At 63.2% G+C, this 115343-nt stretch carries 87 protein-coding genes and 1 pseudogene (1 of these 88 running past the window's edge); 47 read left to right on the forward strand and 41 right to left on the reverse strand.

Features of this window, described 5'->3' with window-relative positions; all coding sequences use genetic code 11:
* Nucleotides 1-202: 202 nt before the first annotated feature.
* The 3 genes from AC07SI_RS13390 to AC07SI_RS13400 all read right to left on the reverse strand — a co-directional run bounded on the left by AC07SI_RS13390 (nucleotide 203) and on the right by AC07SI_RS13400 (nucleotide 2646).
* Nucleotides 203-1186, reverse strand: coding sequence for an alpha/beta hydrolase (locus tag AC07SI_RS13390; protein ID WP_201145942.1), 984 nt, complete (start codon nucleotides 1184-1186; stop codon nucleotides 203-205).
* On the reverse strand, nucleotides 1187-2074 hold the full coding sequence (gene ypfJ / locus AC07SI_RS13395) for a KPN_02809 family neutral zinc metallopeptidase (RefSeq protein WP_495005851.1): 888 nt from the start codon (nucleotides 2072-2074) through the stop codon (nucleotides 1187-1189). It lies immediately after the preceding gene.
* A gap of 155 nt (nucleotides 2075-2229) precedes the next feature.
* Nucleotides 2230-2646: a membrane lipoprotein lipid attachment site-containing protein gene (locus AC07SI_RS13400; RefSeq protein WP_065910149.1), complete on the reverse strand. Its 417-nt coding sequence runs from the start codon at nucleotides 2644-2646 to the stop codon at nucleotides 2230-2232.
* Between the two features lie 185 nt (nucleotides 2647-2831).
* On the opposite strand from AC07SI_RS13400, the gene AC07SI_RS13405 reads away from it, so the two are divergent.
* Complete coding sequence (locus AC07SI_RS13405; protein WP_065910150.1) at nucleotides 2832-3710, forward strand: DMT family transporter; 879 nt, start codon at nucleotides 2832-2834, stop codon at nucleotides 3708-3710.
* On the opposite strand, the gene AC07SI_RS13410 is transcribed toward AC07SI_RS13405, so the two are convergent.
* Nucleotides 3711-5045 carry an MFS transporter gene (locus tag AC07SI_RS13410; protein WP_065910151.1) on the reverse strand — a complete coding sequence of 445 codons (1335 nt, stop codon included), beginning with the start codon at nucleotides 5043-5045 and terminating at the stop codon, nucleotides 3711-3713. It abuts the gene before it with no gap.
* 220 nt (nucleotides 5046-5265) lie between these two features.
* Between AC07SI_RS13410 and quiC the strand changes: the two genes are divergently transcribed.
* Together quiC and AC07SI_RS13420 are read left to right on the forward strand one after the other, a co-directional pair.
* Nucleotides 5266-7167, forward strand: a complete 1902-nt coding sequence (gene quiC, locus AC07SI_RS13415) for a 3-dehydroshikimate dehydratase QuiC (RefSeq protein WP_106802562.1) — start codon at nucleotides 5266-5268, stop codon at nucleotides 7165-7167.
* Nucleotides 7168-7244: 77 nt separating this feature from the next.
* On the forward strand, nucleotides 7245-7910 hold the full coding sequence (locus AC07SI_RS13420) for a TetR/AcrR family transcriptional regulator (RefSeq protein ID WP_495005852.1): 666 nt from the start codon (nucleotides 7245-7247) through the stop codon (nucleotides 7908-7910).
* An 871-nt stretch (nucleotides 7911-8781) separates the two neighbouring features.
* On the opposite strand, the gene AC07SI_RS13425 is transcribed toward AC07SI_RS13420, so the two are convergent.
* Both AC07SI_RS13425 and aroQ read right to left on the reverse strand, forming a co-directional pair.
* Complete coding sequence (locus AC07SI_RS13425; protein WP_495005853.1) at nucleotides 8782-9630, reverse strand: shikimate dehydrogenase; 849 nt, start codon at nucleotides 9628-9630, stop codon at nucleotides 8782-8784.
* Nucleotides 9627-10076 (reverse strand): type II 3-dehydroquinate dehydratase, encoded by a 450-nt coding sequence (aroQ, locus tag AC07SI_RS13430; protein WP_065910157.1) that lies wholly within the window; start codon nucleotides 10074-10076, stop codon nucleotides 9627-9629. Before aroQ ends, AC07SI_RS13425 begins: the two co-directional genes overlap by 4 nt.
* A gap of 207 nt (nucleotides 10077-10283) precedes the next feature.
* Here aroQ and AC07SI_RS13435 point away from each other — a divergent pair, with 207 nt between their 5' ends.
* From AC07SI_RS13435 to AC07SI_RS13465, 7 genes are all read left to right on the forward strand, one after another.
* Nucleotides 10284-10805, forward strand: a complete 522-nt coding sequence (locus tag AC07SI_RS13435; protein ID WP_028618031.1) for an RNA polymerase sigma factor — start codon at nucleotides 10284-10286, stop codon at nucleotides 10803-10805.
* 63 nt (nucleotides 10806-10868) lie between these two features.
* On the forward strand, nucleotides 10869-11867 hold the full coding sequence (locus AC07SI_RS13440; RefSeq protein ID WP_495005854.1) for a FecR family protein: 999 nt from the start codon (nucleotides 10869-10871) through the stop codon (nucleotides 11865-11867).
* Between the two features lie 197 nt (nucleotides 11868-12064).
* A complete protein-coding gene (locus AC07SI_RS13445; RefSeq protein ID WP_495005855.1) occupies nucleotides 12065-14725 on the forward strand; it encodes a TonB-dependent receptor in 2661 nt (886 codons plus the stop codon).
* An 81-nt stretch (nucleotides 14726-14806) separates the two neighbouring features.
* Nucleotides 14807-15427: a heme acquisition protein HasA gene (locus tag AC07SI_RS13450; protein WP_065910164.1), complete on the forward strand. Its 621-nt coding sequence runs from the start codon at nucleotides 14807-14809 to the stop codon at nucleotides 15425-15427.
* 165 nt (nucleotides 15428-15592) lie between these two features.
* Nucleotides 15593-17329 carry a type I secretion system permease/ATPase gene (locus tag AC07SI_RS13455; RefSeq protein WP_495005856.1) on the forward strand — a complete coding sequence of 579 codons (1737 nt, stop codon included), beginning with the start codon at nucleotides 15593-15595 and terminating at the stop codon, nucleotides 17327-17329.
* On the forward strand, nucleotides 17326-18651 hold the full coding sequence (locus tag AC07SI_RS13460) for an HlyD family type I secretion periplasmic adaptor subunit (RefSeq protein WP_065910166.1): 1326 nt from the start codon (nucleotides 17326-17328) through the stop codon (nucleotides 18649-18651). Before AC07SI_RS13455 ends, AC07SI_RS13460 begins: the two co-directional genes overlap by 4 nt.
* Complete coding sequence (locus AC07SI_RS13465; RefSeq protein ID WP_106802571.1) at nucleotides 18648-19982, forward strand: TolC family outer membrane protein; 1335 nt, start codon at nucleotides 18648-18650, stop codon at nucleotides 19980-19982. The genes AC07SI_RS13460 and AC07SI_RS13465 overlap by 4 nt, the downstream gene beginning before the upstream one ends.
* A 645-nt stretch (nucleotides 19983-20627) precedes the next feature.
* Here AC07SI_RS13465 and trmA read toward each other — a convergent pair.
* Together trmA and AC07SI_RS13475 are read right to left on the reverse strand one after the other, a co-directional pair.
* Nucleotides 20628-21707 carry a tRNA (uridine(54)-C5)-methyltransferase TrmA gene (trmA, locus tag AC07SI_RS13470; protein ID WP_065910173.1) on the reverse strand — a complete coding sequence of 360 codons (1080 nt, stop codon included), beginning with the start codon at nucleotides 21705-21707 and terminating at the stop codon, nucleotides 20628-20630.
* Entirely contained in the window at nucleotides 21704-22999 is a 1296-nt protein-coding gene (locus tag AC07SI_RS13475; protein WP_034100857.1) for an NCS2 family permease, read from the reverse strand. Before AC07SI_RS13475 ends, trmA begins: the two co-directional genes overlap by 4 nt.
* 209 nt (nucleotides 23000-23208) lie before the next feature.
* On the opposite strand from AC07SI_RS13475, the gene AC07SI_RS13480 reads away from it, so the two are divergent.
* From AC07SI_RS13480 to AC07SI_RS13495, 4 genes are all read left to right on the forward strand, one after another.
* Nucleotides 23209-23655: a DUF4879 domain-containing protein gene (locus tag AC07SI_RS13480; protein ID WP_495005857.1), complete on the forward strand. Its 447-nt coding sequence runs from the start codon at nucleotides 23209-23211 to the stop codon at nucleotides 23653-23655.
* Nucleotides 23656-23761: 106 nt separating this feature from the next.
* Nucleotides 23762-24286: a (2Fe-2S)-binding protein gene (locus AC07SI_RS13485; RefSeq protein ID WP_106802574.1), complete on the forward strand. Its 525-nt coding sequence runs from the start codon at nucleotides 23762-23764 to the stop codon at nucleotides 24284-24286.
* Entirely contained in the window at nucleotides 24283-25272 is a 990-nt protein-coding gene (locus tag AC07SI_RS13490; protein WP_106802575.1) for an FAD binding domain-containing protein, read from the forward strand. The genes AC07SI_RS13485 and AC07SI_RS13490 overlap by 4 nt, the downstream gene beginning before the upstream one ends.
* Complete coding sequence (locus AC07SI_RS13495) at nucleotides 25269-27452, forward strand: xanthine dehydrogenase family protein molybdopterin-binding subunit (RefSeq protein ID WP_495005858.1); 2184 nt, start codon at nucleotides 25269-25271, stop codon at nucleotides 27450-27452. Before AC07SI_RS13490 ends, AC07SI_RS13495 begins: the two co-directional genes overlap by 4 nt.
* Nucleotides 27453-27590: 138 nt before the next feature.
* On the opposite strand, the gene AC07SI_RS13500 is transcribed toward AC07SI_RS13495, so the two are convergent.
* Entirely contained in the window at nucleotides 27591-28829 is a 1239-nt protein-coding gene (locus tag AC07SI_RS13500; protein WP_065910183.1) for an MFS transporter, read from the reverse strand.
* A 317-nt stretch (nucleotides 28830-29146) separates the two neighbouring features.
* On the opposite strand from AC07SI_RS13500, the gene AC07SI_RS13505 reads away from it, so the two are divergent.
* The 3 genes from AC07SI_RS13505 to AC07SI_RS13515 are packed head-to-tail and all read left to right on the forward strand — an operon-like array spanning nucleotide 29147 to nucleotide 31775.
* On the forward strand, nucleotides 29147-30586 hold the full coding sequence (locus tag AC07SI_RS13505) for a cytochrome ubiquinol oxidase subunit I (RefSeq protein WP_065910184.1): 1440 nt from the start codon (nucleotides 29147-29149) through the stop codon (nucleotides 30584-30586).
* Nucleotide 30587: 1 nt separating this feature from the next.
* A complete protein-coding gene (gene cydB, locus AC07SI_RS13510; RefSeq protein ID WP_065910185.1) occupies nucleotides 30588-31595 on the forward strand; it encodes a cytochrome d ubiquinol oxidase subunit II in 1008 nt (335 codons plus the stop codon).
* 12 nt (nucleotides 31596-31607) lie between these two features.
* Nucleotides 31608-31775, forward strand: a complete 168-nt coding sequence (locus AC07SI_RS13515) for a DUF2474 domain-containing protein (RefSeq protein ID WP_010206690.1) — start codon at nucleotides 31608-31610, stop codon at nucleotides 31773-31775.
* Between the two features lie 65 nt (nucleotides 31776-31840).
* Here AC07SI_RS13515 and AC07SI_RS13520 read toward each other — a convergent pair whose 3' ends face one another.
* Together AC07SI_RS13520 and AC07SI_RS13525 are read right to left on the reverse strand one after the other, a co-directional pair.
* Nucleotides 31841-32965 carry a methyltransferase gene (locus AC07SI_RS13520; protein ID WP_495005859.1) on the reverse strand — a complete coding sequence of 375 codons (1125 nt, stop codon included), beginning with the start codon at nucleotides 32963-32965 and terminating at the stop codon, nucleotides 31841-31843.
* A 161-nt stretch (nucleotides 32966-33126) separates the two neighbouring features.
* Nucleotides 33127-33837 (reverse strand): helix-turn-helix transcriptional regulator, encoded by a 711-nt coding sequence (locus tag AC07SI_RS13525; RefSeq protein ID WP_495005860.1) that lies wholly within the window; start codon nucleotides 33835-33837, stop codon nucleotides 33127-33129.
* A gap of 380 nt (nucleotides 33838-34217) precedes the next feature.
* Here AC07SI_RS13525 and AC07SI_RS13530 point away from each other — a divergent pair, with 380 nt between their 5' ends.
* Entirely contained in the window at nucleotides 34218-34994 is a 777-nt protein-coding gene (locus tag AC07SI_RS13530) for a ferredoxin--NADP reductase (protein WP_495005861.1), read from the forward strand.
* A gap of 46 nt (nucleotides 34995-35040) precedes the next feature.
* On the opposite strand, the gene mscL is transcribed toward AC07SI_RS13530, so the two are convergent.
* On the reverse strand, nucleotides 35041-35457 hold the full coding sequence (gene mscL, locus AC07SI_RS13535) for a large-conductance mechanosensitive channel protein MscL (protein WP_065910193.1): 417 nt from the start codon (nucleotides 35455-35457) through the stop codon (nucleotides 35041-35043).
* 287 nt (nucleotides 35458-35744) lie between these two features.
* On the opposite strand from mscL, the gene katB reads away from it, so the two are divergent.
* From katB to radA, 3 genes are all read left to right on the forward strand, one after another.
* Nucleotides 35745-37286: a catalase KatB gene (gene katB / locus AC07SI_RS13540; protein WP_120450023.1), complete on the forward strand. Its 1542-nt coding sequence runs from the start codon at nucleotides 35745-35747 to the stop codon at nucleotides 37284-37286.
* A gap of 101 nt (nucleotides 37287-37387) precedes the next feature.
* Nucleotides 37388-37936, forward strand: coding sequence for an ankyrin repeat domain-containing protein (locus AC07SI_RS13545; RefSeq protein ID WP_106802581.1), 549 nt, complete (start codon nucleotides 37388-37390; stop codon nucleotides 37934-37936).
* Nucleotides 37937-37971: 35 nt separating this feature from the next.
* Nucleotides 37972-39339 carry a DNA repair protein RadA gene (gene radA / locus AC07SI_RS13550; RefSeq protein ID WP_053137919.1) on the forward strand — a complete coding sequence of 456 codons (1368 nt, stop codon included), beginning with the start codon at nucleotides 37972-37974 and terminating at the stop codon, nucleotides 39337-39339.
* Nucleotides 39340-39453: 114 nt separating this feature from the next.
* Here radA and AC07SI_RS13555 read toward each other — a convergent pair whose 3' ends face one another.
* Entirely contained in the window at nucleotides 39454-39822 is a 369-nt protein-coding gene (locus AC07SI_RS13555) for a PilZ domain-containing protein (RefSeq protein ID WP_495005862.1), read from the reverse strand.
* Between the two features lie 174 nt (nucleotides 39823-39996).
* Here AC07SI_RS13555 and AC07SI_RS13560 point away from each other — a divergent pair, with 174 nt between their 5' ends.
* The 3 genes from AC07SI_RS13560 (at nucleotide 39997) to yjiA (ending at nucleotide 43392) form a co-directional block, all read left to right on the forward strand.
* On the forward strand, nucleotides 39997-42063 hold the full coding sequence (locus AC07SI_RS13560) for a carbon starvation CstA family protein (protein WP_065910199.1): 2067 nt from the start codon (nucleotides 39997-39999) through the stop codon (nucleotides 42061-42063).
* A 15-nt stretch (nucleotides 42064-42078) separates the two neighbouring features.
* Nucleotides 42079-42276, forward strand: coding sequence for a YbdD/YjiX family protein (locus tag AC07SI_RS13565; protein WP_003194308.1), 198 nt, complete (start codon nucleotides 42079-42081; stop codon nucleotides 42274-42276).
* A gap of 156 nt (nucleotides 42277-42432) precedes the next feature.
* Nucleotides 42433-43392: a GTPase gene (yjiA, locus tag AC07SI_RS13570; protein WP_495005863.1), complete on the forward strand. Its 960-nt coding sequence runs from the start codon at nucleotides 42433-42435 to the stop codon at nucleotides 43390-43392.
* 53 nt (nucleotides 43393-43445) lie between these two features.
* Here the strand turns inward: yjiA and glyA are convergent, their stop codons facing one another.
* Nucleotides 43446-44699, reverse strand: coding sequence for a serine hydroxymethyltransferase (glyA, locus tag AC07SI_RS13575; protein ID WP_065910203.1), 1254 nt, complete (start codon nucleotides 44697-44699; stop codon nucleotides 43446-43448).
* Nucleotides 44700-44940: 241 nt separating this feature from the next.
* A complete protein-coding gene (locus AC07SI_RS13580; protein ID WP_315974947.1) occupies nucleotides 44941-48792 on the reverse strand; it encodes a sensor domain-containing protein in 3852 nt (1283 codons plus the stop codon).
* 285 nt (nucleotides 48793-49077) lie between these two features.
* Here AC07SI_RS13580 and ettA point away from each other — a divergent pair, with 285 nt between their 5' ends.
* Together ettA and gdhA are read left to right on the forward strand one after the other, a co-directional pair.
* Nucleotides 49078-50742 (forward strand): energy-dependent translational throttle protein EttA, encoded by a 1665-nt coding sequence (gene ettA, locus AC07SI_RS13585; protein ID WP_025859215.1) that lies wholly within the window; start codon nucleotides 49078-49080, stop codon nucleotides 50740-50742.
* A gap of 349 nt (nucleotides 50743-51091) precedes the next feature.
* Nucleotides 51092-52429, forward strand: a complete 1338-nt coding sequence (gene gdhA / locus AC07SI_RS13590; protein WP_106802585.1) for an NADP-specific glutamate dehydrogenase — start codon at nucleotides 51092-51094, stop codon at nucleotides 52427-52429.
* Here gdhA and AC07SI_RS13595 read toward each other — a convergent pair.
* The 4 genes from AC07SI_RS13595 to AC07SI_RS13610 all read right to left on the reverse strand — a co-directional run bounded on the left by AC07SI_RS13595 (nucleotide 52426) and on the right by AC07SI_RS13610 (nucleotide 55995).
* On the reverse strand, nucleotides 52426-52914 hold the full coding sequence (locus AC07SI_RS13595) for a GreA/GreB family elongation factor (RefSeq protein ID WP_065910209.1): 489 nt from the start codon (nucleotides 52912-52914) through the stop codon (nucleotides 52426-52428). The genes gdhA and AC07SI_RS13595 overlap by 4 nt on opposite strands.
* Nucleotides 52915-53001: 87 nt before the next feature.
* Entirely contained in the window at nucleotides 53002-53358 is a 357-nt protein-coding gene (locus AC07SI_RS13600; protein ID WP_120450011.1) for a hypothetical protein, read from the reverse strand.
* A gap of 203 nt (nucleotides 53359-53561) precedes the next feature.
* Nucleotides 53562-55415 carry an Lnb N-terminal periplasmic domain-containing protein gene (locus tag AC07SI_RS13605; protein ID WP_106802587.1) on the reverse strand — a complete coding sequence of 618 codons (1854 nt, stop codon included), beginning with the start codon at nucleotides 55413-55415 and terminating at the stop codon, nucleotides 53562-53564.
* A 91-nt stretch (nucleotides 55416-55506) separates the two neighbouring features.
* The gene (locus AC07SI_RS13610; RefSeq protein ID WP_016973832.1) at nucleotides 55507-55995 is read right to left on the reverse strand and encodes a DUF3015 domain-containing protein; all 489 of its coding nucleotides are present in this window, start codon (nucleotides 55993-55995) and stop codon (nucleotides 55507-55509) included.
* A gap of 267 nt (nucleotides 55996-56262) precedes the next feature.
* Here AC07SI_RS13610 and AC07SI_RS13615 point away from each other — a divergent pair, with 267 nt between their 5' ends.
* The 4 genes from AC07SI_RS13615 (at nucleotide 56263) to AC07SI_RS13630 (ending at nucleotide 62953) form a co-directional block, all read left to right on the forward strand.
* On the forward strand, nucleotides 56263-58701 hold the full coding sequence (locus tag AC07SI_RS13615; RefSeq protein WP_065910214.1) for a Lon protease family protein: 2439 nt from the start codon (nucleotides 56263-56265) through the stop codon (nucleotides 58699-58701).
* A gap of 1534 nt (nucleotides 58702-60235) precedes the next feature.
* Complete coding sequence (locus tag AC07SI_RS13620) at nucleotides 60236-61099, forward strand: LysR family transcriptional regulator (RefSeq protein WP_065904037.1); 864 nt, start codon at nucleotides 60236-60238, stop codon at nucleotides 61097-61099.
* Between the two features lie 82 nt (nucleotides 61100-61181).
* Nucleotides 61182-61859, forward strand: a complete 678-nt coding sequence (locus AC07SI_RS13625; RefSeq protein ID WP_495005864.1) for a sterol desaturase family protein — start codon at nucleotides 61182-61184, stop codon at nucleotides 61857-61859.
* Entirely contained in the window at nucleotides 61856-62953 is a 1098-nt protein-coding gene (locus AC07SI_RS13630; RefSeq protein ID WP_495005865.1) for an SMP-30/gluconolactonase/LRE family protein, read from the forward strand. The genes AC07SI_RS13625 and AC07SI_RS13630 overlap by 4 nt, the downstream gene beginning before the upstream one ends.
* 59 nt (nucleotides 62954-63012) lie before the next feature.
* On the opposite strand, the gene AC07SI_RS13635 is transcribed toward AC07SI_RS13630, so the two are convergent.
* The 4 genes from AC07SI_RS13635 to AC07SI_RS13650 all read right to left on the reverse strand — a co-directional run bounded on the left by AC07SI_RS13635 (nucleotide 63013) and on the right by AC07SI_RS13650 (nucleotide 68896).
* Nucleotides 63013-64527 carry a hypothetical protein gene (locus tag AC07SI_RS13635; RefSeq protein WP_106803305.1) on the reverse strand — a complete coding sequence of 505 codons (1515 nt, stop codon included), beginning with the start codon at nucleotides 64525-64527 and terminating at the stop codon, nucleotides 63013-63015.
* A 196-nt stretch (nucleotides 64528-64723) separates the two neighbouring features.
* The gene (locus AC07SI_RS13640) at nucleotides 64724-65788 is read right to left on the reverse strand and encodes a lipocalin-like domain-containing protein (protein ID WP_495005866.1); all 1065 of its coding nucleotides are present in this window, start codon (nucleotides 65786-65788) and stop codon (nucleotides 64724-64726) included.
* Nucleotides 65778-68240 carry an ABC transporter permease gene (locus AC07SI_RS13645; protein ID WP_495005867.1) on the reverse strand — a complete coding sequence of 821 codons (2463 nt, stop codon included), beginning with the start codon at nucleotides 68238-68240 and terminating at the stop codon, nucleotides 65778-65780. The genes AC07SI_RS13640 and AC07SI_RS13645 overlap by 11 nt, the downstream gene beginning before the upstream one ends.
* Nucleotides 68237-68896, reverse strand: coding sequence for an ABC transporter ATP-binding protein (locus tag AC07SI_RS13650; RefSeq protein ID WP_065904059.1), 660 nt, complete (start codon nucleotides 68894-68896; stop codon nucleotides 68237-68239). The genes AC07SI_RS13645 and AC07SI_RS13650 overlap by 4 nt, the downstream gene beginning before the upstream one ends.
* Before the next feature lie 271 nt (nucleotides 68897-69167).
* Between AC07SI_RS13650 and pmrG the strand changes: the two genes are divergently transcribed.
* On the forward strand, nucleotides 69168-69848 hold the full coding sequence (gene pmrG / locus AC07SI_RS13655; RefSeq protein ID WP_106803302.1) for a lipopolysaccharide core heptose(II)-phosphate phosphatase PmrG: 681 nt from the start codon (nucleotides 69168-69170) through the stop codon (nucleotides 69846-69848).
* Nucleotides 69849-70033: 185 nt separating this feature from the next.
* Nucleotides 70034-71692: a lipid IV(A) 4-amino-4-deoxy-L-arabinosyltransferase gene (gene arnT, locus AC07SI_RS13660; protein WP_495005868.1), complete on the forward strand. Its 1659-nt coding sequence runs from the start codon at nucleotides 70034-70036 to the stop codon at nucleotides 71690-71692.
* Nucleotides 71693-71694: 2 nt separating this feature from the next.
* Here the strand turns inward: arnT and AC07SI_RS13665 are convergent, their stop codons facing one another.
* From AC07SI_RS13665 to AC07SI_RS13690, 6 genes are all read right to left on the reverse strand, one after another.
* On the reverse strand, nucleotides 71695-72615 hold the full coding sequence (locus AC07SI_RS13665) for an ATP-binding cassette domain-containing protein (RefSeq protein WP_495005869.1): 921 nt from the start codon (nucleotides 72613-72615) through the stop codon (nucleotides 71695-71697).
* A gap of 145 nt (nucleotides 72616-72760) precedes the next feature.
* Nucleotides 72761-73597 (reverse strand): alpha/beta fold hydrolase, encoded by an 837-nt coding sequence (locus AC07SI_RS13670; protein WP_495005870.1) that lies wholly within the window; start codon nucleotides 73595-73597, stop codon nucleotides 72761-72763.
* Nucleotides 73594-75258: an ABC transporter ATP-binding protein gene (locus AC07SI_RS13675; protein ID WP_495005871.1), complete on the reverse strand. Its 1665-nt coding sequence runs from the start codon at nucleotides 75256-75258 to the stop codon at nucleotides 73594-73596. The genes AC07SI_RS13670 and AC07SI_RS13675 overlap by 4 nt, the downstream gene beginning before the upstream one ends.
* Entirely contained in the window at nucleotides 75255-76082 is an 828-nt protein-coding gene (locus tag AC07SI_RS13680; RefSeq protein ID WP_106803297.1) for an ABC transporter permease, read from the reverse strand. The genes AC07SI_RS13675 and AC07SI_RS13680 overlap by 4 nt, the downstream gene beginning before the upstream one ends.
* Entirely contained in the window at nucleotides 76082-77059 is a 978-nt protein-coding gene (locus AC07SI_RS13685) for an ABC transporter permease (RefSeq protein ID WP_065904086.1), read from the reverse strand. The genes AC07SI_RS13680 and AC07SI_RS13685 overlap by 1 nt, the downstream gene beginning before the upstream one ends.
* Complete coding sequence (locus tag AC07SI_RS13690) at nucleotides 77056-78639, reverse strand: ABC transporter substrate-binding protein (protein ID WP_065904090.1); 1584 nt, start codon at nucleotides 78637-78639, stop codon at nucleotides 77056-77058. Before AC07SI_RS13690 ends, AC07SI_RS13685 begins: the two co-directional genes overlap by 4 nt.
* A gap of 305 nt (nucleotides 78640-78944) precedes the next feature.
* Between AC07SI_RS13690 and AC07SI_RS13695 the strand changes: the two genes are divergently transcribed.
* Complete coding sequence (locus tag AC07SI_RS13695; protein WP_495005872.1) at nucleotides 78945-80291, forward strand: tetratricopeptide repeat protein; 1347 nt, start codon at nucleotides 78945-78947, stop codon at nucleotides 80289-80291.
* A gap of 120 nt (nucleotides 80292-80411) precedes the next feature.
* Here the strand turns inward: AC07SI_RS13695 and AC07SI_RS13700 are convergent, their stop codons facing one another.
* The gene (locus tag AC07SI_RS13700) at nucleotides 80412-81407 is read right to left on the reverse strand and encodes a P1 family peptidase (RefSeq protein WP_495005873.1); all 996 of its coding nucleotides are present in this window, start codon (nucleotides 81405-81407) and stop codon (nucleotides 80412-80414) included.
* A 287-nt stretch (nucleotides 81408-81694) separates the two neighbouring features.
* On the opposite strand from AC07SI_RS13700, the gene AC07SI_RS13705 reads away from it, so the two are divergent.
* From AC07SI_RS13705 to AC07SI_RS13735, 7 genes are all read left to right on the forward strand, one after another.
* Entirely contained in the window at nucleotides 81695-84130 is a 2436-nt protein-coding gene (locus tag AC07SI_RS13705) for a TonB-dependent receptor plug domain-containing protein (protein ID WP_065904104.1), read from the forward strand.
* 57 nt (nucleotides 84131-84187) lie between these two features.
* Nucleotides 84188-85525, forward strand: coding sequence for an LLM class flavin-dependent oxidoreductase (locus AC07SI_RS13710; protein WP_213551123.1), 1338 nt, complete (start codon nucleotides 84188-84190; stop codon nucleotides 85523-85525).
* Entirely contained in the window at nucleotides 85522-86436 is a 915-nt protein-coding gene (locus AC07SI_RS13715; protein ID WP_495005874.1) for a 5'/3'-nucleotidase SurE, read from the forward strand. Before AC07SI_RS13710 ends, AC07SI_RS13715 begins: the two co-directional genes overlap by 4 nt.
* Entirely contained in the window at nucleotides 86433-87263 is an 831-nt protein-coding gene (locus AC07SI_RS13720; protein ID WP_495005875.1) for an LLM class flavin-dependent oxidoreductase, read from the forward strand. Before AC07SI_RS13715 ends, AC07SI_RS13720 begins: the two co-directional genes overlap by 4 nt.
* 146 nt (nucleotides 87264-87409) lie before the next feature.
* On the forward strand, nucleotides 87410-88387 hold the full coding sequence (locus AC07SI_RS13725) for an LLM class flavin-dependent oxidoreductase (protein ID WP_495005876.1): 978 nt from the start codon (nucleotides 87410-87412) through the stop codon (nucleotides 88385-88387).
* Between the two features lie 16 nt (nucleotides 88388-88403).
* The gene (locus AC07SI_RS13730; protein WP_495005877.1) at nucleotides 88404-89357 is read left to right on the forward strand and encodes an LLM class flavin-dependent oxidoreductase; all 954 of its coding nucleotides are present in this window, start codon (nucleotides 88404-88406) and stop codon (nucleotides 89355-89357) included.
* Complete coding sequence (locus AC07SI_RS13735) at nucleotides 89354-90481, forward strand: LLM class flavin-dependent oxidoreductase (protein WP_282396957.1); 1128 nt, start codon at nucleotides 89354-89356, stop codon at nucleotides 90479-90481. The genes AC07SI_RS13730 and AC07SI_RS13735 overlap by 4 nt, the downstream gene beginning before the upstream one ends.
* 7 nt (nucleotides 90482-90488) lie before the next feature.
* Here the strand turns inward: AC07SI_RS13735 and AC07SI_RS13740 are convergent, their stop codons facing one another.
* A complete protein-coding gene (locus AC07SI_RS13740; protein ID WP_495005878.1) occupies nucleotides 90489-90953 on the reverse strand; it encodes a hypothetical protein in 465 nt (154 codons plus the stop codon).
* Nucleotides 90954-91241: 288 nt separating this feature from the next.
* Nucleotides 91242-97499 carry an amino acid adenylation domain-containing protein gene (locus AC07SI_RS13745; RefSeq protein WP_495005879.1) on the reverse strand — a complete coding sequence of 2086 codons (6258 nt, stop codon included), beginning with the start codon at nucleotides 97497-97499 and terminating at the stop codon, nucleotides 91242-91244.
* A gap of 479 nt (nucleotides 97500-97978) precedes the next feature.
* Between AC07SI_RS13745 and AC07SI_RS13750 the strand changes: the two genes are divergently transcribed.
* Both AC07SI_RS13750 and AC07SI_RS13755 read left to right on the forward strand, forming a co-directional pair.
* The gene (locus AC07SI_RS13750; RefSeq protein WP_282396955.1) at nucleotides 97979-98773 is read left to right on the forward strand and encodes a helix-turn-helix transcriptional regulator; all 795 of its coding nucleotides are present in this window, start codon (nucleotides 97979-97981) and stop codon (nucleotides 98771-98773) included.
* Nucleotides 98773-100347 carry an efflux transporter outer membrane subunit gene (locus tag AC07SI_RS13755; RefSeq protein ID WP_495005880.1) on the forward strand — a complete coding sequence of 525 codons (1575 nt, stop codon included), beginning with the start codon at nucleotides 98773-98775 and terminating at the stop codon, nucleotides 100345-100347. The genes AC07SI_RS13750 and AC07SI_RS13755 overlap by 1 nt, the downstream gene beginning before the upstream one ends.
* A gap of 179 nt (nucleotides 100348-100526) precedes the next feature.
* Here the strand turns inward: AC07SI_RS13755 and AC07SI_RS13760 are convergent, their stop codons facing one another.
* The gene (locus tag AC07SI_RS13760; protein WP_495005881.1) at nucleotides 100527-101867 is read right to left on the reverse strand and encodes a PQQ-dependent sugar dehydrogenase; all 1341 of its coding nucleotides are present in this window, start codon (nucleotides 101865-101867) and stop codon (nucleotides 100527-100529) included.
* Between the two features lie 224 nt (nucleotides 101868-102091).
* Between AC07SI_RS13760 and AC07SI_RS13765 the strand changes: the two are divergent.
* Nucleotides 102092-102517: pseudogene (locus AC07SI_RS13765) on the forward strand (Sbal_3080 family lipoprotein); the annotation flags it as partial.
* Between the two features lie 25 nt (nucleotides 102518-102542).
* On the opposite strand, the gene AC07SI_RS13770 reads toward AC07SI_RS13765, so the two are convergent.
* The 5 genes from AC07SI_RS13770 to AC07SI_RS13790 form a co-directional block, all read right to left on the reverse strand.
* Entirely contained in the window at nucleotides 102543-103475 is a 933-nt protein-coding gene (locus tag AC07SI_RS13770) for a flavin-nucleotide-binding protein (protein WP_495005882.1), read from the reverse strand.
* A 79-nt stretch (nucleotides 103476-103554) separates the two neighbouring features.
* Nucleotides 103555-104439 carry a LysR family transcriptional regulator gene (locus tag AC07SI_RS13775; protein WP_495005950.1) on the reverse strand — a complete coding sequence of 295 codons (885 nt, stop codon included), beginning with the start codon at nucleotides 104437-104439 and terminating at the stop codon, nucleotides 103555-103557.
* Nucleotides 104439-105359: a LysR family transcriptional regulator gene (locus AC07SI_RS13780; protein ID WP_495005883.1), complete on the reverse strand. Its 921-nt coding sequence runs from the start codon at nucleotides 105357-105359 to the stop codon at nucleotides 104439-104441. Before AC07SI_RS13780 ends, AC07SI_RS13775 begins: the two co-directional genes overlap by 1 nt.
* Before the next feature lie 18 nt (nucleotides 105360-105377).
* Nucleotides 105378-106010, reverse strand: a complete 633-nt coding sequence (locus AC07SI_RS13785; RefSeq protein ID WP_065904162.1) for a glutathione S-transferase family protein — start codon at nucleotides 106008-106010, stop codon at nucleotides 105378-105380.
* Nucleotides 106011-106113: 103 nt separating this feature from the next.
* Nucleotides 106114-106986, reverse strand: coding sequence for a LysR family transcriptional regulator (locus tag AC07SI_RS13790; RefSeq protein WP_495005884.1), 873 nt, complete (start codon nucleotides 106984-106986; stop codon nucleotides 106114-106116).
* 132 nt (nucleotides 106987-107118) lie between these two features.
* Here AC07SI_RS13790 and AC07SI_RS13795 point away from each other — a divergent pair, with 132 nt between their 5' ends.
* Nucleotides 107119-107892, forward strand: a complete 774-nt coding sequence (locus AC07SI_RS13795) for a glucose 1-dehydrogenase (protein ID WP_106803280.1) — start codon at nucleotides 107119-107121, stop codon at nucleotides 107890-107892.
* A gap of 769 nt (nucleotides 107893-108661) precedes the next feature.
* On the opposite strand, the gene AC07SI_RS13800 is transcribed toward AC07SI_RS13795, so the two are convergent.
* Both AC07SI_RS13800 and AC07SI_RS13805 read right to left on the reverse strand, forming a co-directional pair.
* A complete protein-coding gene (locus AC07SI_RS13800; RefSeq protein ID WP_106803279.1) occupies nucleotides 108662-109453 on the reverse strand; it encodes an ABC transporter permease in 792 nt (263 codons plus the stop codon).
* The gene (locus AC07SI_RS13805) at nucleotides 109450-110127 is read right to left on the reverse strand and encodes an ABC transporter ATP-binding protein (RefSeq protein ID WP_495005885.1); all 678 of its coding nucleotides are present in this window, start codon (nucleotides 110125-110127) and stop codon (nucleotides 109450-109452) included. Before AC07SI_RS13805 ends, AC07SI_RS13800 begins: the two co-directional genes overlap by 4 nt.
* Before the next feature lie 131 nt (nucleotides 110128-110258).
* Here AC07SI_RS13805 and AC07SI_RS13810 point away from each other — a divergent pair, with 131 nt between their 5' ends.
* Together AC07SI_RS13810 and AC07SI_RS13815 are read left to right on the forward strand one after the other, a co-directional pair.
* Nucleotides 110259-111335 (forward strand): aldo/keto reductase, encoded by a 1077-nt coding sequence (locus tag AC07SI_RS13810; RefSeq protein WP_106803277.1) that lies wholly within the window; start codon nucleotides 110259-110261, stop codon nucleotides 111333-111335.
* Between the two features lie 197 nt (nucleotides 111336-111532).
* A complete protein-coding gene (locus AC07SI_RS13815; RefSeq protein WP_495005886.1) occupies nucleotides 111533-112729 on the forward strand; it encodes a DUF1835 domain-containing protein in 1197 nt (398 codons plus the stop codon).
* On the opposite strand, the gene AC07SI_RS13820 is transcribed toward AC07SI_RS13815, so the two are convergent.
* A complete protein-coding gene (locus AC07SI_RS13820) occupies nucleotides 112715-113830 on the reverse strand; it encodes a catalase family protein (protein WP_495005951.1) in 1116 nt (371 codons plus the stop codon). The genes AC07SI_RS13815 and AC07SI_RS13820 overlap by 15 nt on opposite strands.
* Nucleotides 113831-114062: 232 nt before the next feature.
* Between AC07SI_RS13820 and AC07SI_RS13825 the strand changes: the two genes are divergently transcribed.
* Nucleotides 114063-115343, forward strand: partial view of an FdhF/YdeP family oxidoreductase gene (locus AC07SI_RS13825; protein WP_495005887.1) — the 5' portion only. 1020 nt of this gene lie beyond the right edge of the window; the window shows 1281 of its 2301 coding nt (coding positions 1-1281); the start codon lies at nucleotides 114063-114065; the stop codon falls past the right edge of the window.

Here is a 115343-nt window from a genome sequence, read left to right on the forward strand (position 1 = left end):
CTTTCGCAGGCAAGCCAGCTCCCACATTTTGACCGTGGTTGTCAGGTAGAAAATCGCTCGCCACAGATCTCACAGCCCACCCCGCGATCCCCTGTGGGAGTTGTCGAGCCCCGCGAGGCTGCGAAGGCGGCCGCATGGGCGATAGAGGGGTTGGCTGACCCACCACCATCGCCGGCAAGCCGGTTCCTACAGGGATGTGGGGTTATTGGAAGAGTACTTTCTGGCCTTCAGGCGAGGTAAACATGCCGTCGCCGTTATGCCCAACGCCCGGCACTTCCACCAGTTTCTGGCTCAACTGCGGGTGCCGCTGCTTGAGGTAGTCAAAATAGTTGTGCCCGCGAATCAGGCGATACGCGCCTTGGGTCTCGGCGGCGCAGCTTTTATCCAGCGCCGGGTGGTTCGGGTCGGTGTCCTGTTGGCCCAGCAGGTAGGTGATGTTGCGTGACACGTAGGCCTGCTCAAGCTGCTCGGCGCTCTGGCCCTTGGCGTAATCCGGCAAGTTTTGCATGCCGTATTTCCAGTCGTTGAAGCCTGGGCAACTGGCGGTGTCGAACTTCACCGGACGCTGTGGCGTGAAGTACGCGTAGGACGATGGGTTGGCGACCACGTAACGCAGGCTGATGCCTTCGGTCTGCAGCATCGGGTGGTCGTGGCCGGTCAGGGCAAACCGCTGGACCACTTGGCCACCGCCGGAATGGCCGGCGACGACGATCTCTTTCAGCGCCGGGAACAGCTTGCGATTGCCCAGGTGCTTGATGATCTGATCCAGGGCACCGTAGGAACTGACCTGGCCTGGGCCGACGGATGGCTCGCCGGCCATCCAGTCGTTGCCGTTCCAGCGCAGCACCTGGTTGTCCAGGTGGTTGCGCTTGATGTCGGACTCATTCAGAAACTGCGGCGCAATCACCAGCGTATTGGTCGCCTGGCCCGCGTGCTCGGCGGCGTCTTCACCGCTTTGCAGGTAGGTCTGCGCATTGCGCAGGCGGCCGTGCACGATGATCAGCGCGCGGGTGACCTGGGGCAGCGGCTGGCGCCAGTCCTGGCTCAAGCCCAGGCTGAGGTCGCCGGCATCCAGGTGAAAACGATCGGGACTGACCACCTTGACCCCATGTTCTTTCTCGGCGGCCCAGGTGGATGAGGAACAGGTAATCAACAAGCCCAGCAGCAATCCCAATCGTTTATTCATCTAAAGACTCTTGGCGGTAAAAGTGTCGCATTGAGTGATCTGGCCCTGGGCAAAGCCGGTCTTGAACCAGCGAACCCGCTGCGCCGAGGTCCCGTGGGTAAACGAGTCCGGCACGACGCGCCCTTGACCCTGTTGCTGCAAACGGTCATCGCCGATGGCGTTGGCCGCATTCAGTGCTTCTTCAATATCGCCAGGCTCCAGCCAGTTCAGGCGCTTTTGCGCGCGGTTGGCCCAGACCCCGGCGAAACAGTCGGCCTGCAGTTCCTGGCGTACCAGCAGGCCGCCATCGCCTTGCAGTTGCCGGCCCTGCTGGCGCGCGGCCTGGATCTTGGCCGAGATGCCGAGCAGCGTCTGCACGTGGTGCCCGACTTCGTGGGCGATCACGTAGGCCTGGGCGAAATCACCGGCGGCCTTGAAGCGTTGGGACATCTCCCGGAAGAAATCCAGGTCCAGGTACACCTGTTGGTCGGCCGGGCAATAGAACGGGCCGCTGGCCGAGGTGGCGCCACCGCAGGCCGAATTGACCCGACCGCGGAACAGAATCAGTTTCGGATTCTTATAGGCCAGGCCATTTTCCTGAAAGACCTGGGCCCAGGTGTCTTCGGTATCACCCAGCACCGCGCGCACAAAGTCCGCTTGCTCGTCGTTGGTCGGCGGTACCTGGCGTGGCTGCGTGCTCACCGAGGGCGCCTGTTCCATCTGGCCGGTCAACTGGCCGAGGATCTGCAGCGGGTCCTGGCCGGTCAACCAACCGATGCCGACGATCAGCACAATTGCCGTCAGGCTCAGGCCCTTGCCGCCACCAAACCGCATGCCGCCACCGCCGCCGCCACTGTCATCGCGGGCATCCACCACGTTGTCGCTGCGTCGGCCTTTTTTCCATAGCATGGGGCAATCCTCTCGATGAACTCTGAAACAGTGTTGTTGGTGCGTGGGAATGGCGCCAGCCCGGCTGTCCGACAGGTTCGAGAGCTGCGTAGTATCGCTGCTCTCAGCCCGTGCTGGCAGGGGCGCCAGATGAAAGTTGTGTCAGGTTGGGCGGCTCAATCGCGGCAGTAGCCTTCACCGCTATCAACCACCAGGCAGTCCTTTTTCTCCGCCAGCCATTTCAGCCCGGTGGCCTCGCCGTTGCCGGCGCGCAGCAGTTGCGGCCCGTCGGGGCGCGTGAAGGCGATGCCGTCTTCGGCGGCTTCACCTTTGAAGGTGCCAGAGTCGTCGGCGTCGAGGCCGTATTGCATGGTGAGGATGTAGTGACCACGGCCGACGCTGTCGTCCTTGGCGATGGTCAGGTTCAGGCCTTCGACGCCGATCCACTTGCCGACCCACTTATCGGTGGGCGGGGTTTCGGGCACCAGCGTGGCTTGCACAGACGGTGGCGCAGGCTTGGGTGCCTCCTTGGACTCCTGGTTGCAGGCGGTCAGCAGGGCGAGGGCAGAAAGAATAAAGAGGGTTTTTTTCATAGCAGCAAGGCCTTGGTTAAAAAGTGTGCAACGCTGGGACTGAGGTGCAGCGTTGGACTCGAATCCCGTGATTTAGTGCGCTGTTCGCACGGTGTTTGGTTATGCTCTGGGGGCAGACGCATGCCCGGCTGCTAGATTACCGGGTTGAGTGCCACCGCGTTCAGCTCGCCACGCAAGAGAATTCAATGACTGTCAGCACCCCCCTTTCCGGCGTCAACCATCCTTTCAAAGGCATCCTGCTGATTGTGCTGGCGACGTTCCTGTTTTCCAGCCACGACGCGTTGTCCAAATACCTGGCCGGGTTCTACCCGATCGTGATGGTGGTGTGGGCGCGGTACCTGGTGCATACCGTGTTGATGGCCGGGATTTTCCTGCCGCAATCCGGCTTGCGCGTGCTGCGCAGCAAGCGGCCGGGGATGCAGGTGGTGCGGGCGTTGTGCCTGTTGGGCACGAGTTTGTTTTTCACTGCGGCGCTGCATTACATCCCGCTGGCGGAAGCCACGGCGGTGAACTTCCTCGCGCCGATCCTGGTGACCGCACTCTCGGTGCCGCTGCTCGGCGAGCACGTGACCCGAGGCCAGTGGCTGGCGGTGATCTGCGGGTTTGTCGGGGTACTGATCATCATCCACCCCGGTGGCGAGCTGTTCACCCCGGCGGTGCTGCTGCCGCTGTGTTCGGCGCTGTTCTTCTGCTTTTACCAATTGCTCACGCGCATCCTCAGCCAATACGACACGCCCACCACCAGCAACTTCTTTGCCGGGCTGTGCAATACCCTGGTGATGAGTGCGCTGGTGCCGTTCTTCTGGCAGGTTCCGACGCTGTGGCATGGTGCGTTGATGCTGGCGCTGGGCACCTGCGGGATGACCGCCCACTTGATGCTGACCCAGGCGTTCCGCTTTGCGGCGCCGGCCTTGCTGGCGCCGTTCGGCTATTGCCAGATCGTCTTTGCGGGGTTGTTGGGCTGGCTGGTGTTCAGCCATACCCCCGATGTGACCACGGTGGTCGGCATCGGGGTGATTTGCATGAGCGGCTTGGCCGCTGCCTGGCAGCAGCGGCGCAGGTGATCAGACGTCTACGGTGGGAATCTTGCGCGGCGCCATGAAGTACATCCAGGTCAGCGCAATGAAGTACATCGCCGGGATCAGGGTGAACAACACCGTGTAGTTGTTGTTGGTCACCGTGAGGATATGCCCGACGATCTGGGTCATGAACATGCCGCCGATGGCCGCGCACATCCCGCCAAAGCCGAACACCGTGCTCATCATGTGCTTGGGCGTGTAGTCCATCACCAGGCTCCAGATATTCGCGGTCCAGGCCTGATGCGCGCCGATGGCCAGGGAGATGGCAAACACCGCGACCCACAGCTGGCTGGAGCCGGCCGCCATGATCACGCCGACGATGCAGCAGGCAAACAGCAGCATCGACAGCAACCGCGCCTTGATCGAGTTCATCCCGCGGCCGATCAGGAACGACGAGAGAATCCCCCCACCCACACTGCCGAAGTCGGCGGTCAGATAGATGATGATCAGCGGGATGCCCATCTGCGTCACGTTGATGCCCAGGTTGTATTGCTGGTTCAGGAACGGCGGCAGCCAATACAGGTAGAACCAGAACACCGGCGCGGTCATCGAGTAGGCGAGGGCGAAGGCCCAGGTGCCGCGCATGCGCAGGATGCGGCTGAACGGCACGCGCGGTTGTTCCGGCTCGACTTCCTGTTGCACGTAGTCCAGTTCGGACTGTTTAACCGTCGGATGGTCTTCCGGGTTGTAGTACTTCAAGCCCCAGAACAGCAGCCAGATCCCGCCGAGTGCCGACATGCACAGGAACGCCGCCTGCCAGCCCCACACGTGCAGGATCAACGGCAGCAGCATCGGCGTCATCATCGCGCCGACGTTGGTGCCGGCGTTGAAGATGCCGGTGGCCACCGCGCGCTCACCGGCCGGGAACCACAGGCGGGTGGTCTTGACGCAGGCCGGGTAGTTGGCGGCTTCGGTCAGCCCGAGGATAAAGCGGCAGACCATAAAGCCGACGGCCGAGGTCGCCAGGCCGTGGGCGCCGGTGGCCAGGCTCCACAGCAGCACCGCGCAGAAGAACACACGCTTCACGCCGACGCGGTCGATCAAGCGCCCTTGCAGCACAAAGCCGATGGCGTAGCCGACCTGGAACCAGAAGTTGATATTGGCGTAGTCCATCGCCGTCCAGCTCATCTCCTTGGCAAGGATTGGCTGCATCACGCCCAGGGCGGCGCGATCGATGTAGTTGAGGGTGGTGGCGAAGAACACCAGGGCCAGCATGCCCCAGCGAGTTTTACCCACGGCCAGGGCGCCGCGAATCTTGTCGCCGATGCCGGCGTGCGGGTTGCCCGGGCGCGCGGCCAGGACGGAGTTTTGCGAAGGCATGAGGTCGTACCCGTTTTTTGAAATTTTTATGGTGTGTTCTGGGTCTTGATACGGAATCGATGGTGCGCAGCGGTTAAAAAATCGTCAATTCGTCAACAGCCATTGTGTTCGATAATCGCACTGAAAACTAACCGGTTCGTACATTTCAATTGCTGTGAACAGTTTAGCGGCGAATAATTTGCCGTAAATAAGACGAGCCTCAAATGCCGGGAGTCGCCCCATGCAACGCTCTATTGCCACCGTTTCCTTGAGCGGAACCCTGCCGGAAAAACTCGAAGCCATCGCGGCTGCCGGGTTTGATGGCGTAGAAATCTTCGAAAACGATCTGCTGTATTACGACGGCAGTCCTCGGGAAGTTAGGCAAATGTGTGCCGACCTGGGCATTGCCATCACCCTCTTCCAGCCCTTTCGCGACTTTGAAGGCTGCCGCCGCGACCGCCTGGCGCGCAACCTGGAGCGCGCCGAGCGCAAATTCGACTTGATGCAGGAACTGGGCACCGACCTGGTGCTGGTGTGCAGCAATGCCTCGGCCGATTGCGTCGGCGATGAACGCATCCTGCTGGATGACTTGAGCCTGCTGGCCGAACACGCTGGCCGGCGTGGCTTGCGCATCGGCTATGAAGCGCTGGCCTGGGGCAAGCACGTGAACACCTGGCAGCAGGTGTGGAACCTGGTCCGCCAGATTGACCACCCCAGCCTCGGCGTATTGCTCGACAGCTTTCACACCTTGTCGCTGAAGGGCGACCCGAGTGGCATCGCCGAGATTCCCGGCGACAAGATTTTCTTTGTACAGATGGCCGACGCGCCGATCCTGGCCATGGACGTGCTGGAGTGGAGCCGGCATTTCCGCTGCTTCCCCGGCCAAGGCGAATTCGACCTGGCGGGGTTTCTCGCACCGATCATAAAAAGCGGCTACACCGGGCCGTTGTCCCTGGAGATTTTCAACGACGGCTTCCGCGCCGCGCCCACTCGCGCGAATGCGGCGGATGGCTTGCGGTCGCTGCTGTACCTGGAGGAGAAGACCCGCCAGCGCCTGGCGCAGGAGCAACCTGCGGTGCCGGTGGAGATCCTTTTCGAAACCCCGGCGGCCAGCGAATACGACGGCATCGAGTTCCTCGAGTTTGCGGTGGATGAAAGCCTCGGCGCCAAGCTGACTCACTGGCTGGAGCGCCTGGGGTTCGTTAAGGCCGGCCAGCACCGGTCCAAGAGTGTCAGCCTGTTGCGCCAGGGCGATATCAACCTGATCCTCAATTGCGAACCGTATTCCTTCGCGCATAACTTTTTCGAAGCCCATGGACCGTCGTTGTGTGCCACGGCGATTCGGGTCAAGGACAGCGCCAAGGCCCTGCAGCGGGCAGTGGCCTACAAGGGCCAGCCCTATCGCGGCCTCGTGGGCCCGAACGAGCTGGAACTGGCCGCCGTGCGCGCGCCGGATGGCAGCCTGATTTACCTGGTGGACCCGAGCGAGGGCGGTCTCTACGACACCGACTTCAACCTGCAACCGGCCACTGCCGCCAGCGGTGGCTTGCTGCGCATCGACCATATGGCCATGGCGCTGCCGGCCGACAGCCTCGACAGTTGGGTGCTGTTCTACAAAAGCCTGCTGGATTTCGAAGCCGATGACGAAGTGGTGCTGCCCGACCCGTATGGCCTGGTGAAAAGTCGCGCACTGCGCAGCCGCTGCAGCTCGATTCGCCTGCCGCTGAATATCTCCGAGAACCGCAATACCGCGATTTCCCACGCCCTGTCGAGCTATCGCGGCTCGGGCGTGCACCACATTGCCTTCGACTGTGCGGACATTTTCGCCGAGGTACGCCGCGCGAAAGAGGCCGGGGTGCCGCTGCTGGATATTCCGCTGAACTATTACGACGACCTCGCCGCACGTTTCGATTTTGACGACGAGTTCCTCAGCGAACTGGCGTACTACAACGTGCTGTACGACCGCGACGCGCAGGGCGGTGAGTTGTTTCACGTGTACACCGAACCGTTCGAGGGGCGGTTTTTCTTCGAGATCATCCAGCGCAAGAACGGCTATGCCGGCTATGGCGCGGCCAACGTGGCGGTGCGCCTGGCGGCGATGGCTAAATCGCGCAGCGGTGCAGTGCGTCAGGCACGCTTATGACGGCGGGCCAGGTGCTTCCTTCGGGGAGCGCCGCGGCCCATAATCACTGCCTGCATAACAATGGCCGTGAGCGCACCATGACCTCGAGTCCCGAACTCCCCGCGGTGTCAGACGCACCGCGCAAGAGTCGCAAGAACAATCCGGAAAAGACCCGCGAAAACATTCTCCAGGAAGCCATCGTCGAGTTTGTCCAGCAGGGCCTGTCCGGCGCTCGCGTGGATGCGATCGCCGAGCGCATCCACACCTCCAAACGCATGATCTATTACTACTTCGGCAGCAAGGAGCAGTTGTACGTCGAGGTGCTGGAGAAGCTCTACGGCGATATCCGCAACACCGAAACGCGGATGAACCTCACCGCGCTGGAACCGCGCGAAGCAATCCGCCGGCTGGTGGAGTTCACCTTTGATCACCACGACCAGAACGTGGATTTCGTGCGCATCGTCAGCATCGAAAACATCAACAACGCCGAATACGTGAAGCGCTCCGATTCGATCAAGGCGATGAACAGCAACATCCTCGAAGGGCTGGGCGCCACCTTGCAGCGGGGGGCAGAGTTGGGCGTGTTCCGCCAAGGGCTGAACCCGCTGGACGTGCATTTGCTGATCAACTCATTCAGCTTTTACCGCGTGTCCAACCGACATACGTTCAGTGAGATTTTTCAGATCGAACTGTCGGATGAGGCGATCAAACAGCGGCATCGCGAGATGATTTGCGATTCGGTGATGCGGTACTTGCAGGTCTGAGTACGCGCGATATTCGGGAAGGAATGCAGTCCCTGTGGGCTTGCTCGCGAAAGCGGTGGGTCAGTCGCTGCAGGAGGTGACTGATCTGGCGCCTTCGCGGGCAAGCCCGCTCCCACCTTTGGGATGTATTTCAAGGTTGGACCCGGGTGTGTACCGCCCGCTCAAATGCCGCAGTACCCCCAATCCCAAGCCCGAACAGCGATCAAAACTGTGGGAGCGGGCTTGCTCGCGAAAGCGGTGGGTCAGTCGCTGCAGGAGGTGACTGATCTGGCGCCTTCGCGAGCAAGTCCGCTCCCACATTTGGGGTGTATTTCAAGGTTGGAGCCGAGTTCTGCCTCCCGCTCAGATGCCGGTGCAGCCCCCCGAATCCCAAGCCCGAACAGCGATCAAAACTGTGGGAGCGGGCTTGCTCGCGAAAGCGGTGGGTCAGTGGCTGAAGAGGGTGACTGATCTGGCGCCTTCGCGGGCAAGCCCGCTCCCACCTTTGGGATGTATTTCAAGATTAGAGCCGAGTTGTACCGCCCGCTTAAATGCCGGTGCAGCCCCCCGAATCCCAAGCCCGAACAGCGATCAAAGCTGTGGGAGCGGGCTTGCTCGCGAAAGCGGTGGGTCAGTCGCTGCAGGGGGTGACTGATCTGGCGCCTTCGCGAGCAAGCCCGCTCCCACCTTTGGGATGTATTTCAAGGTTGGAACCGGGTGTGTACCGCCCGCTCAGATGCCGGTGCAGCACCCCGAATCCCAAGCCCGAACAGCGATCAAAACTGTGGGAGCCGGGCTTGCCCGCGATGGCGGTGTGTCGGGTAGACAGCTATCGGCTGGCAAACCGCTATCCCCGGCAAGCCGGCTCCTACAGTTGATCGTGTTTCGACAGTCAGCTATTCATGCGCTGAAAGTGCGCCAGCATGCGCTGCGCATCCGGCACCTTGCCGCTGAACAATTCAAACGCCTTGACCGCTTGAAACACTGCCATGTTGCCGCCATCCAGGGTGCGGCAACCCAAGGCGCGGGCGTCGCGCAGCAGCTCGGTTTCCAGGGGGAAATACACAATTTCTGCCACCCACAGTTGCGCTCGCAGCAGCGCAGCGGGCACCGGTGTGCCCGGTAGCTTGGCCATGCCCATGGGTGTGGTGTTGACCAGGCCATCCGCTTCGGCCATGGCGTTTTCCAGGTGATGGCCGACTTGGGCGCGACCGGCGCCGAAGTGCTGCGTGAGGTTATCCACAAGGTCGCGGGCGCGGCTGGCGTCCACATCGAACACACTCAATTGCTCCACGCCTTCGGCCAGCAGCGCGTGGGCCACTGCCGCACCCGCGCCGCCGGCGCCCATTTGCACTACGCGCTGGCGGGCAACATCACTCAGGTTTCGCCGAAACCCTTCGGCAAAGCCCAGGCAGTCGGTGTTGTGGCCGATGCGTTTGCCGTCCTTGAACACCACCGTATTGACCGCCCCAATGCCGCGGGCCTCGTCGGATAATTCATCGAGCAAGGGCAGGATCGCCTGCTTGCACGGGTAGGTAATGTTCAGGCCGGTGAAGTGCATCAGCTCGGCGGCATCGAGCAAGTCGGGCAGGGCGTTGAGGTCCAGCTTCAGCGGTTCCAGGTCGATCAGCCGATACAGGTAGCGCAAGCCTTGGGCGTCACCTTCGTGCTCATGCATGGCCGGCGTACGGGAAGCCTGGATGCCGGCGCCGATCAGGCCGGCGAGGATGCGCGGTTTCATTGCGTCGATCCCTTCAGCAACTGGCTGAAATGCTCCAGGGCCAAGTGGTAGCCATGGCTGCCGAACCCGGCAAGCACGGCCTTGGCGATAGGCGACACAAACGAGTGATGCCGAAACGCCTCGCGTGCATGCACGTTGGATAAATGCACTTCGATCACCGGTACTTCACTGGCCACCAGCGCGTCGCGAATCGCCACTGACGTGTGGGTCCAGGCTGCCGGGTTGATCACGATCCCGGCGCAGCGGGCGCGGGCGCCGTGGATCCAGTCCAGCAGCTCGCCTTCGTGGTTGGTCTGGCGAAATTCGATTTTCAGCCCCAGTTGCTCAGCGCTGCGGCCACACAGGGCGGCGACATCGGCGAGGGTTTCATGGCCATAGGTGGTCGGCTCGCGGGTGCCGAGCAGGTTGAGGTTGGGGCCGTTGAGCACCAGCACGATGGGCGGCATAAGGGGTGTCTCCACACTTATTGTTAGTTGTGCGGATAAAATGTACTGGATGGTTAATTTGGTCAATTGATGGCAGCGGATGTGTTCGATTACCGAACCGTTAATCAGACCTTGAGGCGCGACGGATCAGATTAGATATCAATTGAAAATCATTCTCGACAACGCTTAAGATGCCCGCCTGTTTCCTTAACATTCCAGGGAGTCGGTTTGTCGGACGTGGATCTCAAAGGCCTGTTTCTCAAGCACGCCGATACCCTGCGCGGGTATCTGGCGCGCAAGGTACGGGACCCGCAGTTGGCCGCGGACCTGGTGCAGGAGAGCTTCCTGCGCCTGGCGGAAAAGCCGGCCGGCGAGCGCATCGACAACTCCCAGGGCTATCTCTATCGAACGGCGAGCAATCTGCTGATCGACCATATTCGCCAGGAAGCGCGGCGCAAGACCGACTCCGTGCCCCACGAGGCGCTGGCCGAGATTGAAGATGAAGTGGCCGGGTTGGAGGCTCAGGCAATGGCGCAGCAACAGCGACAGGCATTGAAGCAGGCACTGGCGGAGTTGCCGGAGCGCACCCAGCAGATTTTCCGCCTGAACCGCATCGAGGGCATGACCCACGCCCAGGTTGCCCGGCACCTGGACATCTCCGATAGCTCCGTGCAAAAGCATCTGGCCAAGGCCTTGGCCTACGTGATGCAGCGCCTGCAGGACGGCGAGGTGGCGCCATCCGACGAATGAATTACCGAAAAACGCCAGGTCAGTCGTCACAGCGTTATATAACGAAAAATTCGAGATTCACACGTGAATAGCCAGGGTCCGCAACAGCACAGCATTACCGAGGTGGCCGCCGAGTGGGCGGTGCGCCTGCACGCCGGTGCCCTGACCGACCAGGAGCAGGCCGAGCTGCGCCATTGGATCGCCTGTGACAGTCGCCACGAAGCGGCGCTGCGCTTTGCCGAGCAGACCTGGGCGGCGTTGGGCGAGGTGCATAAGGATGAGGCGGTACACCGCCAGCGCCCCTCTGCGGCGGTGCTGCCGGTGCGCCGGTCGTCGCGGCGAAGGCCGTGGCAGCGGGCGGCGGCCGTCGCGCTGGTCGTGGTGGCGGCGGGTGTCGGCTGGGTGCGCGGGCCGGAAGCCTGGCTACGCCTGCAGGCCGACTATGTCACCCAGAAAGGCGAGGTGCGCACCGTGCACCTGGCCGATGGCAGCACGGTGGAGCTGGATTCCGCCAGTGCGATTCGCCTGGATTACGACGGCGTGCAACGGCGCATCAGCCTGCTCCAGGGCTCGGCGATCTTCGATGTGGCGCCGATGGTCGGCAAGGAGACCCGGCCATTCGTGGTGCAAAGCGCCGGCGGGCAGACCCGCGCGTTGGGTACGCGGTTTGTGGTGGACCGCGAGGAAAGCAGCCAGGCCTGGGTGGGCGTGTTGCAGCACAGCGTTGCGGTGTCCTTGCAAGCCTCGCCGAAAAAAGGCCCCAGCGACCGTGTGCTCCAGGAAGGCCAGGCGGCGCGCTACAGCCCCCAGGAAGGCATCGTGCCCCTGGATCAGTTCAATGTAGAGCGCGCCACCAGTTGGCGTCGCGGCGTGTTGATCTTTGATCGCCAGCCCTTGGCCAAAGTCATCGAAACACTCAACCGCTACCGCCCGGGGCGCGTGGTTTTGACCAGTGCGGACCTGGGCGATCGCGAAGTCAGCGGGGTCTTCCGCCTCGACATGCTCGACACCGCCCTCGGTACCCTGACTCAGGAATTGCAAGTGCAACGCCTGGACCTGGCAGGCCTCAGCCTGATCTATTAACGCCCTGCTGGTGGTGGCGCCCGCGAGATCTTTCCCACGCCATCGCCGGCAAGCCGGCTCCTGCGCGTGTCTTTGCCTGCCAATCCCCCTCATTTAAAAACTTTGAAAAAAATCTTACTGACTTCCTGCGCGTCGCACGTCTTGCTAGGTGAGAAGCATTCGCATAAACAAAAACGCTTACGCAGGGAAAAACACAAATGTCAGCACTCAACAAGGGGCGTGTCACCGGTAGCCGGTTAGCCCTGGCCATTCACCTGGGCCTGTTCGCGGCAGCGGCGCCGGTGTTCGCCGCACAGCCGCAAGTGGCAGCGGCCCAGCCTGCAGTGCTGACGTTCAATATTCCCGCGCAAGCGCTTGGCAGTGCGGTATTGGCCTTCGCCGATCAGGCCGGCCTGCAGGTGTTGTTCGACAGCCAGCGCCTGCAAGGCTTGAACAGCACCGCGCTGCAGGGCAGCTTCGGGGTACAGGAAGGCCTTGGCCGCCTGCTCGGCGCCGCCCCGGTGGACTACCGCTTTACCGGCGAGCGCCAGGTCACCCTGACCCGCGTCGAGCAGCCGAGCACCCCGGCATTGTCGCTGGCAACCACCACCATCACCGGCCAGCACGCCCAGGATTGGGTGTACTCCTCGCCACGCTCGGTCAGTGTGGTCGGGCGTGAACAGCTGGATCGCAACCCGCCGCGCCATGCCGCCGAAATGCTTGAGGAGGCGCCAGGCGTCTACTCGGCGGTCAGTCAGCAGGACCCTGGCCTGTCGGTGAATATTCGCGGGATCCAGGACTACGGCCGCGTCAACATGTCGGTCGACGGCATGCGCCAGAACTATCAGCAAAGTGGTCACCAGCAACGCAATGGCACCCTGTATGTCGACCCGGAGTTGTTGTCCGAAGTCGTCATCGAAAAGGGCGCTACCTCCACCATGGGCGGTGCGGGCGTGATTGGCGGGGTTGCCAATTTCCGTACCGTGGAGGCGGCTGACCTGCTCAAGGACGGCAAGGAAATCGGCGGGCGCATTCGTCTCACCACGGGGCTGGGCGGGCGCAGCAACGGCACGCACTTTATCGGCAGTTCGGCGTTTGCCGTGGGGACCGACGTGTGGGACATGCTGGTGGCCGCCAGTGAGCGCCACCTCGGTGATTACAAACCTGGCACCCAAGGCAGCATCGGCGATCTGCGCACCGGCAGCTCCTTCCTGCCGAACAGTCAGGAACGGATCAAGAACACCCCCGTCGCTTATTCGGGCTCGGTGATGCGTTCGCGCCTGCTCAAGCTCGGTATCAATCTGCCGGTGGACCAGCGCTTGCAACTGAGCTACCTGACCACCGAGGTTGGCTACGACGACGTGAACATGATGACCGCCGAAAAAGCCCAGTTATGGGAAAAGCTCGGCAGCAGCAATGTCACGGCGCAGAACTTCGCGCTGGACTACAGCTATACGCCGGACAACCCGCTGATCGATTTCAAGGCCAAGCTCTACTACGTCGATACCCGCAATGACCAGAGCACTCTGACCCGTGGCAGCAGCAAGGGGTACGAGGTCACCTACCAGACCAACACCTACGGTTTGCAGGCCCAGAACATCTCGACCTTTGCCTTGGGCGAGCTGTCCGTGCTCAAGGCCAACTATGGGCTGGAGTTCTTCTACGACAAAGTCCGCCCGGACTCCAACCAAATGGTGGAGGCAGGCTCGGCGGTGACCGCTTCTGCAGCGGAAAGCATCACCCCCGAGGGGGACCGGGCACTCGGCAGCCTGTTCGCGCGCCTGGATTACGACTATGACAACTGGCTGAGCCTCAATGCCGGCTTGCGTTACGACCGCTATCGGCTGCGCGGCGAAACCGGCTTGAACACGCGTACCTTCATCATTGGCACCACCCGGCAGGTCGGCTTGCCCATGACCTACGACGTGGACCGGGAAGAGGGGCATTTCTCGCCGACCTTCGGCCTGTCGATCAAGCCTGGCGTGGATTGGTTGCAACTCTTCGCCACGTACGGCAAGGGCTGGCGCCCGCCGGCAGTCACCGAAAGCCTGGTCAGCGGCCGGCCCCATGGCGGGGGCTCGGAGTCGATTTTCCCCAATCCCTTCTTGAAACCGGAGACGTCTACCGCCTGGGAAGTCGGCTTCAACGTGCTGAAGGAAGACCTGGTGTTCGCCGATGACCGCGTGGGCATGAAGGTGTCCTACTTCAACACCCGCGTCGACGACTTCTCCTACATGGCCCTGGGCGTGCAGCCGCCCGGTTATGGCATCGCCAATATCGGCAATGCGGCGTATGTGAACAACCTGGAGACCACGCGTTTTCGCGGTCTCGAATACCAGTTGGACTACGACGCCGGGTTTGCCTATGGCCAGTTCAACTACACACGGATGCTCGGCAGCAACAAGTTCTGCAGCAAGACCGCATGGCTGGGCGGTGTCACCAAGATCCAGAAAGGCCCGGGTAGCCGTGCACCTGTAGACGCGATGGTGCCGGACGACGTGGCCAATGCGGGGCAGAGCTGCAGCGCAATCCTGGGCTCCTCCGAACACATGCCGATGGACCGCGGCACCGCGACGCTGGGTGCACGCTTCTTCGAGCGCAAATTGGATGTGGGCGTTCGCGCCCGCTACAGCGGCGGTTACTACGTAAAAGGCGGCGTCGGCGTGACCACGTCGCAAACCGGCGTTTATCCGGCCGACTGGAAGCCCTACACCGTCTACGACCTTTACAGCAGCTACCGCGCCACCGACCAACTGACCCTGCGACTGGCCATGGAAAACGTCACCGACCGCGCCTATCTGGTGCCGCTGGGCGACGTGTTGGCCTTTACCCTCGGGCGTGGGCGCACGTTGCAGGGCACCGTTGAATACCAGTTCTGACCGATTTTGCCCAGTGACGGGCAAAACCACAGCAGGCACTGGCTTGCTGTGGAGATACCACCCCATGACTTGGAGTTTTGCATGAGCATTTCTATTTCATACAGCACGACCTATGCCGCCAACACGGTTGCCGAGTACCTGAGCGACTGGTCCGCTTACTTTGGTGACCTGAACCACCGCGAAGGTTCGGTCAAAGAAGGTTCGAACACCGGTGGTTTCAATCCTGGCCCGTTCGACGGCACCCAATATGGTGTGTCGAGCACGGTCAGCAACGCGGCGGTGGTCGCCAACGGTGACCTGCACTACACCTTGTTCAACCCGCCGTCGCACACCCTGTGGGGTTCGATCGACTCCCTGAACCTGGGCACTATCCTGTCGGGCGGCGCCAGCAGCGGTGGCTACACCCTCACCGAGCAGGAAGTCAGCTTCACCAACCTGGGCCTGTCGAGCCTGCAGTCCGAGGGCCGTGACGGCCAGGTGCACCAGATCATCTACGGCCTGATGAGCGGCGACAGCACGGCACTGGCCTCGGCGATCGACTCCCTGCTCAAGGACATCGACCCAAGCCTGTCGGTCAACTCCACCTTCGATCAACTGGCGGCTGCCGGTGTTGCTCATGTCGACTCGGCGTCGGTCGCCGCTGCCGATGTGGCGCTGGTGGGCGTTCAGGATGTGCCTCAGGACTTCGCCCTGGCAGCCTGATGCCATGAAAAAAGCGAATGGAAGATCGCTCTCCCATTCGCCGCATTACACCGCTGTCGCCAAGCCTTCTAACTCTTCAAGCGACGGCGGTGCCGAATTCTGCGCAGCGTCGCATGGCCTGTCAACGCAACGACGCTGCCCGCTCAACCCTTTGAGAATCCCCAGATGCGCCACGCCGGCAACGAAACCCTGGCCGCCCTCGCGGCTTATAAAAGTGGCTTCTTCAACATCGGCCTGTTCTCGGCGGTGATCAACCTGCTGATGCTGGCCCCGGCGCTGTACATGCTGCAGGTGTACGACCGGGTGCTGGCCTCGGGCAATCAGATGACCCTGCTCATGCTGACGCTGATGATCCTCGGCCTGTTCGGCCTGATGGGCGCATTGGAGTGGGTGCGTAGCCAGGTGGTGATCCGCCTCGGCACGCAGATGGACATGCGTCTGAACCAGCGGGTGTACGACGCCGCGTTCGAAGCGCAACTCAAGGGCGGCACCCAGGCGGCGGGGCAGGCGCTGCATGACCTGACCACCCTGCGCCAGTTCGCCACTGGCCAGGCGCTGTTCGCGTTTTTCGATGCGCCGTGGTTTCCGGTGTACCTGTTGGTGATTTTCCTGTTCCACCCCTGGCTCGGCCTGCTGGCCCTGGGCGGTGCGGTGATGCTGATCGTGCTGGCCTGGCTCAACCACCGCGTCAGCCAGGCGCCGATGGCCCTGGCCAGCCAACTGTCGATCAGCGCCAGCCAGCAGGCCACGGCGAACCTGCGCAATGCCGACACCATCGAGGCCATGGGCATGCTCGCCACCTTGCGCGGGCGTTGGTTCCGCCAGCACCAGGCGTTTCTTGCGCAGCAGAACCTGGCCAGTGAAAAGACCGCTGCCGTCACAGCCTGGTCCAAGGGCGTGCGCCTGGCGTTGCAGTCGCTGGTGCTGGGCCTCGGCGCGTTGCTGGCGGTGCAGGGCGAGATCACGCCGGGGATGATGATTGCCGGGTCGATCCTGATGGGCCGCGTGCTGAGCCCCATCGACCAACTGATTGGCGTCTGGAAGCAATGGGGCTCGGCGCGCCTGGCCTACGAGCGCCTGTCGCAGATGCTTAAGGCCAACCCGGCGCGCCCCGAGCGCATGAGCTTGCCGGTGCCCAAGGGGCAACTGAGTGTCGAGCAGATCAGCGCCTGCGCTCCAGGCAGTCGGCGCCCGGCGCTGGCCAACCTTGGCTTCAACCTGCCGGCAGGCGAAGTGCTCGGCGTGATCGGCCCGTCGGGGTGCGGCAAGTCCACCCTGGCGCGGGTGCTGGTGGGGGCCTGGGCGCCGCTGGCCGGCAAGGTGCGGCTGGACGGCGCCGACCTGAGTCACTGGGACAAGCAGCAACTGGGTCCGCACATCGGTTACCTGCCCCAGGACATCCAGCTGTTCGCCGGCAGCATCGCGCAAAACATCGCGCGTTTTGAGGCGGTGGACGCCGACAAAGTCCTCGCCGCCGCACAAATGGCGGGCGTGCATGACTTGATCCTGCAACTGCCCCAGGGCTACGACACCCCTCTGGGGGAGGGCGGTGCCGGCCTGTCCGGTGGCCAGAAACAGCGAGTGGCCCTGGCCCGCGCGCTGTACGGCTTGCCCGCGCTGATCGTGCTGGATGAGCCCAACGCCAATCTCGACGAGGTGGGCGAGCAGGCCCTGCTGCAGGCGATCACCCAGCTCAAGCAGCAGCGCCGCACGCTGATCCTGATTACCCACAAGCCCAACGTGCTGACGCTGACCGATCAGCTGTTGATCCTCAAGGACGGCCAGTTGCAAGCCTTTGGCCCGACGGCGCGGGTGCTGGAAGCGCGGCAGAAACCTGCGGCGCCCAAGCCGGTGTCGACCATGAGCATGAGTTACCGCCTCGGTGAAGGAAAACAGGCATGAGCAGCAGTAAACCGGTGTTGGTCAGTGATCAGCCGAACAATGTGCTGGCGCTGGATGACAAAAAATACTCGCGCCTGGGCTGGTGGCTGGTGCTGGGTGGCTTCGCCGGTTTCCTCGGTTGGGCGGCATTGGCGCCGTTGGACAAGGGCGTGGCGGTGCCGGGCAAGGTCATGGTCTCGGGCCATCGCAAGACGGTGCAGCATCCGGCGGGCGGTATCGTCGAACGCATCGAAGTGCGCGACGGTGATGTGGTCAACGCCGGCCAGGTGCTGCTGCGTTTGAAGGAAACCCCGTTGCGTGGGCAGATGCAGTCCCTGCGCAGCCAGTACCTTGCGTCCCTGGCCAGCGAAGCGCGCTTGAGTGCGGAAAGCGAAGGGTTGGCGGCGGTCACCTTTGGCCCCGAGCTGCTTGACGATCCCGAGGCTGCCAACACCCTGGACCTGCAACGCCAGCTGTTCAGCAGTCGCGCCCAGGCGCTGGCGACCGAGCAGCAAGGCCTGCGCGAAACCATCGCCGGGATCGAGGCGCAGCTGCGTGGCACGCGTGACTCGCAGGCCAGCAAGGTCCAGCAACGTGCAGCGCTGAGCGAGCAACTGCAGGGCCTGCGCGAGTTGGCGCGCGACGGTTACATCCCGCGCAATCGCCTGCTCGACAGCGAGCGCCTGTATGCCCAGATCGACGGCACCATCGCCGAGGACTACGGCCGTATTGGCCAATTGCAGCGCCAGGTCCTGGAGCTGCGCCTGCGCATCCGCCAGCTCGGTGAAGACTTCCAGAAAGACCTGCGCGGCCAATTAGCCGATACCCGTACTCGCAGTGATGACCTGCGCAATCGCCTGGCCTCGGCCGAGTTTGAGCTGGCCAACAGCCTGGTGCGTGCGCCCGCGAGCGGTGTAGTGGTCGGCCTGGATGTGTTTACCGAAGGCGGGGTGATCAAGCCTGGCCAGGCATTGATGGACATCGTGCCCCAGGGCGAGCCGCTGCTGGTGGAGGCGCGAGTGCCGGTGCAGATGGTCGACAAGGTGCACCCCGGCTTGCCGGTGGAGTTGATGTTCTCGGCCTTCAACCAATCCACCACGCCACGGGTGGCCGGCGAGGTCACGCTGGTGTCGGCGGATCGCCAGGTCGATGAGCGCACCGACGAGCCTTACTACACGCTGCGCGCGCAGGTCAGCGCGGCCGGCATGCAGCAACTGGACGGCGTGCAGATCCGCCCCGGCATGCCGGTGGAAACCTTCGTCAAGACCGGTGAGCGCTCGATGCTCAACTACCTGTTCAAACCGTTGCTGGATCGCACCCACATGGCCCTGGTGGAAGAATGAAGGCGTTGTTGTTCACCCTGTGTTTCAGTTGCGCACCGGCGGCGCAGGCCCTGGGTTTGTTGGATGCGTACGACCTGGCCCTGCGCAATGACCCGACCTTCCAGGCCGCGATCCAGGAGCGCGAGGCCGGCGAGGAGAATCGTGCGATCAGCCGCGCCGGGCTGCTGCCGAACCTGTCCTGGAGCTATAACAATTCGCGCAATGAATCCGAAGTGACCCAGAGCACCGCCGTGGGCAATGTCACCAGCGACCGCGATTACCGCAGCTATGCGTCGACCCTGACCTTGCAGCAACCGCTGCTGGATTACGAAGCCTATGCGCGCTTTCGCCAGGGCACTGCCCAGGCGCTGATGGCCGATGAACGGTTTCGCGGCAAGAGCCAGGAACTCGCGGTGCGCGTACTCAGTGCCTACAGCCAGGCGTTGCTGGCCCAGGAGCGTATCGAGCTGAGCCGCGCACAGAAACGCGCGTTTGCCGAACGCCTGCAACTCAATGATCGCCTGCTCAAGGGCGGGGAAGGCACGCGCACCGACGTGCTGGAAACCCAGGCCCGCCTGAGCCTGGCCCAGGCCGAGGAAATCGAGGCGCTGGACACCCAGGACAGTGCCCTGCGCGAGCTGGAAGCCATCGTCGGTCAACCGTTGCAGATCGAAGAACTGGCACCGCTGGCTCGCCAGTTCGCGATTCCGCCGCTGGAGCCCAACCGTTTCGACACCTGGCGCGAACTGGCGATGGCCAACAACCCGGAGCTGAAGTCCCAGCATCACGCGTTGGACGTTGCCGAATATGAAGTAGAGCGCAAACGCGCCGGCCACATGCCCAAGGTCAGCCTCTACGCCAGCAGCCGCCAGACCAGCTCCGACTCCGAAAGCAGCTACAACCAGAAGTACGACACCAACAGTGTCGGCATCCAGGTCAGCCTGCCGCTGTTCGCCGGTGGCGGCGTGTCGGCGTCCACCCGCCAGGCGGCGCACCAACTGTCCCAGGCCCAATACGAACTGGATGCGCAAACCTCGGCGACCCTGGTGGAGCTGCGCAAGCAGTTCAACCTCAACACCAGCGGCGCGGCGAAAGTGCGTGCTTACGAAATGGCCGTCAGCTCCGCCACCGCCTTGGTCACCGCGACCCAAAAGAGCGTCAGCGGCGGCGAGCGCGTCAACCTCGACGTGCTCGACGCCGAACAACAGCTTTACACCGCCCGCCGCGACCTGGCGAACGCACGGCATGCGTATCTGCTGGCGCGGATTCAATTGAAGTATTACGCAGGGTTGCTCAACGAGCAGGACTTGCAGGCGTTGGCAGGGTATTTCCAGCCGCCACCTTTGCCTTGAAATGCATGCCCCCTGTGGGAGCGGGCTCGCGAAAGCGTTGTGTCAGTCAACAGATATACCGACTGACCCTCCGCCATCGCAGGCAAGCCAGCTCCCACAGGGGATATGTGTGCGCTGTGCGATTGCATGTAGCTCGAACCTGCTGCTCGGATGTGGGAGCTCTCGAGCCAGAGCGAGGCAGCGATGGCGGTGGTTCAGCCAACCCATATACCAACTGACCCTGAGTCATCGCAATCAAGCCAGCCCCCACCTTTGCCTTGAAATGCAAGCCCCTGTGGGAGCGGGCTCGCGAAAGCGTTGTGTCATTCAACCCATATACCAACGGACCCTCCGCCTTCGCAGGCAAGCCAGCTCCCACAGGGGATATGTGTGCGCTGTGCGATTGCATGCAGCTCGAACCTGTTGCTCGGATGTGGGAGCTCTCGAGCCAGAGCGAGGCAGCGAAGGCGGTGGTTCAGCCAACCCATGTACCAACTGACCCTCCGCCATAGCAGGCAAGCCAGCCCCCACCTTTGCCTTGAAATGCACACCCCTGTGGGAGCGGGCTTGCCCGCGAAGGCGGTGGCTCAGTCAACACATCTATCAACTGACACCCCCCCATAGGCAAACCAACCCCCCACAGGCGATCTACGCTGTCCTGCCGACTTATCGGCGGGTCAGCAGCACGCCGGATTCCATATGGTGCGTCCACGGGAACTGGTCAAACAGGGCGCACTTGGTGATGCGGTGGGTGTCATGCAGTTGCGCGATGTTCGCCGCCAGGGTCTCTGGGTTGCAGGAGATGTACAGGATGTTGTCGAAACGCCGGGTCAGTTCGCAGGTGTCCGGGTCCATGCCGGCACGGGGCGGGTCGACGAACACGCTGCCGAATTCGTAGCTCTTCAGGTCGATGCCGTGCAGGCGCCGGAACGGGCGCACTTCGTTGAGCGCCTCGGTGAGTTCCTCGGCAGACAGGCGCACCAGCGTGACGTTATCCACCGCGTTTTCATCAAGGTTGCTCAGCGCGGCATTCACCGAGGTCTTGCTGATTTCGGTGGCCAGCACTTTGCGCACGCGGGTTGCCAGGGGCAGGGTGAAATTGCCGTTGCCGCAGTACAACTCGAGCAAATCATCCGGGCGATCGCCCAAGGCTTCGTACGCCCAGTTGAGCATCTTCTGGTTCACCGTGCCGTTGGGCTGGGTGAACGCGCCTTCAGGCTGGCGGTAGCTGAACGTGCGACCGCCGACCTCGAGCTTTTCCACCACATAGTCATGGCCGATCACATCGCGCTTGCCTTTCGAACGGCCGATGATGCTCACGTTCAAGTCGGCAGCCAGCTGGTTCGCGGCGGTGTGCCAATGCTCGTCCAGCGGGCGGTGATAGCACAGGGTGATCATTGCGTCGCCGGCCAAGGTGGTGAGGAACTCCACCTGGAACAGCTTGTGGCTCAGCGCAGCACTGGCTTGCCAGGCGGCCTTGAGCTGCGGCATCAACTGGTTGATGCGCTGGCTGGCGATGGGGAATTCTTCGATCAGGATCGGCGTGCGTTTGTCGTCCTGGGAGAACATCGCGTAGTGGCGTTCACCGCCTTCGCGCCACAGGCGGAACTCCGCGCGCAGGCGAAAGTGCTGCAGCGGCGAATCGAAGACCTGTGGCTCGGGCGCGTCGAACGGTGCCAGCAGGTCACGCAAGCGCGTGACCTTGTCTTGCAGTTGAGCGGTGTAGCGTGCGGCGTCAAAAGTCATGCGTTGAACCAGCCCAGCTTGATCACAAACAGAATCGACAGAATCACCAGTGCCGGGTTCAGCTCACGGTAGCGGCCCGAAAGCAGCTTGATGGCGGTCCAGGCGATGAAACCGAAGGCGATGCCGTTGGCGATGGAGTAAGTGAAGGGCATCGCCAGGGCGGTGATCACCACCGGCGCTGCAACGGTAATGTCATCCCAGTCGATTTCGGCCAGGCCCGAGGTCATCAGCACGGCGACGAACAGCAGTGCCGGCGCGGTGGCGAACGCGGGAACGCTGGCCGCCAGTGGCGAGAAGAACAGCGCCAGCAGGAACAGGATCGCAACCACGATCGCCGTCAGACCGGTACGGCCACCGGCACTCACGCCGGCGGCGGATTCTATATAGCTGGTGGTGGTCGACGTGCCCAGCAACGAACCGGCCATGGCGGCGGTGCTGTCGGCGATCAGGGCGCGGCCCATCTTCGGCATGTGGCCGTCCTTGCCCATCAGGCCGGCGCGCTTGGCGACGCCGATCAGGGTGCCGGAGTTGTCGAACAGGTCGACGAACAGGAAGGCGAAGATCACGCTGACCAGGCCGATGTCCAGTGCGCCTTTGATATCCAGCTGCAGGAAAGTCGGGGCCAGCGATGGCGGCATCGAGGTCACGCCGCCGAACGGAGTGAAGCCCATGACGATGGACACGATGGTCACCGCCAGGATGCCGATCAGCACTGCACCGCGCACGGCCAGGGCTTCCAGCGCCACGATCAGCGCGAAACCGAGGGTGGCGAGGATCGGCGCCGGTTGCTTGAGGTCGCCCAGGCCGACCATGGTGGCCGGGTTGCTGACCACGATGCCGGCGTTGTGCAGGGCGATCAGCGCCAGGAACAGGCCGATACCGGCGGCAATTGCCGAGCGCAGGGGCAGCGGGATGCTGTTGATGATCCACTCACGGATGCGGAAGATCGACAGCAGGAAGAACAGCACCGCCGATATGAACACCGCGCCCAGCGCAACCTGCCAGGTATGGCCCATGTGCAGGACCACGGTGTAGGTAAAGAAGGCATTGAGGCCCATGCCCGGCGCCAGTGCGATCGGGTAGTTGGCGATCAGGCCCATCACGGTCGAACCGATGGCGGCCGCCAGGCAGGTCGCGACAAATACTGCGCCCTTGTCCATGCCGGTCTCGCCGAGGATGCTCGGGTTGACGAACAGGATGTAGGCCATGGCCAGGAATGTCGTGATGCCCGCGAGGATCTCGGTGCGCACGTTGGTGTTGTGTGCCTTGAGTTGAAACAGCTTTTCCAGCATGCCTGCTCCCTGTGACGCTATTTTGCGTCGTGATTTGTTGACCTCTAAGTCAAAGCACAAACTGCGCCAAGCGCCTGTGGTTCCAGAGAGGATCGGAAAAAGCGGCGCATCATACCAGCAGCCGAGGCCGTGTGGCGTATAGGCTGCGTATTCTGAAGCGTGGCCTTGAGGCATACTGCGCCGACGTTTAATCCAGGGTCATCGCCAGCATGAAAAAAGCCAACGCCAGCAGTCTAGCTCTGTTCGCCATAATCGGCCTTTGGCTCAGTGCGGCACCGGCGTGGGGCGCGACTGCACCGGCGTTGAGCGAGGTGCGGGTGTTCAAGGTGCAGTCGGAAGGTTGCACTGAAACCATCCCTGAACGCGCGGCCAGCACCCAGATGTGCACGCACCGTGGGCAAACGCTGGTGTACGTGATGGAAGTCGGCTTGGGCAACAGCTCCCAGGCGTTCTTCGATGGTGCGCCGGTTTCCGGCAGCAGCACCCCGATCTGCCAGGTGGGCTCCATCAGCCAGGCGTGCAGCGGCGCGGGCACGGTGATGGGCTACATCTATGCGTTCCAGCTGAATATCACCGCGGGTGGCACCTTCCAGTACAGCAACACGTCGATCAATCCGCCGCGCAACCAACTGGTTACCACCCTCAGCATTCGCTGATCGCCACCTATCAATTGCCTTGAACGCTCAATACCCCGGGAAGTCGTACCCCTGAGACGGCGACTTTCCTGAACGCCGCGGATGTACACCAACCCGTGAGGTGTTTATGAGCGCGACCCCCAATGGCGCGGCGGCCCAACCGTTCGCCAGCCACTCCATACGCCTGAGCCTCAATGGCCAGGACCGCCAGCTGGACGTGTTGCCCTGGACCACCTTGCTCGACCTGTTGCGTGAGCAACTGGATCTGGTCGGCAGCAAAAAGGGTTGCGACCACGGCCAATGCGGCGCCTGCACCGTATTGCGCGACGGCAAACGCGTAAACGCCTGCCTGACCCTGGCGGTGATGTGCGACGGCGCCGAGCTGACCACTATCGAAGGCCTGGCCGACGGCGACCAGCTCCACCCGATGCAGCAAGCGTTCATCCAGCACGATGCCTTCCAGTGCGGCTACTGCACCCCTGGCCAGATCTGTTCCGCTGTCGGCCTGGCCAATGAAGGCCGTGCCCACGACACCGCGCAGATCCAGGAACTGATGAGCGGCAACCTGTGCCGTTGCGGCGCCTACACCAATATTCGCGATGCCATCGAAGACGCGTTGCCCCGCTGCCGCGCCGGGGGAGATCAGTCATGAACCCCTTCCACTACAGCAAGCCTGCGGATGTGCACGAGGCCGTGCACCTGAGCAGCGCCGCATCGCGCTTTATCGCCGGCGGCACCAACCTGCTGGACTTGATGAAAGAAAACCTCACGCGCCCCGAGCACCTGATCGACATCACCGGCCTGCCGTTGCAGGGTGTTGAAGAAACCGCAGAAGGCGGCCTGCGCATCGGCGCGCTGGTCAGCAACGCCGACCTGGCCTGGCACCCGCTGGTCGAGGCGCGCTACCCGTTGCTGTCGCAGGCGATCCTCGCCGGTGCCTCGCCGCAATTGCGCAATATGGCCAGCACTGGCGGCAACCTGCTGCAGCGCACCCGGTGCTATTACTTCTATGACGCCGCCGTGCCCTGCAACAAGCGCGAACCCGGCAGCGGATGCCCGGCGCGCACCGGCTTGAACCGTATCCATGCGATCCTCGGCGCCAGCGACCAGTGCGTGGCCACCCATCCGTCGGACATGTGCGTGGCCCTTGCGGCATTGGAGGCACGGGTGCATGTGGAGGGGCGTGGCGGCGCGCGGGTCATCGAGTTTGCCGACTTCCACCGCCTGCCCGGCGATGCGCCGCAGCGTGATAACCAATTGGCCGATGATGAACTGATCACCGCCATTGAGCTGCCGGCCGACCACCTGGCGCGTCACAGTCACTACCTGAAAATCCGCGACCGTGCGTCCTACGCTTTCGCGCTGGTCTCGGTCGCCGCAGCCCTGGAGTTGGACGGTGACCGGATCGTCGACGCGCGCCTGGCCCTCGGCGGTGTGGCCCACAAACCGTGGCGGGATCGCGCGGTGGAAGCTGCGTTGATCGGCCAGGCGGTCAGCCGCGAAACCTTCAGCAACGCCGCCGATGCCCTGCTGCAAGACGCCGAGCCGTTGGAACACAACGGCTTCAAGATCAAATTGGCGCGCCGTGCAATCATCCGCGCCCTGAGCGACGCCGCCGTCGCCGGAGAACGCCCATGACCGCTCTCGGCAAACCCCTGGACCGTGTCGACGGTCTGCTCAAGGTCACCGGCCAGGCGCGCTATGCCGGCGAGTTCCCCGAGGCTGGCCTGCTGCATGGCAGTGTGGTCTCCAGCACCATCGCCAAAGGACGCGTGGTCAACATCGACGCCTCCAAAGCCTTGGCGCTGCCGGGCGTGGTCATGGTGCTCGATCACCGCAACCGGCCCAGACTCGCCAGCTATGACGATGCCTTCGCCGACGATGATGCCGCCGATGGCTCGCCGTTTCGTCCGCTGTACAACGACCGTGTGCTCTACAGCGGCCAGCCGCTGGCCCTGGTGATCGCCGACAACCTCGAACTGGCGCGGCATGCCGGCTCGCTGGTGCAGATCGAGTACGCCAGCGAAACCTTTGAAACCGACCTGGTGGCCCAGCAGGAGCAGGCCCACCCGTCACCGCAAACCCCGCCCCAGCCACGCGGTAATTTCCAGGCCGAATGGACCGGCGCCGCCGTGAGCCTTGACCTGCACTACAGCACCCCCATCGAACACCACAACCCGATGGAGCCGCACGCCAGCACCGTGCTGTATCAGCCGGACGGCACCCTGCATATCCACGACAAGACCCAGGGCCCGCAGAACTGCCAGGCCTATGTGCAAAAAGTCTTCGGCCTGGACAAGAGCCAAGTGCGCATCTTTGCCGCGTTCGTCGGTGGCGCCTTCGGATCCGGCCTGCGCCCGCAGTACCAGTTGCCGCTGGCGGTGATGGCGTCCCTGGCGCTCAAGCGCTCGGTGCGCGTCACGCTGACGCGCCAGCAAATGTTCACCTTCGGCTACCGCCCACGCACCTTGCAGCGTTTGCAGATGGGCGCGGCGGCTGACGGTCGCTTGATGGCGCTGGGGCATACGGCGATTGGCCAGACCTCACGTTTCGAAGATTTCAGCGAGCACGTGGTGGAGTGGAGCGGCATGCTTTATCACTGCGACAACGTGCAATTGACCTACCAGTTGGTGCCACTGGACGTATTCACCCCGCTGGACATGCGCGCACCTGGCGCGGCCCTGGGCGTGATCGGCCTGGAGTGCGCCATGGACGAACTGGCGTGCGCCTTGGGCATGGACCCGGTGAAGCTGCGGCTGATCAACTACGCCGAGCGCAATCAGAACGACGACAAACCCTGGTCAAGCAAAGCCCTGCGCGAATGTTACCGTGATGGCGCCGAGCGTTTTGGCTGGAGCCAGCGCAACCCGGAACCGCGCAGCATGCGCGATGGCCGCCAGTTGATCGGCTGGGGCATGGCCGGTGGCGTGTGGGAAGCCATGCAGATGAAGGCCAGCGCCAAGGCCCGCCTCGATGCCGAGGGCAAGCTGACGGTCAGCAGCGCCACCACCGATATCGGCACGGGTACGTACACGGTCATGACCCAGATCGCGGCGCAGGCCAGCGGCGTGGCGATGGACGACGTGCGTTTTCTGCTCGGTGATTCTTCATTGCCGACGGCGCCGTTGCAGGGCGGCTCGTTTACCGTGTCCTCGGTGGGCACTGCGGTGCAGCAGGCGTGCGAAGCCTTGAATGCCCAGTTGCTGGCCATCGCCCGGCAAACCTACCCGGTATTCACGCAGGCGCAGTCCGTGCGCTTTGAAGACGGTCAACTGCACGCCGGTGACGTAAGCGTGTCGTTGGCGCAGTTGGTCAAGGACAGTGGCGAAGCGGCGTTGGAAGCCCAGGTCGACAGCGAGCCGGACAAAAAACGCGAGGGCTACAGCACTGCCACGCATTCGGCGGTGTTCGTCGAGGTGCGCGTGGATGAAGACCTCGGCACTATCAAGGTCAGCCGCGTGGTCAGTGCGATTGCGGCCGGGCGCGTGGTCAATCCAAAAATGGCGCGCAGCCAGATACTCGGGGGCGTGGTATGGGGCATCGGCATGGCCCTGCATGAAAAAACCCAGGTCGACCATCAACTGGGGCGCTACATGAACCACAGCCTGGCCGAATACCACATTCCGGTGAATGCCGATATTGGCGAGATTGAGGTGATATTCGTCGAAGAACACGACGAGATCGTCAACGCGCTGGGTTCCAAGGGCGTCGGTGAGATCGGCATTGTCGGCGTGGCGGCGGCGGTGGCGAATGCGATCTACCATGCCACCGGCAAGCGACTGCGCGAGTTTCCCATCACGTTGGACAAGGTGCTGTAACCCGGTCTTCGGACCACAGAAGAGCAAAATGTGGGAGCTGGTTTGCCTGCGATAGCTATCTGTCAGCCCATCATATAGTGGCTGAGACGCCGCCATCGCAGGCAAGCCAGCGCCGACATTGACGGTTTTTCAACCGGCTTATGGCTTGGTTTCCTCCACCGGCACATGCATGCGGTCGCGGTTGGCCAGGGTCGGGAACAGTTTGATCCACGTCCCCGTCACCACCAGCGTGCCGATCCCGCCCATGACCACGGCGGGCACGGTGCCGAACCAGTGGGCGGTGATGCCCGATTCGAACTCGCCCAGTTGATTCGATGCGCCGATGAACAGGCCGTTGACGGCACTCACGCGACCGCGCATTTCATCCGGGGTTTCCAGTTGCACGAAGGAGGCGCGGATCACCATGCTGATCATGTCCGCCGCGCCCAGGACCACCAGCACTGCCAGCGAGAACCAGAACGAAGTGGACAGGCCGAACGCGATGGTCGCCACGCCGAATACGCCGACGGCAGTGAACATCACGCGGCCCACATGCCGATCCACCGAAAACCGTGCCAGCCACAGCGACATCAACAGCGCGCCCACCGCCGGTGCCGAGCGCAGCAGGCCCAGGCCCCAGGCGCCGGTCAGCAGGATGTCCTTGGCGAACACCGGCAGCAACGCGGTGGCGCCGCCCAGCAGCACGGCAAACAGGTCCAGGGAAATTGCCCCGAGAATGTCCGGGCGGCTGCGGATAAAGCGGATGCCGGCCAGCAGCGAATCGAGGGTGGCCTTGCCCTTGTTGAGCGGGGTCTGGCGGGCGGGCAGGTTGAGGGTCAGCACACAGGCAATCAGGTACAGCGCCACGGTAGGGCCATACACCCACACGCTGCCAAACGCGTAGAGCAAACCGCCCAGGGCCGGCGCGACGATGGTCGCCAGTTGCTGGGCCGATTGCGACGAGGCCACGGCGCGCGGGAACAGTGCGCTGGGCACGATGCTCGGCAGCAGTGCCTGGGTGGTGGGCATTTCAAAGGAGCGTGCGGCGCCGAGCAGGAAGGCGAGGATAAAGATCATCTCGCGGGTCACGTTGCCGGTCAGGCCACCAATGGCCAGGGACAGGGCGATCAACGCCTGCACGGTCTGGCAGATGGCGGCGACCTTGCGCCGCTCATAGCGGTCGGCCACATGCCCGGTGTGCAGCATGAACAGCACGCGCGGTACGAACTCGACCAGCCCGACCAGGCCCAGGTCCAGCACATTGCCGGTCAGCTGGTAGAGGTTCCAGCCGATGGCCACGGTGAGCATCTGGAAACCGCTGGCGGTAAAGATCCGTGCCAGCCAGAACGCGATGAAAGGGCGGTGGTGACGCAACAGCAACGCGGGTTCACTAGGCATCGGGAATTCTGGTCAGGGCCGGGGGAGGGCCGAGATTATCATCAAGTTGTAACAGATGGTTGCAGGAACTGCGCTGAGGCAGTCTGTCACGCGGCAAAAGACCACACAGTTCAATCCTCAAAATGGGACTACTCTTTCAGCAATGCTTGATCCAGATCAATGCCCGCCCGGGCATCGGCCTGGCGGCCGCAAGGCCAGATTCCCTGCGTGGTTGGTTAAAAAAAGAAACGAATTGAAATTCGCCAGACTCCATATCCGTGGGGGCAGTGGGTGCAGGCTCCCGCCAGCAGCCGGTATTACCTGACAGAGGAAGACTTATGTTCGGTTTGGAGGCGCTAGATCTCGCCCGAATTCAATTCGCATTCACCATCTCGTTCCACATCCTGTTCCCGGCGATCACCATCGGCCTGGCCAGTTACCTTGCGGTGCTGGAGGGCTTGTGGCTCAAGACCCATAACGACACCTACCGTGACCTCTACCATTTCTGGTCGAAGATCTTTGCCGTCAACTTCGGCATGGGCGTGGTCTCCGGCCTGGTGATGGCCTACCAGTTCGGCACCAACTGGAGCCGCTTCTCGGACTTCGCCGGCGCCGTCACCGGCCCGCTGCTGACGTATGAAGTGCTCACGGCGTTCTTCCTCGAAGCCGGTTTCCTCGGCGTGATGCTGTTCGGCTGGAACAAGGTGGGGCGCAAGCTGCACTTTTTCTCCACGGTGATGGTGGCCGTCGGTACGTTGATCTCGACGTTCTGGATTCTCGCCTCCAACAGCTGGATGCAGACGCCGCAGGGCTTTGAAATCATCGACGGCCGCGTGATCCCCACCGATTGGCTAGCGGTGATCTTCAACCCGTCCTTCCCCTACCGCCTGATGCACATGGCCACGGCGGCCTTCGTGGCCACGGCGTTCTTCGTCGGCTCCTCGGCGGCCTGGCATTTGCTGCGCGGCAAGGACAATCCGGCGATCCGCACCATGTTGTCGATGGCGATGTGGATGGCGCTGATCGTCGCGCCGATCCAGGCAGTGATCGGTGACTTCCATGGCCTCAATACCCTCAAGCATCAACCGGCGAAAATCGCGGCGATTGAAGGCCATTGGGAGAATATCGGCAACGAACCGACGCCGCTGATCCTGTTCGGCTGGCCGGACATGAAGGCCGAGAAAACCAAGTACGCGGTCGAGATTCCCTATCTGGGCAGCCTGATCCTGACCCACTCCCTGGATAAACAGGTGCCGGCGCTCAAGGAGTTTCCGCCTGAGGATCGCCCCAATTCGACCATTGTGTTCTGGTCGTTCCGGGTCATGGTTGGCCTGGGCTTCCTGATGATCTTCACCGGGCTGTTCAGCCTGTGGCTGCGCCGTGGCGACAAGATGTATACGTCCAAGCCGTTCCTGTACCTGGCGCTGTGGATGGGCCCGTCCGGGCTGATCGCGATTCTCGCCGGTTGGTTTACCACCGAAATCGGCCGTCAGCCGTGGGTGGTCTACGGGTTGATGCGTACGGCGGATGCGTCCTCCGGGCATAGCCTGGCGCAGATGACCATTACCCTGGTGTTGTTCGTGGTGGTGTATTTCGCGCTGTTCGGCGCGGGCCTGGGCTACATGATGCGCCTGGTGCGCAAGGGCCCTGTGACCCACGAAGGCACCGAGCCGACCCACGGTGGTCCTGGCCAGAAACGCACACCGGCCCGTCCGTTGTCTGCCGCCGATGATGGCAGCGATGACGACCACGCCCACATCCAGCACAAGGGGAATTGAGATGGGTATTGATCTTCCGCTGATCTGGGCCGTGATCATCATTTTCGGCATCATGATGTACGTGGTCATGGACGGCTTCGACCTGGGTATCGGCATCCTCTTTCCGTTTATCCCCGGCAAAGTCGACCGGGACGTGATGATGAACACCGTCGCCCCGGTCTGGGACGGCAATGAAACCTGGCTGGTACTTGGCGGCGCGGCGTTGTTCGGCGCGTTCCCGCTGGCCTATTCGGTGGTGCTCTCCGCGCTGTACCTGCCGCTGATCCTGATGCTGATCGGGCTGATCTTCCGGGGCGTGGCCTTCGAGTTCCGCTTCAAGGCCAAGGACCACAAGCGTCACCTGTGGGACAAGGCCTTCATCGGTGGCTCGCTGGCCGCGACGTTCTTCCAGGGCGTGGCGCTGGGCGCCTTTATCGACGGTATCCCGGTGGTGGATCGCCAGTTTGCCGGCGGCTCGCTGGACTGGCTGACACCGTTCACGATGTTCTGCGGTGTGGCGCTGATCGTGGCCTATGCCTTGCTCGGCTGCACCTGGCTGATCATGAAGACTGAAGGCAAGTTGCAGGAGCAGATGCACAACCTGGCGCGGCCGCTGGCGTTCGTGGTGCTGGCGGTGATCGGTATCGTCAGCCTGTGGACGCCGCTGGCGCACCCGGAAATCGCTTCGCGCTGGTTCACCCTGCCGAACCTGTTCTGGTTCCTGCCGGTGCCGATCCTGGTGTTGGTGACCATGTACGGCCTGATCCGTGCGGTGGCGCGTAATGCGCACTACACGCCGTTCCTGCTCACGCTGGTGCTGATCTTCCTCGGCTACAGCGGCCTGGGGATCAGCCTGTGGCCGAACATCATCCCGCCGTCGGTCTCGATCTGGGATGCCGCCGCACCGCCGCAGAGCCAGGGCTTCATGCTGGTCGGCACGTTGTTCATCATCCCGTTCATCCTGGGCTACACCTTCTGGAGCTACTACGTGTTCCGCGGCAAGGTCACCCACGAAGACGGTTATCACTAGGAGGGGCGTTTAATGTCCGGCAAGCCTTCGTTGCACGAGATTGAACAGGCCGAGAAACAGCCGCTGTGGCGGCGCCTGGGGTGGTTGGCGATGATCTGGACCGGCAGCGTGCTGGCCTTGTTTGTCGTGGCCAGCCTGATGCGCATGTTCATGAATGCGGCGGGCCTGACCACCCACTGACATCCCGATCCGGGCCTTGCGACCCGGCTTTCAACCCTGCCCATCGCGAGATCGGCAGGGTTTTTTTATTTGCGCGCCTTGAGGATCACGAATTTCGGGGTCGCCGCCACTTGCTCGACACCCCGGAACAGCCGCGCCAACTTGCTGTGGTAACCCAGATGACGGTTGCCGACTATATAAAGGGCGCCGCCGACCACCAGTGCCTCGCGCGCCTGCTGGAACATGCGCCAGGCCAGGAAGTCGCCCACCACCTGCTGCTGGTGGAACGGCGGGTTGCACAGCACCACATCCAGGGACTGCGGTTCCTGGCCAGCGAGGCCATCACCGGCGCGGACGTTGACGTCGCGCTCGCCGAGGGCGGCGCGCCAGTTCTCCAGCGCCGACTGCACGGCCATGTAGGACTCGTCCACCAAGGTGTACTGCGCGTCAGGGTTTTGCAGTGCGCTGGCGATGGCCAATACGCCATTGCCGCAGCCCAGGTCTGCGACGCGGCCACTGCCGAGGTTTTTCGGCAGGTGTGGCAGGAAAGCGCGGGTGCCGATGTCCAGGCTTTCGCGGCAGAACACGTTGGCGTGGTTCAGCAGTTCAATCGCCGGCGCATCCACGGTGTAGCGGGTGGGGTAGGGCGAGACTGCTGTCGGACGCTCCGCAACGGTGGCGATCAACAGCCGGGCTTTCTTGACGGCCAGCGAGGCGTGCATGGGGCCGATATAGCGCTCAAGCATTTCCCCGGCCGCGCGTGGCAGGTGCTTGATCATCGCCCCGGCGATCACTTCGGCGCCCGGCGCCAGTTGACCCTGCAGGCGGATCAGTTGCTCTTCCAGCAAGGCGAGGGTCTTGGGGACACGGATCAGCACGCGATCGAAGGGCCCTGCTGGCAGCTGGCTGGCGGGGATGAACGGCACCGCATCGAAGGCCTTGGCGTTGCGCACCAGGTTTTTCCCGAGGCCCTGGGCCGCGAGGAAAGAGTCGCCGCTGGAAGTCACTTGCACCTGGCCTTCAAGACTGGCGGCCAAGGCGCCGAAGCTGTCATTGAGTACCAGCACGCGGGTCGCGGCGCCGGGTTGCTGTTCGGCCAGGTAGCTGAGGAGGTACTCGTCGGCCGCGTCGAAGGCTTGCAGCGGATCGTTGTGCTGTTCTGGCTGGCGAATCAGATCGAGCTGGGCGAAGGGCGTGTCGAGCAGGGGCATGGCGGGGAGGCTCTGGGTAATCGATGGGCGTTGGACAGTGGCCTGCACAACGGTCTGAGTGAACGGCGGGCAGGACCCCGGCAGGGTCGCTCAGCACTCAGACATTTGCCGCAAATGTTACTTTTTTTCAGGGGGGATTACATGCGTAGTTTCAGCTGCGCTTAAAACAACCCCGCTTTCGAAGCACAGAGCACGGCGGCAATCTTGTTGTTGACGCCCAGCTTCTTGAAGCAACTGCAAATATGAAAGCCTACCGTACGTTCGGACAGGCACAGGATGGTGGCGATATCCGCGGCGGTCTTGCCCATGGCCGACCACTTGAGGATTTCGGTTTCCCGTGGGGTCAGTTTGCTCGCAGGGCTGCTGGTTGCGGTGTCGGTGTAGGTCTGTGCTACGACCGTGTGGAGCGCATGGCAGAGCCAGAGTACCTGGCCGGCCTTTTCATACAATTCTTCCGGACTGACCGCACCTTTGCCGCGGCCCAGGGTGAGCATGCTGAACACGCCCTGGAAATCATGCACGGCTTGAGTCCAGCCCAGGTTCACGCCACATGTCTGGGCCAGGGACCAGAGGGAGGGAGAATCCTTGAAGGTTTTTTCCTCCCAGACCAGGGGCAATACACAAGTTTTGCAATGTTTAACGACCGGATCAACTTCAAAGAAGCGGGCCTGGTTATACAGTTTGTTCCATTCCTCCGGATAGTTGTTGATGCAAATGGGCTTCGCCTGAGTGTCAGGTCGTTGCGAAGTCATGGTAAATGAGCAGTACTGAAAGCCGAGTGCGTAGGTGTGATTGACGGCTAGGTCAAAAAGACTGGTGGTTTCGCTCTCGCCTTCCAGCTTGGGAAGTCTTGAATTGCGCCAGTTAAGCATTGGTGAATCTCCATGAGGTTCTGCGCGACTGGGGATACGTCCTGGACTCCCTACGCCGCAGGAAATGAGTGTAGGACATGGCCTGCAAGGCAAGATGAAAATTTGGTTATTGCCGGGCGGTGCTTGAGATTTTTTTATTCGATTGTTGCAACGCATTCCCTGCGCTGAATAAAATTCTTGCGGTTTTTTAGTGGGTTGAAGGTTGTGTAACGCGCAAGTTATGGTGCGTTTGTAACGTCGGGAAAGGGCTTAATAGCCAATTGATTAGTGATGCTATTAGATAGCCATACTTGCGTGCGCATTGGATTCCACTACAAACCACCGGTGTTTCCGCGCGCGACTTTGAGGGACACTAGGGCTCCTGTAGAACGGAGCCTCCCATGACGGCCAGTGCTGAGAAATTTACCCGCCAGACCTTGCTCGACGTGCAATCGCTGACCCCCAGCCTGTTTACGCTGCGCACCACACGCGACCCGGGATTCCGCTTCACGGCGGGTCAGTTCGTACGTCTGGGGGTGACCAAGGCCGACGGCAGCACGGTGTGGCGCGCCTATTCGGTGGTGTCTTCGCCGTTCGATGAGCACCTGGATTTCTTCTCGATTGTGGTGCCTGGCGGGGAATTCACCAGTGAACTGAGCCGCCTGCGAGTGGGCGATACCCTGATGGTCGAGCGCCAGGCCACGGGTTTCCTGACGTTGAACCGTTTTGTCGATGGCCGTGATTTGTGGATGTTGGGGACCGGCACCGGGGTGGCGCCGTTTTTGTCGATCCTGCAGGATTTCGAAGTCTGGGAGAAATTCGAGCGCATCATCCTGGTGTACAGCGCGCGTGAGGCCAAGGAGCTGGCCTATCAGGCGCTGATCGCCGAACTGGGCGAGCGTGAGTACCTCGCCGAGTACGCGCACAAACTGACCTACATTCCGATCGTGACCCGCGAGCCGCATCCCGGCGCCTTGAACGCGCGCATTACCACGCTGATCGAAAACGGCGAGTTGGAGCGCGCGGCCGGGGTCGAGCTGACGCCTGAGCATTCCCGTGTACTGATTTGCGGCAACCCGCAGATGGTCGATGACACTCGCCAGTTGCTCAAGCAGCGCGACCTGCAATTGAGCTTGAGCCGGCGCCCGGGCCAGGTGGCAGTGGAAAACTACTGGTAACAAAAAAGGCGCCTGAAACAGGCGCCTCTGACACAGCCCTTATCGGTTAAAGCGGCTTGTCGTTCTGTGCCTTGAGCAGGTCACGGATCTCGCCCAGCAAGACCTCTTCCTTGGTAGGCGTCGGCGGCAGGCTTGGTGCCACGGCCTCTTCACGTTTCAGGCGATTGATCGCCTTCACGCCCATGAAGATCGCAAACGCAACGATCAGGAAGTCGACCACGCTCTGGATGAACTTGCCATAGGCCAGTACCACCGCGGGGACGTCACCCTGCGCAGCCTTGAGCGTTATCGCCAGATCACCGAAGTCCACGCCGCCGATCAACAGGCCCAGTGGCGGCATCACCACGTCGCCTACAAACGAGGAAACAATTTTGCCGAAGGCGGCGCCGATGATAATACCGACGGCCATATCGACCACATTACCTTTGACCGCGAAGGCCTTGAACTCACTGATCACGCCCATAGGTTATTCCTTGTTACAGATGAGAAGGGTGGAACCCAGTGTAAGTCAGTCATAGCGGGCTTGCCTGACACAACCGTTAACACTGTTAGTTTTTATCGACACATTAAATCGCAAATAGTTTGCAAAGTGCCACCAATCGCGCGCGAAATACTCGCCAAATCAGTGGCTTACCACACTATTTTTTCAATCGGGTTAGTGCGGCTTTTCTATTTATCTTCTGGTGCTCGGGTCACTAGCCTCTGGCAAGCACAACTGAATGTGCATCAAAAAAACCAGAGGACACCTCGATGAAGAACTCAATGAGCCGCCGGCCTCTATCGGCGCGATATGCGCTGGTAGTCGCGACCGCCAGCCTGCTTTCGCTGTCAGTGCAAGCCGCCAACCTGACCCGCGACAACGGTGCTGCCGTTGGCGACAACCAGAACTCGCAGACCGCCGGCGCCAATGGCCCGGTGCTGCTGCAGGACGTGCAGTTGATCCAGAAGCTGCAACGCTTTGACCGCGAGCGCATCCCCGAGCGCGTCGTGCATGCCCGTGGCACGGGCGCCCACGGCACCTTCACGGTGACCGACAACCTCAGCGACCTGAGCAAGGCCAAGGTCTTCGCCGCCGGCGAAAGCACCCCGGTGTTCGTGCGTTTTTCCTCTGTGGTGCACGGCAACCACTCCCCGGAAACCCTGCGCGACCCGCGCGGTTTCGCCACCAAGTTCTACACCGCCGAGGGCAATTGGGACCTCGTTGGCAATAACTTCCCGACGTTCTTTATCCGCGATGCCATCAAGTTCCCGGACATGGTCCACGCCTTCAAGCCGGACCCGCGCACCAACCTGGATGACGATTCCCGTCGCTTCGACTTCTTCTCCCATGTGCCAGAGTCCACGCGCACGCTGACCGAGCTGTATTCCGACTCGGGCACCCCGGCCAGCTACCGGGAAATGGACGGCAATGGCGTGCACGCCTACAAGCTGATCAACGCCAAGGGCGAAGTGCACTACGTCAAGTTCCACTGGAAGAGCCAGCAGGGCCTCAAGAACCTTGATCCCAAGCAGGTCGTCGACGTGCAGGGCCGTGACTACAGCCACATGACCCATGACCTGGTCACCCACATCAACAAGGGGGATTTCCCCAAGTGGGACCTGTACGTGCAGGTGCTCAAGCCTGAGGACCTGGCCAAGTTCGATTTCGACCCGCTGGACGCCACCAAGATCTGGCCGGGCGTACCGGAGCGCAAAGTCGGGCAGATGGTGCTGAACCGCAACCCGGCCAATGTCTTCCAGGAAACCGAGCAGGTGGCCATGGCCCCGTCCAACCTGGTGCCGGGCATCGAGCCGTCAGAGGACCGCCTGCTGCAAGGCCGGGTGTTCTCCTACGCCGACACGCAGATGTACCGCCTGGGCGCCAATGCCCTGCAATTGCCGATCAACGCGCCACGGGTCACCGTCAACAACGGCAACCAGGACGGCGCAATGAATGCCGGCAAGACCACCACGGGCGTGAACTACCAGCCAAGTCGCCTGCTGCCACGTGAAGAGCCGCAAGCCGCGCGCTACAGCCAGTCGGCCCTGTCGGGCAGCACCCAGCAGGCGAAGATCCAGCGTGAGCAGAACTTCAAGCAAGCCGGCGACCTGTATCGCTCCTACAGCAAGAAAGAGCGCCAGGACCTGATCGAGAACTTCGGCGGCTCCCTGGCCACTACCGATGACGAGAGCAAGCACATCATCCTGTCGTTCCTCTACAAGGCCGACCCGGAGTACGGCACGGGTGTGGCCAAAGTTGCCAAGGGTGACCTGGCACGCGTGAAGGCGCTGGCGGAAAAACTCACCGACTAACCACGCGCCCCCCCGTAGGCGACGGCTTGCCGGCGATGGCGTATTCAACGCCGCCATCACCGGCAAACCGGCGCCTGCAGGGTTACGCAGAGGATTGAATGATGCGTACCTTCTTATGGGCTCTGCTGGCCTGCTGGTCGCTGAACGTGTTGGCCGAGCAGCCCGCCGCCAATGATCCCGTCGCACTCCAGGCGCAGTTGCAGGATTACTATTTCGACGCTGCCCGCCGTGGCGACCTCGACATGCTCGACACCTTTATCGATTCCGGCTACAGCCTCAACACCCAGGATGAAAAGGGCTACACCGCGCTGATCCTGGCGGCCTACCACGGCGAAAGCGCCTACGTGGAGCGCCTGCTCGCGGCCGGCGCCGATGCCTGCGTGCAGGACAAGCGTGGCAACACCGCGTTGATGGGCGCGATCTTCAAGGGTGAGCTGAAAATTGCCCAGCGCCTGCTGGCCACCGACTGCAATCCCGATCAACGCAACGGCGCCGGGCAGACGGCGGCCATGTATGCCGGGCTGTTCAAGCGCGTCGAGCTGCTGGATGCCTTGAAGGCCAAGGGCGCCAACCTCGACGCCGAAGACCCGGTCGGCAACAGTGCTTCACGATTGGCCAGCGGTGAAATCCGGACCCCGGCGTCGCGCTGAGCTATCATCGCGGTTTTTCGGTTGGAGGTTCTCAAATGGCAAAGGCCAAGCGCATGTACGGCTGCACCGAGTGCGGCGCGACCTTTCCCAAGTGGGCCGGCCAGTGCACCGAGTGCGGTGCGTGGAACACCCTGACGGAAACGATGATCGAAAGCGGCGGCGCCGCAGCCCCCACCGGCCGCGCCGGCTGGACTGGGCAGCAGGCACAGATCAAGACCCTGGCCGAAGTCAGCGTCGAGGAAATCCCGCGTTTCTCCACGGCGTCCGGCGAGCTCGACCGCGTACTTGGCGGCGGCCTGGTGGACGGCTCGGTGGTGCTGATCGGCGGTGACCCGGGCATCGGCAAATCCACCATCCTGTTGCAAACCCTGTGCAGCATCGCCAGCCGCATGCCGGCGCTGTACGTCACGGGTGAAGAATCCCAGCAGCAAGTGGCCATGCGCGCCCGCCGCCTTGGGTTGCCCCAGGACCAATTGCGGGTCATGACCGAAACCTGCATCGAAAGCATCATCGCCACGGCCCGCATCGAAAAACCCAAGGTCATGGTGATCGACTCGATCCAGACGATTTTCACCGAGCAACTGCAATCAGCGCCGGGTGGTGTATCCCAGGTGCGCGAAAGTGCGGCGCTGCTGGTGCGTTATGCCAAGCAGAGCGGCACGGCGATCTTCCTGGTCGGCCACGTGACCAAGGAAGGCGCCCTGGCCGGGCCACGGGTGCTGGAGCACATGGTCGATACCGTGCTGTATTTCGAAGGCGAATCCGACGGTCGCCTGCGCTTGCTGCGAGCAGTGAAAAACCGCTTCGGCGCGGTGAATGAACTGGGCGTGTTCGCCATGACTGACCGCGGGCTGAAAGAAGTCTCCAACCCATCGGCGATTTTTCTGACCCGCGCCCAGGAAGAAGTCCCTGGCAGTGTGGTGATGGCCACGTGGGAAGGCACTCGACCGATGCTGGTCGAAGTCCAGGCCTTGGTGGATGACAGCCACCTGGCCAACCCCCGTCGCGTCACGCTCGGCCTGGACCAGAACCGCCTGGCGATGCTGCTGGCGGTCTTGCACCGTCATGGCGGCATTCCGACTCACGACCAGGACGTGTTCCTCAACGTGGTCGGTGGGGTAAAGGTGCTGGAGACAGCGTCCGACCTGGCGTTGATGGCGGCGGTGATGTCGAGCCTGCGCAATCGGCCATTGCCCCATGACCTGCTGGTGTTTGGTGAAGTCGGCCTGTCGGGCGAGGTCCGCCCGGTGCCCAGTGGCCAGGAGCGTTTGAAGGAGGCCGCCAAGCACGGCTTCAAGCGCGCCATCGTGCCCAAGGGCAATGCCCCGAAGGAGATGCCGCCAGGATTGCAGGTGATCGGCGTAACCCGCCTGGAACAGGCGTTGGATGCGTTGTTCGAGTAAGCACTGACCCCACTGGCAACCCTGTTCAATGTAGGCGCTGGCTTGCCTGCGATAGCGGTGGATCAGCTCGCACATCATTAGCAGGCACTCCGTTATGCAGGTCTGCACGAACGGTCAGGTTTTCAGCAGTGCCGCCAACTCGCGGTGCAGTTCCTCCTCATCACCGAGGTTCAACTCGATCAGCCGCCGCAGGTGGCTGATCGAATCCAGGTCAATGTGCTCGCACACAAACCCCAATTGCCCATGATCGTCATGGGCCAGCCTGACCTGCATCTTTATATGCGCCTGTGGATCGAGGCGAATCTCGACGTCGAACGGCTCTGCGCGATTGCCCCGCCAGTCATCAGGGCGTTGCACCAATAAACCTTTGAGCGACAAATCCACCAGTTGCACCGGCCAATTCCAGCCGGCCTGTGCAATGGTGGTCCTGGCATCGAAGGCAATACGCCGGAAACGGCGGCGATCTGACGGCTGTTCACTCATGGTCAAACCCTCTGTGGATAAGGGGATTGTAGCCCTGCGCCATCATTGGGCTTTTATTTGTGCTTTTTTTGCCGTTGCAAGGCTCTAGACCAATGTAGGGGGGTGGTCTTTGAGGCCAACAGCGCTAAACTCGGGATGGCTGTCCTTTCTGTCCACCCTGGCTGGAATATAAAAATGAAAAATAATAATAGCCTGCTACGCCACCTACCCTGGCTGGTGCTGGCAATTGTAGGAGCGTGCGCCCTGGGCGTAGTGGCCTTGCGCCGCGGCGAGGCGATCAACGCCTTGTGGATTGTGGTCGCTGCTGTGGCCATCTACCTGGTTGCATACCGTTACTACAGTCTGTTCATCGCTAACAACGTGATGCAACTCGATCCACGGCGGGCCACCCCCGCAGTGCTCAACAACGACGGTCTGGACTATGTGCCGACCAACAAACACATCCTTTTCGGTCACCACTTTGCGGCGATTGCCGGTGCAGGTCCGCTGGTCGGCCCGGTATTGGCGGCGCAAATGGGCTATCTGCCGGGCACCCTGTGGCTGATTGCCGGGGTGGTACTGGCCGGTGCGGTGCAGGACTTCATGGTCCTGTTCCTGTCCACCCGTCGCAACGGCCGTTCCCTGGGGGATATGGTTCGCGAAGAGATGGGCCGCATTCCGGGGACTATCGCGCTGTTCGGCTGCTTCCTGATCATGATCATCATCCTCGCGGTGCTGGCGCTGATCGTGGTCAAGGCCCTGGCCGAGAGTCCATGGGGCATCTTCACGGTCATGGCGACCATCCCGATCGCGATGTTCATGGGCGTGTACATGCGCTACATCCGCCCGGGCCGCATCGGTGAGATCTCGATCATCGGCGTGCTGTTGCTGCTGGGTTCGATCTGGCTGGGCGGGCAGATTGCCGCTGACCCGACCTGGGCCAAAGCCTTCACCTTCACCGGGATCCAGATCACCTGGATGCTGATCGGCTACGGTTTCGTCGCGGCGGTACTGCCGGTATGGCTGATCCTGGCGCCGCGTGACTACCTCTCCACGTTCCTCAAGATCGGCACCATCATCGCCCTGGCGATCGGCATCCTGGTCACCATGCCAGAGCTGAAAATGCCGGCCCTGACCCAGTTCATCGATGGCACCGGCCCGGTGTGGAAGGGCGGCCTGTTCCCGTTCCTGTTCATCACCATCGCCTGTGGCGCGGTCTCGGGTTTCCACGCGCTGATTTCCTCGGGCACCACGCCCAAGCTGCTGGATAACGAAGTCAACGCCCGTTACATCGGCTACGGCGCGATGCTGATGGAGTCGTTCGTGGCCATCATGGCCATGGTCGCGGCTTCCGTGATTGAGCCTGGCGTGTACTTCGCCATGAACAGCCCGGCCGCTGTGGTCGGCGGTGACGTGATGACCGTGGCGCAAACCGTCAGCAGCTGGGGCTTTGCGATAACGCCTGAGGCGTTGCAGGCCGTGGCCCATGACATCGGCGAGACCACCATCCTGGCGCGTGCCGGCGGTGCACCGACGTTGGCGGTGGGTATCGCGCAGATCCTGCACAGTGTGCTGCCGGGTGAAAACACCATGGCGTTCTGGTACCACTTTGCGATCCTGTTCGAGGCGTTGTTCATCCTCACTGCAGTCGACGCCGGCACCCGTGCCGGTCGCTTCATGCTGCAGGACCTGCTGGGTTCGTTCGTGCCGTCGCTCAAGCGCACCGAGTCGTGGACAGCCAACCTGATTGCCACCGCCGGTTGTGTGGCGATGTGGGGGTACCTGCTGTACCAGGGCGTGATCGACCCACTGGGCGGCATCAACACCTTGTGGCCGCTGTTCGGTATCTCCAACCAGATGCTGGCGGGTATCGCGCTGATGCTGGCGACCGTTGTACTGATCAAAATGAAACGCCAACGCTACATCTGGGTGACCATGCTGCCGGCCGTATGGCTGCTGATCTGCACCACCACCGCAGGCTTCATCAAGCTGTTCGACGCCAACCCGGCGATCGGCTTCCTGTCGCTGGCGAAGAAGTACAGTGATGCGCTGGCCAACGGCCAGATCCTGGCCCCGGCCAAGAGCGTCGACCAGATGCAGCACGTGATCTGGAACGCCTACACCAACGCAACGCTGACAGCACTGTTCCTGTTCGTGGTATTCAGCATCCTGTTCTATGCGCTCAAGGTCGGCGTCGCCGCCTGGGGCAACAAGGAACGTACGGATAAAGAAGCCCCGTTCCAGGCCGTACCGGACGCGTAAACGAGGATTGCAGCCATGTTCAATGACATCAGTCGCCTCGGTAAATACCTCGGTCAGGCCGCGCGCCTGATGGTCGGCATGCCCGACTACGACACCTACGTCGAGCATATGCAAACCAAGCACCCGGACAAACCGGTGATGGACTACAAGGCGTTCTTCCGGGAACGCCAGGAAGCCCGTTATGGTGGCAAGGGTGGGCCTAAGTGCTGCTAGCCCGGTACCCGGGTTGGCGGTGACCCCATGTGGGAGCGGGCTTGCTCGCGAAGGCGGTCTGTCAGTTGATGCATACTTCGACTGATATACCGCCTTCGCGAGCAAGCCCGCTCCCACATTTGTTTTGTGTACCTTCAATTCCAAGGAGAACTGTCTTTGTCCTCTCCCATCCCCGTCACCGTCCTCAGCGGCTTCCTCGGCGCCGGCAAGACCACCTTGCTGCGCCATCTGCTCAAGGCCGAGCACGGCTTGAAAATCGCCGTGATCGAAAACGAATTCAGTGACGCCGGAATCGACACCCAACTGTTGGGTACAGAACCGGTGCAAGTCATGACCCTGTCCAACGGCTGCGTGTGCTGCACCATCTACACCGACCTGACCAAAGCCCTGTACCTGCTGCTGGAACGCCTGGACAGCGGCGAGATCGCCTTCGATCGCCTGGTGATCGAGTGCACCGGCCTGGCCGATCCGGCGCCGGTGGCGCAGACCTTTTTTATCGATGAAGAACTGCGCGAGCGCTATATCCTCGACGGCATCATCACCCTGGTGGACGCGGCGCATGCCGAGCACCACCTGACCCAGGCCATCGCCCAGGCCCAGATCGGTTTTGCCGACCGCCTGCTGGTGAGCAAGCGTGACCTGGTGGACGACGCCACCTTCGAGGCCCTCAGCGAGCGCCTGACCCGCATCAACCGCCGCGCGCCGATTCGTGTGGTGGACCATGGCGCCATCGACCTGGCCGAGTTGCTCGATGTCCGCGGCTTCAACCTCAACGCTGGCATGAGCCTGCGCCCGGTGAGTGCGGCGCCGTCCATCGACCGTATCTTTAGCCTGGTGCTGCGCACCGAGCAGCCGCTGGATATCGACCGCCTCAGTGAGTTCATGAATGAGCTGCTGGAAGACCACGGCAAGCAGCTGCTGCGCTACAAGGGCGTGCTGAACATTGCCGGAGAGGACCGGCGCATGGTGTTCCAAGGCGTACTGAAGCTCTACGGGTTCGATTGGGACACCGATTGGGCCGAGGGCGAGGCGCGCGAGAGTGTGATGGTGTTTATTGCCGATGAGTTGCCCGAAGACAAAATCCGTGAAGGGTTTGCACGGGTTTACCAATCCTGAGCCACAAAAAAGCCCGGCTCTTGAGCCGGGCTTTTTCATTCAAGCAACTGCAATCAAGCGCCGTAGACCGGCAGCTTCTTGCAGATGGCCTTGACCTTCTCACGGACCGCGTCGATCACGGCTTCGTTGTTCAGGTCTGCCAGGATGTCGCAGATCCAGCCGGCCAGTTCCTTGCACTCTGCTTCTTTAAAGCCACGAGTGGTCACAGCCGGAGTACCGAAGCGCAGGCCGGAGGTGACGAACGGCGAACGTGGGTCGTTCGGCACGGAGTTTTTGTTCACGGTGATGAAGGCTTTGCCCAGGGCAGCGTCAGCATCTTTACCGGAGATGTCCTGCTTGATCAGCGACAGCAGGAACAGGTGGTTCTCAGTACCGCCGGAAACCACGTCGAAGCCGCGTTCGATAAACACGCTGGCCATGGTCTGGGCGTTCTTCACCACTTGTTGCTGGTAAGTCTTGAACTCAGGCTGCAGCGCTTCCTTGAAGCAGATCGCTTTAGCTGCGATCACGTGCTCCAGCGGGCCACCCTGGGCGCCCGGGAAGACGGCGGAGTTCAGCTTCTTCTCGATGTCGGCGTTGGCGCGCGCCAGGATCAGGCCGCCACGTGGACCGCGCAGGGTCTTGTGCGTGGTGGTGGTCACGACGTCAGCGTAAGGCACTGGGTTCGGGTAGACGCCAGCGGCGACCAGACCGGCTACGTGAGCCATGTCGACGAACAGGTAGGCGCCGACTTTGTCAGCGATCTCACGGAAGCGTGGGAAATCCAGGATCTGCGAGTAGGCAGAGAAACCGGCCACGATCATTTTTGGCTTGTGCTCGACCGCCAGGCGCTCGACTTCGTCGTAGTCGATCAGGCCGTTGGCATCGATACCGTATTGAACGGCGTTGTACAGCTTGCCCGAGGAGGAAACGCTGGCGCCGTGGGTCAGGTGACCGCCGTGGGCCAGGCTCATGCCCAGGATGGTGTCGCCGCCTTGCAGCAGGGCCAGGTACACGGCGCTGTTGGCCTGGGAGCCGGCGTGTGGCTGGACGTTGGCGTAATCGGCGCCGAACAGTTCCTTGGCACGGTCGATGGCCAATTGCTCAACCACGTCGACGTACTCGCAACCGCCGTAGTAGCGCTTGCCTGGGTAGCCTTCGGCGTACTTGTTGGTCAGAACCGAGCCTTGAGCCTCCATCACCGCAGGGCTGGTGTAGTTTTCCGAAGCGATCAGCTCAATGTGCTCTTCCTGGCGCACGGCTTCTTGCTCCATGGCGGCGAAGAGATCGGCGTCGTACTTGGCAATAGTCAAATCACGGCTGAACATGGCGGTCCTCAAGGATCGGGGGCAGAAAAGGAGGGCATTCTAACCCAATGGGTTTTAGATGGCATATGAAAGGACATCATGTCGCGGACAAGCGGGGCTCATCTGGGGATAGGTGGTGTTTGTTCGGGCCCCTTCGCGAGCAAGCCCGCTCCCACATTCAATCGGGTTCCTTCAGGTGGAATACGGTCGAATGTGGGAGCGGGCTTGCTCGCGAAGAGGCCATCCGCATCACCTGAGGATTTCAGTCGAACATGAATAGCGCATCATTGCTGAATTGCGCCTCGAACCGATTCGCCGGCATTGGCCGCCCGAACAGGTAGCCCTGCACCTCGTCACACCCGTGCTCACGCAGGAAATCCAGTTGCTCATGGGTTTCCACGCCCTCGGCGATCACGGCCAGGTTCAGGCTGTGGGCCATGGCGATAATGGCGCGGGCGATCTGTGCGTCCTGCTCGCCGGACGGCAGGCCATCGACGAAGGTACGGTCGATTTTCAACACGTCGATGGGAAATTGCTTTAGGTAGTTGAGCGACGAATAGCCAGTACCGAAGTCGTCTACCGCAATGCTCAGACCGAGGTTTTTCAGGCTGTCGAGGATGTGCATGGCTTCGTTGACTTCGCGCATCAGGATACTTTCGGTCAGCTCCAGCTCCAGGCACGCCGGCGGCAGGCCGGTGTCCTTGAGGATGGTGGCGATGCGCGTGCCCAGTTGGCCGTCGGAGAACTGCCGCGCGGAGATGTTCACCGAGACTTTCGGCACGCGGACCTTGTTCTGGTGCCAGGTCTTGAGCTGGCGGCACGCCTCGCTGATCACCCAGTCGCCCACGTCGACCACCAGGCCCAATTCCTCCAGCACCGGGATGAAGTCGCCCGGTGGCACCAGCCCGCGACGCGGATGGCGCCAGCGCAGCAGGGCCTCGGCGCCGGTCAGGCGTTTGCCGTCGCCGCTGAACTGCGGCTGGTAATAAAGCACGAATTCGTTCTGGTCCAGCGCATGGCGCAGATCGCTTTCCAGCTCCAGGCGCTCCAGGGCGCTGGCGTTCATGTCGGCCTGGTAGAACTGGAAGTTGTTTTTACCGCGTTCCTTGGCGTGATACATCGCCGTGTCGGCGTTCTTCATCAGTTGGCTCAGTTCGTTGCCGTCCTGCGGGCTCAAGGCGATGCCGATACTCGCGGTTACGAAGAACTCGCGGCCTTCCAGCACGAACGGCTTGACCAGGCTGGCGAGGATCTGCTCGGCCACGTGAATCGCGCGGTTCAGCGCCATTTCGCGGTTGACCCGTGGTTGCAGGAGCAAGGTGAACTCGTCGCCGCCCATGCGTGCCACGGTGTCGTCTTCGGCCACGCAGCCGAGCAGGCGGGTCGCCATTTCCTTGAGCATGCGGTCGCCGGCGGCGTGGCCCAGGGAGTCGTTGATCGGTTTGAAGCGGTCGAGGTCGAGGAACATCAGCACCACCCACGACTTCTGCCGCTCGGCCGACTGCAGCGCAGTGTGCAGGCGGTCCTGGAACAGCGTGCGGTTGGGCAGGTGGGTCAGGGCGTCGTAGTACGCCAGGCGGTGGATACGCTGTTCGCTGGCCTTGCGCTCGCTGATGTCACTGAAGAAGCACACGTAGCTGGCCAGGTCGCCTTCGTCGTCGAACACCGCCGTGATGCCGACCCAGGCCGGGTAATGCTCGCCGTTGCGCCGCTTGAGCCAGACTTCGCCTTCCCAGGTGCTGTGCTGGTGCAGTTGCTTGAGCACATAGCGCAGGTGGGCTTCCTGTTGCTCGTCGACGGTGAGCATGTTCGGCAACTGATCGAGGACATCCGTCACCGCGTAGCCGCTGACCCGGCTGAACGCCTCGTTGGCCTGCACGATATAGCCGGCCGGGTCGGTGATCAGGATCGCCGAGGTGGAATGCTCGAATACCGTGGCCGCCATGCGCAGGTCTTTTTCGGCGCGGCGTTGCTGGCTGATATCACGGCCCACGCCGAGGATGCCCTCGAAGGCGCCGTGCTCGTCCCATACCAGCACCAGGCGCAGTTCGATCGGCACTTTGCGACCGTCGGCGCGCAGGCAGTCGAACAGGAACAGCTGGGTCTGTATTTCATCACGCAGGCGGTTCAGCGCCTCGGGATCGCCGAGCGCGCGGCTGACCTGTTCCACCAGGCTGTAGATGCCGGTCAATTGCTGCGGGTTGGCGATGATCGATTGCCAGCCGTTCTTGAACACCCATTCCACGTCGTAACCGAGCACGGCATTGACCGACGGGCTGATGTAGTTGAGGGCCAACTGGCTGTCGGTGGAGCAGATCACGTCGCTGATGCTTTCGGCCAGCATGCGGTAGCGCTGTTCGCTGTCGCGCAGGGATTCGCTGGCTTCGATCTGGTCGGTGATGTCCTTGGCCACGCCGATGATGCGCGTGACCAGCGCGGTCTTGTCCCGGGCCAGGGCCTGCTCGCGGATATCAAAGCGTCGCCACTGGTTATTGCGATGGCGAAAGCGCAGCTGGCATTGCAGTTGGGTGGTGTAGCCGATCTCGCGTTGTTGCTGGCGCAAGTCGTGGTAATGCTCGGCGTCCTCGGGGTGCAGCAGGATTTCCCAGAAGTACTCGCCCATTTGCTGCAGTTCGGCCTTGTTATAGCCGAGGGTGTGGCCCAGGTGGTGGTTGCTGAAAATCATGCGCTGGCTGATCACATCCTGCACATACAGGTGGTCGGGCACGGTGCGCACTACGTCCGACCAAAAGCTTTCGCGCTCCACCAGCGACAGTTCGATCAGCTTGCGGCTGGTGATATCGCTGATGCTGAGGATCACTGCCTTGAAATCATCCTGTTGCTCGGGCAGGCGCATCACCAGCCACAGGTATTGCTCGTTGCCGGCCACGTCCTTGAGCTGGATTTCCAGCTCCAGCTGGTGCTGTTGGGTGAGCACGGCCTCGAGTATCTGGTAGCCGATGGAGGTGGCGTTGCGCGGGCAATCATCGATCAGCCGCTCCCAGGCTTCTTCGCAGGAGCCGACATTCAACAGGCGCACCGCGACCTGATTGACCTCGGTGATGCGCAGTTCCTTGAGCAGTTGCTGGCGTTCGAGCGGGTTGTCCTGCAGCCAGGCCTTGAGCTGTTCGCGGGTCTGCAGTTGTGCCCGGTCGAAGCAGGCATTCAGGCCCGACAGGTCAAGCACACACAAGGCCACGCCGGTGCCTTCGAAAATATCCTGGTAGCGCCGCCGGCCCTCATGCACCTGGCGCTGGCGGCGGCGCATGTTCAGCAGCACGATCACCGGGATCAGGGAAAACGCCAGGCCCAGCAGGCATTTGCCGATGAACGCCGGCAGCAGTTGTTCCAGCACGGCGGTGCGGTCGAACAGCCCGCGCAATTGCCAGTCGCTTTTGCTCAGGGGCGTGACCAGCACGCTTTTATTCAACTCGTCGGGGGTGAGGGCGCTGGCCCACTGGGCCGGCATGCCGCTGTCGCGACTGATGACACGGTGGTTGATGCGGTTTTCGATGGCCCACATGGGGCGCTGGCCCTGGCCGTCCTGGCGGGTGAGGCTGGTCAGGTAATTGGGTGCCAGGCGCAGCACCCAGTACATCCTGGAACCGCCGCTGGGCTGGTGCAGCAATAGATAGATGATGGCGCCGTCGTTGTTGTTGCTCAGGTAGTAGGACTGCGCGTGGCTGCGCTGCACCAGTTCTTCGAGCCAGGGGCCGTCCTGGCTATCATTGGCGCTGTCGCTGATCATCGCGCCGCTGGGGGCGAGCAGGGCGATGCTGCGCAGTTCCGGCAGCGAACGTTGCAGGGTGCGCATCAACGCCTGTTGCTGTTCGCTGTCGCGCGGTGGCTCGACCATCGGCAGCAGGTTCAGGGCGATTTTTGCGCTCAGGCCCATATTCAGGCTGATCTGCTCAGCCAGGTCGGCGCTGTAGTCGATGGTGTATTGCTGTTGGTTCTTCTGGTTCTGCTGCAACTGGTCCAGCAGTTGCCAGAACAATAATGCGAGCAACATGAGGACAAGCGTCGCCAACGCGCCTTTGAGGGTGCCGTGCAGGGGCGCTCCCGGCGCTATATGAGCGGCGCGCAGGGGAGTGGGCGGCGTGACTTTGGACAAGCTGTGATCCTGCGGTTTGGCTGGACTGGCGCGCGACGTGCACTATAAGCCGGACGCCCGGAGGGCGGCTAGCATGCCTTGACTTGTGGCAAAGTGCCAGCCCCGCCTGGCTGGACTGGCCCAGCGCATTCAGGTAGCTTTGCCGGTTACGCGGGGGCGTTCCAGCCCCAGACATTCAGGCTTTTTCCGCACGCAGGCATTGATTACCGTCAACGGCCCGCGCGGCGCATGGCCTGGCACGGGCTTCGCCCGCTCAATTCATCAGTCACTGACGCTAGGTTCACCATGGCTCAATACGTCTTCACCATGCATCGGCTGGGAAAAGTTGTTCCGCCGAAGCGGGAAATCCTGAAAAACATTTCGCTGTCCTTCTTCCCCGGCGCCAAGATCGGCGTGCTCGGCCTCAACGGTTCGGGTAAGTCCACGCTGTTGAAAATCATGGCCGGCGTCGACACCGAGTTCGAAGGCGAAGCCCGCCCGATGCCCGAACTGAACATCGGCTACCTGCCGCAGGAGCCGCAGCTGGACCCGGCCAAGACCGTGCGTGAAGTGGTCGAAGAGGCCGTCAGCGTGATCAAGGACGCCCAGGCGCGCCTGGATGAGGTCTACGCCGCCTACGCCGAACCGGATGCCGACTTCGACAAGCTCGCCGCCGAACAGGCCAAGCTCGAAGCCATCCTGCAGGCAGGCGACGGTCACAACCTGGAGCGCCAGCTGGAAGTCGCCGCCGATGCGCTGCGCCTGCCGGCGTGGGACGCCAAGGTCGAACACCTGTCCGGTGGTGAGAAGCGCCGTGTGGCCCTGTGCCGCCTGCTGCTGTCGGCTCCCGACATGCTGCTGCTCGACGAACCGACCAACCACCTGGACGCCGATTCCGTCGCCTGGCTGGAACACTTCCTTCACGATTTCCCGGGCACCGTGGTTGCGATCACGCACGACCGGTACTTCCTGGACAACGTCGCCGGCTGGATCCTCGAGCTCGACCGTGGCGCCGGTATCCCTTACGAGGGCAACTACTCCGGTTGGCTGGAAGCCAAGTCCGACCGTCTGGCCGCCGAATCCAAGCAGCAATCGGCCCACGAAAAAGCCATGAAGGAAGAACTGGAGTGGGTGCGCAAAGGCGCCAAGGCCCGCCAGTCCAAATCCAAGGCACGTCTGCAACGCTTCGAAGAAATGCAATCGCAGGAATTCCAGAAGCGCAGCGAAACCAACGAGATCTACATCCCGGCCGGTCCGCGCCTGGGTGACAAGGTCATCGAGTTCAAGAACGTTTCCAAAGGCTATGGCGACCGCGTGCTGATCGACAACCTGTCGTTCTCGATGCCAAAAGGCGCGATCGTCGGCGTTATCGGTGGTAACGGTGCGGGTAAATCCACGCTGTTCCGCATGCTGATGGGCAAGGAAACCCCGGACTCCGGCAGCATCGAGATCGGTGAAACCGTGCAGCTGGCCTGTGTTGACCAGAGCCGCGACGACCTCGACGGCAGCAAGACGGTGTTCCAGCAGATTTCCGACGGTTCCGACCAGATCCGCATCGGCAACTATGAAATCCCGTCGCGTACCTACGTCGGTCGTTTCAACTTCAAGGGCGGCGACCAGCAGAAGTTCGTCAAGGACCTGTCCGGTGGTGAGCGTGGTCGCTTGCACCTGGCCCTGACCCTGAAAGAGGGCGGCAACGTCCTGCTGCTCGACGAACCGTCCAACGACCTCGACGTTGAAACCCTGCGTTCCCTGGAAGAAGCCCTGCTGGACTTCCCGGGCGCCGCCATTGTGATCTCTCACGATCGGTGGTTCCTTGACCGCGTCGCGACTCACATCCTGGCGTACGAAGACGACTCCCAAGCGGTGTTCTTCGAAGGCAACTACACCGAGTACGAAGCCGACCGTAAAAAGCGCTTGGGCGATGCTGCTGCCCAGCCGCACCGTGTGCGTCACAAGAAACTGGCCTGATTCGGGTTGGTTTAAAAGAACGGAGCCTTCGGGCTCCGTTTTTTTTGCGTGTTGCTCAGGCAGACCGAGTTGAATTCATTCGCGAGCAAGCCCGCTCCCACATTCGACCGCATTCCAAAGTGGGAACACATGTCAAATGTGGGAGCTGGCTTGCCTGCGATAGCGGTTTAAGGGCTGGTGCATGCTTCACGTTGAAATCCCTCTTATGGTGCAAAAAAGCCGATTTATTTATATCAAATGCACCATTTAAATTCACAAAGGCGACATCTTGCGCTTTTCAGGTGCGGCATGAATTGCTAATGTCCGGCTCAATCTCCCTTAAAAACAATCAATTTGCCGAGACTTCTCCATGATCGAATCTGTCGAATCCTTCCTTTCGCGCCTCAAGAAACGCGACCCCGACCAGCCGGAATTTCACCAGGCGGTAGAAGAAGTCCTACGCAGCTTGTGGCCGTTTCTTGAAGCCAACCCCCACTACCTGACCTCGGGCATCCTGGAGCGCATCTGCGAGCCGGAGCGCGCGATTACCTTCCGGGTCTCGTGGGTGGATGATCATGGCAAGGTCCAGGTCAATCGCGGGTTTCGCATCCAGATGAACAGCGCTATCGGCCCCTACAAGGGCGGCCTGCGCTTCCACCCGTCGGTGAACCTGGGCGTACTCAAATTCCTCGCCTTCGAGCAGACCTTCAAGAATTCCCTGACCTCCTTGCCCATGGGCGGCGGCAAGGGCGGTTCGGATTTCGATCCCAAGGGCAAGAGCGACGCCGAAGTCATGCGCTTTTGCCAGGCCTTCATGAGCGAGCTGTACCGCCATATCGGCGCCGACGTGGACGTGCCGGCCGGCGATATTGGCGTGGGCGCCCGTGAAATCGGTTTCCTGTTTGGCCAGTACAAGCGCCTGAGCAACCAGTTCACCTCGGTGCTGACCGGCAAGGGCATGACCTACGGCGGCAGCCTGATCCGCCCGGAAGCCACCGGGTTCGGCTGTGTGTACTTCGCTGAGGAAATGCTCAAGCGCAATGGCCAGCGGGTCGAAGGCAAGCGCGTGGCCGTTTCCGGCTCCGGCAACGTGGCGCAATACGCGGCGCGCAAGGTGATGGACTTGGGCGGCAAGGTGGTTTCCCTGTCCGATTCCGAAGGCACCTTGTACGCCGAAAGCGGTTTGACCGAAGAGCAATGGTCAGCCCTGCTCGAACTGAAAAACGTACAGCGCGGCCGTATCAGCGAGCTGGCCGAGCGTTTTGGCCTGGAGTTCCGCAAAGGCAAGACCCCTTGGGAGCTGGCCTGCGATATCGCGCTGCCCTGCGCCACGCAGAACGAACTCGACGCCGAAGCGGCCCGCACCCTGCTGCGCAACGGCTGCATCTGCGTGGCCGAAGGCGCCAACATGCCGACCACGTTGGCGGCGGTGGATATCTTTATCGAGGCGGGCATTCTGTTCGCGCCGGGCAAGGCGTCCAATGCCGGCGGCGTAGCCGTCAGCGGCCTGGAAATGTCGCAGAACGCCATGCGCCTGCTGTGGACTGCCGGTGAAGTGGACAGCAAGCTGCACAACATCATGCAGTCGATCCACCATGCCTGCGTGCATTACGGCGAGGAAAACGGTCGGATCAACTATGTGAAGGGCGCGAACATCGCGGGCTTCGTCAAAGTCGCCGATGCGATGCTCGCGCAAGGCATCGTCTAGGCCTCGGGTTCGATCACCAGCACTTCGATCAACTGATCGCCGACGGGGCGCTTCCACAGCACTTCGTCGCCGACCTGGGCACCGAGTAACGCGCGGCCCAGCGGCGAGCCCCAGTTGATCAGGTTGGCGGTGGCGTCGGCCTGGTCTTCACCGACTAATTGAATGCGCTGCTGCTCGTCCTGCTCGTTGGCAAAGGTGACCCAATTGCCGATCTGCACCTTGTCGGTAGACTTGGCCGGTGGCACCACTTGGGCGCTCTGCACGCGCTGATTGAAGTAGCGCAGATCGCGCTCGAGATCCGCCTGGCGCTGCTTATCGTCTTTGGCAGATTCGAGGCTGTATTCGTGCTGCAACTGCGCAACTTTGGCCTGTAACTGCGCCAACCCTTGCGCGGTGAGGCGATTGGGTTGCTCGCTGACCTGACGCTCCACCGGCTGATCGGCCTGGGCGGCAGCGTTATCTTCATTTACGAAAGCTCGGCTCATGACATGCTCCTCCTATGGAGTTTGGGCCATGTTCGCCGCACGATCGTTCCCACGTCCTGCGTATCCGCCGGTAAGGTCGACGCAGACCTATTGCGAGCGATACGCCCTGGCTGCGTCTTTGTCTTTCTCCTGCTGCCACGCACGTTCGCGGTCATCCCAGTGATTGTCCTTGTAGTCGCGCAACTCTTCGTTCTCTCGCATGGCCTTGCACTGACGAAAACCATCCTCCCAGCCTTCGGCGTATTGGCGGTCTTTCAGGTAGCGCGGCACATTCTTGCGAAACTCCCCGGTGATCACCCCAGCGGCCTGGCGACCACTGCTGCAGCCATCATCAAAACCGTCGGCAAACGCCGGTGGATAACCCTTGGCCAACAACTCCTGGTGAGTGGATTGGCAACCCGCCAGCCACACCACCGCACACAGCATTAGCGCATACCGCCACATGGCGTACTCCCTGGCCGTTTCACGGCTGATAGGGAGAGTCTAGAAGGGGATTTGTCGGGGAGGTGTGAAAGGGAGGTGAGAAAGACGTGGGCGAATCCAAAACGTGCCGGCGATGACGGTGTGTGAGTCAGCCTGGCCGTTGCTGATACACCGCTATCGCGGGCAAGCCCGGCTGCCACATTTTGATCATCGCCAGCTTCTGTTCAGTAGTGATACCACTTCACTTCGAGCATCACTTCATTGACCGGTGTCGACAGGTGGCTGTACTCGCGCTGGGCGCTCAGGCGCAGGCCGAGGTTGCGGGACAGTTCCCACTGCTGGTTGAGGCTGAGGCTGCGGCGCACTTCACCGTTGGTGAAGAAATCGCCCTTGGCTTCCAGGCTCAGGTTGCCCAGCGGGTTTTTCCACAGTACGCCGGTGTTGAAACCGGCTGCCGGGGAGATGGCTTCGCTGAAGTCGTTGTTGTGTTCCACACGCACGGTGCCGAGGGCGAAGCCGAGCATGTCGTCGCTCAGTTGCCAGGTGCCGCCGGCGCCGCCGTTGACGTGGGCGACCAGGGTTTCGTCGTCGTGCTTGCCGGGGACGCGCTCCAGGCCGCCGGTGACTTGCCATGACCACGGCTGCAGCAAGGCATTGCGCGGGGTCAGCGAGCGGATGGTCGCCAGGTCCAGTTGCTGCAGTTGCCAGTGATTGCCTTCGTACTGGCGCAGTTTCATCTGCAGGATCTCGATCTGCGCGCCAAGGGGAAAGCCCTCGGCGTTGTCATTGAGGTCGTGGTAGGCCATGCGCAGGCCGTATTCACCGAACGCCTTGTCGCCACGGGTGCCGATACCGGCTTGCCAGGTGCGCGATTCATGGCCGTTTTCCGGCAAGCCAGGCGGGACGATTTTCAGGTCGGGCGCGGGGTTCTGGTTGATCGCCCGCAGCAGTTCGAAGCTGCGCTGGGAGCGTTCAGTGTCGCGTTCCAGGCCGTTGGCGCGGTAGCGGCCGAGGCGATAGGCGGCGTCGATGATCAGGGCTTGTCGGTCGCGGGGCAGGGCTTTGAAGGCGGGCTCCTGCAATTGTTTCTGGTCGTCGCTGACCTTCAATACCCATTGCTGCTCGTCGCTGTCCAGCGGTTTGGCGCGCTCCAGCAGCTCACGCTCACGGGACGGGCGATAGTCGATTTTCTCGACCAGGCCTGCGTCTTTTACCGCCTTGACCGTGTCGGTAGGGATGGCCGTGAGCGGGAATTGCTCGGTCAGGCGCAGGCCAGGGCGCGCCACTTGCAACAGTTCCAGCAGGCGATAGGAGCAGTTTTCGTCGAAGAAGAAGTAGTCGAACTGGATCTGCTTGAGTTCCCACACATGTTCGACCATGCGCTCGGTCTCGACCTGGGTCAGGTTCAGACGGTATTCCCACAGGTCACGGTTCTCCAGGCTACGGTACTCGGAGAGTTTTTCCTGGTAGGGCACCAGGGCGAACAGGCCGGGGTAGCCGCCCATCAGGCCTTTCCAGGCGTAGAGGATGCTGTTGTCCGAGCCTTCGATGTAGGCGCCGAAGTTGATCGCGTAGCTGAGCAGGGCGGTGTTGTTGCTTTGCACATCCGCCTGGTCGATGCGCAGCAGGGTGTGGCCGAACATCGACGACGGGCTGTTGAGGTACGCCGCCGGAAAGATCATGACCGCGCTGTGGGGCGCGACGTCCTTGAACCATTGCTTGAATTCTTTGCAGTCCACGGCGGGCAGGTCGGTCAGGTGCAACTGATCCTTTAGCCAGCGGGTACGTGCGGGGTAAACGCATTGGGCGTGTTTCTCACCGAGGCTGGCCGGCAGGTACAGCGCTTCGACGGTGGCCTTGAGTTCCGCGTCCGGGTGGTGGGCACCATCGGGGGCGAGGAAGAACTTCTTGTCGCTGACATAGCTGCGCCAGCCGCTGATCTTGCCGGCTTCGTAGTGGCCCAGGGACAACCAGAAGGGGTCGTTGGCCAATTGCTGCAAACGTTGATCATCAAGATGCGGGGCCGCGAACAGCGGGGCGCAAGCGAAGAGTGCCAGCCAGGCAAAGCGTTTGAGCATAGGGGCAACTTAAGTCGGATAAAGTGAGACCCAAAGGGGGGCGGGTCCAAAAATTAAAACCCGCGCCTCGAGAGGCGCGGGCGGGTCGAGCTTAAGCCTGGGTTGCGTATTTCGCCAGACGGGCATCGCTTTTCAGTACAGCCAGGGTGTTGTTGTGCACGTCGTCAGCGGTCACGTCAGCTTTGCTGAAGATCTGCTGGAAGTGCTCATGGGTAACGGCCGCGAAGTGCTCGCGATCTTCCGGTGCAACGCCCAGTACCACCGCGTAGGTGGTCAGTGCTTCGCCATTGCCTTTGGCCATGTCTTCGGACAGCTCGTTCATCATGCCATTCATGGCAATCCACGATTTGCCGCCGTAGGTCAGGGCGCTGTTGGTGCTGCAACCGTTGGTGCCCGAGGTCATGCCGAAGGTGGCGTTACCGGAGGTACCGTTGGTGGTGGAAGCCAGGAAGTGCGCTGGAGTACCGCGCTGGCCTTCAAACAACATGTTGCCCCAACCGCAGTTCGGGCCACCTGGTGCTTCAGCCATGGCATTGAGGGAGACAACGGTGAAGAGAGTACCAAGAAGGATCCGTTTCATAGCTTTGTTCTCTTTGTGTGCAAACCAATGGACAAGGGTTCAGGCACTTCGTAGCGCCCTAGGGATCGGTTATTAGTCCAACCCGCGCAGTTTGGAGTTTAGGCACGTTCCAAGGGTTCCGTGTGTTTTTATAAAACAATCAGCGTTGTCGCGATTTTTTTGTAGGACGCATCCCGCGTCTATGCTTTCCCACAGGCGCGCCTTGCCATAGCGCGTAACCGGGAGCCAGAATGCCGTCATCTGCCCCGCCTGATGTAAGGAAGCCCGATGCCTGATCCTGTTGCTGCCAGCTTGCGTCTAGCGCCCGAAGCGCTGACTCGCCCTTTCTCCGCTGAACAGTTCAGCTTCTCGACCACCAATGATTTGGAGCCCTTTCGCGGTGTGCTTGGCCAGGAACGTGCGGTTGAAGCCTTGCAGTTCGGTGTGGCCATGCCACGCCCCGGTTACAACGTGTTTGTCATGGGCGAGCCGGGCACCGGCCGCTTTTCGTTCGTCAAACGCTACCTGAAAGCCGAAGGCAAGCGCCTGCAGACCCCGGCGGACTGGGTCTACGTGAATAATTTCGATGAGCCGCGCGAACCGCGTGCCCTGGAATTGCCAGGCGGCGCGGCGGCGGCGTTCATCGCCGATATCAATGGCCTGGTGGATAACCTGGTCGCGACCTTCCCGGCGGTGTTCGAGCACCCGACTTATCAACAGCGTAAAAGCGCCATCGACCGCGCCTTCAACCAGCGCTACGACAAGGCCCTGGACGTGATCGAGCGTCTGGCCCTGGAAAAGGACGTGGCGCTGTACCGTGACAGCACCAACATCGCGTTTACCCCGATGCTCGACGGCAAGGCGCTGGACGAGGCGGAGTTTTCGCAGTTGCCCGAAGCCGATCGCGAGCGCTTCCACACGGATATTTCCGAGCTGGAGGAGCGTCTCAACGAAGAACTCGCGAGCCTGCCGCAGTGGAAGCGCGAGTCCAATAACCAGCTGCGCCAGTTCAACGAAGAAACCATCACCCTGGCGCTGCAGCCTTTGCTCGCACCGCTGTCGGAAAAGTACGCGGAAAACGCCGCGGTCTGCGGTTACCTGCAAGCCATGCAGGTTTACCTGCTCAAAACCGTGGTCGAGCAGTTGGTCGACGACGCGAAGACTGACGCCCAGGCGCGCAAACTGCTGGAAGAGCAGTACTGCCCAAGCCTGGTGGTCGGCCATCCGGTCAACGGCGGCGCGCCGGTGGTATTCGAGCCGCACCCGACCTACGACAACCTGTTCGGCCGTATCGAATACAGCACCGACCAGGGCGCGCTGTACACGACTTATCGCCAGCTGCGCCCGGGCGCCTTGCACCGGGCCAACGGCGGCTTCCTGATCCTGGAGGCCGAGAAAATGCTCGGCGAGCCGTTTGTATGGGACGCCCTCAAGCGCTCGCTGCAGTCGCGCAAGCTGAAGATGGAATCGCCGCTGGGCGAGCTGGGGCGCCTGGCCACCGTGACCCTCAATCCGCAAATGATCCCGTTGCAGGTCAAGGTGATCATCATCGGTTCGCGCCAGCTGTACTACGCGCTGCAGGACGCCGATCCGGACTTCCAGGAGATGTTCCGGGTACTGGTGGATTTCGACGAAGACATCCCGATGGTCGACGAGAGCCTGGAGCAGTTTGCCCAGTTGCTCAAGACCCGCACCTCGGAAGAGGGCATGGCGCCGCTGACCTCCGACGCGGTCGCGCGCCTGGCGACCTACAGCGCCCGGCTGGCGGAACACCAGGGGCGCTTGTCGGCGCGTATTGGCGACTTGTTCCAGTTGGTCAGCGAGGCGGACTTTATCCGGCACCTGGCCGGCGACGAGATGACGGATGCCGGCCACATCGAACGCGCGCTCAAGGCCAAGGCCACGCGGACGGGACGTGTGTCGGCGCGGATCCTCGATGACATGCTCGCCGGGGTGATCCTGATCGACACCGCTGGTGCGGCGGTCGGCAAGTGCAACGGGCTGACGGTCCTGGAAGTGGGGGATTCTGCATTCGGTGTGCCGGCGCGGATTTCCGCCACGGTGTACCCGGGCGGCAGCGGCATTGTCGACATCGAGCGTGAGGTCAACCTCGGGCAGCCGATCCACTCCAAGGGCGTGATGATTCTCACCGGTTACCTGGGCAGCCGTTATGCCCAGGAGTTTCCGCTGGCCATCTCCGCGAGTATCGCGCTGGAGCAGTCCTACGGTTACGTGGACGGTGACAGCGCGTCGCTGGGCGAGGCCTGCACCTTGATTTCGGCGTTGTCGAAGACGCCGCTCAAGCAGTGCTTTGCGATCACCGGCTCGATCAACCAGTTCGGTGAAGTGCAGGCGGTGGGTGGGGTCAACGAGAAGATCGAAGGCTTCTTCCGCCTGTGCGAAGCCCGCGGTTTGACCGGCGAACAGGGCGCGATCATTCCCCAGGCCAACGTCGCCACGCTGATGCTCGACGAGAAGGTCTTGCAGGCCGTGCGCGATGGACAATTCCACATCTATGCAGTGCGCCAGGCGGATGAAGCGCTGAGCCTGCTGGTGGGCGAGGACGCCGGTGAGCCGGACGCAGAAGGCCAGTTCCCGGAAGGTACGGTCAATGCGCGCGTGGTCGAGCGGTTGCGTGCGATTGCCGAGATGATCAGTGAAGACGACTTGAAAGAAGCGGAGAAGGAGCTGGCGCAACAGGCCTTGGCCGAAGCCAAGCCGACCTGATTGTCTTGTTGAAGCGCGATTAATGTGGGGGCGGGCTTGCCTGCGATGGCGGTGTGCCTGGCGAAGAAAAATGCCAGCAATACCGCCGCCTTCGCAGCCTCGCTGGGGCTCGACAACTCCTACACTTGGGCTGCGTCTTGTCGGATATTGCGATCACCCAGGGGATTGAAATAACTATGGCACCGCCAATCCCCTGTAGGAGCTGTCGAGCTTTAGCGAGGCTGCGAAAGCGGTGTGCCTGGCGAAGAAAAATGCCAGCAATGCCGCCGCCTTCGCAGCCTCGCTGGGGCTCGACAGCTCCTACACTTGGGCTGCGTCGCGCCGGATATTGCGATCCCACAAGGGATTGAAATCAGGCCGACACTGCCAATCCCCTGTAGGAGCTGTCGAGCTTTAGCGAGGCTGCGAAAGCGGTGTCTCAGGTGCAGAAAATGCCAGCAATGCCGCCGCCTTCGCAGCCTCGCTGGGGCTCGACATCTCCCACATTTGGGCTGCGTCGCGCCGGATATTGCGATCATACAAGGGATTGAAATCACGCCGACACCGCAAATCCCCTGTAGGAGCTGTCGAGCTTTAGCGAGGCTGCGAAAGCGGTGTCTCAGGCGCAGAAAATGCCAGCAATACCGCCGCCTTCGCAGCCTCGCCAAGGCTCGACAACTCCCACACTTGGGCTGCGCCGCGCCGACTACTGCGATGCCACAGCGGATTGAAATAAGCGCGACACCGCCAATCCCCTGTGGGAGTTGTCGAGCTTTAGCGAGGCTGCGAAAGCGGTGTGCCAGGCGCAGAAAATGCCAGCAATACCACCGCCTTCGTAGCCTCGCCAAGGCTCGACAACTCCCACACTTGAGCTGCGTCACGCCGGATATTGCGATCACACAAGGGATTGAAATCAGGCCGACACCGCCAATCCCCTGTGGGAGTTGTCGAGCTTTAGCGAGGCTGCGAAAGCGGTGTCTCAGGCGCAGAAAATGCCAGCAATACCTCCACCTTCGCAGCCTCGCCAAGGCTCAGCAACTCCCACACTTGGGCTGCGTCGCGCCAACTACTGCGATGCCACAGCGGATTGAAATAAGCGCGACTCCGCAAATCCCCTGTGGGAGTTGTCGAGCTTTAGCGAGGCTGCGAAAGCGGTGTGCCAGGCGCAGAAAACGCCAGCAATACCGCCGCCTTCGCAGCCTCGCCAAAGCTCGACAACTCCCACACTTGGGCTGCGTCGCGCCAACTACTGCGATGCCACAGGAGATTGAAATAAGGCCGACACCGCCAACCCCCTGTGGGAGTTGTCGAGCTTTAGCGAGGCTGCGAAAGCGGTGTCTCAGGCGCAGAAAATGCCAGCAATGCCGCCGCCTTCGCAGCCTCGCCAAGGCTCGACAACTCCCACACTTGGGCTTCGTCGCGACGGCTACTGCGATGCCACAGGGGATTGAAATAAGGGCCACACCGCCAATCCCCTGTGGGAGCTGTAGTGGGCACCCGCCCCCGGTCTTGATCGCATTCCATTACACTGTGCCCATTCATTCCCGGGGGTTTCATGGACATCGAACTGGCACGCACTTTCCTCGAAATCACCCGCTGCGGCAGCCTCGCCGCCGCGGCCGAGAAGCTGCACGTTACCCAGACCGCCATCACCGCGCGGGTCAAGAGCCTGGAAAGCCAGTTGGGCAGCACGCTGTTTATCCGCAACCGCGCCGGTGCGCGCCTGACCGCCGACGGCGAGGCCTTTGTGGTGTACGCCAACCAGCTGCTGCAAACCTGGGAAGCCGCGCGGCGTGACCTGCCGTTGCCCGATGGCTATCGCAACGTGCTGCATATCGGCGGTGAAGTGAGCCTGTGCAACCCACTGATGCTCGGTTGGGCCCAGGCCCTGCGCGAGCAGATCCCTGGGCACGCGCTGCGCACCGAAGTGCGTGAGGGCGAATACCTGCTGCGCCAACTCGAACTCGGTGTACTCGATGCCGCGCTGGTGTTCCAACCCCAATATTGGCCTGGGCTGCAGGTCGAGCAGGTGCTGGAAGAAAAACTCATCCTGGTGCAGTTGGTGAGCAAGCCGGACCCGTACGTCTACATCGACTGGGGCCCGGGCTTTCGCCAGCAGCATGATGCCGCCCTGCCCGACCGGGCCCGTGCCGCGCTGAGTTTCAACCTCGGGCCTCTGGCGTTGCAGTACATCCTGGAGAATGGCGGCGCCGGCTACTTCCGCACGCGGGTGGTGCAAAGCTACCTGGACAGCGGCGTGATGCAGCGCGTGCCCAAGGCCCCGGAATTCAACTTCCCGACCTTCGTGGTGTATTCGCGGGCGCGCGACTCGGCAGTGCTGCAACAGGCCCTGGCGTTGCTGCGTGACGTGGTCAAGGCCGAGAGTGACTGGTCGCAACGCTGGGACCCCTTGATTTAACCCGCGCACGGGGCAAAAACTCGCACATTTGCGCGCACCAACTAAGCTCAGTTTCCAATAAAAAAACCCTGAGCTGCCCGCCATGCCCCATCCCACCGAGACCTTCCGCGCACGTTACCGCGCGGCCGTCAGCCCCCTCTACAACCCCTGGCTGCACGCCAGCTTCGTCCTCGGTTATGGGGCGTTGTGCATCACCCTGGCCTGGTCCTCCACGGAAAACATCACCGCGCTCCAGTGGCTGAGCGCTCCCCTGACCCTGGTGTTTTTCAACCTGTGCATCTACCTCGTGCACCGTCACCTCGGCCACCACAAACACGCCCTCGCCCGCTTGTTCTACGCCCGCCACACCGGCGATCACCACAGTTTCTTCACCCCCGGGCACATGACCTACGACAGCCCCAGGGACTGGCGCGTGATCCTGTTCCCGGCCTGGCTGATCGTGCTGCACAGCCTGGCAATCACGCTGCCCGCCTGGTGGCTGCTCAAGCAACTGAGTCCCAACGTCGCCGGGCTGTTTGCCGGCTGCATGATTCTCGGCTACTTGCTGTACGAAGTGTTCCACGCCTGCGAGCACTTGCCTGTCGAGCACCCGCTGGCGCGCCTGCCGTGGATTCGCCAGATGCACCGCCTGCACGCGCTGCATCACCGCCGCGAGCTGATGCAGGGGCGCAACTTCAATATCGTCATGCCGCTGATGGATTACCTGTTCGGCACCCTGTACTGGGAGCCCGGCCCCCACGACAACCAGGAATCGTCATGAGTACCCGTCCCAGAAAACTGCGTCATCTGTTGTTTGTGTTGCTGCTGGTCGTGATCGCGTTTCTGCTGCTGATGCCCACCAAGGTGCAACCGGTGAACTGGACACCGCCCAAGGCGCCCTCCCTGCAGGACGGCGCCTACGCGGAAAACCAACGCCTCAAGGGCGTGCAGAAAATCGGTGCCCAGGGCATCGACGGGCCCGAGGCGTTGCTGATGGATGCCCAGGGATTGCTGATCAGCGGGCTGCACGACGGGCGCATCATCCGTACCTCGCCCGACAGCCGCAGCCTGGAAGTGCTGGCCAATACCGGCGGGCGCCCGCTGGGCATGGCGCTGCACCCGGATGGGCGCTTGATCATTGCCGACGGGATCAAGGGCTTGCTCGCACTCGACGCCCATCGCCAACTGACGTCGCTGAGCACCGCCGCCAGTGGCGTGCCCTTTGGCTTTACCGATGACGTCACGGTGGATGCCAGCGGGCGTTATGCCTACTTCAGCGATGCTTCAAGCCGCTGGGGTTATGGCCAGGACGGCGAGGCAGTGATCGAGCACGGCGGCGACGGCCGGCTGCTGCGCTATGACTTCAGCAACGGCAACACCGAGGTATTGCTCGACCAGTTGCAATTCGCCAACGGCGTGGCCCTGGGGCCGGAGGAAAACTATGTACTGGTGAATGAAACCGGCGCCTATCGCATCAGCCGCTATTGGCTCAAGGGCGAGCGCGCTGGGCAGCACGACCTGTTTATCGACAACCTGCCCGGTCTGCCGGACAACCTCAGCTTCAACGGCCAGGACCGCTTCTGGGTGGCACTTTACTCGCCGCGCAATCCACTGCTGGACAGTTTTGCCGGCTACCCACTGCTGCGCAAAGTCATGGTGCGGGCGCTGATGGTGGTGCCCAAGCCGATCGAGCGCAAAGCCTTCGTGCTGGGGCTGGACACCGACGGTAACGTCATCGCCAACCTGCAGGATGGCAGCACCGGCAATTACTCGCCGATCACCACCGCCCGGGAGTATGGCGAGTGGCTGTACCTGGGTTCGCTGAAGAGCACGAGCATGGCGCGCCTGCCGTTGAAGCTGGCGTTGGCGCCATAACGCAAAAAGGGCATACAGGCGCCTGGCCTGTATGCCCTGGGTACTACGGGTCAATCATGTCAGCTCTTGGTGCTGCTCAGCAGGGTCTGCTTGCACAGGTGGCCAAAACTGACGAACTGGGTATTCTCGCCACCGACACCGATGCCCGGGTATTCCAGCACTTCCATGCGCCACACGCCGTAGTTGAAGTCGGTACGCCAGGTGTTGTTGTAGCCCTGGGAGTAATCGACAAAGGTGGTCTGGAAATCACCGCCGCTGCACGCGCCCACATTGATCGTGCCAGAGGCTTGCCCCGAGCTGTCGGTCGCTGCCGAATACGCCTTGTAGACGATGTCGCCGTTGGCCGGGTCGATCCGCTGGTCGAGATAGACGATCGGGTGCAGGCCCACCAGCGGTGCACCGGTGCTGTCCGACAGGCCCATGGTCCAGGTCAGGTCCCGATAGGCTTGGGTGGTCATGTAGCCATAGCCCACGTTGGAAGCCGAATACGGGATGCGCAACACGTTCGCCTCGCCCTTCACATCCGGGCTGTTGACCCGCGGGTTGGAACCAAACGACAGGTTGTACTTGCCCGTCGCACTCCACGGCTCATTGGGGTGCTGGTTCGGCCGCACACGCACCTTGACTACGCCACCGACGCCCGGGCTGGGGATCGAGGTCGACACGACGTTGGCACCCACGGTGACCCACTGGCCGCCATCGAAACGCTCGAGGATCCACTTGTTACGCGTGCTGCCACTGGCCGCATCGGCCGTCAGCGCAATACCGACACTCTGCCCACGGACGGCGGTGAAATCGAAGTAATCGACGTCATCCAGGCTGTCGGCATTGCCGTTGATGTAGTTGAGAGTGTCCGGCAGTTGGAAGGCTGTGTCCGGGGTGTCATTGGGCTCATAGGCGTCGAGGTTGGTATCGACCGCAACCCCGAACTGAAAGCTCGACCCCTGGACCGCCGCGTTGGCCTCCATGAACCAGTAGTAGTCACCGGCCGGCACCACGCCGCCAAGGCTTTCATCGCCGGTGCCGGGGTTATTGGAAGTGCCCAGGGGCAGCGGATTGCCCTGGCCATCGTCCTGGAACAGCGACAACGACATATCGGTGCCTGCGGTCTGGTTGACCAGCAGAACGTTGATCCGCGCTTTCTGCGGCAGGTTGAAGTGGTAGCACAGCAGGTCGCCGGTTTGTACGCCATTGATCGTGTAGAGAGAGTTGATGTCCAGCGTCTGTTCACAACCCTGGACCAGCGCGGCCTGTACGGCGGGCGCCGACTGGGCCGTGGCTTTTTGTACCTTGGTCACCCTGGCCGGCGCGGTGTTGTCTTCGACCACCGAATCGGCTTTCGCCTTGGCGGCAAACAATGGTTTCTTCTGCTGGGCCCCCGCCAGCAGTTGCTGCTTGAGGGCAGCCGTCGCCTTGTTGGCGTTGATCTTCACAGCGCTTTTCAAGCCGTGCTTGACCGTGGGAGACGCCGCTTGCGCAGCCAGGTGAGGGTATTGTTCAGCGAGGGCAAAGGCCGAGACAAAGCAGGTGGCCGCCATGGCCGCGCCGAGCATGAGAGCTTTTTTCGATTTCATTTTTTATCCATCCATAGTTAAAAAGTGAAGCTCAGGTGACATCCGGTCACCTGGGATGGAATGTAGAATATAGCTGTATATATGTACAGTATTTTTTATGAAAAAAACGATCCCGCCCCGGACACAAGTCCAGGGCGGTCGAATTGCATTTAGGAAGTTGCCTACCTGAAGAAGAAACAGCTCCTACAGAAATACCCTAATAACCGGTCATCTCCAGGTAACCCACCCCACCGTCAAACCGCACCGGTCCTTCCCAGTACGGAATACTCAGGTTCATCCAGGCGTTCGGGTTGACAGCCTGGGTGGTGATATCCAGCTGCTTGCTGGGAATCTTCAGCGACCAGCGTGTGGGAATGTGGCGTCCGTCGATGGCTGTTGTGTCCAGCGGTGCCAGTTGGATATCGACGTTGTGCAGGGTTTGCGTGTGGCCTTCATGGTCGATCCAGGTGCCGGTCAGGTAGGACCCGCCATCGGTTTGCCGCACCCTAAACAGCATCAACTGCTCGCCACGGTCCAAGTGCAGGGAGAACCAGTCCCAGCCGGTCTGGCTCGCGCTCAAGGGTTGACTGCTCCATTCGCGATCCAGCCACGCCGGGCCCGTGACTTGGTACACCTGGCCGTCGATGCTCACGCTGCCGCTGGCACTGAAAAACGGCTGGCTGTAGTAGTACGAGGCCTGGCCCTGGTCGGATTTGCGGCTGTAGCCGTTATCACCCTGCAGCACCAGCGGGCGGCTGGAAGTCAGGTGCAGGTCATAGGCAAAGTGCGCGCCGCTGGCCTTGAGTTGCATATCGGCCAAGGGGCTCACGGCACCGGGGCGGCTGGCGAAGTTCCAGTCGTCGATCCAGGCGTTGAACGGCACTGCCTGGGCGCCAGCCTGGCCGACGCCGCCGCGCGCGTAGCGTTCGGCGGCGTAATGGCGGGTGGCTGAGGTGACGGCGGCGTGGCCGAGCCAGACTGTCGCGTCCTGCCAGCCGGTTTGCGTCGGCCCGGCCTTGAGGGCGTTGCGAAACAGCGTCCATTGCACGCCAAACACGTTGCCCTGCGCATCCTTGAGGTTGGCGGTGACGTACCACCATTCAATGCGAAAGCCAGCATGCGGCCCATGGTCCTCGGGAAAACTGAAGACCTTGCCCGGCACTACCTGGGTGAAGTCCGCCGCATCGCTGCCCAGGCCGGCGAAACTTTCCGGTGGTGCGGGCGCCTGGTCGCACGCGCTTACCAATAACAGCGCCAGGCACAGCAAGGATTTAATCTTCATGCGCAAACGTCCTTAACAGGTCCGCCGGACGGCTGCGGTACAACTGCCACAACGGCCAGGCCGAGGCCAGCAACGTGGCGAGCAATGCCAGCCCGAGCAATTGCGCCAGTTGCCAAGGAAACACCTGCAGGGGCAGGCGCCAGCCAAACGCTTGCACGTTGATTACCGCATCCAGGCACCACGCCAGCAGCAAGCCCAGGGGCAATGCCAGGATCAGCGTGAGCACCGCCAGCAGCCAGGTCTGGCCCAGGTTCAGCAGCATCAATTGGCGGCGCGTCACCCCCAACGCCCACAGCGGCGCAAGTTGGCCCAGGCGGCTTTGACTCTGGGTCAGCAGGCTGATGAACAGCGCCACCCCGGCCACGCCGAGAGTGAGGCTGTTCAGCGCCGCGGTGGCGGCAAAGGTGCGCTCGAACACCTGGCTCGACCAGCCCTTGAGCTGCTGTTGATCGACGATGCGGCTGTCTTCCAGGGCAAAGGCCCGTTGCACCGCCTGGACCAACGGCGCCACATTCGCCGGCAACACTCGCAGGTTGAACCGCGCCGGTGACAGCGTCGGCCAGTGGGCCAGCAGGTGTGCGGCATTGACCAGCATGTGGCCCTTGGGGTTGCCATAATCGGCGTAGATCCCCACCAGCGTCGGTGACCACACGCCCTGCGGCGTGGGAATGCTCAGCGTGTCGCCCAGCTTGATCGCCAGCCGCCGCGCCAATTGCTCGCTGAGCATCAACGTGTCGCGGTGCTGCAACTGATCCCACGGCTCACTCACCGCCTCCAGCAATGGCCAGTGCTGGCGATAGGTCGGGTCATCGACCACGCCAAACAGATCCGCCGGCCAGCCCTGCAATTGCACCGCGACCTGCCAGGTCGGCAGCACGGTCTGCACGAGCGGTTGTTGCTTGAGCCACGTGTTGAGTTGTTCGGCCTGGGCCGGGGTCTGGGGATTGAGGTACAGCTCGGCGGTGAGGCGCTGCTCCAGCCAGTTATTGAAGGTGTGACGAAAACCCGAGGTCATCGAGCCCGCGCCGATATTCGCTGCCAGCGCCAACAGCAGGGCCATCAGCGCCAGGCTCAAGGCCGGCAATTGCTGGCGACAGTCGGCGAGAAACCATTGGCCGAGCACCGAGCGGCTGCGTCCGAGTACCGCTTTGAGCAAGGCATTGAGCAGTACCGGCAAACCCAGGGCGGCGCCGAGCAGCAGCGCGGCCATCAGCACAAAGCCGGCCGCCAGGCTATCGCCCAGCCACAGCGCCAGCACCGCGATCAGCAAGGCCGTGCCTGCGACCCAACCCTGGCGTCGCAACCAGCGCCCGTGGGCCTCGTGCCAGGCCTGGGCATTGGCCAGCGCCAGCAACGGCAGGCGCGCCGCCCGCCACAGGCTGCTGGCACCGGCGAGCAAGGCACCGAGCAGGCTCAAGCCGAGTCCCGCCAGCCACCACCCTGGGCTCAGGCTCAACTGCCCTGGCACTTCGGCGCCATACAGGCCGCGCAGGCTGGCCGCCACGTCCGGCAGCAGCAAGCTCGCGAGCAGGTAGCCACTGGCGACGCCGAGCACACCGCCAAGCAACGACAAGGCGCCCAGCTCGACGCCCAGGCCGAGGATCAACATGCGTGCGCTCACCCCACAGGCACGCAGGGTGCGCAGCAGCCCGCGCCGTTGCTCAAGGGCCAGGCCGATGGCCGCGTGCACGATAAACAGCCCGACCACGAAGGACAGGAAGCCCAGCGCGTCGAGGTTCAGGTGAAAGCTCTCGGTGAGGCGCGCGAGGTTGTTGTCCTCGCCCTGCTTGAGTTGCAGTTCGGCAGGTGGCGTGGGATGGCCGGCGGCAAACGCCTTGTCTACCAGCAGTCGTGACAGTCGGTCGGGCATCGCCAGGAGCGGCTGGGCGAAGCCGATATCGGTAAGCAACAACCCCGGCGCCATGTCCGGCTGGACTTGCAACGGTGGCAGGCGCTGCCCGTTCAGCGTAAGCGGCTGCTCACCGGCGCGCAGCCCCAGGGCCTGCAAGGTCTGCGGCGCGCTCCAGGTCCGCCCCGGCGGATCGAAGAACGCCAGCATTTGCGCCTGGCTCAGACGCTGCCCCGCCACTGCGCCACTGCCGGGCAGCGACACCGGGTCGATGCCCATCAGTTGCAGGCGCATGTCCTCGTGGCCCTGGAGCTGCACCCGCCCCTGTACCACCGGCGACACCGGCCACCCGGCGCGGCGCAATTGGGCAAACAGCGCCTGCGGGAAACTCGCGCCGTCCGGCGTACTGAGGCTGGCCTGGGGCTCACCGCCGATCAATTGGCTGGCGCGCGCATAACTGTCGCGCGCCTGGCTGTTGAGGGCCTGCACTCCGGTCAACAGGGCGGTGGCCAGCCACAAGCCGGTGAGCACACTGAAGAACTGCACCGGATGGCGCCGCCAATGGCTGAGCAAGGCGCGCACCGTCCAATAAAACACACTCACGTCGGCACCACCTGTCCGCGATGCAACACCACCTGGCGGTCCAGTCGCGCAGCGATCCGCGGGCTGTGGGTGACCATCAACAGGCTGGTGGGGCTGTCACGCAGCAGGTCCAGCAACAGTTGCAGGACTTCGTCGCTGGTGGCTTCGTCGAGGTTGCCGGTGGGCTCGTCGGCCAACAGCAACCCCGGGCGCGAAGCCAGTGCGCGCCCCACCGCCACCCGTTGCTGTTGGCCACCCGAGAGTTGTTCCGGATAACGCTTGAGCAAGTCACCCAGGCCCAGGCGCTCCACCAGTTGCGCCTGCCACCGGGCATCAAAGCGCCCCGCCAGACGCGCCTGGAATGCCAGGTTGTCGTCGACGCGCAAACTGCCGATCAGGTTGAACTGCTGGAACACCAGGCCGATTTCAGTGCGTCGCCAATGCGCCAGTTGCGCTTCGCCGAGTTGGTCGAGCCGCTGCTCGCCCACCTGGATGCTGCCGCCGTCCACCCGATCGAGCCCGGCCACCAGGTGCAGCAGCGTGCTCTTGCCGCTGCCGGATTCGCCCATCAACGCCAGGCTGCTGCGCGCGGCCAGGTGCAGGTCGACACCGGCCAACACCGCCAACGGGCCTTGGGGCGTGGCATAGCTTTTAAAAACACCTTGCACCTGCAGCATGGGAACACTCGTGTGAGGGGTGGCCATCGAGAATAACGGCTGGTGATGGCGGCCACGCAAATTTTTCACATGGATTTCACCGGTTGCCCACCCACCGCACTTTAAATTACCGGCCAAGCGTCAGGTATCGGCAACTTGTTAGTTGCCACGCCTGACAACTTTTACCCGCCACGTGTTCAGCGAAAAGACAGCCGTCCTGTGCCAGCCTCAAGTCATACTGCAGGCATTCGCCAACACGTTGCGTCAGCTAACTAATACAACACTGCCAACAGTGCCCAAGGTGAATGAAGTGGTTGACCTGACCCTGACCAAACCACGCTCGCGCAGGGCCGTCATCAAGCGACTGCAACCGCTGTGGCTGGGGATTGTAGTGATCAGCCTGTTGCTCACCGCCGGCCTGCTGTGGCCGGCGTCACCGCGTGACCTGGGGGTGGGCAACCGCCTGCTGACCTCCCAGGTACTGCCGCTGTGGCGCGACGGCGACCTGATCGTGCTGGTGCGCCATGAAGAGCGCTGCGACCGCTCGTCGAATGCTTGCCTGGGGCCGGTGGAAGGCCTGACGATCAAAGGCAGCCAACAAGCCGAAAACCTCGGCAAGGCCTTCAAGACACTGGGCATGGACGGCAGCGATGTGCTCGCCAGCCCGGCCATTCGGACCGCCCAGACCCTGCGGTTCATGTTCGGTAAAAACGAGCTGACCTCCGGCCAGCAAGCCGTCTGCGGTGCGGCCATGGGCGAAGAGTTGCTCAGCCACAAGACCCCGGGGCGCAACCTGGTGTTCGTCACCCACAGCGGCTGCATCGCCGACTTCGAAACCACCCTGGGTTTCCCCCACGCCACCTTCCCCGAGTACGGCAGCGCGCTGTTCGTGCAAGTCTTGCCCAACGGCAAATTCAAGACCCTGGGCCTGGTCAATAATCAGGACTGGCCGGCCGCGTTAAAACAACTGTAAGTACTTTCCTGCCCGCCGCCACCCTCTATGTTCAGCAAAAAGACAGCCATGTTCTGGCATGTTTAGTTGCGCCTTTTAATTAAGGACGTCATGAATATCTTCTGTCACTCAGTGAACGCTTTGATGTTTTTCGCTATTACTTTCTTACTGCAAATATTTGCCAGTACACGTCAAGGAGCGACGTTGTGACGATCCGATTCAAACCCCTGCCGTTGTTGTTATTGGCCTTCGCCGCCTTTTACCTGTTGCCGCTGGGCCTGCACGGCCTGTGGACCCCGGACGAAACCCGCTACGCCCAGGTCAGCCAGGAAATGCTGCTGAGCGGCAACTGGGTCGCGCCGCATTACATGGGCATTCGTTATTTCGAAAAACCCGCCGGCGGCTATTGGCTGATCGCCCTGGGCCAGGCCGTGTTCGGCCAGAACCTGTTCGGTGTGCGCATCGCCTCGGCCCTGACCACCGGCTTGAGTGTGCTGCTGGCTTATGTGATCGCCCGCCGCCTGTGGAACACCCCGCGCAAGTCTTTCGCCTGCGCCCTGCTGTACCTGAGCTTTGGCCTGGTGGCCGGGCAAGCCGGGTATTCCAACCTCGATCCGCAATTTACCCTGTGGGTCAACCTCAGCCTGGTTGCCCTGTGGTTTGCCCTCGACAGCACCAGCACCCGTGGCCGCCTGCTCGCCTGGGCCGTGGTGGGCCTGGCCTGCGCGATGGGCTTCATGACCAAGGGGTTCCTCGCGTGGGCGTTGCCGGTGCTGATTGCCGTGCCCTACATGCTCTGGCAACGGCGCCTGGGCGAATTGCTGCGCTATGGTCCGTTGGCCGTGGGCGTGGCGGTCCTGGTGTGCTTGCCTTGGGTGGTGGCGATCCATCTGCAGGAACCGGACTTCTGGCGCTTCTTTTTCTGGAATGAACACATTCGCCGCTTCAGCGCCGACGATGCGCAGCACGTACGCCCGTGGTGGTTTTTCCTGCCGATCATCGCCGTGTCCTGCCTGCCCTGGGTCGGCCTGCTGCCCTCGACCCTGCGCACCACCTGGCGCGAAAAGCGCCAGCCGGCGATCGCCTTCCTGGCCCTGTGGCTGCTGTTGCCGCTGGGGTTCTTCAGCCTGAGCAACGGCAAGCTGCCGACCTATATCATGCCGTGCCTGCTGCCCCTGGCGCTGTTGATGGGGCACACGCTGGTCGACCTGCTCGACAACGGCCGCGCACGCACGATCAGCCTCAATGGCCTGCTCAACTTCGCAATCGGCATGGCCGCGATGATCGGCCTGATCTACCTGCAAATCGCCCGGCCGCTGTATGGCCACAGCCATGCCGAAATGTTCGGCCTGTCCCTGGCCTTTATCGTGCTGCTGGTGTGGATCCTCAGCAACCTGTTGCAAGCATTCCGCCCGTTGACGCTGTGGGCGATGCCGACCCTGGGCATTGGCTTGCTGGTGATCCTGTTGCCGGCGAGCATGCCGGCACAGATCGCCGATAACGAAATGCCCGACCAGTTCGTGCTGGAGCATATGAACGAACTGCAGCAAACCCAGGCGTTGCTCGCCAACTCCCTGGAAAACGCCAGCGCCCTGGCCTGGCGTCTCAAGCGCACGCAAGTGTCGCTGTACGACACCGAAGGTGAACTGCGCTACGGCTTGCAGTACGCGGGCTCGATGCACCGCAAGGTGGGACTGGAACAGGTCCAGGCCTGGATCAGCGAGGCCCGCCAGCACGGTTCGGTCGGCGTGCTGATGCGCGTCAACAGCACCAGTGAAATGCGTGAGGCCGGGCAACTGCCGCCGGGCGGCAAGCGTTATCACAAAGGCTATCTGGAATTGATCGTGTATCCGCCGTTGCAGTGAGGTCAGCGCGGTTTGGACGTTGCAGGGCTGACCTCTTCGGTCGGTGCGACGCCGCTGCCCAGCACCTGCTCCTGCACCGCCCGCCCCTCCGCCCGGTTGCGGATAAACCCGGCGCGGGTAAAGCGTTCCAGGAATGGCACCGGCAAGGCTTTATCCGCGGTGATGGGCGGATGTTCGGCCGTGTCGCCGAACAGGGTGTAAGCCGCGCTCGGCAGATGCCGGGTATTGAGGTCGCCGGTGAGACGCCCTTGCTGCAGCACAATCGCGCGGTTGGTCACCCGTTGCAGGTCGGACAAGCGTTGCGAGATGCACAGGATCGCCACGCCACGCGCGCGCTGGCTGTCGATCAGCCCGAGCAGGCGTTCGGCGTCGACGGCCGAGAGGGCAGCGGTGGGTTCGTCGAGAATCAGCAGCTTGGGTTGCAGGGCAAACGCGCGCGCCAGCACCAGCAGTTGGCGGTCTGCCTGGCCCAGGCGCTCTACCGGGAGTTGCAACGGCAGCTCCAGGCCCAGCCCGGCGGCGATGGCTTCGGCACGTTGCAACAGGCTTTTGCGATTTAGCAGGAAGTCGGCGTCAGGCTGGCCCAGTTCGTCGAGCAACAGGTTTTCGGCCACGCTCAGCCCCGGCGCGATGGCATCATCGGGACATTGGTGTACCGCCACAATGCCAACGCGGCGCGCCGATAACGGCGAAGTGAAACGTTGGCGCTGCCCCGCCACCCACACTTCGCCAGTGTCCGGCGCGAGGCTGCCGCTGAGGATTTTCACCAGGGTCGACTTGCCCGCGCCGCTGGCCCCCAACACTGCCACCCCTTCCCCCGGATAAATATCCAGATTGACCTGATCCAGCGCCCGCTGGGCACCAAAGGACTTGCTCAGGTCCAGCAGGCGGACCAGGGGCACGGGGGCAACGAGGTTGCTCATGGCGAATCTCTAAGGCGAAACGATGGCTCATTGCAACGCACGAGAGCGCTAATTTATTCCGCACAACAATGAGTTAGGCCTCGGATTAAATGCATTACCTTATGAACAATCCAATAGCTGAATCGCATAGCAAAAAGATTTTGAGTTATAAGCCCCTTGCCAGCAGTTTGTTGAATGCTTTCAGCACCAAGGCAGGCTTCTCCAGCATCAATTGATGACCACAGGCCTCCAGCAGCTGGAAGTCAGCATTCGGTAACTGTTCAGCCAGCGCCTGGCCACCGCTGGCAGGGGTCAGGCCATCGCTGTCACCGGCCAGCACACTGACCGGCAATGTCAGGCTGGGGATCTGTTGCGCATCCGGCCATTGGGCCTTACTGGTCAGGGCCTTGAACATGTGCAGGCGGTTGCGCTCGGTGAGTTTCTCTTCGTAAGCCACCAGCGCCGGGTCGACCGAGGCATGCCAGGCATGCTTGCGAAAGCCCTTGGCCAAGACCGGGCGCAGCCATTCCAGGAGCCACGCCGGCAAGGCCATCAACCCGCCGTTGACCACAGGGCGGTGAAGGCGCGCGCCCAACAGCAATGCTGCGTCGATGCGCGCGGTGGGCTTGGCCAGCAACGCGCTGAGGCTCAGGCCGGTGCCGAAGGAATGCGCGACAAGCAGGTTACGCGTGCCGGCGTAGCGCTGCAGGATCGCCAGGTAGTCGGCCACCAGCTCGGACCAGGCGTAGGCCTGGGCATTGCGTGGCCGACCACTGTCGCCATGGCCCAGCAGGTCCCAGGCCACCAGGCTGTAGCCTGCGGCCTTGAGCGCCGGCCATTGCAGGCGCCATTGGTCCTTGTTGCCGCCGGCGCCATGGCAGAAAAACACCACGGTGTCGGCCTGGGTGGTGCCCACGTGGTGGGCAATGCTCAAGGTGCGATTGGGGCGGATTTCCAGCAACTCGCCGCGCACCACGGGTAGATCGGCAAAAGAGAACGTCATACACAGCCTTGGGTAGGCGCCGGTGTGCCGGCGATGAAAGATTCGGACGTGGCAGCGCTCGACAGGGCGCTATCGCCGGCAAGCCGACCGCCACAGTGCAACAAGGTCCGGGTATAGGGATGGCGCGCATCGGCAAACAGCGTCGCCGTGTCGCCCTGCTCGACCACCCGGCCGTTCTGCATCACCGCAATGCGGTCGCACAGACGCGCCGCGACACGCAGGTCATGGGTGATAAAAATGATGCTTAATTTCAGCCGCCGTTGCAGCGACTCCAGCAGCTCCAGGATCTGCACCTGGATCAACGCATCCAGGGCCGAAACGCACTCATCGGCGATCAGCACCTTGGGCTCCACCGCCAAGGCGCGGGCGATGCCGATACGCTGGCGCTGGCCACCGGAGAACTCATGGGGATAGCGTTCGAACGCCGTGGCGGGCAGGCCTACCAGTTCCAGCAAGGCCCGCGCCCGCTGTTCGGCGTCGGCCCGGGTGCGCCCCTGCACCAACGGCCCGGTCATGATGATGCGCCCGACGGTCTGGCGTGGGTTGAGCGAGGCAAACGGGTCCTGGAAGATCATCTGCACTTCGCTGCGCAACGGGCGCAGGCGGGCTTCGGACAACCCTGCAACGTCCTGGCCCAGCCATTCGATCTGGCCGCTGTCGGCGCGCAGCAAGCGCACCAGGCAGCGGCCCAGGGTGGATTTGCCCGAGCCCGATTCACCGACAATGCCGAGGGTCTCGCCTTCACGGACCTGCAACCCCACGGCGTCCAGCGCCCGCGTGGTGTGCTTGCTCCACCAGCCCGTGCGGCGACTGAACACCTTGCCCAGTCGCTCGGCCTTGAGCACCACCGCACCGTCCACCGTGGTGCGCGGTGCCAAGGGTTGGGCCGACACTGCCGCAAGCAATTGCCGCGTGTAGGCGGCCTGCGGCTCGCGCAATACCTGCCGGGCGCTACCCTGCTCTACCACTTGGCCCTTTTCCAGCACCAGCACGCGGTCGGCAATCGCCTCGACCACGGCAAAATCATGCGTGATAAACAGCAGCGCCATGCCCTTGTCCTGCTGGATGCGGCGCAACAGCTCGAGGATCTGCGCCTGGGTGGTCACGTCCAGGGCCGAGGTCGGTTCATCGGCAATCAACAGCGCCGGATCGAATGCCAGGGCCATGGCGATTACCACGCGCTGGCGCTGGCCACCGGAAAGCTCGAACGGATAGGCCAGGCGCAGGCGCTCAGGGTCCGGCAGGCCGACATAGCCGAGCAACTCCACCACCCGGGTGCGCCGTGCACTGGCGGATTTCACCCCGTGGGCGCGCAGGGTTTCATCGATCTGCTCGCCCACCCGCAACAGCGGGTTCAGCGCGCTCATCGGCTCCTGAAAGACCATGCTGATGTGGCGCCCGCGCAGTTCGCGCATGGCCGCTTCGCTGCGCGCCGCCAGGTCTTCGCCGCGAAACAGGAGTCGCCCGTTTTGCACGCTCAACGGGCGCGGCAACTGGCGCAACAGCGCCTTGGCCAACATCGACTTGCCCGACCCGGACTCGCCCACCACACACAGGCATTCGCCGCTGCGCACCTGCAGCGACAGGTCATACAGCGCATGGCTGCGGTCGGCTCCCGGCGGCAAGGCGATGCGCAGGTGCTCGACACTCAATAACGTCATAGCGACCTCTCTGGTTCAAATGCCACGCGCAGGCCTTCGCCGACCTGATTTACCGCCAGCACGCACAATGCAATTGCCAGCCCCGGCAGGAAGCTCATCCACCACGCATCGCGCAGCAGGCCACGGGAGGCGTTGATCATGTAGCCCCAGCTCATCGCCTCGGGGTCGCTGAGGCCGAGGAATGCCAGGGCGGATTCGGTGAGGATCGCCGTGGCCATCACAAAGGTCATGACCACCAGTAACGGCGCCAGCGCATTCGGCAGGATCTGTTGGCTGATGATCCCCCACGGCGACTGGCCCAGCACCCGCGCCGCCTGCACGAATTCGCGCTGGCGCAGGGTGAGGAATTCACTGCGCACCAACCGCGCGACGGCCGGCCACGCCACCAGTGCAATCGCCAGCACGATGGTGCCCAGGGACGGCTCCAGCACCGCCACCAGGATCACCGCCAGCACCAGTTGCGGGATGATCTGGAAGAACTCGGCGATGCGCATCAGCACGCCGTCGACCCAACCGCCGAAGTAGCCGGCGATGGCGCCCACGAGCAGGCCCATCAGCAAAGTCGCCAGGCTGGTCAGCACGCCCACGGCCAGTGACACTCGCGCGCCGTACAGCAAGCCGATGCCGAGGTCGCGGCCAAGCAGGTCGCTGCCCAGCCAATGGGCCGGATCATGGAACGGCGCCAGCATCGGCTGGCTGTTCATTTCCCATGGCGAGCTGCTGGTCAGCCACGGTGCAGCAATCGCCAAGGCGGCCAGCACCAGCAAAAACACCGCGCCGAGCAGCGCCGAGGGTTGGCGCACAAAGCGCTTCAACAACCGCATCAGCCCTGCCCTCCAGCGCCAATACGCGGGTCGAGCACGCGGCAGAGCACGTCCGTCAACACGTTAAAACCGACCACCAGCATCGAGATCACCAGGAAGCCGCCCATCAACACGCCATAGTCGCGCTGGGCCAGCGAGTCATACATCAAGCGCCCGATGCCGGGCCAGGAATAGACCACCTCCACCAGCAAGGCGACGCTGGCCAACTGGCCGAGTTGCAAGCCGGCAAAGGTCACCACCGGCAACAACGCGTTGCGCAGCACATGCACCCAGAGAATCCGCCGTGGGTGCAAGCCCTTGGCGTGCGCGGTGCGCACGTACTCCTGGGCAAGGGCATCGAGCACGGCGGCGCGGGTCAGGTGGATGTACAACGCGAGGAACATCACGCTCAGCGACAGACACGGCAACAGCAAGTGCTGCAGGCGATCAAGCAGCGAAAAGTCGCGGCCCACGGTCTCCATGCCAAACGCCGGCAACCAATCCAGGCTCACCGAGAACAGCAGGATCAGCAGCATCGCCAGCCAGAACGACGGCATTGCATACAGCAGCAAGGCGCCGTGGGAGATCAGGCCATCGAGCCAATGGCGCTTCTGCCGCGCGCGCGCCGCGAGCACGCCAAGGGTCACCCCCAGCACCGACGACAGCACGAACGCCGAGCCCATCAACGCCAGGGTCGCCGGCAAGCGCTCGGCGATCAGCGACCACACCGGGGTCTGGTTGCGGTAGGAGTAACCGAGGTCGAGGTGCGCGATATTGCCCAGGTAAATCAGCAGTTGCTGGAGCAGCGGTTTGTCCAAACCCATGGTCTGGCGCAATTGCTCGATGAACTGCACATCATCCACCCCGGCCTCGCCGGCCAGCAGCAGCGCCGGGTCACCCGGCGCGAGGTGAATCAACAAAAAGCTCAACACCAGCACGGCCACCACCATCAGCAGCGCCTTGCCCAGGCGCCCACCGATATACAGCACGCCATTCATGGTGCCGGCGCCTCGAGGTACACGCTTTCGTAGTCCTCGTTAAGGCTGGTGGCGGTCTGCAGCAGGTTTTTCACCTGGGTGTGGAACAGCGTCGGGTAGCGCATTTCGAAGATCGGCGCGATGGGCAGGTCGGTGTTCAGTACGTTCTCCAGTTGGCTGAAGAGCTGCTTGCGCTCGGGGCCTTCCGGGGTATCCGCGATTTTGCTCCACAGCGCATCCGCCTCGGGGCTGTTGTAGCCGCTGACGTTGGCGAACGGCGAGGTCTTGAGGATGTAGTCGGAGCGGAACAGATAGGCGCTGGTCAGGTACGGGTCGCCGATCTGGAAGATAAAGTTGTAGGTCAGGTCAAAGTCCCAATCACTCACGCGCTGGAACCAGGTCGCCGCATCGGACGTCACCACCTGCACCTTGAAGCCCAACGGCTGCAGGGCCTGCTTGGTGTATTCGGCCAGGCGCTCCCAGGCACCGCCCTTCTCGCCATTGAGCAGGCGGATGCGCACCGCACCGACGTCCACGCCGGACTCGGCAATCAGCGCCTTGGCCTTTTTCACGTCATAGGTGTACTGCGGCAACTGCGGGTCGTGGTACGGCGTGGTCGAGACAAACTCACCCTGGGCGACCTTGCCCGAACCGAAGAAGATGTTGTCGACGATGAACTGGCGATTCAGCGCGTACAGGATCGCCTGGCGCACCTTGGGGTTGTTCAGCGGTGGCTTGCGTGTGTTGATCTGCAGGAAGGCCAGGCCGGCATACAGCTCCCAGCCTTTCTCCGAGGACTGCACATTCGGCAAGGCGCTGAGCCGCTTGAGGTCGGCGTAATCCGCATCACCGCTGCGCAGCACTTGCACGTCATTGCGCTCGAACGCGGCGGCGCGCGAAGAGCCATCGGGGATCACGTGAAAAATGATGCTGTCGAGGTGCGGCAGGCCTTTTTTCCAGTAATTGGGGTTCTTGGCCAGCTTGATGTAGGCGCCGCGTTTCCACTCCACGAATACAAACGGCCCGGTGCCCACCGGCTTGAGGTTGTAGGGGTTGTTGCGAAAATCGGTGTGCTCATAGAGGTGCTTGGGCACCACCGGGCGCAGGCCGCTGCCCAGGGCCGAGAGCAATGGCGCGAAGGGTTTCTTCAGGTGGAAGACCACTTGCAGCGGGCCCTTGGCGGTGATGCTGTCGACGTACTCGGTGATGATCCCGCCGAGGCGCTTGTCGACCTCGGGGTAGAAGGTCTGGAAGCTGAACACCACGTCATCGGCGGTCAACGCCGGGCCGTCGTGCCAATGCACGCCGTCCTGCAGGTCGAAGGTGTAGGTGAGGCCGTCGGGGGAAATCGTCCAGGCCTTGGCCAGTACCGGCTTGGGGTTGAGGTCGGTGTCGAAGGTCAACAAGCCCTGCAGCACCTTGCCGCTCACGTATTGGGTGGACACGTGGCTGACCACGCCGTGCATCAGCGATGGCGGCTCCGGCTGGGCCACCAGGTTCAGCACCCCGCCGTCCTGGGGTTGCGCCAGTGCCTGGCCGGCCAGCAACGCGGTGCACAGTGCCACGGAGGTGAGGGCACGGCGGAAAGAAAATGGGCGCATGAAGGCTCCTCGACTGGAAAGACAGGCGAGGGATTTTGCAAGGGCTGTGCCATGGGGGTATTGGCGGGGGATTGCTGAGCCAAAGGCCCGGCAAGGTGATGAAAAAACCACAGCGGCCTGCGTGAGTGTGCAAAAAGCAACAGCCCCTTCAGGAGCCAGCTCGCCGGCGATGGCGGTGTCTCAGCCAACGAATCCATCGCCGACCCACCGCTCTCGCAGGCGCCAGCGCCCACATGAGTGCCACGGTGTCAGCTGGCACAAGGTTTGCCCCTCCAAACCCATCTGAAACCAAGAGCCTCTTCACCATGCCACTGGATTACCTGGGCAACCCCATCGACACCACCGACCCCATCACCCGCCAGGGGTTGGACGATTTCATCGGCGGCTTCCTCGGCTACCAGCCCCGCGCCGAAGGCATCCTTGCCGCCGCCGATGCCAACCCGGACTCGGCACTGGCCAATGCGTTTGCCGGCTTGCTGCTGATGTTCATCGAGTCTCCGCAAGGTCCGGCGCTGGCGGAAAAATACCGCCAGCGCGGCGTAGCCGTGAACACCGACCACCCGCGCGCCCAGTTGTACCTTGACGTGCTGCATGCCTGGATCAAGGACGACCTCGATCAGGTCCTGCAGTTGAGCGAAAACCTGCTCGACCGCTACCCTCGCGACCTGTTCGCCGCCAAGCTCAACCAGTACCTGGAGTTCAACCGCGGCAACTGGCCGGCGCTGTTGCGTATCGGGCTCAAGGCCCGTGCCGGCGCGCCCGACATTGCCCACAGCCACGGCCTGCTCGCCTTCGCCTACGAGCAGTGCCACCTGCTCGAAGAAGCCGAAGCCAGCGCCCGCGAAGCCCTGCGCCTGCAACCGTCGGAGCCCTGGGCTCAACACGCCCTCGCCCACGTGTTGCTGACCCACGGGCGCATCGAGGAAGGCACCGCGTTCCTGGAAAGCGTCAAGCACCACTGGGACGGCCTGAACTCCTTCATGTACACCCACAACTGGTGGCACCTCGCGCTGTTTTACCTGGCCCGGGGCGAGGATCAACGCGTATTGGCGATTTACGACCAGCATGTGTGGGGCATCCTCCCGGAGTACTCCCAGGACCAGGTCGGCGCCGTGTCCCTGCTGGCGCGCCTGGAATTGGCCGGCATCGACGTGGGCCAGCGCTGGCAGGCCTTGGCGCCCTACCTGCAACGCCGTACCGCCGACACCGTGCAGCCGTTTTTGAGCGTGCAGTACCTGTATGGCCTGGCTCGCGCGGGCCAGCCGGAGGCAGACACCCTGCTGGCGGCGCTGCAGCACCACAGCCTTCACGCACGGCCGGTGTGGGGCGAAGTGACGCTGCCGTTGGCGCGTGGCCTGCTCGCCCATGCACGCGGCGATGCCCACGTCGCGCTTGAACAACTGGGCATTGCCCTGCCGCGCCTGAACGAAATTGGCGGCAGCCACGCCCAGCGCGACTTGTTCGCCCAGGTCGAGCTGGATGCGCGCTTGCAAGCCGGGGATTGGTTCAGCGCCCAGCAGGCGCTGGAGTTGCGCCGCCGGTATGACGGCTGGGACGTGCCGACCAATCGCAGCCTGGTGCGGGTATATGAGGCGCTGGGATTGCCGGAGCAGGCAGCAAAAGCCCAGGAGCGGCTTGCACGCTTTACCTGATGTTCACAGATCCAAACAGTAGGCGCTGGCTTGCCTGCGATAGCGGTCGGTCAGCGGCATGTGGCCCAACTGACAGATTGCCATCGCCGGCAAGCCAGCCCCTACAGCAGTCCGTGCTGCTCATTGGCTTCGCGCGGCAAACACCCCCCGGGCAATCGCCCGCGCCACACAATCGGCCGCCGCCGAACCAATACAGCCGATCTCCACCTGCCGCCGTGGTCCGTCGGTCAGCTCCACTGCCGCCGACGCCAGCGCAAAGACCGTGTCGCCATCGAACGGCAAATGCGCCGGGCGCACGGCGCGGGCGATGCCGTCCTGGGCCATGATCGCCACGCGCTTGCACTCGGCAACACTGAGGCGCGCAGTGCTGGCGACCACCACCAGCGTGGTGTTCGCCCCGGCTTGCAGGCGGCCCATGGAATCCAGGCGCGACAGCTCGGGGATCGGGTCGCTGCAGTCCATCACGCCCTCGGGCCGCTGGCCGCCGAACTCACCGGCGACTTCCCAGGGCCAGGCCCAGAAAGTCTTGCCGTCGGGCATGTACACCGAGCCGATCGGGTTGGCGACCACCAGGGCCGCGACGATCAGCCCGTCGCCCAGGTCCAGCGAGGCCGTGCCTAGCCCGCCCTTCAACACCCCGGCCATGGCGCCACGGCCAGCGCCGACCGAGCCCAGGTCGAAGTCCTTGGCGACATTTGCCAGCGCTTCAAAGCCCAGGCGCCGATAAGGCGGTTCCAGGCCCCAGGCTTTGTCGCCGCCATTGGCCAGGTCATGCAACACCGCAGCGGGCACGATGGGGATCGCCGGGGCGCCCGGTTTCAGGTGCAGCCCGACCTGGTCCTGGGACAGCTTCGCGGCCACGGCATCCGCAGCGCCGAGGCCAAACACCGAGCCGCCGGCGAAGACCAGGGCATGCAGCTGGCCGACCATGTTTTCCGGCTCCAGGGCGGCCGTCTCGCGCCCGCCGGGGCCGCCGCCGCGGATGTCGATACTGGCGGTCCAGAAACCATCGGGGCGGATCACCGTGACGCCGGTGTCGACGTGCAGGTCCGTGGCGTGGCCGACCGTAAGGCCTGGGATATCAGTGAGGGCGTTGCGCGGGCCGGGTCTAGGCATACAGAAAAAGCTTCCTTGGGTTTAGGTATGGCGTGGGGAGAGCAAGGGGTGTGCCAAGCATCGGCGCCCCGGTCTCGCGAGGCAAAACCGGATGGCCCGGGAAACCCCCTGCACAAAAACCAACACCCTGCCTTCGCGCCTGTTAGAAAAACACCAGCGCCCTGCTCAACCGATCATCAAATCATTGTTTTTAAATGACTTTTCCACATGGCACAGGCCTTGCTCTCAAGCCTCCCACCAGAGCTTGAACTCAACAAGCCACCCTACCCATTGGAGTGTTGCCCATCATGAATGCATCCCGCGCCGCCGGCCGCAGGCCCCGCAAGGCCTTCGCCCATACGCTGTTATTCCTCGCCCTGTGCGAGGCCGCCAGTTACAGCAGCCTGACCCTCGCCGCCGACGCCCCGGCCAGCGACAACCCCCTGGACACCGTGGTGGTGATCGGCAACCGTGGCCAGGCGCGCACCCTCGCCGAAAGCCCGGCGCCGGTGGATGTGATCTCCTCCAAGCAACTGCTCGCCACCGGCCAGGGCGACCTGACCCGCGCCTTGAGCAAGGTGCTGCCGTCGCTCAATCAGCCGGCGTCCTCCGGCTTCGGTTCCACCTCGGTGGTCCGCCCGATCAGCCTGCGCGGCCTCAACGGCGACCAGGTGCTGGTGCTGGTCAACGGCAAGCGCCGCCACAACAGCGCGCTGCTCAACAACGGCACTTACCTCAATTCCGGCTCGCAACCGGTGGACCTGGACATGATCCCCACCGCCCTGGTGGATCACGTGGAAGTGCTGCGCGATGGCGCCTCGGCCCAGTACGGCTCGGATGCGATCGGCGGCGTGGTCAACGTGGTACTCAAGCAGACCGACCACGGCGGCAGCCTGTCCACCAGCTACGGCCAGAACTATGAAAACGGCGACGGCGAAACCGCGCGCCAGACCGGCAATATCGGCCTGGCCCTGCCCAACGACGGGTTTATCAACCTGGCGCTGGACGTGAAAAAACAAAACATCTCCGACCGTTCCGACAACGCGCCGTACACCGACTCTGCCGGCAACACCAGTCTGCAGCACACCTACTACGGCACCGGCCTGCCCGAGGCGAAGAACTTCAGCCTGGGCTACAACGCCGAGCTGCCGGTGGACGATGCGCTGACCTTGTATTCGTTCTCCACCTACACCCACCGCAACTCGGAAAAGCCCCTGGCGTTCCACCAGCCGTCGAGCTTCAACGGCATCCAGACGCCCTATCCGGAAGGGATTGAAGACAACCTGCGCTTTATCGAAGAAGACTTCCAGGTCGCGTTCGGCGGCAAGGGCAAGGCCGCCGGCTGGGACTATGACCTGTCCAGCACGTTCGGCCAGGATCACGCGCGCGCCACCCTCACCGACACCTACAACCTGAGCTACGGCCCGACGTCGCCGACCTCGGTGGACACCGGGGTAAAAACCTTCAGCCAGTGGACCAACAACCTCGACCTGACCCGCGCCTTCGACCTCGGCCTGTACAAGCCCACGCAGATTTCCTGGGGCCTGGAACATCGCTACGAGGATTACAAGATCGGCAAGGGTGACGTAGCCTCCTACGCCAGCGGGCCGTTCAGCACCGGTGCCAACGGCGCGCTGATCCCGCCTGGGACCATTTCCGGAGCTGGCACCACGCCCGCCGACGCCGCCGAGAAAAGCCGCGACAGCCTGGCCGCCTACGGCGAAATCGGCCAGGACTTCACCGATAAATGGCACGTCGACCTGGCCGGGCGCTACGAGCATTACGACGACGGCTCCGGCAACACCACCAACGGCAAGCTCTCCACGCGCTACCAGTTGACCCCGATCCTGGCCGTGCGCGGCACCGTCAGCACCGGCTTTCGCGCACCATCGCTGGCCCAGCAGATCTACAGCGCCACCTCGCAGACCAGCGTGAATGGCCAGCTGTTCGACTACCGCAACGTGGCGGTCGACTCCGACGTGGCCAAGGCCCTGGGCGCGAGCAAGCTCAAGCCGGAAAAATCCACCAACTTCAGCCTTGGCATCACCCTGCAACCCACGGACGCCACCAACATCACCCTCGATGCGTACCAGATCAAAATCAAGGACCGCATCGCCCAGACCGGCTACCTCGGCGGCACCCCGCAGATCAGCGCGATTCTCGCCGCCGCCGGGCTCAACCCGAACCAGGCCGTCACCTACTTCACCAACGCCCTGGACACCACCACCCGAGGTATCGACCTGGTCGGCGACTATCGCCAGGACATCGGCGCCTGGGGCAGCCTGAAATACTCTGCGGGCTTCAACTGGAACACCACGCAGATCGACGACATCCACGCGTCCGCCGTCGCTGCCCAGGCCCTTGGCCCGGACGGTGGCTACGACCGTCAGCGCCAGGGCAACCTCAAGTACGGCCTGCCGCAATCCAAGCTGCTGCTGGGCACCACCTGGACCTACGACAAGCTGGAAGTCGGCCTCAACCTGACCCGCTACGGCGAATACACCCAGTACGGTACGGCTGAAATCTACGACCGCACCTTCTCGCCGGCGTGGATCACCGACCTCAATATCGACTACCACCTGACCCCGGCAATCACCCTGAATGCCGGCGCCAACAACCTGTTCAACAAGTACCCGGAACGCACCGACCTGGCCAGCAGCTCGGGCGGCTTCCCCTACGGCAACTTCTCGCCCTACGGCACCACCGGCGGCTACTGGTACACCGGCGTGACCTACAACTTCTGACCCAGCCCACGGGGCCGGTTCGCCGGCTCCGTGCCTGACCTCGATGGGAGCCTGTTCATGACCCGCCGCACCGATCAACTCAAACTGGGGGCCTTCCTCGCCAACAGCGGCCACCACGTGGCTGCCTGGCGTCACCCTCTCGCCCAGGCCGATGCGAGCCTGGATTTCGAGCACTTCAAGCACATCGCGCAGACCGCCGAGCGCGGCAAGTTCGACGCGCTGTTCATCGCCGATGTGGTCGCGCTGTGGGGCCATCACCACGACGCCCTCAGCCGCACCGCCCGCGCCGAACACTTCGAGCCGCTGACACTGATGTCGGCCCTGGCCGCCGTGACCCGTAATATCGGCCTGATCGCCACTGCAACCACCACCTACAACGAGCCGTACCATATCGCGCGCAAGTTCGCCTCCCTCGACCACCTGTCCAAGGGCCGTGCCGCCTGGAACCTGGTGACCTCGGTGGTCTCCGACGAAGCCTGGAATTTCGGCCGGGAAAACCATGTGGACCATGGCGACCGCTACCAGCGCGCCGAAGAATTCCACGACGTGGTCAAGGACCTGTGGGACAGCTGGGACGACGACGCCTTCACCCGCGACAAGGCCAGCGGCGAATACTTCGACCCGGCCAAGTTGCACACCCTCAACCACCGGGGCGAACACTTTGCCGTCCGGGGGCCGCTCAACGTGGCACGTCCGCCCCAGGGCCACCCGGTGCTGGTACAGGCCGGTGCTTCGGAGCCGGGCAAGCAGCTGGCCGCGCGCGTCGCCGAACTGATCTTTGCCCACGCCCATAGCCTTGAAAGCGCCCAGGCGTTCTACCAGGACATCAAGCAACGCGCCGCCGCCCTCGGGCGCGACCCGGACCACGTCAAAATCCTGCCCGGTGTCACCCCGTTCATCGCCGACACCCGCGAGCAGGCCCAGGCGCTGTTCGAGGAATTCCAGGCGCTGATCGACCCGGTGCTGGGCCTGCGCCTGCTGGCCGACACCCTGGGCGATGACATCGACCTGTCCGGCCATGACCTCGACGGCCCGCTGCCGGACACCCCGGTGGGCCAGCGTGGCAGCCGTCGCGACAAAGTGCTGGAACTGGCGCGCAGTGAAAACCTCAGCATCCGCCAGTTGTACCTGCGCCTGGCTGGCGGCAACCCGGTGATCGGAACCGCCGAGGACGTCGCCGATTACTTCGAGCGCTGGTTCCAGGCCCGTGCTTGCGATGGCTTCAATGTGTTCTTCCCGTACTTTCCCGGCGCCATCGACCTGTTCGTCGAGCAGGTGATCCCGCTGCTGCAGGCGCGCGGCGTGTTCCGTCTCGAATACGAAGGCACCACCCTGCGCGACAACCTCGGCCTGCCGCGCCCGCCCAACCGCTTTACCCAAGGAGCCACCGCATGAAACGCAGCGCATGGATGCTCGCCTTTGCCAGCCTGATCGCCTCCAAGGCCTTTGCCTTGAACATTTTGCTGAGCAACGACGACGGTTATCAGCACCCCAACATTCGCGCCCTGTACACCGAGCTCAAGGCCCAGGGCCACAACGTCAAGATTGCCGCGCCGCAAAGTGACCAGAGTGCACGTGGCGGCGCGTTCTTTTTCGGCCGCGAAGTGACCGTTGGCCACGACAGCGACCCGGCCTATCCGGACAGCTATTACCTCAGCACCCTTGAAAAAGGCGTGTGCCAGAGCGCCGACTGCGCCGGCAAGGAGGTGCAGATCGAAATCAGTGGCACGCCAGTGATGGCGCTGCTGATGGGCCTGAATAAAATCCTGCCGCACCCCGACCTGGTGATCGTCGGTCCCAACCCCGGCAACAACCTGGGCGCGATCAATATGGCCTCCGGCACCTTCAATGCTGCCAGCGTGGCGTTGCAGGCCGGGATCCCGGCGTTGGCGGTGAGTACCGACCTGAAGGAAAAAGACCCGCAGCGCGCTGCCCTGCTGGTGGCGAAACTGGTCAAGGCCCTCGATCAACATCGCCAGCCCAACGGCGCGCTGTTGCCGCCGGGCCTGGGCCTGAACATCAACTTGCCCAAGGACGCGCAGATCAAAGGCGTGAAACTCACCCGGGTCGGCAGCTATGTGGGTTTCGAGGCGCTCTACACCGACGACCTCAAGCAGTTCAACCTGCCGGGCAAGCCGGGTATCGGTTTCCAATACAGCCCTGCCGCAACGGCTGCGCAACAGAACGACGAAGCGGTTTGGCTGAACAAGGGTTACCTGACCATCAGCCCGTTCAGTGGCCTGCCGGAATCGGTCAGCGCCGGCCCGGCGCTGCAAAAGCAATTGGCGCAGGAGGTGAACCCATGAGTGGCGGCTTTTCCCTGGGGTTCCTCAGCCGGGTCTACAGCCCCAGCGTTGACCCCAAGGTCTACCGCGACACCCTGGAACTGTTCAAGGTCGCCGAGGCGCTGGGCTTCGACAGCGGCTGGGTGGCGCAGCATCACTTCGCCAGTGAGCACGGACGCCTGCCTGCGCCGCTGGTATTGCTTGCCGCCGTGGCCCAACGCACGCGGCACATCAGCCTCGGCACCGGGATTATCGTGCTGCCCCAGGAACCCCCGCTGCGCCTGGCCGAAGACGCGGCGGTGCTCGACCTGCTGAGCAATGGCCGCCTGGAGTTGGGCCTCGGCGCAGGTTTCGACCCCGAGACGTTCCTCGCCTTCGGCCGCGAACATGACGCGCGCCACCGTGACTACGAACAACACCTGCACCAGTTGCTCAACGCACTCGGCAACGCGCCCTTGACCGACAGCGGCTCGCGCCTGCTGCCACGCGCCAACGGCTTGAGCCATCGGTTGTGGGAGGCGACCTCCCGCGTGGAACTGGTCGCCGAACGCGGCCACGGCCTGATCATGGCGCCCAACCCGCACCAGCCCGCCGACGCCGGCACAGACCTGGTGAACCGCTACCGCAACGCCTGGACCGGCGACAACGGCACCCCGGCGCGGGTCGCGCGGGTGCAGGCGCTGTTCCCGGCACCGGACGACGCCACCCGCAACGACATCCGCGCCTATGTGCAGCGCCAGCAACGCATTGGCGTGTTCAAGGGCGCGATCGATGACGATTTCGACACGACCCTCAAGCGCCTCGGCGTCCTGCACGGCCCGGTACAGCAGATGATCGAGCAGTTGTAGCAAGGTCCGGCGCTGACCGCCCACGACCAGTTGATCCTGCAGGTGCAGACCGTCAGCACGCCGTTGCGCGATGCCATTCACGCGTTGGAAATCATCCGCGAACACATTGCCCCAGCCCTGGGCTGGCAGCCCACAGGAACCCCGTCATGACGTTCAAACTGGGCTTTCTCAGCCACGCTTTTGGCGATGATCCACAGCAGGTCTACCGCGACCTGATCGAACAATTCGAAGTGGCCGAAGCCCTCGGTTTCGACAGCGGCTGGATTGCCCAGCACCACCTCAGCAACGGCTTTGGGCGCCTGCCGTCACCCTTGGTGTTGCTGGCGGCGGTGGCCGAGCGCACGCAGCGTATCGAGCTGGGTACCGGCGTGATCGTATTGCCGTTCGAAGACCCGATCCGCCTGGCCGAGGACGCCAGCGTGCTCGACGCCTTGAGCGGCGGCCGTGTGCAACTGGGCCTGGGCAGCGGCGGCGCCAACCTGGACAATTTCAGCGCGTTCGAGCGCGACCCGAGTCGACGCCAGGCGGAGTTCGCCGAGCGCCAGCAAACGCTTCAACGGCTGCTGGAGGGCGAGCCACTGACGGGTGGGCTCACACTGCAGCCGCCCGCGCGCGGTTTGCGCCAGCGCCTGTGGCACTCCCACGCCAGCATCGACGGTGCCACCTACACCGCCGAACAGGGCAACGGCCTGCTGCTGGGCACCGCGACCCATGATCCGCTGACCGTGCAAAAGCCCCTGGCCGATGCTTACCTCAAGGCCTGGTCCCACCCAGGCCGCGCGCCGCGTATCGGCGTGGTCCGCGCGGTGTTCCCGGCGGCGGACCGCGCCAGCGCCCAGGCGGAGCTGGCAGTGGATATCGAGCGGCACATCCCGCGCCTGCTACGCGAAGGCCTGATCGACCAGGCCGTCGACCTGCAGGAACACCTGCGCCTGATGAATGTGCACCACGGCCATCCCGATGAAGTGATTGAAAGCATGCAGCACGATCCCTCGCTGCTGCCTTATGCTGATGACCTGATCGCTGTCGTCCAGGCCGAAAGTTCGACCCAGGCGCAGATCCTCAAGCGCCTGGAAATCCTCGCCAGGGACATTGCCCCGGCCTTGGGTTGGAAAAGACCATGAAGAGTGGAGCGTGTGCATGCCCTTAGCATTCAGCTGGCTGATGCCCCTGTGTACCCCTGACTGGGCGGCACGGCCGGGGCAGTGGATTCAGCTGGCCCAAGCCGTGGAATACGCCGGCCTCGACGGCCTGTGGATTCCCGGCGGGGCCTTGTGTGCCGACAGCCTGGGTGTGGCGGCGGCGTTGTGCGCGCACACCCGGCGGGTGCAATTGTCGGTGAGCGTGCCGCCCGAGGTGATGCTGCCGGCGGCGTTGGCCACGACCTTGCAAAGCCTGCAATCGATCAGCAACCACCGCGTGCAGTTGCACCTGCCCAACAGTGAGCGCAGCGCGTTTGGCGAATGGCTCAACCGCGACCAGCGCAGCGAACGCATCGGCGAATACCTGGACATCCTCCAGCAACTGCTCGCGCCCAATGACACCGGCCTCGACTACCAAGGCCGCTACTTCCAGCTGGAAAACGCCGGCGTCGCCCGGCGTGAATTGCCCGCGCCCGCGCTGGTGCTGGACGACAGCCAGAGCCACACGCTGCTCGCCGCGCATGCCCAGACCTGCCTGCTTGCGCCCGGCCCTCCCAAGGCGCTGGCCAAGGAAATCCAACGCTGGCGCGCGATTCAACCGTCGCTCAAGTTTGCCTGCACCTTTGGCCTGATCCTCGGCGACAGCGAAGACCTCGCCTGGGAAACCGCCGCCACGCTGCTGCCGGTGCCGGCGTTGCCCGACGAGCTGCTGGCCACCCTGCCCCGCGCCCGCCACCCGCTGCGCCAATGGGAAGTGCACCCGAACCTGCTGCAGTTGGCGCCGGGCCAGCCGCTGATCCTGGTCGGCACGGCGCAACAGATCGCTACGCGCCTGCAGGAACTGCACGGGCTGGGTTTGAGCCAATTGATCCTGGAAGGTGGCCCGGCGGTCAGCGAAGTGCTGCGCTTTGGCGAACAGGTTGTCCCTCTCTTGCGCAAGGAGCGCTCATGAACACTGATGCACGCCCACCGATCCAGCTGGACTGGTTCCTGCCCACCAATGGCGACGGGCGCCACCTCACCAGCAGCGGCTTGCCCAAGGTCGGGCTGTTCCAGCAAGGTGAACGCGCGCCGACCCTGGATTACCTGCGCCAGATCGTGCGCGCCACCGAACAGGCCGGCTTCGACGGCATCATGGTGCCGACCGCCAGCGGCTTTGAAGACCCCTGGCTGATCACCGCCGTGCTGGCCCAGGAAGTGCGTCGCCTGAAATTCCTGCTGACCCTGCGTCCTGGCCTGGAGCTGCCCGCCTACACCGCGCACCGCGCGGCGACCTTGCAACTGCTCAGCGAAAACCGCCTGGCATTGCACGTGGTGACCGGTTCCAGCCGCTTCGAGCAGCGCTCCCTCGGCGACTTTCTCGAGCACGACGAACGCTACGCGCGCACCGCCGAATTCCTGCAAGTATTCCAGGCCGTCTGGGCCGGCCAGCCATCGACGCACCCCGGCCGTTATTACCGCAGCGGCATCCACACGCCCATGGCGCCGGGGGCGACTGCGCCGCCGATCTACTTCGGCGGCGCGTCCGAAGCCGCCGAACGCGTCGGCGCGGCCCATGGGCAAACCTACCTGATGTGGTGCGAGCCGCCTGCGATGATCGCCGAACGCATCCAGCGCATGCGCGACCTCGCTGCCGCCCAGGGCCGTACCCTGCGCTTCGGCCTGCGCCTGCACGTGTTCGCCGCGCCTACCGATGAGGCGGCATGGGCGCATGTAGAGCGTTTGCTGGAGGAAATCCCCAAGGACGCCATCGACCAGGCGCAACGGCAGATGGCGACGTATGAGTCCGTCGGCCAGAGCCGGCAGACCCAGTTGATGCAAGGCCGTGGCCGTGGGGCGCGGGAGCTGGAAGTGTCAGCCAACCTGTGGGCCGGGGTCGGCCTGGTGCGGGGTGGCGCCGGCACCGCGCTGGTGGGCAGTTATGCACGGGTGGCGGAGCGGATCGAGGAGTATCACCAGTTGGGCGTGGACAGCTTTATCCTGTCCGGTTTTCCACACCTGGAAGAGGCGATTCATGTAGGGGCGGAGGTGTTGCCGCTGCTGCGCAACACTGGCGGTCAGGGCGACCGCCAGTAGAACCGGGTTACTGTGACTGTTTCTGGGCCGGCACGGGTTCTTCGCTGTACTTGCGCAGTGCGTCTACCTCGGATTTCTGATCCAAAAAACCATCGCCGGGTTTGCTGTTCGAATGCCTGTAAAGACTTGAGTCTTTATCAATTTCATTGGCTTTATCGGCTAACTTCTGCAACGCATCGGCGCGCTTGCTTGGATCTTTATTGGCGTCGGTGAAATCACCTACGTGTTTTTTTAGACCCTCAAACAACCTTTGCTTGTCAGGCCTGAAAGCATCGTCATTCGACAGGATTCCCCGGTTCAGAATAGGGTTGTCCTTGAGGACCTGCTGCAAGCGCGCTTCACCGTCGGGATTATCCTGATTATTTGTGATGCCGGGTTGCGTGTTTTGGGCGACTTGAGAAAGCGGGGAAATTGCAGGGTTATCGTTAATATAAAAGCTCATGGCTACCTTGTTTTCAAAGTTCAATTGCACTGGAACGTCCCCCTGAATGCATCAGGGACGCTCACGTTATTGGTGACGGCGACGAAATAGTTCCCGGGAATGTGAGACAACTGTCGTTCTTTAAGCGAATTTCTTTCAGCGCGCCGTAGGCAGTTATCCTCGTACGTATAGGACCTGTAGGCAGGGCGCGTGTATTGGCGCGTTCGACCGTGGCCAACCTGCCGGAGGTGGCGGGTTGGCGATGGCGGCGGGTCATCGACTTTACTCGCTGCTGATAGACCGCCATCGCCGGCTAGCCGGCGCCCACAGGTCGTTGGGTCAGAGTCGGCGGCGGCGGTTGAGGTGGGGGATGGCGGTGGGCGGCGCTTCCACGCGTTGCACCGGGATCACGGTGGCGGCGGCCAGCTGCGCCAGGGTCGGGTGGCTGAACAGCGTCCGCGCATCGACTGCCAACCCGGCCTTGCGCAGGCGCGCCACCAGGTTCACCGCCAGCAATGAATGACCGCCCAGCTCGAAGAAATGATCGTGGCGCCCTACCCGCTCCAGCTTCAACACCTCGGCCCAGATGCCCGACATTAAGGCTTCCACCTCGCCCAGTGGAGCCTCGTAAGCGCGACTGACCACCGCCTCCATCCCTGGCTCCGGCAGCGCCTTGCGGTCGAGTTTGCCGGCCGGGTTGAGTGGCAAGGTATCGAGTTGCACAAACGCAGCCGGCACCATGACCTCCGGCAATTGCTCCAGCATATGCGCGCGCAATGCCTCCAGGCTCGGCGGCTCGGCGCGCACGGTGAAGTACGCCACCAAGCGTTCATCCCGGATCAACACCGCCACTTCGCGCAACGCCGGATGAGCCAGCAGGTGCGACTCGATCTCCCCCAGCTCCAGGCGCACGCCGCGCAGCTTGACCTGGAAGTCATTGCGCCCGAGGAATTCAAGGTTGCCATCGGGCAAATAGCGCACCAGGTCGCCGGTGCGATACAAGCGGTCACCGGCCACGAACGGGCTGTCGATAAAACGCTCGGCGGTCATTTGCTCCAGGCCCAGGTAGCCGCGCGCAACACCGACGCCGCCAATATGCAACTGGCCGCTGACGCCCAGCGGCACCGGCGCATCGTGCTCGTCCAGCACATACAGGCGGGTGTTGCTGATCGCGCGGCCGATCGGCAGTTGCCGCGCGGGCACGGGTGCGCCGGGGGCCAGGGTCCACGCGCTGCTGTCCACCGTGGCTTCGGTGGGGCCGTAGACGTTATGCAAACGCACCTGGGGCAAACGCGCCTGCACACCACGCGCCAGGGCTTCAGTGAGTTCGCCGCCGCCACACAGCACGTCGGTGAGGCTGGTGCACAGGGCGGATTCTTGCAGTTCAAGGAACTGCTGCAGCATCGCCGGCACGAACTTGATCACGGTGATCCGCTGCTCGCGAATCACCTGCGCCAGATACGCCGGCTCGCGATGCCCATCGGGCCGCGCCAGCACCAGGCGCATGCCGTTGGCCAGCGGCCAGAACAGCTCCCACACCGAGCCATCGAAGCTGAAGGGCGCGCGCTGCAGCACCGCGCCGCCCTCGGCATTCGGGCACAGCTGCGAGCCCCAGTGCAGCAGGTTGCCCAGGCCACGGTGTTCGATCATCACCCCCTTGGGCGTACCGGTGGAGCCCGAGGTGTACATCACATACGCGAGGTTGGCGACACTCAGGCCCGGTACCCGTGGATTGCCGTCCGGCGCCTGGCTCCAGGCACAGCGGTCGAAGTCGATCACCGGGATTGTCACGTCACCCATCACCTCGCGTGTGGCGGCATGCACCAGCAACGCCACTGGCTGGCTGTCGTGCAGCATGTAGGCCAGGCGCTCGCGCGGGTAGCCCGGATCCAGCGGCACGTAGGCGCCGCCGGCCTTGAGGATCGCCAGCAAGCCGACCACCAGGTCCAGCCCGCGCTCGACGCACAGCGCCACCCGCGAATCCGGCTGCACGCCGCGCTCGCGCAGAGCGTAGGCAAGCTGGTTGGCGCGTTCGTTGAGCTGTCGATAAGTCAGGTGCTGCTCGCCGGCCTGCACCGCAATGGCATGCGGGATTTGCCGCGCGTGGGCTTCAAACAATGCTTGCACGGTAAAGGTGTCGGGGTAGTCGCTGGCGGTGGCATTGAAGCCCACCAGCAATGTCTGCAACTCGTGGGCGGGCACCACTTGCACCTCGCGCAACGGCGTTTGCGGGGCTTGCTCCAACGCCGCCGCCAAGCCGTTCAATGCGCTGTCGAGGTAGCCCAGCAAGCGCTCGGCGCCGACCTGGCGCGGCGCCTTGGCCTTGAGTTGGAAGCCACTGGCGGTATCGTCCACGGTGAGCATCAACGGGTAGCTGAGGATGTCTTCGCTGCTGAGCAAGGCGATGCCGGGGACCAGTTTCGGCTGTGGGTCGGCGCCGGTGTGGCGGTAGTTGAGCAAGCTGTTGAACAACGGTGTCGTACCGCTGCAACGCTGGGCCAGGGCGAGCGAGGCATGTTCGTGGGCCAGCAAGGCACTGAGTTGCCGATGGGTGTCGTGCACGGCCTCGATGACTGTCTGCCCGGCCAGGCGCAGGCGCAGCGGCAGGGTATTGATGAACATGCCCAGGGCGCGGTCGGCGCCCTCGCCCGCTTGCAGGCGGCCGAGCAAGACGGTGCCGAACACCACATCCTCGCGGCCGGCCACGCGGCTGAGCACCTGGGCCCAGGCCAGGTGGAACAGACTGGCGGCGCTGACCCCAAGCGCACGCGCCTGGGCCCTGAGGCGCTGGTTGAGGGCATCGCCGACCGGCTGTTCGAAGGCGTCGATGTGCGTACGATCCGCCTGGCGCGCCTGCACACCGAAGGCCAGGGTCGGTTCATCCACAGCGGCCAGGCGCTCGCGAAAGAACGCCTCGTGGGCGGCCTGGCGCGCTGGCAAGCGGGCCTGCGCCACCACGTTGCGATACGGTACCGATGGCGGCAGTTGGGCCTGTTCACCGAGCAAGTGAGCGCGGATTTCATCCACCAGCACGGCGGTCGAGGTGGCGTCGTTGATCAGGTGATGAAACCGCAGGCGCGCGATCCAGCGCCGGTGCTGGGACTCTTCGGCGTAGTCCAGGGCCATCAGCGGGGCCTGGCGCAAGTCGAGCGGTTCAGCCGGTTCGCGCAGCGGTTCGACGCGCAATTGCGCATGGCGCCACACCACCTGCATCGGCTGCTCCAGGGCGTCCCACGCGAGGCTGGTGCGCAGGATATCGTGGCGGTTGATCACCTGTTGCAGCGCCTGCGCGAAGGCGTCCAACTGCTCGCGGCGCGCGAAGCTGAACAACGCGTGTTGCTGATAGGGATCGCGCTCGTCGGTGAGGTGGTGGTAGAGCAAGCCTTCCTGCAACGGCGCCAACGGGTAGATCTCCTGCACATTGGCGGCGCCACCGGGGACGCCGGCGACAATGCGCTCGATGCTCGGCGGATCCAGCTCGGCCAGGACCAGTAACTGCGGGGTGATGCGCAGGCAATCCGCCGGCACCCGATTGGCCGGTACCGGCTCATCGCGACCTTCACTCACGGCCGCCAGCGCGGCCAGGGTCGGCTGGCCGAACAGCACCTGTACATCGGCCTGCAGCCCCACCTGGCGCATGCGTTGCACCAGTTGCACCGCCAGCAACGAGTGCCCGCCAAGTTCAAAAAAGTGGTCATGCCGACCCACCTGCTGCACCTGCAACAGCTCGGCCCAGAGCTGCGCCAGGGTGGTTTCCACGCCTGCACGCGGGGCCTCGAACAGGCGCGTCACAAAGGCTGCCTGGGTCGGTGTCGGCAGCGCCTTGCGATCCAGCTTGCCGTTGCTGGTCAGGGGCAACGCGTCCAGCTGCACATAGGCCACGGGCAACATGTAGTCCGGCAGCGAGGCGTGCAGATGGGTGCGCAGGGCTTCGGGCGCAATCGCATGCTGCGGGATAAACCACGCCAGCAGTTGCCCTTCACGGTACTGCACCACCGCGTCCTTGACCGCCGGATGGGTGACCAGGGCCGCTTCGATTTCCCCCAGTTCGATGCGCACGCCGCGGATTTTCACCTGGTCGTCATTGCGCCCCAGGTACTCAAGGTTGCCGTCGGGCAGCCAGCGCGCGAGGTCACCGGTGCGGTACATCCGGCCAGCGGTGAAAGGATCATCGAGAAAGCGCTCGGCGTTCAGTTCGGGCCGATTCAGGTAACCACGCGCCACGCCCCGGCCGCCGACGTACAACTCCCCCACTGCGCCAATCGGCACCGGGCGCTGCCGGGCGTCCAGCAGGTAGACGCGGGCATTCGCGACAGGCCCACCGATATGCACGGGCTGGCCCGCCTCCACCCGGCCGGACGTCGCGACCACCGTGGCTTCCGTAGGGCCGTAGTTGTTGATGACCTCGAAGGTCTGCGCCTGGTTGAAGCTGCGCAGGCGGTCGCCGCCGACCAGCAAGGTGCGCAGGGTCGGATGGCCCTGCTGCTGGCTGAAGGCGTATTCGGCCACCGGCGTCGGCAGAAACCCCACCTGCAACGGCTGGGCGCGCCACCAGTGCAGCAGCGCGTCGATGTCCTCTGCGCCATCGTGGGCCGGTGGCAGGTGCAGCGTCGCGCCGACGCACAAGGCCGGCCAGACTTCCCAGGCCATCGCATCAAACCCGAAACCGGCGACGCTGGCGGTGTGGCTGCCGGCGTGCAGGTCGAAGGCCCGGCAGTGCCAGTCGACCAGATTGGCCACGGTGCGGTGCTCGACCATCACGCCCTTGGGCAACCCGGTGGAACCGGAGGTGTAGATCACATAGGCGAGGTTCGCCGCGCTGACCGCTACGCGCGGATTGCCGGCCCGGTGAGAGGTCGGGCGATCCAGCAGGACTACCGGCACGTCCAGCGCCGGCAGGCGCGCCAGCAGCGCGTGCTGGGTCAGCACCACCACCGGCGCGCTGTCGTGCAGCAGGTAATGCAGGCGTTCCGCCGGATGCGCGGGGTCCACCGGCACGTAGCAGGCGCCGGACTTGAGGATCGCCAGGAGTGCCACCAGCGTGTCCGGGCTGCGCCGCGCCAGGATCGCCACGCGATCATCCGGCTGCACCCCATGTTCGAGCAACTGATGGGCCAGGGCGTTGGCCTGTTGATCGAGCTGGGCGTAGGTCAGTTGCCGGCCCTGCTGCACCACAGCGACGGCGTCCGGTGCGCGTGCGGCCTGCGCTTCGATACGGGTGTGCAGGGTGTACGGTTCGGCACTGGGCTGCGCGGTGGCATTGAAGCGTTGCAACTGGGCGTGCTCGGCAGGCGTGACCAGGGAAAACTCGCCGATCGGCTGCGCGGTGTCCGCCAGGCCTTGTTCCAGCAGCCAGCTAAAGCGTCGTGCCAGCGCCTGCACTTCGTCGTGCTGGAAATACGCCTGGTGGTACACGCAATGCAGGCTCGCGGTGGCCTGGCAGCGGTTGCTGCGCAAGTGGATGGCGAGGGGCAGCGCTTCATGGTGGTTGGAGACTTTGACGGCACGCGCCTGGACTTGGCCGAAGCGCAGATCGTGGTCGTCCTGTTCGAACGATACCGACAGATCAAACAGCTGGCCGCGATCGCTGCGGCGCAGGCCGAGTTCGCGGTTCATCTCGCTCAGGGGAAAACGCTGGTGGCGAAAATCCTGCTGGAGTTGATCCCGCACACCGCGCACCAGCGCGCCGAACGTCAGCTGTTCGCTGAAGCTGAAACGCACCGCGCTGACCTGGGTGAACAAGCCGACCGTGGCGCGAAAAGCCGCGTTGGAACGGTTGAGAATCGGCAGCCCCACCACCCACTCATCGCGCTGGTAGGCGCGGGTGAAATACACATACAGCGTCGCCAGCAGCACATGGAACGCCGAGGCCTGGTAACGGCTGGCCACCGCCTCCATGCGGTCCAGCAACGCCACCGGGAACGGCTCGACCAGTGTGTGACTGGCTATCGGCGTGGCGTGGCGTGGCACCAGCAATGGCTCGGGCAAGATCGGGTAGCGATCGAGCCAATAGGCGCGGTCGCGGGGGTAGCGCGCGGACGCCTGGTAGCGCTGGTCGGCCTCGATAAAGTCGCCATAGGACGGTGCCAGCCTCTCAGGCTCCCGGCCTTGCTCCAGCGCGCTGTACAGCTGCGCCAGCGATTGCAGCATCTGGCCGAACCCCCAGCCGTCGAGGATCAGGTGGTGGGCCTGGGTACCGAGGCGATAGTGATGGTCATCGAGCTTGACCAGGAAAAAATGCCACAGCGGCCCGCCGTCCAAGGCATAGGGCCGGGCCATGTGCGCCTGCATCAAGGCCTGGGCCGCCGCCTGCGGATCGGCATGAGCGCACAGGTCGTGCAAGGGCACGTGCACCGTCAAGCTGGCGGCGAAGGTCTGGCGTGGCAAGCCGTCGGCGTCGCTGTGCAGTTGGGTGCGCAAGGCATCGTGCAGCGCTACCAACTGCTCGATGGCGCGCTGCATCAGCGCGGGCTCCACCGCACCCGCGAAGTCGACATAGCCGCCGATGTTGTACAGCGGCGAATCGCCCGCCCGCAGTTGGTCGAGCCAGATGTCCTGCTGGGCGGCGGTGAGGGGGAAGCTGGGAGAATGCTTCATAAGATCCTTCTCATGGGTATCAGGCGCTGGCCACTCGGGGACGGCGAAATGGCCGGATTTGAGCATGGGGTCCGCAGGCCCTCTGACACCCGAAACCCGGACAGCCGGAAGGCGCGAAACGGGCTTGGCTGATGGCTCACTGCTGAAACGATTAAAGGGCTGTAGGAAATTGGCTATATCCGGCCGATGTCATTTTTTCAGGAATGATTTTTAAGAATTATTTTTATCTTATTTATCAGCTAGTTAATTCACTCTAAAAACCATTTTCAATTTATCTCGGCCGGAATGGACCGTCAGAAACGTCGAATTAATGACGATGTTTTTATGGCACGTTGTGTCCCTCGTTTCTGCTACATACGTAGGACGAATCCCCAGGCTAACTACACGCTCGAGTGCCGACTCTGCTTCATGAAGAACGGATCGCCCCGTAGAGGCCCAGGGAGTTTGTGACGGTTTTCGACATCAAGGATGAGATGGCTATGAGTTTGACGAGCAGTTTTGCCAACACGCAAAGCACGCATTTTTATGCCGAAATGGGCGAGTTGATTGCCAACTGTGGGCACGCGGATTTTGCTGCCCACATGCTGCACCTGGTGGACAAGTGGGTACCGATCCACCTGGTGGACCTCAGTGAATGGACCCTGGACGAGTTGCGCGACCGCGTACTCGATATCAAATTGCTCGGCAGTGCCGGCCAGAACCAGGACCTGCCGCCGCCCCTGACCCTGCACTCGATCAACGACCACCCACTGCTGCGCGACATGCTCGGCATGCAGGACCCGTTGCTGATCCAGCTCAAGGCCAAGGCCGACAGCGCGCACCCACGGGGCACCTCGCACCAGTGCAACCTGGTGTCACGCCAGGGCAATCGGCGCTGCGTGATTTCGTTCTACCGCCCGCCGACCCAGCGCGGGTTTTCCCTGGCGCAGCTGTCGTTTCTCAAGTGCCTGTCGGACACGTTGCTGCCGTTGATCGAGTGCCACGCCCAGAGCCTGCGCCAGGCGCCGTCTCCCGTGCTGGAGCCGGCCCACACCCTGCTGGAGCAGTCGCAGTTGCAGCACGCGTTCTACAAACGCCTGTCCCTGGGCGACATCACCTTGTCGGCGCGCGAGCAGGAGGTGTGCCTCGGCCTGTTGACGGGCGGCACCGTGCCGCAGATGGCGGAAAAACTCAGCGTGAAAAACAGCTCCATCGAAACCTACCTCAAGCGCGCCGCCGCCAAGCTTGGTGTGAGCGGCCGACACGGCCTGGCCAAATGGATGGTCGGTGCCTGATGAACCGACCCGCGCTCATCCCCTTCGCCCTGGCCTGGATGCTGGGCGGTTGCTCGCTGATCCCCGAGTACCAGCGGCCCGAGTCTCCCGTGCCGGCGCAGTACCCCCAGGGTGGGGTCTACCGCGCCATGCCCACCTCGGACTGGCACGGCATGTTCCACGACCCGGCGCTGCAGCAACTGATCGGCGCGGCGCTGCTCAATAACCGCGACCTGCGAGTGGCCGCGCTGAACGTCGAAGCCTTCCAGGCGCAGTACCGCATCCAGCGTGCCGACCTGTTCCCCGCCGTGTCCGCCACCGGTGCCGGCAAGCGCCAGAAACTGCCGGGGGATGTGACCGGTACGGGCAAGTCCGCGATCACTTCGAACTACTCCGCCACCCTGGGCCTCAGCGCCTACGAGCTGGATCTGTTCGGCCGTGTGCGCAGCCTCAGCGAACAGGCGATGCTGACTTACCTGGGCACCGAAGAGGCGCGGCGCAGCACGCAGCTGAGCCTGGTGGCCAATGTCGCGAATGCCTACCTGACCTGGCGCGCCGACCAGGAACTGTTGGCCCTGGCCCAGCAAACCCTGGCCGCCGACGAGCACAGTTGGCAGTTGACCCGGCGCAGCAAAATCGCCGGCAAGGCCTCGGCGCTGGACGTGGTGCAGGCGCGTACCAGCGTCGACAGCACCCGCGCCAGCGTGGCCCGCTACGCGCGCCAGGTCGCCCAGGACCTGAATAACCTGACGCTGCTGGTGGGCAGCCCGGTGGATGAACACCTGCCGTCACGCCCACTCGCCGACGAACTGGTGGCGCGCCTGCCCGCCGGCTTGCCGTCCGACCTGCTGCAACGCCGTCCGGATATCCTCCAGGCCGAATACCAGCTGCAGGCGGCCAACGCCAATATCGGCGCAGCCCGCGCGGCGTTCTTTCCGTCGGTCACCCTCACGGCGAACGCCGGCAGCACCAGCACTGAACTGTCGGGGCTGTTCAAGGGCGGTTCGGGCACCTGGACGTTCCAGCCGCAGGTCAACCTGCCGATCTTCAACGCCGGCAGCCTGCGCGCCAGCCTCGACTACGCCAAGCTGCAAAAAGACATCAGCGTGGCGCAGTACGAAAAATCCATCCAGAGCGCCTTCCAGGAAGTCGCCGATGGCCTCGCCGCCCGCCAGACGTTCATCGACCAGCTCGCGGCCCAACGCGACTTCGTCGCGGCCAACCAGGCTTATTACGACCTGGCCCAACACCGTTACCGCAGTGGCGTGGACAGCAACCTGACGTTCCTCGATGCCCAGCGTTCGCTGTTCAGTTCGCAGCAGGCGCTGATCATCGATCGGCTCGCGCAGTTGGTGGCCGAAGTGAACCTGTACACGGCACTGGGCGGCGCTTGGGACGTCAGCGCAACCCCGACTGCCGCAGCCGATACGCCCCCGGCGTCTGCTGCGCATAGCGAAGGAAAAACCGGCGCTTGGCCTCATGCATCACCCGCTCCAGCGGCCAATGCTCCAGGTAGTGAGCCTCGATCAATTTTCGCGGGCTTTTTTGTGGCGAGCGGGCTTGCCCCGCGTTGGGCTGCGCAGCAGCCCCAGTAAGATCGACGCGGTGTTTCCTGGGGAACCGCGGCGTCTGATTTGGGGCCGCTTCGCAGCCCAACGCGGGGCAAGCCCGCTCGCCACAAGAAAGGCCCCTCTTTGCCTCAGGAAGCCCACTTGCCCCGGGAAGCCTACTTGCCATCAAACATGGGGATTTCAGAGCACCAGTTACCCCAGCCTCAAGGCTTGTCCCGCACCACCCGCCACACCGTATTCCCCACATCATCCGCCACCAACAATGCGCCTTGCGCGTCCAGGGTCACGCCCACCGGACGGCCCTGGGCTTCGCCCTCGGCATTGAGGAAGCCGGTGAGGAAGTCCACCGGTGTGCCCGTTGGCTGGCCGTCCTTGAAGGCGATAAACACCACTTTGTAGCCCGCCTGCGGGTTGCGGTTCCACGAGCCGTGCTCGCCGACGAACACGCCATCGGCAAACGCCGCCGGCATGCTGCGGGCGTCGGAAAAGGTCAGGCCCAGCGGCGCGACGTGGGTGCCGAGGGCGTAGTCGGGGGCGATGGCCTGGGCGACTTTGTCCGGGCGTGGCGGCTGCACGCGGATGTCGACGTGGGCACCGTAGTAGCTCCACGGCCAGCCGTAGAAAGCGCCGTCCTGCACCGAGGTGAGGTAGTCGGGCACGAGGTCGCTGCCGATTTCGTCGCGCTCGTTGACCACCGTCCACAGCTGCGTGGAGCCGGGTTTCCACGCCAGGCCGTTGGGGTTGCGCAGGCCGCTGGCAAACAGGCGTTTCGCGCCGCTGGCGATGTCCAGTTCCCAGATGGCCGCGCGGCCTGCTTCGGCGTCGAGGCCGTTTTCGCCGACGTTGCTGTTGGACCCCACGGTCACGTACAGCCGCGTGCCTTCCGGGTTGGCCAGCAGGTTTTTGGTCCAGTGGTGGTTGATGCCGGCCGGCAGGTCAGTGACGTGGACCGGGGTCGCGTCGATGTGCGTCTGGCCCGGCGTATAAGGCACCTTGACCACCGCGTCGGCATTGGCGATGTACAACTCATCGCCCACCAGTGCCATGCCGAAGGGCGACGCGAGGCCGGTGAGGAACTCGCTGCGCACCTCGGCATGCCCATCGTGATCGGCATCGCGCAGCAGGGTGATGCGGTTGGCGCTCGGCGTATCCGCGCCGACGCGGCCCATGACGATGCCCATCGCGGTGCGGCGGGCCCAGGCGATCAAGCCGGTGCCTCCATCGGTCGCGCCTTCTGGCATCGGTGGGTGATTGCTTTCAGCGACCAGCACATCACCGTTGGGCAAGGTGTAGACCCAACGCGGGTGGTCGAGATGGTCGGCCAGGGCGGTGACGGTGAAGCCTTCGGGGGCACGCGGCTGCACCTGCTCGGGCCAGCCCACGGCCTTGGACACCTTGAGCGTGGGCATCAACGAAGTGCTGGGCTCCGGCAGTTGGGGCGTGGGGCCGACACCGGCCTGGAAGGGCAGCTTGGACGATTCGCCACAGGCAGTCAGAACCGCCGCAGCAGTGATCAGGAGCGCCAGTCGGCTCGGGTTGTTCATGCTTGAAACCTCGGGAAAAATCCCGACGCAGTATTGCCTGATGACCCGGGGGTAAACACCGGCGATGGCGCAATTGAGTTTTAACCGCAGGGCACGAATACCTTGAGCCCACGAAGGCCATCGCGCTTGCTGGCGATAGCGACCCTGATGCATTCGCCGGCAAGCCGGGCTCCTGCAAGGGATCAGCTATCATTAAGCCACCACTCAAGACATGGACAGTCCCTATGCGCCCGCTATCTGCTTCCGCTGTTGTGCTGACCGCCCTTTTCCTCTCGGGGTGCAGCATTACGCAGACCGTTACCCCGGTGGCCTTGTCACCCGCCCAGTCCGCTGAAATCTGCATGATTCCCGCCGCAGGCCTGCGCAGCGGGTTCAACAGCACCTACACCGCGCAGCTGCGCAGCAAGGGTTTCCAGACCCGCGAGTTGCCGCCGGGCAGTCCGCCCGCGAGCTGTGCACTGTCGACCACCTACATCGGCACCTGGAGCTGGGACTTTGCGCTGTACATGACCTTTGCCGACATCCAGGTGTTTGAAAACGGTCACCGCGTCGGCCAGGCGCTGTATGACGCGACCTGGGGTGGCGGGCGCCCGGACAAGTTCATCAGCGCACAGAACAAGATCATCGAGATGACCAACCAGTTGTTCCCTGCAGCCTCCTATGCCAATCCCCAGGCTACCCATTTCCCATAGCCAGGCTGTGCGGCGAGAACTCCACGAAGCGCCACCTCAACGCGAGGGCTGCCGGACGCCGCACCAGATGCTCCACGGTGACGGTCCACAAGCGTTGCGCGCCTTCGAAGCGGGCCACTTGCGGTCCGTCGAGGATCAGCGAGGTGCGCCCGGCGATCTGCAGGACGTCCCCCGATTCGAAATCGATGAACAACAACCCCGCCACCGGGTTCACGTGCAGGTTGCCCAGGGTGTTGAAGAACAGGTTGCCGGCGAAGTCGGGGATGGTCAGCCGATTACCTTCCACGTGCACAAAGCCGCGGTAGCCGCCGCGATGGGACACGTCCACCGAGCGTTCGTCGGCGACGTCGACGTAGCTGGCGACGAAGAACGTATCGGCGTTGCGGATCATTGCGTGGGCCGCGGCATCCAGGCCGTCGAGGCGCTCGACCCGCGTGTCGGGTCTACGTGCGACGCCAACCACCGGCCGTAGCTGGATGTATTTGGGGCAGTTGCCGTAGGTGTGCACCACCTCGATCGAAAAACCCTCGTGCCCCAGGCTGCCGATCCGGCCATTCAGGCGGTTGCGTCGGCGTGTGTTCAGGTCGATGCCAAGCACGCCCACGCTGGCGCCGCGATGCAACGCAGCACGGGCGGGGTCGCTCACGGACGGCACGCTGTCGATCTGCAAGGTCTGCGGGTCGGGTGAATGCGCGAACCCTGGCGCGGCTTCGATCATCGTCGCCCAGGGAAGCCCTTGTTCATCCACCACGCCGAGCACCAGGTACGGCAACAGGGGATAGAAGTCCCGATGCTGCTCCGGCAAGTGATCGCGGATCACCTTGGGCCCGACCACGGCCATGCGCTCGGCGGCGCCGGCGTTCTGCTGCAGATACCGTTCGCCGGCATGCCAGGGGGAATGTTCGATGGGGTTCATGCTGCTCACCTCCGAGTGGATACGCCAATGGTGCGCGCTGGCACCCCACACGAGAATGCCCACGCCGGGCAATCGACTGTTACACCAACTGAAATGCCGGATGATCCCGCAGCGCCGCCACGCAATGGTCGACAAAACTGCGCACGCGCATCGGCGCATGGCGGCCGTCGCGGTACACCACGTGCACCGGCAACGGCGGCGGCTCATAGTCCGGCAGCACACGACACAGCTCGCCGCTGAGGAGGTGCTCATGCACGGGATAGCTCAGGCAGCGAATCAGCCCCGCCCCCTGCACGGCCGCATTGATCGCGCCTTGCACCGTGGTGCACCTCAAGCGCGCACGCGCCTTGAGCGGGCCACCTTTGAAAGCCCAATCGACCGGGTCGGTGCTGGCGATCAGTCGATGCTGCTTGAGCGCGTCCGGGTGCCGCGGCTCGCCATGGGCAGCGAGATAGCCAGGGCTGGCACACAGGATCGGCCGCACGTGCCCGACCGGTCGCGCAACCAGGGATGAACTGGGCAGCTCGCCCACCAAAATCGCCACGTCCAGCCCCTCTTCGTGCAGGTTGGGGTAGTAGTCGTGGTAGTGCGCCACCAGGTGCACGTCGGGGTAGCGATCCATATAACCGGCCAACACGGGCGCCATCACATAACGGCTGAAGAGCAGCGGCAGGAACACGCGCAAATTACCCTGGGCCTGATCGTGCATGCCCTTGGCCGAAGCCTGTGCAGCATCCACGGCGGCAAGCAGGCGCACGCAGTCGGCCAGGTAGGCCTGGCCAGCCTCGGTCAGGCTGACGCCGCGTGTACTGCGCACCAGCAACGCCACGCGCAGGCGGGCTTCCAGGCGGGCAACCGCGCGCATCAGGGTCGGGCCGGACACCGCGACACTGCGCGCCGCCGAGGCCAGGCTCGGGTGCCCGGCCAGCGCGGCGAACAGCTGCATATCGCGGTATCGCTCCATCATCCGCGCCGCTTCATCGCCGGATTCAGGGCTGCGTCCTGGCCCAGGCGGTGGGTGAGGAAATCCACGAAAGTGTTGATCTTGGCCGGCACTCGCGGGCTTTTCTGGAACACCACCTGGATCGGCAGCGCCGCGGGCTCGAAAGCCTCGAGGACAATCTCCAGCTCACCGGCCGCCACCGCCCCGGCGACTTGATAGGACAGCACCCGCGTCATGCCCCAGCCCTGCCTCGCCAGGTTGATCGCCGCATTGTTCGCCGTCACCACCAGGCGCGGCTCAATCGGCACGGTCAGTGGCTGGCCATCCTCGACAAACCGCCATTCGCTGACAAGTTGACTGGAGGACGAGGTCGTAATCTTCGCATCGCGCAACTGCGAGGGGTGCCCGGGCCGGCCGTACTGCTCCAGGTAAGCCGGCGCCGCACACACCACGCGGCGCACCTCACCGACCTTGATCGCCTGCTGCCCCGGCTCCTGCAGATGGCCGATGCGCACGGCCACGTCGACACCTTCATCGAGCATGTTGACCACGCGATCGACCAGCAGCGCATTGATACTCACCTGCGCAAAACGGTCGAGATATTCCCCCAGCGCCGGTGCGACATACAGCTCGCCAAACAACACCGGCGCGGTCACCGTCAGGTGGCCGCAGGGAATCGTATAACTGCCCGCCGCCGCTTCCTCGGCCTCGTCGAGTTCAGCCAGGATGCGCCGACAGTCTTCCAGATAACGCTGGCCGGCTTCCGTCAGGTGCAGGCTGCGGGTGGTGCGCGCAAGCAACTGCGTGCCGATCCGCGCTTCCATGGCGGCAATGGCGCGGGTCACGCTGGGTGGCGAGGTGTTGAGGCGGCGCGCGGCGGCGGCAAAGCCCTCCTCCTCGGCCACCGCCAGGAACACCTGCATTTCATGGAATCGGTCCATCCACAGGCCTCGTGAAAATCAGTGTGATTGCAGCCCCACCGCCGTGCGCGGCATGCCGACAAACCCCGGTAACGCTTCAATGCTGGCGAGCCAGGCGCGTACATGAGGGTAGTCGTCCAGCGACACATTGCCTTCCGGCGCGTGGGCCACGTAGGTGTAGAAGGCTACGTCGGCAATGCTCGGCTGTTCGCTGGCCAGGAAGCGGCTGTGGCGCAATTGCTGCTCCACCAACTGCAGCAACGCGTGGGAACGGCTGATCGCGGTGTCGGTATCGACCTGGGCACCAAACACCAGGGCCAGGCGTGCCGCAGCGGGGCCGGCGTGCAGCTGCCCGGCGGCGGCCGACAGCCAGCGCTGGACGCGCGCCTGGCCTACGGGATCGCTCGGCAGCCATTGGCCTTTGCCGTAGGTGCTCGCGAGGTACACCAGGATCGCGTTGGAGTCCGCCAGAACCGTGCCGTTGTCGTCAATCGCCGGCACCTGGCCGAAGCTATTGAGGGTGGCGACGAATTCAGGCGCTTTGTGCGCGCCCTGCTTGAGGTCGACCAGAATAAATTCACTGGGCAAGCCCAGCAGGGACAGCATCAGCTCGACCCGATGAGTGTGGCCGGACAATGGAAAACCGTAGAGTTTGATCGCAGGCTGGGACATGGAAGGCTCCGAAAGAGGGGTTCGACACACCGCATGTTCCATCGCTGCCCGGGTCGATGGAATCACCAGGTTTTACAATCCAGCATTTCACCCGGTGAAACAATCACTCGCCGAACAATTCGACGATCAGATCAAACAGCGTGCACTTGACCGCGCTGTCCAACGCGGTCCAGGCCAGCCCCGTGCTGGTCTCGAACCCACCCAGTTGCAGAGGCCGAGACACGCAATTGGCCGGCAGGGCCCGCGTCGCCTGCAACGGCAGCACGCCAACGCCCAACCCGGCGCAGACCAGCGCGAGCATGGTGGTGAACTCGCCCAGCTCCGAGGCGATCTGCAGGGGGATCCCCAGCGCCTGGATAAACTCATCGTAGAAGCCCGGGGCATAGCGCCGCGCGAGGATATACACCGGCACATCGAGCAGGTCGGCGGGCTGGATGGACGCCTGCGCCGCCAGCGGGTGATCCACGGGCAACGCCACGCAGAAACTCTCGTGCAACACCGCGCGGGTCTGGATCCCCGGGTGCGCGGCCGGCAGGCGCATCAGGCCGAAATCCAGCAGGCCGTTCTTCAGTGCGATGGCCTGGTCGGGGCCGGGCATGTCCTTGAGTTCCAGCTCGAGGCGCGGGTAACGCTGGTGCACCGCGCGGATCAGCTCGGGCAACCACTGCGGGAGTACCGAGGACACAAACCCCAGGCGCACCCGGCCGATCTCGCCACGGCTGGAGGCGCGCGCCGCATCCGCCGCCCGCGTCGCCTGGTGCAAGGTGGCCTGGGCTTCCGGCAGGAACACGCGACCGGCTTCGGTCAGCGCCACCGAGTGGCGATTGCGGTCGAGCAGGCGCACGCCGAGGCCGCTTTCGAGCAACTTGATCTGCATGCTCAGCGCCGGTTGCACAATCGACAGCTGCGCTGCCGCCCGACCGAAATGCAACTCCTGGGCGAGCACCACAAAGGCCCGCAAGTGTTTGAGTTCCATACCCTACCCTGGTGATCACCGATATTGATCAGAAGATCATAAATGAACATTGGACCTACCCCCTGGATTGCAGCGAAGTTAAGCCCATTAAGCCCTGTTTGGTTATCACCCGCGCGTTCGGAGAACGGTTCCATGCACAGTGTTTTAGACAACTTCCGCCTGGATGGACGGCTCGCGCTGGTCACCGGTTCCAGCGCCGGTATCGGCCTGGCCATCGCGCGCGGGCTGGCCCAGGCCGGCGCACGGGTGGTGCTCAACGGACGCAATCGCGGCAACTTGTGCGATGCAGCCGCGATGCTCACGCTGGAGGGCCTGGAGGTGCACACCCAGGCATTCGATGTCACCGACAGCGCGGCGATCCAGGCCGCGGTGGCGGATATCGAAGAGCGCCTCGGCCCGCTGGAAATCCTCGTCAACAACGCCGGCATGCAGCGTCGAGGGCCGCTCGAAGACTACAGCGAGCAGCACTGGCGCGAATTGATCAGCACCAACCTCGACAGCGCGTTTCTGGTCGGCCAGGCCGTGGCGCGAGCAATGATCGCGCGCAAGCGTGGGCGCATCATCAATATCTGCTCGGTGCAAAGTGAACTGGGCCGCCCGGGCATCGCGCCGTATGCGGCGAGCAAGGGCGCGTTGAAGATGCTCACCAAGGGCATGGCCATCGACTGGGGCCCGCATGGGTTGACCGTGAATGGCATCGGCCCCGGGTACTTCAAGACCGAACTTAACGCCAACCTGGTGACCCACCCCGAATTCAGCGACTGGCTGGTGCAGCGCACCCCGAGCCGCCGCTGGGGCGACGTGGCCGAACTGGCCGGCGCCGCCGTGTTCCTCGCCAGCGACGCCGCGAGCTTCGTCAACGGGCATATTCTTTATGTGGATGGGGGAATTACTGCGTCGTTGTGAGGGTTGGAGCTGGGAATGGGATTGTGGTTGAAAGTGAAACTGAGGCTGGAAGTGAGACTGTGGCAGGGAATGAGATTGTGGCTGAAAGTGAAACTGTGGTGAGCGGGCTTGCTTATTGTGGCGAGCGGGCTTGCCCCGCGTTGGAGCGCGAAGCGGTCCCAATAAGACCGCCGCATTCCGTCAGACACAATGCGGAGGATGGTTTTAGGGCGGCTTCGCCACCCAACGCGGGGCAAGCCCGCTCACCACAATAAGCGCGTCCCCCAATTAGATCGCCGCATTCCATCAGACAGAATGCGGTGGATGGTTTTAGGGCGGCTTCGCCACCCAACGCGGGGCAAGCCCGCTCACCACAATAAGCGCGTCCCCCAATAAGACCGCCGCATTCCGTCAGACAGAATGCGGTGGATGGTTTTAGGGCGGCTTCGCCGCCCAACGCGGGGCAAGCCCGCTCACCACAATAAGCGCGTCCCCCAATAAGACCGCCGCATTTCGTCAGACACAATGCGCTGGCTGGTTTTAGGGCGGCTCCGCCACCCAACGCGGGGCAAGCCCGTTCACCACAATAAGCGCGTCCCCCAATAAGACCGCCGCACTCCGTCAGACACAATGCGGTGGATGGTTTTAGGGCGGCTTCGCCACCCAACGCGGGGCAAGCCCGCTCACCACAATAGGTCCGCTCACCACAACAGGCCCGCTCGCCACAATAAGCGCGCCTGCCAGAACAAGCGTGCTCACCAACAAGCGTGCCACGACAACCAGCCCGCACTCAGCGCTCTTGCAACCGATCACGCAAAAACCGGTGGCTGGTGGAGAACAGCCGTCGGTAGGTGAGCAGCACCGCACCCACCGTGCCCAGCGCCGACGATGCGGCGATCAGGAACATGATCACGATCTGATACCGCACCGCATCCACCGGGCTTTCCCCCGCCAGCACCTGGCCGGTCATCATGCCAGGCAGGCTGACGATGCCGACCACGGTCATCTGGTTCAGCGTCGGGATCATGCCGGCGCGCACTGCCTGGCGGATCGCTTCCTGCGCGGCTTCCCAACGCGAGCCGCCGAGGGCGAGGATCATCTCGATGGTGTTGCGGCCCGAGGTCAGTTCCTGGGTCATGCGTTCGATGCCCAGGGACACGCCGGTCAGGGTGTTGCCGAGGATCATTCCCAGGATCGGAATCGCGTACTGCGGCTCGTACCAGGGATGGATGCGAATCACCGCGAACAGCCCCACCGCCGTCACCAGCCAGGAACTGCCCCACACCGACAGGATGCTGTCGACGCGCTGCCCGCGATACGTGCGGCGTCCACGGCCGGCGGCCGAGAGGCCGGCAATCAAGGTCATCGCGCACATCAACGGCAGCACCACGTACCAGTAGGCAAACTCGAACACCCATCCCAGCAGGTAACCGATCGCCAACAGTTGCACCACGGTGCGTACCGCCGCCCACAGCAACTGTCGGCCCAGGCCCAGGCGCAACAACACTGACAGCGCGCCATTGATCAGGATGAGCGAGGCGGCGATGCCCATGTCCAGGGCCGTGAGGTTCTGATAATTCATGGCTGGGCCGCTCCATCCAGCACGCCTGCGCTCATCTGCAAGTGGATGTCACTCATGCGCCGGGCCTGGTCGAGATCGTGGGACAACCAGACATAGGCGCGCGCGTTGTCCGCGGCGAACCAGGCGTCGATAAGCGCTTCGACGTCCCGCGAAGATGCCGGGTCGAGGGCGGCGGTGGGTTCGTCCAGCAACAGCACTTCGGGGTCGAGTTGCAGGGTGCGGATCAGCGACACCACCTGGGATTCACCGCCGGACAAGTCCAGCGCGTGCTTGGCCAGGAAGTCCGGCGCCTTGCCCGCATGCTCCAGCAGCGTGATGACTGACGCGCGGTCAAAGTGGCGCTTGCGCAGGGTCTTGAGGCTGAACGGGAAACGCAGGTTGTCTTCCACCGTGCCTTCGAGCAGCGCCGGGCGTTGCGACAGGTAGCTTATGTGGCTGCGGTAGTGGGGAATCTGCGCATTGGCGATCGGCTGGCCGTTCCACAGGATCTGCCCCGAGGTCGGCGTATCCAGCAACGCCAGGGCGCGCAGGAACACACTTTTGCCGGAGCCGGACGAACCGGTGATCGACACGCGGTCGCCGGCGTGCAAGGTGAAGTCCGTGGGTTGCAGCAAGGCCACCTGGCGGCGTTCATCCACGCGCGTGAGGGCGCGGGTTTGTATCAATGCGCTCATGGACGCGGGGTTCCTCGTAAATCCTGCCAGACGCAATGGTGCGGCACACGCAGGAAGATTTCATGAAAAAATTCAAACTATCGCCAGCCACGTCGTTCACACCTTCACGTGCAACGTAAACAGGAGGCGACATGCAGTACCGACAACTGGGCCATTCCGGCCTGCTGGTATCCGAAATCATCCTGGGCACCGTGCCGTTTGGCGGTCGTGCCGAGTTCGAAAAATGCGGCTCGGTGGACGTGCCCCAGGCCAAGCGCATGTTCGACATCGCGTTCGACGCCGGGGTGAATATGGTCGATACCGCCGACCTCTACTCCCACGGCCTGGCCGAAGAAGTGGTCGGCAAGGCGTTGGGCGACAAGCGCAACGACATCCTGCTCGCGACCAAAGGCCGCAGCCCGGTGGACAAGAACCCGAACAACTCCGGCTCGTCGCGCTATCACCTGATCCGCGCATGCGAAGCCAGCCTGAAGCGGCTGGGCACCGACCATATCGACCTCTATCAACTGCACAACTGGGACGGTATGACGCCCATCGAGGAAACCCTCGAAGCCCTGCGGCTGCTGGTGGGATCGGGCAAGATTCGCTACTTCGGCACCAGCAACTTCACCGCCTGGCAAATGATGAAAACCCTGGGCAAAGCCGAATTGCACGGCATGCTCAAGCCCATCACCCAGCAGATCTATTACACCCCGGAATCGCGAGAGGCCGAGTATGAGTTGCTGCCACTGGCGCTGGACCAGTCCATCGGCACCCTGGTGTGGGGCCCGATGGGCGAAGGTTTGCTGACCGGCTCGACCCGGCGCGGACACCAGCCACCGGCCAATACCCGCCAAGGCAGCGGCTGGCCGGAACCCTACGTGCATGACCAGGAGCGCGCGCTGGATATCATCGAAACCCTTGCTGCCGTCGGCGACGAGCATGGCGTCTCGGTGGCCCGCACATGCCTGGCCTGGCTCAAGGATCGCCCAGGGATCACCTCGTTGATCGTCGGCGCACGTACCGAAGAACACCTGCGCGACAACCTTGCGGCGACCGAACTGAAGCTCACTGAGGAGCAATCCTCGCGCATCGAGGCCGTGACCCGTCGCCAGCCGCTGTACCCATACTGGCACCGGTTTACTGCGGGCATTGACCGTTTTGACCCGGCAGAACAGCCGTTCCTGGCCGAGCATCAAAAGACCATGGACGCACGCAAGGATAAGTAAACCGGCCTGAATGTGGGCGCGGGCATGCTCGCGCCCCCCCCTTGAGGGTTGCAGTGAACGGCAATGCTGCCTATATTTCCCGCTTGGCGCTCTCTACGCCACCTTCCGCGGAAAGGGCTGCGCCCAAGACACTGCAACCTCCTTTTTTCTACGACTCCCCAGCCTTAAAGCGGAAAAGGTCTGTGCAAGGAGATCGTATGTCCCAACACTTCAACACCGATGGCCGCCTCAACCTTGAGCAGCAGCGCAAGCGCGCCAAGGAACTGTTGCCGCGCCTGAAAACCCAAGACCCGAACGCGACTTTGTCCCAGGCCCAATGGACGATCGCCAAACAGCTGGGCTTCAGCAGTTGGCCCAGGCTCAAGGCGCATATCGATGCCATCGACTTCGCCACGCAGCACCCCGACTTCACCGCCAGCGATGAAGCGCGCACCACCCATTGGCGCTGTGGCAATGACATCGCCCATAGCTTGCAACTGGCCGGGTTCAAGGGCCAGTTCCGGATGCTCACCGACCCGTTGTGCATGGGCCCGGTACGTGATGTGCCGGATGAAGCATTCCGCGCGCTGCGCAGCGCCTTCATCAGCCAGGCCTTTGCCTTGGACCACGCCGAGACAGCGCGCCGCGTGGACGATGAGTACCAACAGCTGAATGCCTTGGCCGGCGCCGATCACAGCGTGCTGTGGTGCGAGGCGGACGCCTATGACCAGCTGTTCCTGGTCCGCACACTGGCAAACCTGGAACACGCGCCGCGCAAGCTGGAGCTGATCGAGGTGGGCCGCATTCCGGGCGTCGAGCGCTTCATCGGCATCGGCCAGTTGGCGCCTGACGTCCTGGCGTGGCTATGGCCGCAGCGCCGACTGATCGACGATGACGCGGTGCAATTGGCCAGACAGGTGTGGTCGGCGTACTGCGACAACTCGCCCGTCACCCTCGCCGAACTGGCGCACGGCAATCACCCTGCCCTGCCCTTTCTCGCGCCGGCGCTACTGCGTCAGTTGCAGGAGTTGCCCAGCCAGCACAACGGTCTGTCACTCACCGAACAGTTATCGCTGAGCTACATCGCCGAGGCTGGACCGGTGCCTTTCGGCCGGGTGTTCGCCGAGTTGATGGCCAAGCGTGAGCCGCTGCCGTTCCTGGGCGACATGATGTTCCACGCGCTGCTGCGCCCGTTGATCGACGCCGAGCAGCCGTTGCTGATCGAGACCGGCACCGACCAGCCATGGCCTCGCCGCCCGTTGACGCTCACCGCGTTGGGCCACGCGGTACTCAAGGGCGATGCCTATTGGCTGGACCATGCCAGCGACGTGCGCTGGGTTGGCGGCGTGTGTCTCTCACCCCGCCAGCCGCATTGGACGCTGGATGATCAACGACGGCCGTTATGGCGTAGCTGACGGCCGTGGCTCATGGATCGGGCAGCCGTTGTGCTCGGCCCGGAACCCGGACGACATCTCATAAGCGGGCTTACGCACCCGCATCACCCCGCCCAGGGGCCGATGGGCCGCCAGCCCGTGCCACGGGCTGAAGGCCATGCCATCGTCGATCTGCTGCACATTTTCCGGGCTCCAGGCCGCTTGCGGTGCAAGGTCGATGCGCGCCACGGTCACATACGGGCTGAGGTCTTCAGGCCACTGCACCGAGGCGTCCTCGATGGGCATTTTTTCCAGGTCGGTGGCCAGTTGGACGCGCACCTCCCAGCTACCGCCGCTTTGGGCAAAGTAGGCCTCGACCGCTGCACGCAGGCCATCGGGATTACCGCCGAAATCCACGTGCAGGTTGGTCAGCGCCGTCAGGTTAGACGACACCGGCACCACCGCGACCTTGGCGTAGTAAGGCCCGTAGAGCATCGGCACGACGCTGGAAAAACTCTCGCCAAGGATATGCGTCTGCGGGTGGCCGCCCAGGCTCTTCAAGGTACCGCTTTCGCCACCGAGCGACTCCAGCGTGGCCTCCACGCCGCGCAGCACTGCCGACAAGGCTTTCTTCATGCCGGGGGCCTTGTCGGTAGTCTTGGCCAATAACTTCAGGGTCTTGAGGAAATCCTTCGGCGTCGCGGCGGTGAAGGCCTTGGCGTTTTGCATGACGAAATCCTGCGTCACCTCGCCATCGCTGCCCGGCAGGCGCGCACCCTCGACGCCGACGATCTTGACCGCCAGCCCGCGCGGAGTGGACACCTTGTCATCGAGGATGTCGCCAGGGTTGGTCGAAAAGCGCATGAACACCGGCAGTGTCACCGGCTTGGCGAAGGCGCCCTGGGCCAGTTCGGCCGGCAGGTTATCCAGCACCGTGATGTGCCCGCGCAACAAACCGTGGGCCTTGGCGTGGACACTGCGGGTGGCGTGCCCACTGTCGCGAAACGTGGTCTGCATAATGCCGTGAAGGGCTTCGGCCAGCTCCGCGCTGGTCTGCGCTTCATCTTCCGGGATCTGTTCGAAGGACGCTTCAAAGGGCAACGGCGCACGCACTGGATTGACTACAGGTAGGTCGTTCATCAGGTATCTCTCCGCTCGGCATAGGGATCACGGCAGGCTTTTTTTAATAGTCAGGCACGCCGGAAAAAAATCCAGGCGTGGTGATTCATAGGTCCGGGGCAATCAAATGGATGTTCAACAAATCGGCATGACGTCGGACGAGCGGTGGTCGCCTACCGTCCGGAGATCAGCTCGAACCTTTTGCAGCGCGCATTCGTCACAGCCTTATCCCTCCTGATGACACCCGGGTGCCGCCATGCTGATCTATCCAAAAGCCCATTTTCACCCCTACACCCATGCGAGCGGCGGCTGGGGCTCGGCGCAGTCGGTGATGAAAATCCTGTGGCGCGAGCAGGCTTTCGCCAAGGGCCCGCGGGCGCTGATGAAACAGAACAAGCCGGACGGCTTTGCCTGCGTCAGCTGTGCCTGGGCCAAGCCGGGCAAGCCGCACGCCCTGGAGTTTTGCGAGAACGGCGCGAAGGCCACGGCCTGGGAGTTGACCTCGCTGAAGACCTCGCCGGCGTTCTTCGCCGAGCACACCCTCAGCGAACTGCGCCAATGGTCGGATTACGATTTGGAGCAACACGGGCGGCTGACCCACCCGCTGCGCTACGATCCGGCCACCGACCGCTACCAGGAGACCACCTGGGAGCAGGCATACCGCGAGATCGGCGCGCAGTTGCAGACGATGCAACCCGACAGCGTGGTGTTCTACGCTTCCGGGCGCGCGTCGCTGGAAACCTCGTTCATGTACCAACTGTTCGCCCGGGCCTACGGCACCAACAACCTGCCCGACAGTTCGAACATGTGCCACGAGAGCACCTCGGTGGGGCTGCAGGAAAGCATCGGCATACCGGTCGGCAGCGTGACCCTGGACGATTTCGAACACACCGACTGCCTATTTTTCTTTGGCCAGAACGTCGGCAGCAACGCCCCGCGCATGCTTCATCAACTGCAGGATGCGCGCAAACGCGACGTGCCGATCATCACCTTCAACCCGCTGCGTGAGCGCGGGCTGGAGCGCTTCGTCAATCCGCAGTCGCCGATAGAAATGCTCACGCCGGAATCCACCGTGATCAGCACGCAATACCACCAAGTAGCGATTGGCGGCGATAGCGCCGCCCTGCTCGGCCTGGCCAAGGTGCTGCTGGAGATGGACGACCAGGCGCAGCGCGAGGGGCGCGCGGCGGTGCTCGATCACACCTTTATTGCCCAGCACACCCAGGGTTTCGAGGCCTTCGCGGCGCTGGTGCGGGCTTGCCAATGGCAGACTGTCGAGCGTCAGTCCGGCCTGAGCCGCAGCGCCCTGGAGGCGGCCGCGCAGGTGTATGCGCGCAGCGAGCGGGTGATGATGATCTATGGCATGGGCCTCACCCAGCATCGCCACGGGGTGCAGAACGTGCAGATGCTGGTGAACCTGTTGCTGATGCGCGGCAACTTCGGCAAGCCGGGCGCCGGGATTTGCCCGGTGCGTGGCCACTCCAATGTGCAAGGCCAGCGCACCGTCGGCATTACCGAAGACCCGAAGAAAGTCCCG

Source organism: Pseudomonas sp. GW821-FHT05D12 (assembly GCF_059419825.1).

What these genes read in the sequence shown, in the direction of transcription:
- quiC (WP_106802562.1), top strand. Translation starts at nt 5,266, where the DNA reads ATGCAACGCTCTATTGCCACCGTTTCCTTGAGCGGAACCCTGCCGGAA.
- AC07SI_RS13695 (WP_495005872.1), top strand. Translation starts at nt 78,945, where the DNA reads ATGCCACTGGATTACCTGGGCAACCCCATCGACACCACCGACCCCATC.
- AC07SI_RS13630 (WP_495005865.1), top strand. Translation starts at nt 61,856, where the DNA reads ATGAGTACCCGTCCCAGAAAACTGCGTCATCTGTTGTTTGTGTTGCTG.
- AC07SI_RS13785 (WP_065904162.1), bottom strand. Translation starts at nt 106,010, where the DNA reads ATGTCCCAGCCTGCGATCAAACTCTACGGTTTTCCATTGTCCGGCCAC.
- AC07SI_RS13600 (WP_120450011.1), bottom strand. Translation starts at nt 53,358, where the DNA reads ATGTGGCGGTATGCGCTAATGCTGTGTGCGGTGGTGTGGCTGGCGGGT.
- ypfJ (WP_495005851.1), bottom strand. Translation starts at nt 2,074, where the DNA reads ATGCTATGGAAAAAAGGCCGACGCAGCGACAACGTGGTGGATGCCCGC.
- AC07SI_RS13615 (WP_065910214.1), top strand. Translation starts at nt 56,263, where the DNA reads ATGCCTGATCCTGTTGCTGCCAGCTTGCGTCTAGCGCCCGAAGCGCTG.
- AC07SI_RS13675 (WP_495005871.1), bottom strand. Translation starts at nt 75,258, where the DNA reads ATGACGTTATTGAGTGTCGAGCACCTGCGCATCGCCTTGCCGCCGGGA.
- AC07SI_RS13665 (WP_495005869.1), bottom strand. Translation starts at nt 72,615, where the DNA reads ATGAGCAACCTCGTTGCCCCCGTGCCCCTGGTCCGCCTGCTGGACCTG.
- AC07SI_RS13620 (WP_065904037.1), top strand. Translation starts at nt 60,236, where the DNA reads ATGGACATCGAACTGGCACGCACTTTCCTCGAAATCACCCGCTGCGGC.
- AC07SI_RS13780 (WP_495005883.1), bottom strand. Translation starts at nt 105,359, where the DNA reads ATGGACCGATTCCATGAAATGCAGGTGTTCCTGGCGGTGGCCGAGGAG.
- AC07SI_RS13745 (WP_495005879.1), bottom strand. Translation starts at nt 97,499, where the DNA reads ATGAAGCATTCTCCCAGCTTCCCCCTCACCGCCGCCCAGCAGGACATC.
- cydB (WP_065910185.1), top strand. Translation starts at nt 30,588, where the DNA reads ATGGGTATTGATCTTCCGCTGATCTGGGCCGTGATCATCATTTTCGGC.
- AC07SI_RS13560 (WP_065910199.1), top strand. Translation starts at nt 39,997, where the DNA reads ATGAAAAATAATAATAGCCTGCTACGCCACCTACCCTGGCTGGTGCTG.
- AC07SI_RS13680 (WP_106803297.1), bottom strand. Translation starts at nt 76,082, where the DNA reads ATGCGGTTGTTGAAGCGCTTTGTGCGCCAACCCTCGGCGCTGCTCGGC.
- AC07SI_RS13480 (WP_495005857.1), top strand. Translation starts at nt 23,209, where the DNA reads ATGAAAAAAGCCAACGCCAGCAGTCTAGCTCTGTTCGCCATAATCGGC.
- AC07SI_RS13490 (WP_106802575.1), top strand. Translation starts at nt 24,283, where the DNA reads ATGAACCCCTTCCACTACAGCAAGCCTGCGGATGTGCACGAGGCCGTG.
- AC07SI_RS13685 (WP_065904086.1), bottom strand. Translation starts at nt 77,059, where the DNA reads ATGAATGGCGTGCTGTATATCGGTGGGCGCCTGGGCAAGGCGCTGCTG.
- AC07SI_RS13450 (WP_065910164.1), top strand. Translation starts at nt 14,807, where the DNA reads ATGAGCATTTCTATTTCATACAGCACGACCTATGCCGCCAACACGGTT.
- AC07SI_RS13390 (WP_201145942.1), bottom strand. Translation starts at nt 1,186, where the DNA reads ATGAATAAACGATTGGGATTGCTGCTGGGCTTGTTGATTACCTGTTCC.
- AC07SI_RS13735 (WP_282396957.1), top strand. Translation starts at nt 89,354, where the DNA reads ATGAACACTGATGCACGCCCACCGATCCAGCTGGACTGGTTCCTGCCC.
- glyA (WP_065910203.1), bottom strand. Translation starts at nt 44,699, where the DNA reads ATGTTCAGCCGTGATTTGACTATTGCCAAGTACGACGCCGATCTCTTC.
- AC07SI_RS13670 (WP_495005870.1), bottom strand. Translation starts at nt 73,597, where the DNA reads ATGACGTTCTCTTTTGCCGATCTACCCGTGGTGCGCGGCGAGTTGCTG.
- radA (WP_053137919.1), top strand. Translation starts at nt 37,972, where the DNA reads ATGGCAAAGGCCAAGCGCATGTACGGCTGCACCGAGTGCGGCGCGACC.
- AC07SI_RS13605 (WP_106802587.1), bottom strand. Translation starts at nt 55,415, where the DNA reads ATGCTCAAACGCTTTGCCTGGCTGGCACTCTTCGCTTGCGCCCCGCTG.
- AC07SI_RS13485 (WP_106802574.1), top strand. Translation starts at nt 23,762, where the DNA reads ATGAGCGCGACCCCCAATGGCGCGGCGGCCCAACCGTTCGCCAGCCAC.
- AC07SI_RS13635 (WP_106803305.1), bottom strand. Translation starts at nt 64,527, where the DNA reads ATGAAATCGAAAAAAGCTCTCATGCTCGGCGCGGCCATGGCGGCCACC.
- AC07SI_RS13420 (WP_495005852.1), top strand. Translation starts at nt 7,245, where the DNA reads ATGACCTCGAGTCCCGAACTCCCCGCGGTGTCAGACGCACCGCGCAAG.
- AC07SI_RS13410 (WP_065910151.1), bottom strand. Translation starts at nt 5,045, where the DNA reads ATGCCTTCGCAAAACTCCGTCCTGGCCGCGCGCCCGGGCAACCCGCAC.
- AC07SI_RS13555 (WP_495005862.1), bottom strand. Translation starts at nt 39,822, where the DNA reads ATGAGTGAACAGCCGTCAGATCGCCGCCGTTTCCGGCGTATTGCCTTC.
- AC07SI_RS13750 (WP_282396955.1), top strand. Translation starts at nt 97,979, where the DNA reads ATGAGTTTGACGAGCAGTTTTGCCAACACGCAAAGCACGCATTTTTAT.
- AC07SI_RS13545 (WP_106802581.1), top strand. Translation starts at nt 37,388, where the DNA reads ATGCGTACCTTCTTATGGGCTCTGCTGGCCTGCTGGTCGCTGAACGTG.
- AC07SI_RS13525 (WP_495005860.1), bottom strand. Translation starts at nt 33,837, where the DNA reads ATGCTTAACTGGCGCAATTCAAGACTTCCCAAGCTGGAAGGCGAGAGC.
- AC07SI_RS13650 (WP_065904059.1), bottom strand. Translation starts at nt 68,896, where the DNA reads ATGCTGCAGGTGCAAGGTGTTTTTAAAAGCTATGCCACGCCCCAAGGC.
- AC07SI_RS13400 (WP_065910149.1), bottom strand. Translation starts at nt 2,646, where the DNA reads ATGAAAAAAACCCTCTTTATTCTTTCTGCCCTCGCCCTGCTGACCGCC.
- AC07SI_RS13720 (WP_495005875.1), top strand. Translation starts at nt 86,433, where the DNA reads ATGAGTGGCGGCTTTTCCCTGGGGTTCCTCAGCCGGGTCTACAGCCCC.
- AC07SI_RS13690 (WP_065904090.1), bottom strand. Translation starts at nt 78,639, where the DNA reads ATGCGCCCATTTTCTTTCCGCCGTGCCCTCACCTCCGTGGCACTGTGC.
- AC07SI_RS13425 (WP_495005853.1), bottom strand. Translation starts at nt 9,630, where the DNA reads ATGAAACCGCGCATCCTCGCCGGCCTGATCGGCGCCGGCATCCAGGCT.
- AC07SI_RS13565 (WP_003194308.1), top strand. Translation starts at nt 42,079, where the DNA reads ATGTTCAATGACATCAGTCGCCTCGGTAAATACCTCGGTCAGGCCGCG.
- AC07SI_RS13405 (WP_065910150.1), top strand. Translation starts at nt 2,832, where the DNA reads ATGACTGTCAGCACCCCCCTTTCCGGCGTCAACCATCCTTTCAAAGGC.
- AC07SI_RS13730 (WP_495005877.1), top strand. Translation starts at nt 88,404, where the DNA reads ATGCCCTTAGCATTCAGCTGGCTGATGCCCCTGTGTACCCCTGACTGG.
- AC07SI_RS13500 (WP_065910183.1), bottom strand. Translation starts at nt 28,829, where the DNA reads ATGCCTAGTGAACCCGCGTTGCTGTTGCGTCACCACCGCCCTTTCATC.
- AC07SI_RS13805 (WP_495005885.1), bottom strand. Translation starts at nt 110,127, where the DNA reads ATGAGCGCATTGATACAAACCCGCGCCCTCACGCGCGTGGATGAACGC.
- AC07SI_RS13465 (WP_106802571.1), top strand. Translation starts at nt 18,648, where the DNA reads ATGAAGGCGTTGTTGTTCACCCTGTGTTTCAGTTGCGCACCGGCGGCG.
- ettA (WP_025859215.1), top strand. Translation starts at nt 49,078, where the DNA reads ATGGCTCAATACGTCTTCACCATGCATCGGCTGGGAAAAGTTGTTCCG.
- AC07SI_RS13760 (WP_495005881.1), bottom strand. Translation starts at nt 101,867, where the DNA reads ATGAACAACCCGAGCCGACTGGCGCTCCTGATCACTGCTGCGGCGGTT.
- AC07SI_RS13505 (WP_065910184.1), top strand. Translation starts at nt 29,147, where the DNA reads ATGTTCGGTTTGGAGGCGCTAGATCTCGCCCGAATTCAATTCGCATTC.
- AC07SI_RS13755 (WP_495005880.1), top strand. Translation starts at nt 98,773, where the DNA reads ATGAACCGACCCGCGCTCATCCCCTTCGCCCTGGCCTGGATGCTGGGC.
- AC07SI_RS13455 (WP_495005856.1), top strand. Translation starts at nt 15,593, where the DNA reads ATGCGCCACGCCGGCAACGAAACCCTGGCCGCCCTCGCGGCTTATAAA.
- AC07SI_RS13710 (WP_213551123.1), top strand. Translation starts at nt 84,188, where the DNA reads ATGACCCGCCGCACCGATCAACTCAAACTGGGGGCCTTCCTCGCCAAC.
- trmA (WP_065910173.1), bottom strand. Translation starts at nt 21,707, where the DNA reads ATGACTTTTGACGCCGCACGCTACACCGCTCAACTGCAAGACAAGGTC.
- AC07SI_RS13795 (WP_106803280.1), top strand. Translation starts at nt 107,119, where the DNA reads ATGCACAGTGTTTTAGACAACTTCCGCCTGGATGGACGGCTCGCGCTG.
- AC07SI_RS13705 (WP_065904104.1), top strand. Translation starts at nt 81,695, where the DNA reads ATGAATGCATCCCGCGCCGCCGGCCGCAGGCCCCGCAAGGCCTTCGCC.
- AC07SI_RS13515 (WP_010206690.1), top strand. Translation starts at nt 31,608, where the DNA reads ATGTCCGGCAAGCCTTCGTTGCACGAGATTGAACAGGCCGAGAAACAG.
- mscL (WP_065910193.1), bottom strand. Translation starts at nt 35,457, where the DNA reads ATGGGCGTGATCAGTGAGTTCAAGGCCTTCGCGGTCAAAGGTAATGTG.
- AC07SI_RS13610 (WP_016973832.1), bottom strand. Translation starts at nt 55,995, where the DNA reads ATGAAACGGATCCTTCTTGGTACTCTCTTCACCGTTGTCTCCCTCAAT.
- AC07SI_RS13775 (WP_495005950.1), bottom strand. Translation starts at nt 104,439, where the DNA reads ATGGAGCGATACCGCGATATGCAGCTGTTCGCCGCGCTGGCCGGGCAC.
- gdhA (WP_106802585.1), top strand. Translation starts at nt 51,092, where the DNA reads ATGATCGAATCTGTCGAATCCTTCCTTTCGCGCCTCAAGAAACGCGAC.
- AC07SI_RS13475 (WP_034100857.1), bottom strand. Translation starts at nt 22,999, where the DNA reads ATGCTGGAAAAGCTGTTTCAACTCAAGGCACACAACACCAACGTGCGC.
- katB (WP_120450023.1), top strand. Translation starts at nt 35,745, where the DNA reads ATGAAGAACTCAATGAGCCGCCGGCCTCTATCGGCGCGATATGCGCTG.
- AC07SI_RS13700 (WP_495005873.1), bottom strand. Translation starts at nt 81,407, where the DNA reads ATGCCTAGACCCGGCCCGCGCAACGCCCTCACTGATATCCCAGGCCTT.
- AC07SI_RS13790 (WP_495005884.1), bottom strand. Translation starts at nt 106,986, where the DNA reads ATGGAACTCAAACACTTGCGGGCCTTTGTGGTGCTCGCCCAGGAGTTG.
- AC07SI_RS13595 (WP_065910209.1), bottom strand. Translation starts at nt 52,914, where the DNA reads ATGAGCCGAGCTTTCGTAAATGAAGATAACGCTGCCGCCCAGGCCGAT.
- AC07SI_RS13640 (WP_495005866.1), bottom strand. Translation starts at nt 65,788, where the DNA reads ATGAAGATTAAATCCTTGCTGTGCCTGGCGCTGTTATTGGTAAGCGCG.
- AC07SI_RS13725 (WP_495005876.1), top strand. Translation starts at nt 87,410, where the DNA reads ATGACGTTCAAACTGGGCTTTCTCAGCCACGCTTTTGGCGATGATCCA.
- AC07SI_RS13625 (WP_495005864.1), top strand. Translation starts at nt 61,182, where the DNA reads ATGCCCCATCCCACCGAGACCTTCCGCGCACGTTACCGCGCGGCCGTC.
- AC07SI_RS13800 (WP_106803279.1), bottom strand. Translation starts at nt 109,453, where the DNA reads ATGAATTATCAGAACCTCACGGCCCTGGACATGGGCATCGCCGCCTCG.
- AC07SI_RS13715 (WP_495005874.1), top strand. Translation starts at nt 85,522, where the DNA reads ATGAAACGCAGCGCATGGATGCTCGCCTTTGCCAGCCTGATCGCCTCC.
- AC07SI_RS13815 (WP_495005886.1), top strand. Translation starts at nt 111,533, where the DNA reads ATGTCCCAACACTTCAACACCGATGGCCGCCTCAACCTTGAGCAGCAG.
- aroQ (WP_065910157.1), bottom strand. Translation starts at nt 10,076, where the DNA reads ATGCCGCCCATCGTGCTGGTGCTCAACGGCCCCAACCTCAACCTGCTC.
- AC07SI_RS13530 (WP_495005861.1), top strand. Translation starts at nt 34,218, where the DNA reads ATGACGGCCAGTGCTGAGAAATTTACCCGCCAGACCTTGCTCGACGTG.
- AC07SI_RS13770 (WP_495005882.1), bottom strand. Translation starts at nt 103,475, where the DNA reads ATGAACCCCATCGAACATTCCCCCTGGCATGCCGGCGAACGGTATCTG.
- AC07SI_RS13495 (WP_495005858.1), top strand. Translation starts at nt 25,269, where the DNA reads ATGACCGCTCTCGGCAAACCCCTGGACCGTGTCGACGGTCTGCTCAAG.
- AC07SI_RS13810 (WP_106803277.1), top strand. Translation starts at nt 110,259, where the DNA reads ATGCAGTACCGACAACTGGGCCATTCCGGCCTGCTGGTATCCGAAATC.
- AC07SI_RS13460 (WP_065910166.1), top strand. Translation starts at nt 17,326, where the DNA reads ATGAGCAGCAGTAAACCGGTGTTGGTCAGTGATCAGCCGAACAATGTG.
- AC07SI_RS13520 (WP_495005859.1), bottom strand. Translation starts at nt 32,965, where the DNA reads ATGCCCCTGCTCGACACGCCCTTCGCCCAGCTCGATCTGATTCGCCAG.
- AC07SI_RS13445 (WP_495005855.1), top strand. Translation starts at nt 12,065, where the DNA reads ATGTCAGCACTCAACAAGGGGCGTGTCACCGGTAGCCGGTTAGCCCTG.